Below are 115,343 nucleotides of genomic sequence, written 5' to 3'. Positions count from 1 at the left end.
ATAATTAATGCTAATATATATGCAATAACTAATGCATATCCAACTGAGAAATATGTCCATTTAGCTGAACCTGTCTCTTTACGAATTGTCGCAACTGTTGCTAGACATGGTACATACAATAAGACAAAAACCATAAAGCTAAATGCGGAAAGTGCAGAAAACTGTGTTGACAGTATTCCTTGTAAAGAATGTGCATTTGGCACGTGATAGATAATATTCATAGCAGATACGACAACCTCTTTAGCTAAAAATCCTGTTAGTAAAGAAGCACCTGCTTGCCATGTACCGAATCCTAAAGGAGAAAGTATTGGTGTAAGTATACCCCCAATCATTGCTAAAAAGCTATCATCCATCGAAACACCGAAACCACTTGGGCCCATATAAGATAATAACCATATAGCTACAGAACCACCAAAAATAAACGTACCAGCTTTTCGAATAAAGCCTTTCCCTTTGTCCCATGTGCTTCTAAATAAAGCTTTACCTTGTGGCATACGGTATGGTGGAAGTTCTACGACAAATAATGAAAACTCACCCTTTAATATAGTAGATGAAAAAACCTTAGCTAAAATTAATGCAACTACGATTCCAAGTATATACAGTGAAAAAACAACTATTGCTTGATTTTTCGCAAAAAATGCTCCAACGAATAGTGCGTATACTGGTAATCGCGCCGAACAAGACATTAATGGTGTTAACAAAATCGTGAGTAGTCTCTCTCTAGGCTGTTCTATTGTTCTAGCGGCCATAACCCCAGGTACATTACAACCAAATCCTATAATCATTGGAATAAATGCCTTTCCGGTTAAACCAACCATCTCCATCGAACGATCCATTACTAAAGCTGCGCGAGACATATATCCAAAATCTTCAAGGAATGATATTAGTAAAAACAAAATAAAAATTTGTGGAACAAAGACTAAAACTCCACCAACACCGGCAACAATTCCATCAAGAATAACTGCTTTGATAAAATCAGATGCATGAATTGCATTTAAGCCGTTAGTAAGCCAGTCTGTTACAGGTCCTGATAAAAAACCATCTAATGCGTCGGATAAGGGTAACCCTAACCAATCGAAAGTAAGCTTAAACATTAAAAACATTGTTACTAAGAAAATAGGAATACCCAAAATTGGGTGTGTCACAAATCGATCAATGCGATCAGTTAATGTAACTGCTTCATTCGATTCTTTCTCTACCGAACTACCAATTAAATTTGAAATCATTTCTTTTCTTACAGAATAAATCCATTTTGAAGGTGCTACACCTTGTTCACTGTTTAATTGTTCCGCTGTTATTTTAATTACTTGGTCAATTTTACTAAAATCGTAGGATGAAGCTATAAATTCGATTACCTCTTTATTCCCCTCTAAGATTTGTATTGCAGTCCATCTTTTAGGAATAGATAAAGTTGTAGGTAATAATGTCATAATATTTTTAATACCATCTTCAACAATTTTTCCATAATCAATTTCAAACTCAACTTCAGATTGAGGAATTGTCGCTAATACTTCATTTACTTCGTCTGTTCCCTTACCCGATCTAGCATCAATTGGAATAACTGGTACTTTTAATATCTTTGAGATACTAGAAGGATCAATTGAAATTCCTCTCCTTTTAGCAACATCAACCATATTTAGACCAATAATCATTGATTTATTAAACTCTAGAAGTTGAAGAGTGAGCATTAAATTTCTCTCTAGTTGAGCAGCGTCAACAATATTAATCATCCCATCAAATGTTTCATTTACAAAAAAATGTGAAACAACGGCCTCATCTTTTGAAAGAGGGCTCAGAGAATAGATACCTGGTAAATCAATTAGATTTCCAAGTTTATTTTTTATAGTCCCTACCTTTTTTTCAACGGTAACCCCACTCCAATTTCCTACATATTGGTATGTACCTGTTAAATTATTAAATAGAGAAGTTTTTCCTGTATTTGGATTTCCAATAAGCGCTATATTTAACATATTTTTTCTACCTTTATCCCAGATGCATCATGAAATCGAATGCCAAGTGATTGTCCGCAATTTTCAATCATACAAGGCCCTTTGAACGGCATTGTACATTGTAGGCAGACCATAGCCCCTTCACTTATCCCTAGATCTAAAAGACGTCTCTTCACTGCCTCACCTAGTGATGACAAGTCCGTTATTTTTGCTTTTTCGCCTTTTTTTAATTCTGAAAGTAACATAAGTGATTCCCCCGGATCGAAACTTATTATATATAAACAATTAATAATGATAATCCTTATCAATATCTTTATCTTAAATTAAGTCAAGTTAATTGTCTACCTGATTTTATGAAAAGGTTTACCTAAGAAAAAATTCCCAAAATCGAGCAAAAAAAGCAAGAAAAAACCCACAAAGAAAATTCGATGTAGGCTTTTTTAGAAAACAATGAGTAATTATATCTTTATTATTTTAGATCTTTAACTTCTTTTAATACACTTTCCAACTCGTCACCAGCCTGGTTAAGTGTATCTGCATTCAATGGAGATACCTTTACTCCTGCTTCAATAATATGAAGTGGCGTTTCAACTTTTTCATAAAGTGATTTGTCTTTATCTTTTACTGAGTCTTCGAATTTTTCCCATGATTTTTCAAGCGCTTCTCCGCTATCTTTTGCCTTTGCTTCATCATTATTCGAAATTTGTGTTTTTAATTCTGAAATCGTTTTGATCATATCATCAGAACCAGTTTTAATTGCATCGTCTGTTTTCGTTCCACATGCAGATAAAGTTAAAGATAGTCCTAAAGCCATTGCTGCGACTAGTTTTTTATTAGATAACATTTTTCGTTCCCCCCGAATTTTTACTACTTTTTTTATTGTTTTTATTTGAGAATCTATTATATATAACAGTAATACAAGCTAATAGCAACAAAATCATCTGGGGTACAAAGCTCTCCCAAGTTGAATAAATCGCAAAGAAATCTATTGTAGGAATAGGAGCCTGAGTCGCTGGAAGTAATCCAGAAAGCTGTAAACCATGAATACCCATTCCCGCAAATTTAAAGCATAAATAGAACATTAATATACTTGAGACAAGGAAAAACGGTCTCATTGGAATTTTCAGGCCAACCTTTAAGATTAAGTAGCTTAGTATTGCTAAAATTGCGAATCCTAACCCAATCCCAATTAATAAAGACGACAGTTTAATTGATGATGCCATTCCAATAAAGAATAATACAGTTTCAGTTCCCTCACGGAAAACTGCTAAAAACGCAAGAATTGATAAAGATAATAGACTACCTGTATTTAATGCTTTATCACTCTTAGTTTTAATATATTGTTGCCATTGCTTCGTATTAGATTTGCTATGTAACCAGTAACTCATATATAAGAGCATGACAGCAGCAAATACCCCAGTCCAGCCAGCAATTAAAAAGTTATTACTTCCAAAAGCACCTGCTGAGAATAAAATGTTTACGATAACACCTAGTATGATACTGACACCTAATCCAGAGCCAACACCAAACCAGATCCACTTGCTTTTCTTTTCTTGTCCAGACTTTTTAATAAATCCTAGTAATGCAACAACTACTAGTAATGCTTCTAAGCCTTCTCTAAGTAAAATTGTAATAGCATCTAGCATTGTATAACTAGTTTTAGACGCTAATGGTAATAGATAATCACGCATATCTGTAATTGTTTTTGTAGCCGCTTTCACATCAGGCGTTTTAGCAGTTAGCATTGCATAAGAAGTAACCATATCTCTTTCAGCGTCAGTATAAACTGTTTGAGATTGTGTTAATACAACACCTTCAATATTAATCCAAGATTTTCTAAATTGATCAATCTCCGAAGTTGCTCCTGATACATTGTTATCTTTTAATTCTGCTAATGCTTTGTTTAATATTTCGATTAAATCTTCAACACTACCTGTACTTTTTGAATCTAATTTTGAACTAGCGAATTGATGAGAAATAAACTTTTCATTTACCCCTTCTAATTCTTTAAGTGCAGTAACAAGTGCATTTTGATTCACTGTTTTTTGTGCTAGGTTATACTGAACCATACCCATAGCTTCCTCGATTTTGCCATACGCATCAATCGATTTATTTTTTATTCCATCCTCTTTATCAAGCCACTCGTCGTTGAATTTTTTATACTCCTGCTCAGCAGATTTAAAATCTCCTTTTTGTGCAGATTGGATTGCACTTTCCACAAAAGTATTTGCATGTGTTAAATCCTCTTCAGGGCTTGCAGCAAAGGTTTTAAACGGTAAAACTAGTAATAGTAAAGCTGTTAAAGTTACTTTAATAAGAGCCTGCTTCATCGTTGATTTTCCCCTTAAATATAAATGATAATCATTATCACTTCTTGATAATAAAGCTTTTTCGCTTCACAGTCAATTAAATTTTTATTAACTATTTTTAATGTACAAATCAACATTCAGCAAAATAAAAAAGCAAAAAGTATTAAACTTTTTGCTTTAAATGTGTATAGAAAGTAATCATCGATTCAGTCTGCTTGAAAACTTTGCTTTATAAGAGTCCATTAGTTAGATGAAGAAACCAAAACCTTCTGTTCAATATTTAAAATGTTGTACAGCTCATCAAGTTTTTGAATTTCATAAGTAGGAATTACATCTGAGTCATTTGGAAGCATTTTTGAATTGACCCAGCAAGTATCGATCCCCGATCCAGCCCCACCAATTATATCCGCGCTAAATGAGTCTCCAATAATCAAGGTTTTATCTAATTCAATATTTGGAATTCGATCAAATACATATTGAAAGTATTCTTTCATCGGTTTTTGATAACCAGTATCCTCGGAAACGAAAATATCTTTAAAGAAAGAATAAATATGAGCTGCATTCAATCGTTTATATTGTGTTTTAGAAACCCCATTTGTAACAATATATAAGTCGAACTCATTCTGAAGACTTGTCAGTAATTCAAACGCACCTTCAACTAATTGATTTCCCTCACCTAAATAGTTTTGATAAGACTGTTCAAGCATAATACCATCAACTTCAATACCAAACTCTTTAAATAAAGTTGAAAAACGTGTATTCACTATATCATCTCGACTTATTTTACCTTCTTCAAAAGCCTTCCAAAGTCCATGATTAATTTCTTTGTATCGTGACTTAACTTCATCTGTTAATGGTAAATTTTGATCTTTAAATAGAGATTGTAATGCTACTTTTTCTGCTGCACCAAAATCTAATAATGTATCATCTACATCAAATAATAATGTTTTGTATGTTTTCATAACATTTCCCCATCTCTATTTATTTAATTCATATTTTACTAGATTGATTTTTAACTAGCTTAATACGTTTCAAACTTATCCCGCTTAATTTAAAAATTAATATACCACTTATAATAAGCAAAACACCAATTAGATGCTTAGAAGAAAATGGAACTTTCTCAAGACCTAGCCATCCCATAGAATCAAATAACATTGCAAACAATAATTGAGATGTGAGAACAATTGAGATCGCATAAGTTGGTCCAAGAATTTTAGTACTATTCGTTAAGCAGAAAACAACACCTACACCGACTATTCCGCTAATCCAATACCAATTTTTCATATTATGCAAAACAAATAATTCCTTACCTTCAAATAAAAGCCCCATTCCGAAAGAAGCTAAAAAGCCCATTCCTAATACAAATGTAGTAGTTACCCATATTCCTGCCCGTTCATTAACTTTACTATTGAATATGTTTTGTAAACCAATTAGTGATCCTGCTATTAAAGATAATATTAATCCATAAAGCATAAATTGCACCTCCAAAAAATTTCTGTATGAGTCCTAAAATTATCATTCGTATATATTATTTCTTGCAAGAATACTCAAACCGGCTCGATTTTTAATAAGGATACCCCCATTTTTTCGCTCTACCAGGTCATCCTTACAGAACTGTTGAATAACTCGATTAACATGTCGATAACTCGTTCCGATTAAATTTGCTGCGTCTTTAAGATTGATCGGATTTAAATTATCGTTTTGTATAAAATCCGCTTCGTGGTATGAAACCGATAATAAGTAACTTGCTAGTCGAACTTCTACTGGATACATTAAATTAAAGCTCATTGAATTCGACTTAATAAGAAACTTTTCCGTTATGATTTCTAATAAGAATTGAAGAAACGGTGCATAGTCTTTACCAAATTTTTTTAACCAGCGATAATCTACAGCAATCATCTCAACTGCAGATATAGCTTGAACCGTATTTATATAGTTAGAGCCTCTTACATATTCAATATCTCCAATTATTTCAATAGGCGTTTTAAATGATAGAATTAATGTTTTACCCTCCGCTGAAGAAGTATAAACTTTGATTTTCCCTTTTACTAAAATAAACAAAGTTTTTGGTGAGTCTCCTTGAGAACAAATAAGTTCTCCTTGCATGAATCGTTTAAGCGTTAAATGAGCTTTTAAATCCTCATTAAAGACTGCTTCAATATTATGTTCAGCTAAAAAATGATTAATTTGTTCAATATCACTAGTGATTTTCAAGTTAACTTCACCTCCTGTAAATTTACTTTTAAGATCCTAACACAATCACACCGATTATCATCATACCAATTCCAATAAATTGTGACGGACTAATAGTAAGCTTTTTGACTCCGAACCAGCCTCTACTATCAATGATAAATGTTAAACTTAGCTGTGCGATTAAAAGAACAGAAATTGAAAATGTCACACCAATAATATGAATTGATGTCACATTACAAAAGATAACAAATGCTCCAAGTGCCCCACTTAATAAATAAATTGGATTCACTTTCTTAACTTCAGCTAATTTTTTATCTTTTATTAATAGTAGTACGCATAAAGCCACAATAAAACCTGTAAACTGTGTAATTGTAGCTGCTTGCCAAGTACCTATATCACTACTTATTTGAGAATTAGCAACACCCTGTAGTGTAATGAATGCTCCACCAACAATTGCTAATAAAATTCCTTTCATATTTTTCTCTCCTGTCATATTGATTTCTTCATTATTAAACGATATTTGAAGGTTGTTTGGGAAGGACATATGTCCTAAAGAGAAAATTGAACGATCTCTGCAATTGTGGAAATCTTTTTAGATTTTATAAATTTCTGTGGATAGTTTGTAGATATAGTTTTGGGAGTGTGAGAATTCTGTTGATACTCTGCTATTATGTGGAAAACCTCAAATAAAAATGTGGATAATGTAACTATTAGTGGATAAATTGGTGATGCATTTTTTTGAGGAGCGTCTAGTTTTGTGGATACTTTGTTGTTAAATAGTTGAAGCCCAGATACTATATGAAGAAATACACTCTGATCTAGTGAAAAAGCTACAAATAAAGTATATTGGTTCTCAATTAAATTCCTAGAGTCTGCAATAATTTGAGGAACTGCAAGTAAATTTCGATAACCGCAATTAAAATAATCAAATCTGCAATTAAATTTCTGGAATCGCAAATAAAAATAGCAAATCTGCAATTAAAATTAAGAAAATCGCAAATAAACCACTATTATACCCATACTGCTTACCGTATTTTAGGTAATATTCCACTAAAATCAGATGATAATATCTATCCTAATCAATTTTTTTCATCTAAAAAGGTTAACACAGACCGATTATTACCTAGATTCAGCTATTTTTCAGAGCTAAGCATGGTTAGGTTCGATAGAATACCCAAAAAATAAAAAAATCAGGCCACTGATCTAGCCTGATTCACTTTTTATTAAATTACTTCCTCGCTTACTAAACTTGATTCCATTAAAAGTTTAATTTCATTTATCTTATTTTGATTAAATAAATCAACAATTTTACTTCCTACAATGACTCCATCACAATCTTGGCTTAATTCATTTACTTGTTCTGGGGTAGATACACCGAATCCAGCTATTACAGGTTTATTACTAATTTCTTTAACACTTTTTAAAAAGGATGATAGGCTGGCGTCTAGCTCATTTCGAACACCAGTAATTCCTTTTACTGTTACTGTGTATAAGAAGCCTCTTCCTTTTTCAGCAATTTTAATGATTCGTTCTTTTGGTGTAGCCATTGTGACTAATCGAATTAGTTCTACACCAAATTCTTCAAGTTTATGAATGATAATTTCTTCTTCTTCGATTGGTAGGTCAGGAATAATACAGCCGTCTACTCCTGCTTGTTGAAGGTCAGATACGAACCTTTCAATTCCATAAGCTAAAATAGGATTCATATATGTCATAACGATTAAAGGTACAGAAATTATTTTACGAACTTCTTTTATCTTTTCAAGTACAGCTCTTAAAGTTGTACCAGCTTGTAATGCTCGAATTCCCGCTTGTTGAATTATTGGTCCGTCTGCTACTGGGTCTGAAAACGGAATACCAACTTCAATCGCTGATGCACCAAATTTTTCTAGTAAAGCTAGCCTTCCTCCTAATACTTCAAGACCACCATCTCCTGCCATTACATAAGGAATAAATAGTTTTTCCCCCTTTTTAAGTCGTTCAGAAAATTGGGATTCTATTCGATTCATCATTATTTTTCCTCCTTTAATCGCTCACGAACGGTATGAACATCTTTATCGCCTCTGCCAGATAAACAAATGACTAAATTTTCATCTTTCTTCATCGTTGCTGCTAGCTTGATTGCATATGCTACTGCATGTGCGCTTTCTAATGCTGGAATTATTCCTTCTAATCTTGCTAATAATTGGAATGCTTCAAGTGCTTCTTCATCTGTGATTGATTCATATTTTACTCGTTCAACATCTTTCAAATAACAATGCTCAGGACCTACCCCTGGGTAGTCAAGCCCTGCAGAAATCGAATGGGCTTCTTGTATTTGACCATCTTCATCTTGAAGTAAATACATTAATGCACCGTGTAATACACCTGGTACACCTTTAGTTAAAGATGCTGCTTGCTTATCTGTATGGATTCCATGACCAGCCGCTTCTACTCCAAATAACTTTACACTTTCATCCGTTATAAATGGATGGAACATACCAATTGCATTACTTCCTCCGCCAATACAAGCTACTACTGCATCAGGAAGTTTACCGTTCTTCGCTAAAAATTGTTGTCTTGTTTCTTTTCCAATTACACTTTGGAAATCTCGTACCATCATAGGGAAAGGATGTGGCCCCATTACTGAACCTAATAAATAATGAGTGTCATCTACATTTGCAACCCAGTAACGAAGGGCTTCATTTACTGCATCCTTTAATGTCGCACTTCCTGATTCAACACTAATCACTTTTGCGCCTAGTAATTCCATTCGGAAAACGTTCAGTTCTTGTCTTCGAACATCCTCAGCACCCATGAAAATAACACATTCTAAATTTAAAAGGGCACAAACTGTTGCAGTTGCTACACCATGTTGTCCCGCTCCTGTTTCAGCAACGATTTTTCGTTTCCCCATTCGAATCGCAAGCAATGCCTGACCAATTGCATTATTAATTTTGTGAGCACCAGTGTGATTTAAGTCCTCACGTTTTAAATAAATATTAGCTCCGTTTGCATGCTTAGTTAAATTTTCGGCGAAGTAAAGAGGTGTTTGGCGGCCTACGTAATCCTTTGACAATCTTTCAATTTCCTCGTTAAATGCTGGATCATCTTTAATTTTTGAATAAGCTTCTTCTAATTCTGTTATGGCTTGAACAAGCGTTTCAGGTATATATTTCCCTCCATACATACCGAAATGACCTTTCACATCTGGAAGTGTGTATGTTGACATTTAAATTCCTCCTAATTTTACTTTTTTTATAAAACTTTTTATTTTTTCCTGATCTTTTTTACCGTTCGTTTCAACTCCACTACTTACATCAACCATTTTTGGTTTTACGACGCTACTAGCAGGTATTACATTCTCAATCGTCAATCCACCGGCTAAAATCAAGTTATCTATTTTTTTTGAACCCATAAGGTCCCAGTTAAATGTTGTTCCATTACCACCACGATATTTGCCACTCGGGCTATCTACTAAAATATAATCACAATCATATTCTGCGATTTTTTCAACGTCCTTTTCCGATTGAACTCGTAATGCTTTGATTACTGGAAAGGATAATGAGCGACAAAATTCTGGTGTTTCATCTCCATGTAACTGAATATGTGTTAAACCAACTTCCTGGTAGATGGATTCTAATGTTTCCTTTGTTTCATTTACAAAAACGCCAATCTTCAATATCGAATCTGGCAGTGATTCGATGATCTTTTTTGCTTCAGAAATTTCAATACGACGTTTACTTTCTGCAAATACAAATCCAACTGCATCAGCTCCTGCATTTATTGCACTTTGAGCTGTTTTTAAATCGGTAATGCCACAAATTTTTACTTTCACTGCTTAGCCTCCTTTAGAATAGGAACCATAAGCTCTCTCATGTTGGATGATAATTCATTACTCCTCATTAATGCCTCTCCAACCAAAATTCCATTTGCTCCAGCATTTCTTACTCGTTTTGCATCATACTCATTGAAAATGCCACTTTCACTAATAATGAAACCCCCAGTTGCTTGAATAAGTGGTGCTAAACTTTCTGTTACTCCTAGGTTCACTTCAAAGGTTTTTAAGTTTCGGTTATTGATGCCATATAGTCGGGGGCCAATTTTTAGTGCTTTTTCTAAATCTTCCTCGTCATGTACTTCCATCAATACTTCAAGATTTTGCTGTTTAGCATATTGATATAAATGATTTAGTTTTGTATAAGGTAATGCAGCAGCAATGAGTAAAATAATGTTTGCTCCATGCTCTTTTGCGATATCTATTTGAACTGGATCAATAATAAAATCCTTGCATAATATCGGAATATTAACGGAATCACGTACGATTTTCAGATCTTTAAAGGAACCTTTGAAGAAAGTTGTATCTGTTAAAACAGATATTGCGGCTGCTCCATTTTCTTCGTATTTCTTTGCTTGTTCTGCGGGATTAAGATTTGTATTAATATCCCCTTTTGATGGTGACGCTCGTTTAAACTCCGCAATGATCGATAAATGGTCTGCAGCTTTTAACTTTTCAATTAATGATAAATTCTTTTTTTGATCCGCTATTTTCCGACTAATCGCTCTTAAACTTTTGATTTCGATTTGTTTTTGAGAAATAATACGATCTAAAATGGTTTCCATTTATATAACCTCTCTTTTCAGTTTGCTAGTTTTTTCGACTAGTTTTTGTAATTTCTCATAAGCTGCGCCAGAATCAATGCTCTCTTCAGCCTTCTTAATACCATCTGTTATTTGATTGACAATACCTGAAGTATAGATTGCTAAACCAGCATTTAATAAAACCGTATCTCTAAAAGCTCCTTTTTCTCCTTTTAATACTCGAAGAAGAATATCTGCATTCCTTTTTGCATCTCCACCTTTGATTTCTGTATTTGGGTAATAAGTTAATCCAACTTCTTCCGGATGAAGGGTCATCTTTTTCAGCTCATTATTTTCTAGTAGGACGATATGATTTTCACCAGCTAACGATGCTTCATCTAAATGACCTGCACCGTTTAATACAATCGCTCGTTTACGTCCTAATTTATTTAGCACTTCAGCAAATACTTCTAAATAATCTCTTCTGTAAATTCCTAATAGTTGGGTCTCTAATTCAACTGGATTTGTTAAAGGTCCAATTAAGTTAAAAATGGTCGGAATTTGCAATTCACGTCTAACCTTCATAACTTTTTTCAATCTTGGATGAACATATGGTGCAAATAAAAAGGTAATTCCTATTTCGTCTATAAGCTCCTCGGAAGCTTGTGTTGGAATCGATAGCTCCACACCTAACTGCTCTAATACATCAGCGCTACCTGTTTTGCTGGACATGCTACGATTTCCATGTTTCGCAATTGGAATTCCACTTCCCGCAATAACAAATGCCGAAGTTGTACTCACATTAAAGCTCGATGAGTTATCTCCACCCGTCCCGCAATTATCAATGACATTATGAAACTTCCTAGTAAATCCTACCGTATGATTTCGAATTGCGTTTACTAGTCCTGCGATTTCGTTTACTGTTTCACCTTTTGTTTTTAAAGCAACTAAAAATGCTGCGATTTCACTATCTGATATTTGATCATCCTGTAGAATCCGACCGACAGCTACTTGCATTTCTTCTGCTGTAAACGACTCACGATTAGCTAAGCGTTGAAGGTACTCTTTCATCTTTTAATTCCTCCTTTATTTCATTTAAAAAGTTTAATAAAAGCTGTTTTCCCAATTCTGTTCCAATAGATTCCGGATGAAATTGCATACCGTAAATTGGATATTTTCGGTGTTTAATAGCCATAATTTCTTGATCGTCCATAGCAAATGCTAAAATTTCAAATAATGGCGGTATCGTTTCCTTTTCAATTACCAGCGAATGGTATCGCATAACTTCTAACGGTTGGGACATGTAGGCAAATAAATTACTACCATCGTGCCTAATTTTCGATGTTTTTCCATGTTTGATTTGTCTAGCTTTACTAATTTTTGCGCCGAATGCATAACCGATTGCTTGATGCCCTAAGCAAATGCCTAGTATTGGGACAGTCTTATGAAAAGTTTCAATTAGTTCAATCGTTTCCTGCTTCTCTTCGGGCTTACCTGGTCCCGGAGAAAGAATAATTGCCTTTGGATTTATTTCTTTTATTTCATCAATTGAAATTTTGTCATATCTAGCGATTTTCATTTCTTCGCCAAGCTCTCCTAAAAATTGATAAAGATTGTAAGTAAAAGAATCATAGTGATCAATTATTAAAATCATGATTTTCCTCCAAAAAAGCTTTTAGTTTATTAATGGTTTCTTCATATTCGTGTTCGGGTTTGCTGTCATAAACAATACCTGCTCCTGCTTGAATATAGGCCATTTGATTTTTTATAATCATCGTTCGAATAGCTAATGCAAAATCAAGATTTCCATTAACTGATACATAACCGACTGCACCGGAGTATACCCCTCGCTTTGAACGCTCTAATTCATTAATGATTTCCATTGCTCTAATCTTAGGTGCACCAGAAACGGTTCCAGCTGGTAAGCAAGCAATAAGAGCATCAAGTGAAGTATGTGGTTTTTTTATTTCCCCACTAACTTCGGAAACGATATGCATTACATATTTATATCTCTCAACGTTCATATATTTTTCTAATTTGATTGTTCCAAACTCACAAACTTTGCCCAGATCATTTCTTCCTAAATCAACAAGCATTTTATGTTCGGCAAGCTCCTTCTCATCCTGTAATAAATCCCTTTCAATTTTTAAGTCTTGTTCATCTGTTTCCCCTCTTCGTTTCGTACCAGCAATTGGATTCGTTATGACCTGATTACCTTTAACTTTTATTAAGCTTTCAGGGGAAGTACCAGCAACAACGCTATCACCAAAATCGATATAATACATATATGGTGAAGGGTTTTGGATTCGTAATTTTCGATAATAGTCAAATGGATTTCCTTCAAATTTTGCTCCCATTCGATGAGATAGAACGACTTGAAAAATATCTCCTTTTTGAATAAATGACTTTGCCTTTTCTACTTTGGACATGTAGTCAGCTTTACTAACTTCAGACTCGAAAGTAGAAAATACAACTGGCTTTACTTCCTCCTCTTGATTTGAGTTAGCTACAATTACTTGCTTATACTTCTGAATTTCGCTCTTCAAATCTTCTAATTTTGTTTCATCGGAAAGCTTTGTTCCAACCAAATGAATTTTCTGTTCCAAATGATCAAATACAATAATGACTTCAAAAAACATTAAATGGAGATCTGGCATTCCAATCACGTCTTCCAACTCATCACCAATTTCTTCAAATTGGCGAATCATATCGTACCCAACATATCCAATTCCTCCGCCAATGAAAGGAAGTTCAAGTGCTTCCAAGTAATCCTGCTTTGGTATTAGCTCTTTCAGTTTTAAAAGAGGATTTCCAATAAACTCTTCTTTTTGACCGTTGTTATGGATGATTTGGCCACCTTGATTCGTTCCAATTAATTCAAAAGCAGGTTTTGAACCGACAAATGAATAACGACCAGAATCTTGATGCTTAAACGAACTTTCAAATAAAAACTTTTTGCTATCGGTCAATTTCTTAAATAATGAAATCGGTGTAAACAAATCCCCCATTATCGTTTCAATGATTATTTCTGCTTTGTTTTGTACTGACAATTTGTTCGACCTCCAGGAATTTAATGATGAATATAAAAAAAGTCCCCTATACGCACAAAGATTGTGCATATAGAGGACGATTAGTTGCTACCGCGGTACCACCTCAGATTGGATCAGATTTAACTGAATCCCACTTTTCGGATACGAGAATTAGTTGCATATAATTCCGATACCCTATCCTTTTAACGGTGGAAATCCGTGCATCCCTACTTTACTGTTCAAGATGCCTCTCGTAAGCCCATTCGATAAAGGTTCCTGTATTAGACTCCCACCATTGTCTAACTCTCTGTGACATTCACCAATATTTACTCTTCTTACTCATCGATTTATGTTTATTTAATTTAAAAGAAATACAAAAAGGGCCCCCCGTCTTAAAAAGGACGAGAGACCCGTGGTGCCACCTTCATTAGCTGATTAACAGCTCGCTTTATCGGTATCCAATCAACTTTTCATTGAATACCCGTCTTTTGTAACGAGAAGACTACTCGCCAAAGCCTACTACTTATTTAAGGTTCGGTTTGAATGCTCAGAAGTCCATTCGCGATTACTTTCACACTGATTCGCACCAACCATCAGCTCTCTTTAGTTTCCGTAATCGTTACTACTCTTCGTCAACGCAAAGTAAATATGGATGTTTATTTAAATTAATTGTCCTTATATTATTATGCAAAAAATAAAAAGTCAACAAGTTTATTTCTACAAGATTCGATTTTTTAACTTTTTAGAAAACTAATATCATACGTTTTTATTAATCGCATACACAACCTAATTTTGGAAAGAATAAACCTAATTAGACCTTCCATCAAAGAGGTATCAACATGAGAACTAATACAACAACAATGAAGTCAAATAAAGAAGAAGTTTTATCAAATAATCTTAAAAATAATATTGAAATGATTCAAGAATATTTAAGTCATACAGAAGATTTGGTTGTTAAGATTATCCATAAAAATACTCAGATTTTTGCTATTTTGTTTCTTGAATCGATGATAAAAATTGAGGCACTTCAATCATTTATTATTGAACCTATTTTAAGAGAAACAAAGGATGAAACAGGCAATATTGTCAAATCATATGAGATTAAAAACTCAACAAATATCTCAGAATTAGGAGATAGTTTATTAGACGGATTTTGTCTTATTTTAGAAGAAAATAATTCATTCGGAACTCTAGCAGCAGCCCCAGATGATAAAGGACGAGCAATTCAAGAACCCGCTAATGAACAAAATATTAATGGTGCTCATGATGGTTTTGTCGAAAGTATAAATACAAATATACAATTACTAAGAAAACGAATCCGTACACCCGAGCTAAAAGTTAAATATTTTACGATTGGTAAGATTACGAATACTAGAGTTGCTATGGTTTATATCGATTCAATTGCAAATCAAAAACTTGTTGAGGTCATAGAAGAAAGAATTTCAGGTGTTGAGTTAGACAGTCTTCAATCAACGGGGCATTTAGAAGAGTTAATTGAGGATAATACTTTTTCACCATTTCCACAAGTATTAAATACAGAAAGACCAGACCGGGCTGTATCCTATCTTTTGGATGGAAAAATAAATTTACTTGTAGATGGGAATCCTACCGTATCAATTGTACCAATAACCTTTTTTGCTTTTTATCAAGCTCCTGATGATTATACTCATAGATGGCTGATTGGATCGTTTTTTCGAATTATAAGAGTTTTTAGCTTTATTATTGCAATCTGTCTACCTGCAATCTATATCGCGATTGTATCTTTCCATTCTGAAATACTACCAATCGGAATTCTTTATTCAATTAGAGTCTCTTTAGAGTTTGTACCATTTCTTCCTCTTGCAGAGGCATTTATGATGCAAATCATATTGGAGCTGTTGAAAGAAGCAGCTATTAGACTACCATCTCCTATCGCTCAAACAATTGGAATAGTAGGTGGATTAGTAATTGGTACGGCTATTGTTGAAGCGCATTTAGTATCAAATACGATGATTGTTGTGATTGGTTTTACAGCGATTGCATCATTTGTAGCCCCGGTCAGTGAAATGGGAACTAGTATGAGATTATTAGGATTCCCAACTATGATTATGGCGTCGGTACTAGGTTTTTTTGGGATTACTTTATCATTAATGCTAATCTTTATGCACATGTGTAAATTAAAATCTTTTGGTATGCCGTACTTTTCACCAATGGCACCTTTTAGAAAGGAAGATATTAAGGATACATTTATAAGACTTCCTATATGGAAACAAAATACAAGACCAACTGATGCACTTCCCCAAAAACTTGAACGGCAAAGAATGTTTAGGGTGTGGAAGAAAAAATGATAACGAATAGTAATTCGATTTCTAAATTACAGCTTTATTTTTTTATTGTCCAAAGTCAAATAGGTATTGGATTACTCTCCTTGCCAAATGTGGTTGAAAGTACAGCTAAAGGTGATGGCTGGATTTCCACGCTAGTAGCAGGATTAGCAGTTCAAATTACAATATTCATCTACTGGCTATTACTAAGAAAATATCCAAATGAAATCTATACGGAAATAACAAAAAAAATTTTAGGTAAATATGTGGGGAAGTTATGTAATTTATTTATCTATATTTATTTTATTATGATTGGAAGTTTGGCTTGTATTCTTTTTATAAGAACCATAAATCTCTGGTTACTCCCGCTTACTCCTATGTGGGTATTATCGCTTATTATTGTTTTATCGAGTATTTATTTAACAATTAGCGACTTAAGAATCATTTCAAGATTTTTTGTTATATCTTCCGTCTTAATTATCTTACTGTTTTTTCTTTCCTTTTTTACCTTTTATTTACCAAAAGAAGTTCGCTTTATTCTACCAGTTGGACATTCTGGTGTGAAAAATATACTACTGGGAAGCCATAAATCATTACTCTCAATGTTAGGATTTGAAAGCCTTTTACTAATATTTCCTTTTATTCTTGATTCAGAAAAAGGAATTTTTAAAACTGCGAGTTTTGCCAATATTACGGTGACACTATTCTATACATATTTCACCATCCTTTGTCTATTAAGCTTTAGTCCAACACAGCTTTTGCAAATTCGGGAACCTGTTTTATATCTATTTAAAGTACTTTCATTTGAAATGATCGACCGTTTAGATTTGATTTTTTTATCAGTCTGGATCGTGCCTATGACAACATCGGTAATAATTTACATGTTTTTATCAGCGAAAAGTATTAGCAATGAAAATTCATTCAAAAAAATTGTTATATTAAATGGAATCCTTATTTTTATCATTACAATTTTGCCAATCGATGAAGAACAACTAGCTCTTTTTAACAAATATGTAACTTATTTGAGTTATGTAATAGTATTTGGGCTTCCGCTCATTCTCTTTTGCCTATCCTTCATCATCTCTAAGACTGAAAGGAGTGAGCAATTATAAGAAAATCCTTCTTAATCACCTTATGTTTGTTTACCTTTTTTTTAGCTAGTTGTTGGGATCAGAATCTATTAGTAGATAAAAAAATGGTGAATGGGATCAGTTTGGACTTAGACAAAGACAATACTATATTAGCAACAGTTAGAGCATTAAATATCGAAAATAAAGGTGGCGGCCAATTTGAAGTGAAAGACGAACTTGTCAAAATAAAGAATTCTAATGTAGCTGGAATGGCAATTGATATTAATAATAAACTACCTGGTCAAATTGATGTAAGTAAAGCTCATATTATCTTAATTGGAAGTGAACTTGCAAAAAAAGGAATTTACCCTTTTTTAGAGGTTTTTTATCGACCTAGGCAAGCCTCCCCTTCTACTAGAATTGTTATTGCAGAAGATAAAGCATCTGACATTATTTCACTCGATCCTGGAACTAGTCCAATTGCATTCGAAATCTTAAAAGGATTAGAAGCTGCTGAAGAAACGACAAAAATTCCGAAAGAGACTGTTTTTTCAGCTTGGAATCAGATTACTGATGAGGGTCGTGATATGGTTTTACCTTATGTAAAAAAAGATGAGAATGATAAAATTACAATTGGTGGAATAGACTTATTTGATGGGGATCGGTTCTCAGGAATTAGTTTGCCTGATGAAAAGGGAAGCCTGTTATTATTGATGATGGACCAAATAACTAAGTATAGTGAAATAGCTATAAATTTAGGGAAAAATCGTTCAATCTCATTTAGGGCAAAAGATATTAAGAGGAATTTAGATTTAAAAATAGATAAAAAAACGTCAAAAATTACTTGTAAACTAAATCTAAATCTTGATTTAACAATTACTAGCTACTCGGGTAAGGTGGGAGAAAAACTTAACAAGGACAAGTTAAATAAAGAAATTTCACAATTCCTTACTAAACAGGCAAATGAAATCACTAATTCATTGCTAGAAGCTAATTGTGATGCATTTGGGATTGGAAGAAGAATTTCAAGCTCTCATCAAACTTTATGGAAAAAATTAAATTGGAAGAAAGATTATAAGGATGTTAAGTTCAAAACTTCCGTTAAGGCAAAAATTGATCGAACTGGACCTGTTTTTTAATGGATAATATTTATAATAGATTAATTTCTTGAGCAACATAATGTAAGGATTTGAAATCAATCTGATTTTAGGAGGAATCATACTTTGAGACTAGGTAAAAAAAATGATACATTCTTTGAAATGCTCTTAAATATTGCAAATAATGTAAATGAATGTTCGATTTATTTTGATGACTTTAAAATAAAAAATGCTACTGATTTAAAAACATTCTCTGCAGAAATGAAGGCTTATGAAACAAAAGGTGATACATATGTTCATCAAATTATCGTTGAATTAAACAAAACATTTATTACACCAATTGAACGTGAAGATATACTAGAACTTGCTAATAAAATGGATGATGTACTAGATGGAATGGAGCAATGTTCAGCAACATTCGAAATGTACTCCATCGTTCAAATCGATGAATTCATGGTGAAATTTGTAAAAAATATTCGTAGTGCTGCGAACGAAATATTAAAAGCAATTCAATTACTTTCAAGGAAGAAATTATTAGAAATGCGCGTACATGCAATCCAAGTAAAGGATTATGAGTCACAATGTGATGCGTTATTACGCACTTCCATTAAAGAGCTATTTAAAAATGAAAAAGATCCAATCAAAATAATACAGTTCAAAGAGATTTATGAAATGTTAGAATCTGTTTCTGATAGTGCACAAGATGTAGCAAATACACTTGAACAGATTATTATGGGTAATGCGTAATTAAATTGTTACTAAAAAATACAGCCTGTTGACTGTATTTTTTTATTTTTCTTCCAATAGTTTTATTGCAAGTTTTCTAATAATCGATCTTGGAATGAATCGAACAGATTGCGCTAAAATTTTATTCTTAATACCTGTAATAACAATGGTTTTCTTCTTACTAACTGCCTCATAAGTCAACTTCGCAACTTTTTTGGGGGTCATAATTTTACCTTTAAATAGCTTTGAATTATTTCCACCGGATGAATTTATAATTCCCGTTTTAGTTGGTCCTGGGCAAACAGCTGTTACAGTAACTCCTGTATGTCTTAATTCCTCTGAAAGAGCTTCACTAAATGATAGTACGTAAGCCTTTGAAGCTGCATAGACGGACATTTTTGGCCCTGGTTGAAAAGCTGAAGTAGATGCAATATTAATAATTTGACCTGACTTTTTTTGAAGCATATTTGGTAGGAAGTATTTTACTAACGCTGTTAAAGTAACAATATTTAGCTGAATCATCTTTAATTCTTTATTTAAATCAGTCCGACCAAAGTCTCCGTATAGAGCAACTCCAGCATTATTTACTAGAATATCAATCTCCAGTTGTGACTTTGAAACTTGATCAAAAATGGACTTAGCAGAATTTACTTTAGAAAGGTCTTCAGCAATAACCATTACTTTTATATTGAATTGCTTCATCAATGAATTAGCCATTTCTTCTAATTTAATTTTATTCCTAGCTACTAAAACTAAGTTGAAATGATCTTTTGCAAATAATTTAGTTAACTCGTAGCCTATTCCTTCCGTTGGTCCGGTAATTAATACTGTTTTACCCTTTTGTTTTTTGAAAGTCATTATGATTATCCTTTATCTTTTTATCGTTTGAACACTTTGTTTTACTATATGTTCAACTAAATAAAAAAAGGATTCCTACTTTATTTGTCGTAATATTTCTTCACTAACTCTATAAATAGTTCCATCGATTTCGTTTGAAGTTCGATTTTATCTGTGATAATTGAAAAATTCCGTTGAATCGGTGTCCCCTCTACTTTAAGGTAATCAATGGTATTTAACTGCTTTTCTTTTTTTATTGCTAGTTCAGAAAGATAGGTAATTCCCATACCAGCTTCTACAGCCTCTTTAATTAATTGTGTACTACCAAATTCAATTATGTTTTTAGGACGTATCTTTAATAATTCAAATAATCGTTCAGTCGCTTCCCTTGTTCCAGATCCTTCTTCCCTAACAATCCATGTTTCATTTTCAATTTGATTCAATGTCACAGCTTCAATAGCATAAATTTCGCTTTTAGTTCCAGCAATAATATACATTTCATCATTTGCAAAAGGTTGCATATTTAAATTTGTATGCGTCGCTTCTCCCTCAACTATACCAATATCAATTTGATAACTAAGTGCAGCCTGAACAATTTCTCGAGTATTCCCTATTTGCACCGATGGGATGACATTTGGGAAAAGTCTCTTCATTTCCGCTAAAATTTGCGGTAATACATATTCACCAAATGTATAACTTGCACCTATTTTAAGATGACCACTAGCCTCATTCATCAGATCATTCACAAGTGTCGACATACGTTTGTATAAACTAGTTATTTCCTTTGCATGCAAATAAACGATTTCTCCAGCTTTCGTTAACTGAACATACTTATTCGTTCTAATCAAAAGCTTTGCACCGATATGCTTCTCAAGTAATTGAATTTGCTGACTAACGGATGGTTGAGTCATATGTAACTCCTCAGCCGCTCTTGAAAAGTTTCTTTTTTCAGCGACCGCCATAAAAACTAAAAGAATTTGATCCATTTTCTATCTCCTAGTATCAGATTTACTTATTATCAATATTAACATCATTTATTTTTCTTATAATAAGTAATTTGATAAAACAGGTAAATAAAAAAGACTGATTCAAAATGAATCAGTCTCACGCTGTTGAAAAACAACCTTGTCAATTAACTTACCAAATTTTCGTAAAGAAGTAGAGTGATGTTGATTTCCACTACAGGATGCTCGCTTTCCATGGGGCGAGACCTGAGCCTCCTCGGCAAGCCTGCGGGGTCTCAGCCTTCCCGCATATCCCATAGGAGTCGAGCACCCCTCCGTTCCAATCAACTTATTCATTAAAAAAAGTCTGCAATAAAACCTAAACAAATAGCCTTTACTAAGAGTATCCTAACAGATGTTTATTAATCAGTTTGTAGATCAATAAGAATCGAACATTAATTAATAAACAAATCAAATGAAATTGTTTTTCTAAAAATTAGTTCATAATATTTTTAACTTCTTAAAAAACCCTCATTAGTGTTATTGGAATCATAAAATTCTCAAACATATTAAAATTAAAACCAGTAATAGATAGATCATCCAAAAATGATAATTTCATTATTAATAAATGTTTATTTAATGTCCGTTTTCTCTATTGACCGTTTTATATTTCAACACTCTTAGACTGATTCAAAATGAATCAGTCTTCTTTGATGACTTAACTTTTCGTATGAAATTAATTGCTAAGTATGCTAAAACCATAAAGACAAGATAGATTATTGCATAAAACCAGTACTCTTTATTGGTAAGTTTATTACTTAGAAGACTTAAAATGAAGAATGTTGTCAATGAACCTAATAATAGCCCAATTAATGATTTTAACTTCATTACAATGCACTCCCATTAAAGTAATTATAAGTACTTTATAGAAACCTTTTTACAGTCTATATAGTTCATTATTGGTAAGAATATTCCATTCTAACCTTTTTAAAGTGCAAAAATTAAGCTCTTTCTAAACGATCATTCCTATAAGCAAACACTTGTCAACAATCTGATTCTCTATTACTAGATTGAACTCCGACATCAATTAGTTCACTTATAAACTCTCTAATATTTCCTACTAGGACACCGCCATGTCCAGTACACATTACACTGCAATCAAACTGATTTACTTTTTTTAGTCCACCTAGAAAATGATCTAACTGTTCTGTTGAGACTCCACCATCTCTCAAATATTTTACCCACTCATTTCTAAGGTCATTTCCTTTAGAGACCAGTCCATCTTTTGATAAAGGATCACCGAAGAAACATATGAAATCACCCGTAAAAACTATTTTTGATGGACGATGATAAAAAACGACCGAACCTGGAGTATGGTACCCTACTAAATCATGCTCAAACTCCTTTATTACTTCAAAAGCTTCAAGGTCATTACTAAACTGAGTTAATTCAAGTGAATCAATTAAATCATTATCATTTGAATGGATAAATTTCTTAGCATTTTTAAAAATACTAGAACCTTCAATATGGTCCTTATGTCCATGTGTAGCTAAAAAGAGTTGGACGTCTTCTGGTGTTTTCCCCAATTCAACTAGAGCTTTCCTAAGATACTTAGAGTGGATCCCTTTTCCTGAATCAATGAGAGTAACTCCATTATCTTGAATTATAAAATAGCAATTATTATATGACTTCCATTCGGTATCCCATATCGCTAAAGCATATATGTTATGTACCACACGTTCAAAAGAAACCTCCACGTCTTCACCTCCAGAATAGATAGCATTCCATGATTAACTAAAAATCGGTCTGAAATACCTACATTATAGTGTTCTATATTTAAGACTAATAACCTTTTATCAATATGTTATCTAGTCATAATGTATAAATAGCATGAAAGATTTATTAGAAATAATAGGTCTTATCCGCTATATCAAAAATACATAAGACATAAATTTAACTTTTCAGAAAAAAATAGTTTAGAAAATTAATATGCTATAATCTTTCTAATTTTATAAATATAGTCCTGGAAGGAGCGTATAATGTGGAAAAAGAAGTAAATTTAAAGAAAAATATTGGCTTTTTCGTATCAACGTCTTTAGTAATCGGTACAGTAATTGGTTCTGGAATCTTTATGAAACCTGGGATCGTGCTGTCTTCAACTGCTAATTCCACTATGGCTCTTTTAGCCTGGATTATCGGTGGCGTTATTACACTAGCAAGTGGATTAACGATCGCTGAAGTAAGTGTAAAAATCCCGAGAACTGGTGGATTATATGCATACATAGAAGAGGTTTATGGTGAGAAGTGGGGATTTTTATGCGGTTGGGTACAAACCCTTGTCTACGGACCAGCTGTTATGGGTGCTCTTAGTCTTTATTTTGGTTCTTTATTGGCAGATTTTTTCGGTTTTCAGGGAAGTAGCAAAGTTATTGGTATTATCACGATTATATTACTTGGTGGTCTAAACATACTAGGCACTCAGCTTGGTGGATTGATTCAAACAATCTCAACTGCTGGAAAACTAGTTCCTATTATTTTAATTGCTGTTTTTGGTATTCTTCAAGGGGACGTATCAGTTTTTAATGCAGAGAGTGGTAGTTCTACTCAAGCACTTAGTATGGGCGCAGCAGTATTAGCGACTTTATGGGCATATGACGGTTGGATGAATGTAGGCTTTATGGCAGGAGAAATGAAGAATCCTTCAAAGACTCTTCCTAGAGCAATTATTTCTGGTATTGTGATTGTTATTTTAGCTTATCTATCAGTTAATATCGCAATGCTACATGTTTTATCTGCAAGTAAAATTGTTGAATTAGGTCCTAATGCAGCTACAGCAGCAGCTTCTTCACTATTTGGTAATATTGGCGGAAAAATTCTTGCCATCGGAATTTTAGTTTCTATTTTTGGCTGTTTAAATGGAAAAATTCTTACATTCCCGAGGGTTACATTTGCAATGGCAGAACGAAACTTCCTACCTGGTTCAAAAGTATTATCTAGTATTCATCCTAAATTTAATACACCAGTAGGCTCAACTGTTTTTCAAATTGTTTTAGCATTAGCAATGATGATATTTTGGAATCCTGATCGACTTTCTGATATGGCTATATTTGCAGTCTTCTTATTTTATGGACTAGCATTTAATGCAATCTTCATATTACGTAAAAAAGATAAAGGTGGAAAGAAATTATATAAAGTGCCTTTATATCCGATCACTCCGATTGTGGCAATTATAGGTACACTTTACATCGTTGGTAGTACGATTATAAATGCACCAATAGATGCACTTGTATCAATTGGTATTGCAATTATTGGTTTGCCTGTTTATTGGAAACTAAAGTCGACTAATAGATTCGATGAAAAATATAAAGCAAGTTGATAGATAGGTATGAATCAAGGTTTATAAAAAGCAGGTAAAAGATTTCAATATCTTTTACCTGCTTTTTCTGTTCACTATTACTTATGTGCAAAAAATACTAATTGAACTAGGAATAATACTGCAAATAAATAAACAAATGGGTGCACATCTTTAAATTTACGTTTTACGATTTTCATGATTGGGTAAGAAATGAAGCCTAAAGCAATACCGTTTGCAATGCTTGATGTTAATGGCATAGTAACGATGACTAAAAATGCCGGGAATGCTTCTTCAAAATCATCCCATTTAATCTCCGAAATACTCTTTATCATAAAACAGCCAACAATAATTAAACTTGGCGCCGTAATTGCGGCCACTTCTGATACAGAACCAATCATTGGGCTAAAAAATGCTGCGATTACAAATAAGACCACAACAGTTAATGACGTTAAACCAGTTTTTCCACCAGCACCAACACCAGCAGAGGATTCTACTGTTGCTGCAGTCGGGCTTGTTCCTAACATTGCACCAACAATTGTTCCAATTGAATCAGCAGAGAATGCACTTCCACCCTTTTCTAACTTACCATTTTTGATAAGACCTGCTTGTTTAACGATTGCTAGTAAAGCGCCTGTTGTATCGAATAACATGACGAGTAAGAATGAAAAAATTACACTATAAAGTCCATATTCAATAATGTCTTTGATGGAATCAATTGGGTTGTATACTAAAATTCCTTTTGGTAAATGAGGCATCGCAACAAAACCATTTGCAAAATTTAACTGACCTGTAAAATATGCAATTAAACCTGTCGTAATCATCCCTAGAAATAATGCGCCATTTAAGTTAAGTGCCATAAATACAATTGTTATTAATAAACCGATCAATGTAAGTGCGACCTTAGGAGAACTAAAATCACCAATTTGAACTAGATTAGTAGGATGATCTGCGACAATACCTGATAAACGCAAACCAATAAAGGTAATAAACAAACCAATTCCAGCAGCGATTGCATGCTTTAAGTTAGCAGGAATGGCTTGTATTAATTTTGTTCGGAATGATGTTAAAGAAAGTAGTAAAAATAAAATTCCGGTAATAAAAACAGCAGAAAAACCTACTGAATAAGGAAGATTATGTCCTCCAATTACAGAATAAGTAAAATAGGCATTTAATCCCATTGCAGGTGCAATAACGATTGGATAATTTGCTATTAATGACATTGTTAAAGTACCAATAATCGTCGCTAAAATAGTAGCTAAAAATGCCTGGTTAAACGGTACACCTGCATCCTTTAAAATCATAGGATTGACAATAATGATGTACGCCAAAGTTAAAAATGTAGTTAAACCAGCTAATACTTCAATTTTAACTGAAGTATTTCGTTCTTTAAGTTGAAACATGTGATGACTCCTTTATTATATTAAAATAAAAAAAACTGCCCGTTTTTCATGAGAAAAAGCAGGCAGTTTTACAATGTAAAGAAAACAAAAATCCAAAGCTCTTCCTCATAGTCTAGCAGTTTACGGGCGCTAGGTAGAAACTCTTGAACCTTATTTTCAAGTTTATATGAGAAAATATTAATATATTTTTTCTATCATACGACCTGACCTACAGTCTGTCAATAAAAAACATTTTTGTTATATAATTTAGAAAATAATACAAAGAATGTGGATAAAATAGTAGTAAACAACAATTATTTAAAAGTACTTTTTAGTAATAGTCGAATGGTATTCTCATTAAAAAGCTATCTATGTTATTCTGAAAGTATAATTTAGAATTTAAGGAGTTGTTTAACATTCGTTTAAATAAATTTATTAGTGAGTCTGGAAAGGCTTCGAGACGTGGAGCTGACAAATTAATTAGTGAAGGTAGAGTAAAATTAAATGGTAGAGTAGCCAAAGTCGGTGACCAAGTTGAACCTGGCGATGAGGTAATTGTAAATGGTGAACATATTAGATTAGCTCGAAACCATGTTTATATAGCCTTAAACAAGCCAGTTGGTATAACGAGTACAACTGAAAAAGGTGTTAAAGGCAATATTGTTGATCTCGTAAACCACCCATTACGTATCTTTAATATTGGAAGACTTGATAAAGACTCTGAGGGTTTGATTCTCCTTACAAATGATGGAGATATTGTAAATGAAATTTTACGAGCTGAAAATAGGCATGAAAAAGAATATATTGTATCAGTAGATAAACCAATAACTCCTGACTTTTTAACCAAAATGTCTGAAGGGGTAAAAATATTAGGTACAAAAACATTACCATGTGAGGTAAAACAGCTTTCAAAATTTGATTTCCAAATCATTTTAACACAAGGCTTAAACCGTCAAATTCGTCGCATGTGTGAGGCACTTGGATATGAAGTATACCGATTGCAAAGAACTCGAATTATGAATATTAATCTAGGCAATCTACCAATGGGTCAATGGAGAGACTTATCTAAGAAAGAAAAAACTCAGTTGTTTAGAGAATTAAATTATGAACCAAATGAATGGTGAATTTAAAAAAGACTGATTCAATTTAATTGAATTAGTCTTTTTTTGCCCAATAAAAAGTTTGAGTTTATTCTCAAAAAAAAAAGAAACTACTATTAAGTAATATTAATAGCAGCTTCTTTGGGTTTTAAGATTATAAGCCTAATTGACTCTTAATCGTTTCTAACGTTTGGTTTTTATAGATCGTTTTCGGTGTTGGTGCATTTTGTACTGATGGATTTTTCTGCAAGTAATTTTTCTCAATAAAAGCGAAATCTTTTGCGTCTACAGTACCATCAAAATTGATATCAGCACTTCGTTTGTTTGTTCCCCAGTAAGTTTGAACATAAAGTGCATCTTGTACATCGATTACGTTATCTTGGTTAACATCTCCACCAACTAAATTAATGTTAGTTGTTTCTGATTTCCCATATAATACGCTGTTGTATTCAAAACCGAATTTTTGAGATTTCTTCGTAATAAAGTGACCTGGAACATTTATTTCAAATGTATAGGCATCTTTGCTTAATGCAAGTGGTTCAAGATTAAATTTACCTCTACTAATCAAATTAGTAGCATCTAAACTATAAGCACCATTTGTTACTTTTAATGTTGCTCCTACTTTTGTCCAGTCACGAGATCCTAAATAAGGTACTTGACCCTCTACTTGCACTAGATACCCTTCAGGAATTATATTTCCTTGAACACGGTTAAATTTTGGTTTTAATTGGAATCGTTTACCTGCGTTTAATAACTTCACGGTTTGACCATTAGCATCTACGATAGTAGCTGATGGGTTAATATATCCGATTGGATAAAAAACTTGATCTTGTACTTTTACTTTTACGTTTATTACTTCAGAGCGATCGAATACCATTGCTTCTTTAAACTTCACTTTAACTTTATTACCAGTTACTTGAATTTCTGCTTTATCCTTAAATTTATTAGTTAAAGACGCCTCTACAAGATTTACGAAAGGAATACCTACAGCCCCAGCATCATCAAAATTCCAGGTTGCTTCTTTTACACCTTGTACGTTGTCTAGAACTAAAGATGCAGATAGAATATCTCCTGATCTAGCTAGTTGTACGTTATGCTTAGCATATGCAACTGGTGTACCTTCTTTAACAAAGTAGTATTCTTTCCAATTTGCTTGATTTCCAGCAGCATCATACCCAATTAAGTTGAATGACAGTGATTGTGTACTTTCATCCATTTGTACTTCATCAACCCACTTGCCGTTCTTGTCCATATGGATTGGACCGTTAGGAATAGGAAATCCATACGTATATACTGCAAAGTTTGATGTTTCGTCTACATCAATACCAGCTTGTTGCATATCTGTTAAAGCAGCATCTTTTACCTCCATTTCAAAAGGGTAAGTCTCTTGTCCTGGCTTATACTCAATAAAAGGTGAATCTCCATCTAGGGAACTTTTTAATGTTGGTGTGTCAATATCAATAAAGATATCGTCATAATTAACTTTCTGTTTACCATTTGGTAATGTTGTAATAAATTTCAGTTTATAATGTCCAGGTTTAGCCTGACTCATCTCTGATGATACAGGTTGTTTTTTATCACCTGTAAACTTGTAATATGATCCAGTAAATGCTTGTTGTATAAAGTAGTCGACATCTGACGTTGCACTTTTCATATTAAGCGTGCCAACAAGTCCTAAATCTTCATTTGTATTACCGTCTTGTAATACAACATCTAACGTGTTAACTGGAGAACCTAAATTGAACTTTAACGATGTTGCTGATGTTTTAAATGCGTCATATGTTCCATAAAATAATGGAGAGATCGCATGCGATGATATGCTAAGCGTGTCAAAGCCTTCATCTGATTTTTTGAAACTAAATGGGATACGGTATTGTTCTGATTTATTTGAGCTATTAGTGATTAAAACGTACCCTTCATAAAAACCTTTTTTAGCTGTAGAAGGCACAGTTAGTGTTGCTTTTACTGTTTTAGCAGAATTTGGATTAATTTTAATTGAGTCACCTAAATCTACTACTACGCCATTCTCTTCTAATCCGTTTGCTCCTTGTGCGTTATCTACAACCTTGACATCGAATGTTTGCTTTTTATTACTATTGTTTGTAAATTCAATATCTTTCTTTAATTTCAATTGAGAATTATCTTTAATAAATTGTCTACCGAAACTTAACCCACCTGTTTCATTCTCTGCTTTTAATAATTTATCACCAACTGGAATTAATGTTTCATCTTGTACCTTTATTTCTGTTTGAGTGTGAAGAGCTTGATATGGATCTACGCGACCTGCTCCTACTTCAAAAACGCTATAGTCTCCATTAAGTTGAACAGCAGTGTTCATCAGAATTGATTTAACGTCTGCTGGCTCAAGGTTTGGATTTTGTCCGATTAATAAGGCCGCCACACCAGCTGCAAATGGTGATGCCATAGATGTTCCATCCATTCTTTGATATGCGTATTTATAGTCTTCTGGTGTATCATGATTTGCAATATAAGAAGGAACTGTAGATAGAACACTCACACCAGGTGATGTGATTTCAGGCTTCATTTGGTAGTTTCCATTAACTGGTCCTCTTGAGCTGAAGTCTGCTAGCTTATCACCTTTAGTAGACTTTTCCTTTAAATTTGTAAAAGTGAACGTTGTATTTCCATTTGCAATTTTGGCCTTTAATTCTTCTCCTGCTTTCTTTGTCATTGAGAATGCAGGAATATATTCCATTGATTCACCTAAGTTATATCCAACATGGCCATCAACATTGTTGTACATAATGACAGCTTTTGCTCCATTTTGTTTTGCAAACTTCACTTTATCTACTAGAGCAAAGTTTCCACGCTGAACGAAAGCAATTTTTCCTGCTACATTTTTATTTTTGTAATCATCTAATGTTCCTAATCCAACATCTACTAGTTCAAGAGATTTTCCTTCTAAACTATTAAAGTTATCAGCGAAGCTCCTAGCCATACTTATAAGATCAGTTGACCATCCGCCTTCTACTTTTCCTTCAAATGTTGAAATTGTCGTTGGTACATCACTCGCTCCTACTGTTAAAGCAAATGCTGCCGTACCTGGTGATCCTAAAGTATAAGCATTGGGTCCACTGTTACCTGCTGAAACAACCGCTGTTACGCCATTTAGTACAGCATAATTTATTGCCGTACTAGTTGGATAATACGGATCGTTAATTCCTGCCCCTAATGAAAGGTTAATAACATCCATACCATCTTGAACTGCTTTATCAATACCTGCAATTACATTTTCAGATGATCCGCTTCCGTATGGACCAAGCACACGGTACATATATAGATCCGCATCTGGAGCAACTCCTTCTACCGAAACTTCACTATCATTTTTATTTTGTCCAACAATTGTTCCCGATACATGCGTACCATGCTCTGTATAGTAAGTGCCATTACCATTACTTTCAGGTTGGTTTGAAGCCTGCCAGTCTTTGTAAGTAGCTTCCATTGGATCATTATCATTATCTACAAAATCGTATCCGCCTTTAAAAGCGTCTTTTAAATCAGGGTGATTATAGTCAATACCAGTATCTAGAACCCCTACTTTAACACCTTTACCTGTTATTCCTTCTTTATGTAGCTTGTCCACTTTTAAATATGGAATACTATCTACTGATGTAGTTGTTTTACTAGCAACATCTGTTGGAACATCCTCTTTAATTGGATCTACATTAAAAGCTATATCTTTATATATCGTTTTAACAGCATCTGATTTTAAAAGATCTTTTACTTGGTTTGCAGGAAGTGTAATCGCTGCACCATTAAATGCTGTTTTATACGTTTTTGTAATAACAGGAGCGTTTTTCTTTTCCTTACCCTTAACAAATTTGCCTACATCTTCTTTAAAAACTTTGTGCTCTTTGTCAACTTGTGCTTGTGCTGATGATTTTGTTAATGACTTTCCATCAACTGCTGCCTCTAATACTGCAACATTACTTGGATCTGAATTAAACTGAACGATGACAGAGATGTTTTTATCAGAATTCAGTTCACTTTCTTGAAAGCCTTGAAGCCCCTCTTGATTGTTCAATTCTAGTTGTTTTAATGCTTCTCTTTGCTCTTTAGTAATTGAAGCTAAAATTTCTTCTGCTTTAGAAGTTGCTGCTTTTGCCGTTATGTATGACTTTGCACTAAAAGGTGCAATAAGCAGACTCGTTGAAAGGGCAAGTACTGCCGAGTGCTTTGCTAATGTTGTTACCTTCATAGACTTCATCCCCCATTTTTATCTTTATAGTTAAAAAATTCTTACTATTTCAATAGTAATAGCATTTAGGAAAAAAGCATATTGTGTTAATTTTTATCGAAATTTTGGTCATTTTGTAGGTTTTTTTTCCTAAAAACTATTGAAATTTGAAAGGAAATTTCATTAAATATTAAAAAAGCATGAAATTTTGCTATGAAATTTGTGTTATTTTTAATTTGAATTGAAAGTATTTGACTTTAAAAAATTCTAGTTATAATAAATTAGTAGGTATTTCAAAGTCTTTGTACTTTCTAGTTTCTTAGATTTATGCTCGCAAAAAACTTCATAGTAAGGCAACTGGGATTTGAAAAGGAGAGAACATATGCTTGAAGGAGAAATCATTAAATTTTATCGTAAAAAAGCAGGACTAACCCAAGAGGAATTAGGAAAAGACATTTGTACCGCTACCCATGTAAGTAGAATAGAAAGAGGGGAAACCCGTTATTCTGAAGAAATTATTCAACTGTTCTCTCAACGTCTTCAGATTGACATTAAAAATGAGATAGCCGCTGTTCAAGATATCGAAAAGAAATTACAAAAATGGCATAATGCAATCATATTAGAGCGAATGAGGGATGTCATAATAATTAAAGAAGAATTAGAAAGCATTCACTATATTAACGCATCCAACTATGCTACTTATTATCAGCTATTATTAGCCCGCTACTTTATTTTAAGTAAAAATACAGATAAAGCAGATCGCATTATTAAACAGATTGAAAAAGATTCTCCTCCTATGTCGGCATATGAAAGTAACCTATTCCATCACGTTAGAGGGATCTATTATTTAAGTCAATATACACGACTGGGAAATCTAAATAGACAAATTGCACTACAAGAATTAAAGAAGGTCAATATAGACGAATATGGAAATAAAGAATATTACTATCATCTCGGTTCAGCCTATCATTGGACTCGGTCTAAAGTAATGGCATATTTCTACGGTGAAAAGGCATTTAGATATTTTAATAAAACAAATAATTACGCAAGAGCAATTTTGGCAGAATCATTAATGCTAGTACAATTAAAAGACAGCGCACAACTAGATTTTGAAGAGATTGTAAATAGGTATGAAAGTTTAATTGAGCATAGCGAAGCTTTAGGACTTTTGGATAAAAGAGGAATGATCTTACATAATTTAGGTCTAATGTATTTTTGGAAGCAAGACTTTAAAAATGCACATATCTTTTATAAAAAATCCATTGAAGAAGCTGATAAACAATCATTGCCATATTTAAATCGTTTATACAACTATTTAGATAATGCTGGGGAAGGAAAGCTCCTATCTACAAATGAATTGCTAGAAGAAGCATATGAAGGACTTGCTCTTTCAGAAAAAGCTACAAATGATTTATATAGAATTCTCTTTAAGCTTTTAATTTTACGTTTTAACGAAAATTTTGATGAATATTATAATTTCATGGAACAAACTGCATTTCCTTTCTTTAAGGAACACCATCATGTCACACATTCAAGTAAGTATGCTAAGTTGCTCTACTCGTACTATGTTAAGACTAAGCAATATGAGAGAGCAGTTCAAGCTGGAGAAATGTTTATTAATGGTAATTAGTTAAAACGGGTAAGACAGAATAGATTAAGGGACTGATTCTATTGAATCTGTCCCTTACAATGAATTTTAGTTAGTCTATCATTCTAGTAAAATTAATGTACAAGTAAGTCCTTCTCTAACTGATTGAATTCATCAACAATTAAATTAATTAACCCTATGTAATCTGATAATTCCGAATATTTAACAAGCAACTCTTCCACAGTGTGCTCTTGGAGGAAGCTTTGTAGTTCAACTGCTTCATGATCATCATTATTTTTATAGAATAGAGCAACTGCAATTGCTTTAACTAAATAGTTAGGTGTTATTCCAAAGTTTATTAACTCTCTTGCTGGCTTAATAAAACGGTCATTTGCTCCTAATTTACGTATTGGAGAACGAGCAACACGGGATAATTCATCTGAAATATATTCATTATCGAATCTACCTATTATTTTTTTAATATAGGCGTTATGTTGTTCTAAGTCAAAGTTATATTTTTTAACTAATAACTTTCCTGTTTCACCTAAAATAGAATTAACAATACTTCTAATATTCTCATCAGAAATTGCTTCCTTAATCGTTTTATATCCGTAGAAATTGCCTAAATATGCAGTCGCCGCGTGACCAGTGTTTACAGTAAATAGTTTTCTTTCAATATATGGAAGTAAATCCTCTACATAAGTTACACCAACAATTGTTGGAACTTCACCTATCATTTTTGATTGGTCAATTACCCACTCATAAAATGGTTCTACTGCTACTAATAATTTATCTTCATGACTTTGAATCGGTACGATTCGATCTACTGCAGCATCTGGAAAACTGACCGACTGTTCAGTTTTTTTCTTCTGAGATAATGTCATGTTTAAATAAACTTCATTTCTTAAAAAAGTACTTCCACCTATCATATTTTCACATGCAATGATATTTAACGCTTTAACTGAATTCTTAGCCCTTTCAACTAATCCATCTGCAATTAGCTTTGCTATTTTAGGAAGAATTGATGGACCTACCGCTGTTGTTACAATGTCAGCCTGTGCGATTACTTTTGCTACTTCCAGAGGATCTTTCAGACTGTTAATACCTCTTACATTTGTTATCTTTATTTTTTCTTGGGTACGATCTGCTAACATGACAGCATACGATTTCTTTTCATTCAGCTCATTAATAATCTCTTCGTTTACATCAACGAAGCAAATCTCATATCCTGCCTTGTGTAATAATTGTCCGATAAATCCTCTTCCAATATTTCCTGCGCCAAAGTGTACAGCTAACATCTTACTCCTCCTCGCTAAACATTAAAATTAGTTCCTCTATTGATGTGGCTGCGACTAATTTATGTACATTTTCTTCCTCTGAACAAAGGATCGCAATTTGAGATAAAAGATCAAGATGCTCATTATCTTTTCCGGCAATACCGAATACTACCTTTACAATATTTCCGTTCCCAAAGTCTACTCCGTTAGGAATTTGAAGAATCGAAATACCAGATGAGATTACCTCTTTTTTTGACTCCTCAGTTCCATGTGGAATCGCGATAAAGTTCCCCATATAAGTTGTTAAAGACTCTTCTCTTTCAATCATCTTTTCAATATAATTTTCTTTTACATAACCGTTTCTTACTAAAAGATTTCCTGCTAAACGAATAGCTTCATCCTTTGTTTTTACATCTACATTTAATAAAACATTATCTGTTGGTAATACTGCCTGAATCATTTATTAACCCCTCAATTCTTAAATCTTTTTTGTAAATTTTCATATAATGCATAGCTTAATTTGTTATATATATTTGTATAGTTATTAGATGTAAAGATCCGAGTTGATTCTTCATCTTCAATAATTGTTGAACTAATTGTGCTCAACACCTCTAATTGACCTGTCTGCATTTCAACTGGAGCTAGTAATAATAATAATGTATTAATTTTTATTGACGAGTTGTCCATTGCCTTGACTACCATTGGCTCATGAAGCAAAAAGGATAAAAACACTGGTTGCATAACATATTCTGACCGACAATGATACAATGCTATGTTAGTACCTGGTATCCCTAGGCCACCCTTCTTTTCTCTTTCTGTGAGTTGATTAGTCACCTCAAAATAATCACCTATTAAACCTCTAACATTTGCTTGTTTGCATACTTCCAACAATAAAATAGAAGAAGTTGGAATAAACGGTAATGAAATTGTCTCAAAAGTATTCAAAATATGAAGTACAGTTTCTGAGTACTGATGAACTACTTCAAGATTTTGTTTAATTAATTCTGGCGTCTCTAGCTTGATCTGCTTTTGAAACTTTTTGCTATGGAGCTTTCTTAATAATGTTGCTTCTGTAGTAAGAGAGTTGCGTTTTATTTCATCACGAATCTGCTCAGCCTCTTTCTTTGGCAATAAAGGATTAACGGTAATATATTTTTTGGAAAATCCCGGCATCTCAACTGTAGATAAAATAATGTCATATTGTTCAATTTGAATATTTCTTAAGTTTGCTAAAGACGATACTTCGATATCTGTTATTTCTTTTATCTCTTTTTTGATTCGACTCGCTAACATTTTAGAAGAACCAATCCCACTTGAACATAATACAAGCGCTCTAACTTCTTTACTGTTATCATAGATTACTTGAGATGAACCAAAATGTAGAACAAGATAAGCGATTTCCTCAGTTGGAAAAACAATCGATGGAAAAGCTTCTTTTAATCCTTCTTGAATGATCTTAAACATTGCAGGATAATCCTCTTGAATTTGGCCTGCTAAAGGATTATTTGCATCTAGTTTTTTTTGAATTCGATAGATTGCTGGTTCAATATGAGTAATTAGTCCCTCAAATAATGCTTGGTCTTCTTCAAAATTTATTTCAAGTTCTTTAGATACATAATTGATTAACTTTTTTGAGCCTACAACGATTTCCGTACTGCTCTCTTCTAGCCAATCATTTTTCTCTTTACGTTGCCTTGCACCTAATAAATGCATCGTAATATACCCTTTTTCAACATTTGGAATATTAACTTTGAACACTTCTTCTAATTCATTAACAATCTGACCTGCGATATTAAATTCTTTAGAGGTACTTAATTCCTCGAGAACCTGTTGATCCATTTGTACTACTTCGCCTTCAATAATTCTTTCGATCGCTAAAGATAAGTGAATCGTAAATGTCATAAATGCACTATCAGCTAGAGAATAAGGTAATTGTTGCTCAATATCCCGAATCATTTTTCCAATCATGGTGAGTTTTTCTAGTTTTATTATTTCTAATAATCCATTTGAGAAACTATTCGTTGACTCATGCTCATCTTCTACTACAGATAAAAACTCATATTCATTTAATTGCTGTGCAATTAGATGTCCTAGGGCTTTTCTTTTTTTTCGTTCTGAACCTAGTAAAGCAATGCCGTACCCTTTCTTTCTCATTAGCTCCAAATTGAAGTCTTTTAACCATTCTTCTACTTTATTAAGATCGTTACTAACTGTTGCAACGGTAACATGCAAATCATTTGCTAGTGAGCTTAGTTTAATAGACTCCGGTTCTTTTAATAAGGAACATAGAATTAACTCCTGTCTTTCTTTTTGAGTAAACTCTTGCCCACTTTTTAATATTGCAATTTGAAGCTCATTTTTTTGCTCAGGTTTCCCTTCAATATACATTCCGACACCCAATATCTTTTTTAAGAAAAGACTATGAGCCAAGGCAATGCTTTCGACTCCTTTTAGTTCCCGTTGCACAGTTCGGCTGCTAACATTTAAGTTCTCTGCAATTTCTTGAACATTGATTCCATTTGGATGATCCAACAACAAATTAATGATTTCTCTTTCTCTTGCTGATATATACATATATACCTCTTTAAATTTTTATTATTTTAATAAAGAATTCACTAATTCATCATACTTTGGACTGTTTAAGAAGTTCTCTACGGAGATATGAACTGCATTCGGTACTTTTGCCTTTGCTCGATCAGTTAAATCTTTATGAGTTATTACAACATCTACATCATTTGGCAAATTATTAATTGCTACATTCGTAATCTCTAATTCTATTCCCGCTGTTTTTACTTTTTTGCGTAATATTGATGCTCCCATGGCACTAGATCCCATACCGGCATCACATGCAAAAATAATCTTCTTTACTTCTTTATCAATACCAAGAGAACTAGCTACTTCTTTTTCAGTCTGTAATAGACTAGCTACTTTACTTCCTTTACCTTTTAAATCTTGTGTTTTTTGAGCTGCTCTTTCTAAATCATCATCCGATGCAACTGACTTAGATGATTTTAGAACTACAGCTGAAACAATAAATGAAACGGCTGTTGCAACAAATACTCCTGCAAGAATCGGTAAGTATCCTCCTTTTGGAGCCATTGCTAATATTGCAATAATACTTCCTGGAGAGGCTGCTGCTACTAGACCTGCGCCTAATATATTGAAAGTAAATGTACCGGCCACACCGCCAGCAATAACTGAAAGGATTAATAAAGGTCTCATTAGGATGTATGGGAAATAAATCTCGTGAATCCCACCTAAGAAATGGATAATCACAGCTCCTGGTGCTGTTTGTTTAGCTGTACCTTTTCCGAAGATTGTATATGCTAATAGTACACCTAAACCTGGTCCTGGATTGGCTTCTAGTAAGAATAAAAGTGACTTTCCAGCTGATTTTGCTTGTTCAAGACCAATTGGACTTAAAATTCCGTGGTTGATCGCATTGTTTAAAAATAAGATTTTTGCTGGTTCAATAAATATGTTTGCCAATGGAATGACATTTGCTTTTACCATCATATCTACACCGTTAGCTAACGCTTCTGTTAGTGTCGATACAACTGGATTAACGCCTATTAAACCAATTATTGCTAAAATTGCTCCTAAAATACCCGCTGAGAAATTATTAACTAACATCTCAAATCCTGACTTAACTTTTCCTTGTATAGCTTGGTCAAATTTCTTAATAGCCAAACCACCAAGTGGTCCCATAATCATAGCGCCTAGGAACATCGGCATCTCTGCACCAACAATTACCCCCATTGTTGCAATAGCACCAACAACTCCACCTCGTATATCATGGACCATTCTTCCGCCAGTAAAACCAATTAGCAATGGTAATAAATAAGTAATCATTGGACTTACTAATACCGCCAACTTTGCATTAGGTAACCATCCAGTAGGTATAAACAGTGCTGTTATTAATCCCCATGCAATAAACGCACCAATGTTTGGCATTACCATACCGCTTAGAAAACTACCAAAGCGTTGTATTTTTACTTTTATGTTATTTTTTTCTGTATTCAATATTTTACCTCCCCTGTGAAGCTTATATATAAATGATAAAACGCTTACAGTATCAATACAATGAAATGAATATTCGTATTTGTCGCCTACTAATGTGACAAAATTTAAAAGGGCTAAATAAGATTTAGAAAAGGAAACAACCTTTTTCTTTAATGGCTACTTTTATAGAATGCTAGATTCCATTCACACGAGCAATAGGTCTCTTAACATACCCAAAAACATGACATAATACCTATCAAAACACCACTACATAAGGCTCACAAACCGGAATAAAGAATAGAAATAAAAAAGGAACATATTCAAGATATGAATATGTTCCTTTTGATTTTATATTGTGGAAATGAAAGCTTTTATCCTACTACTCTTATCCGACCTGTCCACTATATTTAGATTCTTCTTCTGGGAATAAAAACCCCAACTCATGGTGTTCACCTTCATAGACTGAAGATTGAGTTATACGAATTTCAGAATTGAAATCAACTACTTCTAATTTACAGTACGCGCGATTAATTTGTAGTGCTTCATAAAACTCATTAACAGTAGAGACATTTTGTCCATTTACTTTTGTAATGCTTTCGCCTACTTTAATGTTCATTTTATCTGCTACAGAATTTGGTAAAATCCCTAAAACAATTAGGCCAGTTGATTTAACTGTAAAGTATGATGGTGTATTAATATCTCTATTTTTATGAATATAGTTTATAGCTTCTCGTCCCACTACTGCGATAGCTACAGCTATGAATGCTACAAATCCAATAAAATAACTTAATATTCCACCTACACAAACTATAATTGCTAAAGCTACTATTTGTTTACCCACAGTTTTAACTGATTCCTTTGGTAGCATTCCTTGAATTAACTGGTAAAATCCAATCCCAAATGGTACAAAAAGAATTGAATAACCACTATCACCTAAAGCAAGTGTCGGCCACCATGAATAGTCACTAACGATCGAACCACTTGGTATTAGTAAAAATAATGGTACCATCCATAATCTATTTGCCTCATGTGCCCCTACTCTTTTACCACGTTTACTCTCAATAAATAAAGGAGTTGTATGATTTGCGGCATTACGTTGAACTAAAATTCCTTCAGCGAATAAAAGTAAAGCCAATAGAATTGTTATAGCAGGAAGCATGGCATTCAAATCATTTGGTATAAAGTTTTTCAAAAAAGGTAATGAATCTTGCCCTCTATTAAGAAACGGAAGAGCAACTAATGCTAGTCCAAAAAGATAAGCAGGAGACATCCATCTGAATTGTAAAATTAGTGCACAAATAATCGTTAACACACTTAGTAAATAAACCATTTCAATCGGAATACTAATTCCAACTGCCAATGTTATAACTGAAAGAATTAATCCGATCAATAATCCATTCCAAAGTGAAGTTTTCCACTCGAACGTTACATTAAAATTTCGAACTGAAAAATGCTTACGTTCTCGTTTTACACGTAAATTACCACAGAAAATTGATGCGATGAAAAATATATAAGTAAATGGATTTAAAAATAGCTTACCTAATCCAACTAAGAGTTCAGATAATAAATTTGACCACATAACATTCACCACCTTTTTTATATAATAGATTGATATTCTTATGTTATCGGTTTATTGATATTTTTTCAAAGAGAATATGCTGCAAAACAATAAAAAAAGCACACTTCTCCATAAAGTGTACTTTCGACATACTAAACTAAAACTCCTGCATGGATTGTAATTTCAAATCTATTTCCCGGGAATTATGTCAAATGAGGGCGAAATAAATTTCCTTCTCTCAGATTGACCACCAAATCTTAGAACTCTGTCTATACAAAGAGGACAATTCAAAATTGTCCTCTCTGTGTATTATTATTGAGCTACCATATCTAAAGCTTTTTCTAACTGTAGATCATTCTTTTCATCTTTAATTTTATCAATTAATGATGATTCAAGTTTTTCTGAAGTTAGAGGATCAATTTTACCGTTAACAGTAATCCCAACAGCTTTTTGGAAGTTCTTAACAACTGTCTCTGTTTGCTTGCTGAAATATCCATCTTTACGGCCTGGGTCGTATCCTAATCCTTTTAACATGATTTGCGCTTGTTTAATATTTTCATCATTGTCATCGAATTTAAATGTTTTCTTTTTATCAATTGGTGTTGCGTAGAAATAATCAGGTTGTTTCACAGCAACATCTGGTTTAATACCTTTTTTGTGAATCCAAGTACCATCTGGAGTTAACCATTTAAATTGCGTTAACTTAATATTACTACCATCTTTGAAATCTAATGTGGATTGTACAGTACCTTTACCATAAGATTTTTCACCAATTAATTCATAATGTCCTGCTTCACTTAATGCCGCTGCTAAAATTTCAGCCGCAGATGCACTTCCTTTATCAATTAATACATCAATTGGATATGGTTTCGCTTTATTTAATTTAGTATAATACTTCTCACGTTGGCCATTTCTATTTTCAACTTGTAAATATGGCTCACTTTTTACAACTAATTCTCCTAAAACGCCTTCTACAGCTTGTAGGTACCCACCAGGATTTCCTCGAACGTCAATTGTTAAACCTTGGATATTTTGATCCTCTAGTTTTTTCAATTCTTTCTTAAACTCGTCAGCCGTTTTTTCATTAAATGAAGTGATATGAATATAACCGATTTTTTCGTTATTTACGTCTTTCACCGAACTAAACACTGTATACATTGGAATATCATCACGTTTAATTGTAAATTTAATTGGGTCCGGAACTCCTGGACGTTGTATTTCAATCGTAACATTTGTTCCTTTTTTACCACGGATTTTTAACACCGCATCATATTGAGATAAACCTTTTACGCTCTTACCATCAACTGATAAAATCTCATCCTTTGGTTTCAGGCCAGCCTTTTCCGCAGGAGAGTTCTTAATTGGAGATACAATTATTAGTTTGTCACCATCTTTAGAAACTTCTGCCCCAATTCCTTGGAAAGATGAACCTAATGATTCATGGAACTGTTTGGCTGTCCTTCCATCCATATAAGTAGAGAACGGATCATCTAAAGTTGTTACCATCCCTTGGATTGCACCTTCAGTTAATTTATCAGGATCAATTTTTTTCACATATTGATTTGCAATAATTTCGTATGCTTTTTGTATTTTAGCAATATTTTCATCTTCAGAAGCTTTTACTTCTTTACTCTCAGAGAATTTAGAAACGATTGTACTTGTACCATCATCAAATGTAAATTTTCCTACCCCCAAACCAACAACAAATGTTGCTGTTGCAAGTAGAGCCGTTGTTTTACGATTCATGCAAAACCTCCTATTTTTCGTTCCTTAAGAACGTACCAATCTATTAAATAGTGTATGTACCTGAAAAAGCATCACACAGACGTGCGATGCTATTTCTGTTCTATTATATGATAAGCCTGTATCACTTATGTTTGCAAGTAGAACACGATTTAATAAATTTTTATTAGAAGAGTTTAATTTATTTTGGTAGATGTTGTAAGTATGGCGTTAGATTAATACCGATCTTGCTCGCAAGTCTCTCACCTAATTTTGCATCTGCACGATAGAAGTTACAAACTGCACGAAGCTTAATTTTTTCATCTACACCTGCTAGATCAGCACTAATATTTTTAATAACAGCATCCTGCTCCGCTCTACTATATCTATTCCATACTTCTCCTGCTTGGCCGAAGTCATTTGTTTTTTCTATTTTTTTGCGCTCAGAAACACCACTTAATGGCTGAGCTACTTCAACATAATCCGTATCCTCTTTTGGCGTATCCGAGTAGCTATTTGGCTCAAAGTTAATTTGATGTGTTTGCTGACCAAAAGGCATATGTCCATCACGTTGACCATTCGCTACTTTCGCAAAAGGACAGTTAATTGGAAGTTGTAAATAATTTGCCCCAATACGATATCTTTGGGTATCTGAATAAGAGAATAATCTTCCTTGTAGTAACTTGTCCTCAGATGGTAATATACCAGGAACTAACACGCCTGGATTAAATCCAACTGATTCAGTTTCCGCAAATATATTTTCAGGGTTTCGATTAAGGACCATCGTTCCAACAAATTGTCGAGGAATCACATCTTCAAACCAATCTTTTGTTGGGTCTAAAGGATCAAAGTCGAAATCATCCATATCTGCTGGATTTAATACTTGAACATATAAGTCCCATTCTGGAAAATCCCCGACTTCAATTGAATCATATAAATCTCGACTTGCATGGTTAAAATCTTTACCTTGAACTTCACTGGCTTCTTCCATTGAAAGATTTTCAATTCCTTGCTTTGGTACCCAACGAAGTTTTACATAAACAGTATTACCATATTCATTTATCCATTTATATGCGTGAACACTTGAACCTCTCATTTGACGATAGTTCGCTGGAATACCTTCATCAGAAAATACATGTAATAACATATTTGTTGACTCGGGTGTTAGAGACATAAAATCCCAGTATCTGTTAGGTGTTTGTAGATTGGACCTAGGATCTGGCTTTAATGAATGAACCATATCAGGGAATTTCATTGCATCGCGAATAAAGAATATAGGAAGATTGTTACCCACAAAATCATAGTTACCATCTTCGGTATAAAATTTTACAGCAAATCCTCGAGGATCACGTAATGTTTCAGGAGAATGTAATCCATGAATAACTGTTGAGAAACGAGCAAATACTGGTGTTTCTGTTCCGGCATCTTGTAAAAACTTTGCTTTCGTATATTTTTTCATACTATTTTTAGTAATAAAAACACCGTGTGCTCCAGCTCCACGTGCATGCACAACACGCTCAGGTACTCTTTCACGATCAAAATGAGCTAGTTTTTCAATTAATTGATAATCCTCTAATAAAGTTGGACCTCTACGTCCCGCTGTAAGTGAATTTTGATTATCTCCAATTGGCACGCCTTGATTTGTTGTTAATCGGTTATTTGTCATATCATTTCTCCTTAATTAGAATAATTATAATCTAGTAATAATTATATAATAAGCTAACTTATAATGAAAATCAATATCAAATTATAATTATTATAAACTAGTAATTGATTTAATTAATTCTTCACTATGTAGGTATGACTTGCCGTTCTTATATTAAAAAAGGTGCTGATTTAATAAATTCAACGTAAAAGAGCCATACAAATACTAAAATTCATCTATAACTCAACATTAAGCATTCCAAATCGAACCATTTTATTAGTTTTTTATGATAATATGTGTTCTTTTTAATAGTTTAGTTGGCTTTATTTGCGTTTTGGAAATTTTAATTGCGATTCTCCATTTTTATTTGCCATTCCACAGTTTTATTTGCGACTATTCATCTGTTTTATTTGTATTCAATAATCACAAAAAACAAAGAAAAAAACCTATCCTAATAATTTAGGATAGGTTTTTAGTAAATTAAAAATTAATATATTTCATAGGATCTACTGCATTTGATTTAGCATAATTCCATTCACCTTTATGTAATTCAAAGTGTAAATGCTGTCCTGTAGAATGACCAGAATTTCCCATATAACCAATTTGCATACCTTTTGAAACAGTTTGTCCAGTTGATACATTAAAACTATCCAAGTGAGCATATACAGTTGTCCATACTTGTCCATCAATATTATGCGTAATAAATACACAATTTCCATAAGAAGATGAGACATAAGCACGAATTACAACTCCATCAGCTGCCGCTACAACTGGTACACTTCCCGCTGAAGCAATATCAACACCTTCATGGAACTCTCCACCCTCAAATGAACGCTGTCCAAATCCAGAAGAGATATAACCGTTTGCTGGTCTTGTAAAGTTACCACTAGACACGGTTGGTGTATTATCAGAACTACCAGTACTATCTGAATTACTAGAATTAGTTGAACTACTAGAGCTTTCAGATCCACTTGAATGGTTTGTACTAGTAGATGATTTTTTACTTTTTGCAGCAGCTTCTGCTTTACGTTTAGCCTCCGCTTTACGTTTAGCTTCTGCAGCAGCTCTTTCTGCAGCTTGTTTCTTAGCGATTTCAAGCGCTTTTTGCATTGCAGCCTGCTGACTTGCTAGTAATTCATCTTGTTCCTTTAAATCTAAAACATCTGCATGAGCTTCGCTTTCTTTAGCTTTTAATGAAGCCATTAATTTGTTCTTTTCGCTAACCTGACTTGCTAGTTGATTATTTAGACTCTTTAAGTTCGTTAAATCTCTTTCGATTTTTTCTTGCTTTATAGTCAAATCATCTTTTTTAGCACTAACTTCTTTTAAGTCCAAGTTTTGCTTGTTAATAATGTCCTCGTCAGCCTTCATAATAATTTGTACGGCAGTCATTCGTTGAATTAAATCTCCGAAACTATTAGCACCTAAAATGACATCAATATAGGATACCATTCCACCGGACTTTTGAAGAGAACGCATACGGTTTTTCAATAATTCTTCACGAGATTTAATACGTTCTTCAATAAACTTAATTTCTTCCTTTAGTTTTGAAATTTGCTTTTTCCCATCACTAACTGCATCTTCAGTTTGGTTAACTTTTTGCTTAGTCAGTTTCATTTGAGCATCAAGTTTTTCAAGCTCCGCAACAACTTCATGCTGGTCATGTTTTATATCAGCAATTTTGTTGTTTGTTGCGTCCGTCTTATCCTTAACCTCACTACGCTTCTTTTTAATACGGTCAATTTCAGTTTGGTATTTACTTTCAGCAAAAGAAACGGATGGGATAGCACCGATGATGAAAGTACTGCATAACATAATCGTTATTACTTTCGTTGATTTTCTCTTATTCATCTAAGATCCCTCCTTATGTATATAGAAAAGCCCTAGTACCTGTATCAACTCAGACAGACGTTAAATTGGGAACTAGAGCTTATCAATCGTATTACTCTATTAAAACTATAAATGAAAAATTTAATCTTATTTACGTAAAAACTTACGAATTGACATAACAGAACCCCACATCCCGATTACTGCACCAATACCTATTAAAATCGCAGATAGCTGGTACACAAACGGTGAAAATGGTAATAATGTAAACATTGTTCCTGCTAATTTTGGCATTAGCATATTATAAATGACTTTATATCCTGTTAATAGTAAAACAATTGGAATAACGGATCCTAACACACCTAACAGTAAACCTTCTAATAAGAACGGCCAACGAATAAAGTTATTAGTTGCCCCTACCAATCTCATAATCTCAATTTCACGTCGTCTTGCCATGATTGTTATTTTGATAGTATTAGAGATTAAGAACATCGCAGTAAATAATAGACCGAAAATCAGTACTAAACCGATATTACGCCCTACCGAAACTGCATTAAATAATTTTTGAACTTGTTTTTTACCATAAATTACTTCATCAATATATTTTAAGCCTTCAATTTTTTTGGCTACTGGTGCGATTTGTTCTGGAGAATCTGTTTTAACAATATACGTATCATTTAATGGATTTTGCTGTTCAAACAGTTGGAATGCTTTCCCATCTTCTCCCATACTTTTAATTAGATTGTTTAGTTCTTGATCTTTCGACGAAAACTTAACAGTCGTTACATGATCTAATTTTTTGATTTCTTCTTTTAAAGTAGCTTGTTGCTCTTTGTTTGCTGTTAAATCCACTAAAACACGTACTTCTACATCTTTTTCTAGAGTTGTACCAATATGGTTTACATTCATAATTACGGTTAAAAATACACCAACAAGCATTAAAGTAACTGCTACAGCACTTATCGATGCAAACGTCATCCAACCATTTCGTTTTAAACTACGTAGTCCCTCACGAACATGTCTTTTTGCAGTTCTAGCTTTCATAACCGTACACTCCTCTCGCTTGGTCGCGTACAATTTTTCCAGCTTCAATTGCAATTACACGTCGCTTAATCGTATTTACAATATCTTTATTATGAGTTGCCATTACAACAGTTGTTCCACTATCATTGATTTCTTTAAATATGTCCATAATCTCCCACGTAGTTTCAGGGTCTAAGTTACCCGTTGGCTCATCGGCGATCACTACTTGTGGTTTATTTACAATAGAACGGGCAATCGAAACACGTTGCTGTTCACCACCAGAAAGCTCTGTTGGTAAGAATCGCGCTTTATGTTTTAATTTAACAAGTTCAAGTACTTCCATAACTCTTTTCTTGATTGTTTTCGGATTTTCTTCAATAACTTCAAGTGCAAATGCAATATTTTCATAAACTGATAAAGTCGGTAACAATTTATAGTCTTGGAAAACTACCCCAATATTTCTACGTAATAAAGGAACTTTTTTATCCTTCATATGGCTTAAATCCATTCCATTAATTAAGATCGCACCCTTTGATGGTTTTTCTTCACGGTACATCATTTTAATGAATGTCGACTTCCCGGCACCACTTGGTCCCACGACATACACAAATTCACCTTGGCGAATTTTTACATTAATACCATCTACCGCAAGAACACCATTAGGATAAGTCTTATAAACATCTTTTAACTCAATCATGACATTCTCCTTAATTTTTTGTTCCGTTTTCTTCTATCAAACTATATAAGATCCACTCTGGATGAAATTATACTTAACTTTACTTGATCTTATTATTTCGCCTGCTATTTACATATTTCGATAAATTCAGCTAAGCTCCTCTATTATACCACTTAAAAAATGTCAAAATTGATAAATTTATGTTACATTTTAATAATAGACAGGATTATTTCCGAACGTTTCACGAGCTTGTTTAACAAATTATGGAAAAATGTAATTAAAATGAAAAGAAACAGACCTTTTCTAATTAACAGAAAATTGTCCGTTTCTTTAATTTTTTTCTATAGAATTTAAAACATTTTATTTTTTAGTTGCAAGCCATTTCGCTACACTTTTCGCGTCATTTCCTTGAACAACTCCACTAGGCATTGAACCTCTACCATCATGAATGATATTTTCTATTTCTTTTTCAGAGTATTTCGCTCCGACCTTTTTTAAGCTTGGTCCAATTACACCTTCAAGTTCTCCACCATGGCAGCTAGCACAGCTTTGTTTAAACAACTTTTCCCCACTTGCAACCGATACCGGCTCACCGGAATCATTCTTTTTACTTGTATTATTATTTGAACCACACGCTGTAATCGTTAACAGCATACCACCAGTTATAAAAGCAAGAAGTAGCTTTTTCACAAAAATCATCGCCCCTTTAAAAATCCCATAACTATAGTCTACTACTAATAAAAATATTTATTTTACCTTTTTATGTCAAATTTGTGAAACCTTCTCCAAGAACTTCTGTTGCATCTACGACTGTAATGAAAGCATTTCGATCAACTGACCGAACGATATCACGAAGAGAAGAAAATTCAGATTGATCAAGTACACACATTAATACTAAACGGTCTTCATTTGTATATCCACCAACACCAGTTAGCTTTGTTACTCCACGATCTAATTCGTGAACTATTGCTGTTGTTACAGGCTCCACTTCTGAAGTAATGATTAGTGCCATTTTTGATCTAGCAAGGCCAATTTGAACTAAATCGATTGTTTTACTCGTAACAAAAAGTGCAATCAGTGCATACATACCGCTTTCAAGATTAAAAACAATTGCAGATGTAAGAACAATTAATCCGTCAATAAATGCTACACAAATCCCAAGTGATAAACCAGTATATTTATGAACAATTTGAGCTGCTAAATCTGTTCCACCAGTAGAAGCTTTCCCTCGGAACACGATTCCTAGACCTAAACCAATAAATAGTCCACCAAAAATTGATGCTAAAAGTGGATTATCAGTTGCTGGTTTAATATTGTATAAATCAACTAAATAAACAACAAGTGGAATAAAAATAGTTCCTACTAATGTTTTAGCCCCAAATTGTCTACCTAAGAAAAATACCCCTGCAATAAATAAAGGTATATTAAATGCCCATTGTACAAATGCAGGATTAAATCCCATCGTACTCTTTAAAATCGTCGAAATACCACTTACTCCACCAGAAGCAATATGATTTGGTAATAAAAACACACAAAAAGCGATAGCAATAATTGCAGAACCAACTAATACAAAAAAGTACTCAAAAAACGTTTTTCCCCACCCTACAGTTAGAGCAGTAGAATATCTGACCTTTTTCAAACTTATCCCCCTCAAATATTTCTCACTAACAGACAACTTTTCTATTTTATATCCTTTTTATCGGATACTCTCTCTATTTTTTATTATGAAAAAAACAATAAGATTTAATTACATATAAACAAAATTTACTTTCTACCATTTGTAAAACACCTTAAAAATAAATATGATTCATGTAACTCCCTCACATTAGTAAGGTAAAACCCTTACTACCCCCTAAGTAAAAAAGCTCAAAAGAATAACATCTCCTAATTTAGAAGATGTCCGTTTAGACAAAGTCCAAAAAAATTGATGTTCAGACTAATTGCAAGCGTTTGGCGGGCAGTCTGATAGAAGATGTTTTAGGTTAAAAGATGGATTTACAGACTAACTAAATGATTAAATATACCTCTTTTGTCCTCAAAGATTAGGGCTGGTAAGAAAGAAGTTTCCCCCAATCTTATCAGCCCATTTTTCAACATTAAATCTTAGAACGTAAGTAAGCATCAATAAATGGATCAAGATCTCCATCCATTACTGCATGTACATTACCAACCTCTGTGTTTGTTCGGTGGTCTTTAACCATTGAGTATGGGTGGAAAACATATGAACGAATTTGACTTCCCCAGCCAATTTCTTTTTGTTCTCCACGAATTTCATCTAATTGAGCTTGTTGCTCTTCTATTTTACGTTGATATAGTTTTGCTTTTAACATTTTCATTGCATGTTCACGGTTCTTAATTTGTGAACGCTCTGTTTGACATGTTACTACTGTGTTAGTTGGTACGTGTGTAATACGTACTGCTGAGTCAGTTGTATTAATATGCTGACCACCCGCTCCACTTGCACGATACGTATCAATTTTTAAATCCTCTGTACGAATATCGATTTCAATTTCTTCATTAAACTCAGGCATTATTTCACAAGAAACGAAAGAAGTATGACGGCGACCTGATGAATCGAATGGTGATATACGCACTAAACGATGAACGCCTTTTTCTGCTTTTAAATAGCCATATGCATTATGACCTTTAATCGCTAAAGTTACACTCTTAATACCAGCCTCATCACCAGGTAGATAATCTAAAGTTTCGACTTTAAATCCACGTTTTTCAGCCCATCTAGTATACATACGTAATAACATTGAACCCCAATCTTGAGACTCGGTTCCACCTGCTCCTGGGTGAAGCTCAAGAATTGCATTATTTTTATCATATGGCTCGCTTAATAATAATTGAAGTTCGAAATCATTTAGTTTTCCAGTTAAAGATTTTACTTCAGTTATTAGTTCTTCAAATAGTTCATCGTCATTTTCTTCTTTAACTAACTCATATGTTACTTCAAGATTCTCATATCCATCATTTAAATCATTGAATTCATTAATAACCTCTTTTAAACCATTTACTTCACTAATTACTACTTGTGCAGCTTTTTGATCATCCCAAAAATCTGGCTCTGACATAAATGCTTCAAGCTCATCTAGTCTTGCCTGTTTTGTTTCGACGTCAAAGAGACCCCCTAAATGCTTGAAGGCGTTTCGCCATCTTTTCTAGTTCTTGCTTTACTTCTACTAATTCCATTACATAACACCTCGTTTAAATTTTACGAACAATAAAAAGCAGGTAAAGACAAGTAGTAAAGTGAGAATAACCTTTGAAAGTTACTCTTCTCTTTTAATAACTACTTGCCCTTGCCCCTTTTCATATAGTTTCTATTTTATTAGATTCCTTTACCGTGGCAGTTTTTATACTTCTTACCTGATCCACAAGGACAATCTTCATTACGACCAGTCTCTTCGCCTTTTACGATTGGTTTTTTCTTTACTTCACCATCACCATCATTACTTACATGAATTGCATCGCCTTGTACAGCTTCACGCTCTACGTCAGCTTCAATTTCAGCTTTCATAATAATGCGAGATACTTCTTCTTCTATAGAAGCAATCATCTCTTCAAACATTGCGAAGCCTTCCATTTGATATTCACGTAGTGGATCAATTTGTGCATATGCACGTAAATGGATTCCTTCACGAAGTTGATCCATTGAATCGATATGAGCCATCCATTTGTTATCAACTGTACGTAATAATACAACTTTTTCAAACTCACGCATTTGTTCAATTGGTAAAGCTACCTGTTTTTCTTCGTAACGTTCGAATACTGTTTTTTGAATTAATTCAACCATTTCATCTGGTTCAATTACACGTAATTGTTCAACTGTAATTTCATCTTCATTTAATAAGTTTGCTTCTAAGAAATCAATGATTCCTTCTACATTCCACTCTTCTTGAAGCTGCTCGTTTGGAGTATGAGCTTGAACTACTCTGTTAATAGTACCTTCAATCATATTTTTAACGATTGGTTGTAAATCATCTGAATCAATAACTTCAGAACGTTGAGCATAAATAACTTCACGTTGTTGACGTAATACATCATCGTATTGAAGTAATTGTTTACGAGCATCAAAGTTATTACCTTCTACTCGTTTTTGTGCAGATTCAACTGCACGAGAAACCATTTTACTTTCAATCGGTTGAGAATCATCTAAACCTAAACGGTCCATCATAACTGATAAATTTTCTGAACCGAAACGACGCATTAATTCATCTTCCATTGATAAATAGAAAGTTGTCACACCAGGGTCTCCTTGACGACCAGAACGACCACGTAACTGATTATCAATACGACGGCTTTCATGTCGCTCAGTACCAATAACAGCTAATCCACCAAGCTCACGAATACCTTCACCTAATTTAATATCTGTACCACGACCAGCCATGTTTGTCGCAATAGTAACTGCGCCACGGTGACCAGCTAATGCGATAATATCAGCCTCACGTTCATGGTTCTTCGCATTTAATACTTCGTGTTTAACACCTTTACGTTTTAACAATTGAGATATTAACTCTGAAGTCTCGATCGCTACTGTACCAACTAGAACTGGTTGTCCAGCTTTGTGACGCTCAACGATTTCATCAACAACAGCATTAAATTTTCCACCCATTGTTTTATATACTAAATCTGGTTTATCCATACGAGCGATTGGGCGGTTCGTAGGAATAACTAGAACATTCATATTATAAATATTACGGAACTCTTCTTCCTCAGTTTTTGCTGTACCAGTCATACCAGAAAGCTTTTTATACATACGGAAGTAGTTTTGGAAAGTAATTGTCGCAAGCGTCATACTTTCGTTTTGGATTTTTAATCCTTCTTTCGCTTCAATCGCTTGGTGAAGACCTTCACTGTATCGGCGACCTTTCATCAAACGACCAGTAAATTGGTCAACGATCACAATTTCACCATCTTGAACTACATAATCTACATCATGAGTCATCGTAACATGAGCACGTAATGCCTGAGTAATATGATGGTTTAAGTTAACATTTTTCAAATCAAATAGGTTATCTACGCCAAAAGCTTTCTCTGCACGTGAAATACCATCTTCAGTTAATAAAACAGATTTTGTTTTTACATCATACGTATAATCTTTGTCTAGTTTAAGCATTCCAACAAATGCATTCGCTGCAATATAAGATTGTGCAGACTGTTTTGCTTGTCCAGAAATAATTAACGGAGTACGTGCTTCGTCAATTAAAATTGAGTCAACCTCATCGATAATAGCATAGTTTAGTGGTCGTTGTACTCGTTGTTCAGCGTATACAACCATGTTATCACGTAAATAGTCAAATCCTAATTCATTATTTGTACTATACGTAATATCACAAGCATATGCCTCACGCTTTTCATCTGGTTCCATACTATTTAAATTTAGACCAACAGTAAGTCCTAAGAACTCATACAATTGACCCATTTCACGCGCATCACGACTAGCTAAGTATTCATTGACCGTAACAACGTGAACACCTTCGCTACTTAAAGCATTTAAGTAAACAGGTAAAGTAGAAGTTAAAGTTTTACCTTCCCCTGTTTTCATTTCTGAGATATTACCTTCATGTAAAGAAATTCCACCTAATAACTGTACAGGATATGGAGTCATACCAAGCACACGAGTAGCACCTTCACGAACAACGGCAAACGCTTCAACTAAAATATCATCAAGAGTTTCACCTTTTTGAATACGCTCTTTAAATTCAAATGTTTTACCTCTAAGTTCATCATCAGATAATTTTGTATACTGATCCTGTAAAGATAAAACTTGATCAACTTGTTTTTGCATTTTATTTAATTGTCGCTGATTAAGATCAAAAACCTTTTTTATCATTCCAAGCATTCGTAACGCTCCTCTATTATAAAGTCATAAACTAAAATGTCATTAAGTTAGTAGATACTATTTCTAATTTTATCATTAAATGAAGATAAGTGACAACCTTATGTCGAGATTGTTCTATTAGAATTAATTAATTTTTTTGAAAATAAGTAAATAAGACCAAAAAAGGACTAAGCTAATTCTTCAGCTCAGTCCTTTTATTATTATATTTATTAATTTTATTTGGCTTCAATTAAACCGTAACGACCATCTTTTCTAGCGTAAACGATGTTCGTTTTATTCGTTTCACCATTTAAGAATACAAAGAAGTTATGACCTAACATATTCATTTGTAGCACTGCTTCTTCAGCATCCATAGGTTTTAAATCAAATTGCTTTGTTCGAACTAACTCAATATCATTTTCGTGCTCTTCTACTGCAACAGCTGATTCAGTAGTAGATGGTGCAAACATGAATTTTAATGAACCCTTTTCTCTTAACTTACGATTTACTTTCGTTTTGTGTTTTCTAATTTGACGATCTAGTTTATCAATAACTAAATCGACAGCTGCATACAAATCTGCATGCTCTTCTTCTGCACGTAATAACATATACGTTCCAGGAATAGTTACTTCAATTCTTTGCTTGTCGTGGAATACTTTAGCATTAACTCTCGCCGTTAACTCTTCGTCAAAATAACGATCAAATCGCGATAATTTTTTATCTACGTAATCACGAATCGCTGGAGTAATTTCAATATTTTCGCCTCGGATGTTTAGCATCATATGGGTTTCCTCCTTCATCAAGCTCCAAATAATGAAAGCTGTCATATTTATATTCTACACTTCTATCTCAATTTCCTCCTTGAAATTTTTGTCAAATATGAGAAATCTCTGTGTCCATTTATTGAACTTTTTTGGTTTAGATCAGATTATTTTTTATAATAATTTAAAACAAACAAAGGCTTACTCAAATGAGTAAGCCTTTGTGTTCCGAATCTATATAAGCAAATATTTACTTATTAACGGATAAATTAGATTTTAGTAACATTAGCAGCTTGAGGTCCACGGTTACCTTCAACGATTTCGAAGCTAACTGCTTGGCCTTCTTCTAAAGATTTGTATCCTTCTGCGTTGATAGCTGAGAAATGTACGAATACATCGTCTCCATCTTCACGCTCGATAAATCCAAAACCTTTTTCTGCATTAAACCATTTTACTTTACCTTGCATTCAAATCCATTCCCTTCAGTCGAAAACTTGTGAATCTTCTCCACAATTCAACTATACATCATAAAACTAGGACAAGTCAAAAGTAGCTTATCGCCTTTTTTTTCACGAATTCGACAAATAACGAAAAATTCTAACTATTCCCTTACCTATCATATTCGCTTACCTTCTGACCTGCCCTATTATTATTTTCCTGTTTTATGAAACGAAAATTTATATCATTTTTCCTACTAAAGTTTTTCCTTCTTCATAACCTCTGACCCTACACCTTAAATCTATAAGGTACAGTAGTTACAATAACGCTTCGTTTATGAAGTAAATACGCTCGTAGTAACAAGCTTGATTGATTATGTAAAACATTATGCCAATTTTTTCTCGTAATAAACTGTGGTATTAAAACTGTAATTTCAAAGCCTTGCTCATGAGCTTTAGCTTCCATTTCATCTATTACTTTTAAAAGTGGTCTAGTAATTTCTCGATACTCTGAGTGAGCAACAATGAGTTTTACGTTAGGATTCCAAGCTTCCCATTTTTCTCTCATTTGCTCTTCACTTTCTTTATCAAAAGAAATGTAAACAGCATAAACTTCATCCGCAATACCTTGAGCATATTGCATTGTACGTTCAACTACTTTTGTGATCCCAGCAACGGGAACAACCATAATATTTCCACTAATTTTTTCAGGAATATCATTATTTAATCTTAATTGGTCACCTACTGCTTCATAGTGCTTACGAATTCTTAAGAAAAGAATAACAATTATAGGTAAAAAAACAAATATTGACCAAACTTGATTTAACTTAGTCGTTAAGAAAATAATCGAAACTGTTGCTGAGATAAATGCCCCAACAAAGTTGGCAGTTAATTTCGGCAACCAGCCAGCCGGTTTTTCTCTAATCCATTTAATTACCATACCTGTTTGAGAAAGTGTAAATGGTACAAATACACCAACAGCATATAATGGAATTAACGCTTCTGTTTTACCTTGGAAAGCAATAATTAATAAAATTGAAGCTACACCAAGGGTAATAATACCATTTGAATATCCTAGACGATCTCCTCGAAGTAAGTACATTCTTGGCATAAATTTATCACTTGCTAAGTTATAAGCTAGTAATGGGAATGCAGAAAATCCTGTATTAGCTGCTAATACAAGGATTAGCGCCGTTGTCCCTTGTATAAAGAAATAGATTATATTTCGTCCGAAAATATCGGAACCTAATTGGGACATAACTGTTTCTTCTGCATTTGGTACAATTCCATACCAGTAAGATAAAAACATAACTCCCGAAAATAGTACTGCTAAAATCGAACCCATCATCAATAGTGTTTTTGCCGCATTTTTATCTGAAGGCACTTTAAAGTTCGGAATTGCATTTGAAATTGCTTCTACACCAGTTAAGGCCGAGCAACCAGATGAAAATGCTTTTAAAAGAATAAAGAGCGAAATCCCTGGAACAACCGTACCAATAGCTGAATGCGCTGTTTGTGGCGCATGGCCTGTAAAGACATTATATAAACCTACGATAATGATAATAACAAGTGCTACAACGAATAAATAAACTGGATATGCTAATATCGAAGCAGATTCAGTTAGTCCACGTAAGTTTAAAATTGTAATACATATAACTAGAATAACAGCAATAAAGACTGTATGAGCGTGCAAAACTGGAAAGGCGGACGTAATCGCGTCCGTTCCTGCTGACACACTAACCGCTACTGTCAAGATATAGTCAACTAGCAAAGATCCACCGGCAACTAAACCTGGAATAACACCAAGGTTTTGTTTAGATACGACATAAGCGCCTCCACCATGTGGATAACTAAAAATAATTTGGCGATAAGATAAAATTAATGCTAATAATAAAATCAGAACGCCTATACCAATCGGAACCGAATACCAATACGCTACCGCTCCAACTGTAGTTAAAACGATCAGAATCTGCTCTGGACCGTATGCTACTGAAGAAAGCGCATCTGACGATAGGATCGCCAAGGCCTTCGTATTCGATAACCTTTGTTCACTTAACTCTGTTGACTTAAGTGGTTTACCAATTAAGTATCGTTTTAAAATCGATAACATATGTGCACCTCTACATAAAAAGTTAAAAACTAAACCATTTGAGTTTATCACATTATTAGAAAAAATTGTGTGATATATTAAGAAAATCTTTCCATAAATATATTAAGGTTTTGACAAAATAATTAATATTAACTTTCCTCCAAATCAATTTAAAATACAATAAATTGAAAGGCCACTTTAAAAACTTCACGACTTTATTAATAGAAGCTTTCGTTTCCTCTGAAAATCCTTTTTAATTTCCTTAACTACATTCAGAAAGAACTTAACCTATCTGCTAAGTTCTTCCCTATTTTCTTCTTATATAAAAAACATTTTAGTACAATTCGATTGTCGGCCTTGATCCAACTAGTTTAATGCTTAACTTCTTAATTTATCTCTTTTTTTAGTCTTTTGTTTTATCTTTATTTCTTATTAAAATAACTAAGCATTTTTTCAGCCACTTTCATTGGTTGAACTTTGTATGTTCCCTCGTCAATTTGTTTTTTTAATTGCTGTATACGTTCATCACGTTTCGCGATTATCTGATTGGCGATTAGATTATCCTTCGCTTGAGGGGAGATTTCTATTTTTCCTTCTTGTTCTCGTTTATTTAGTTCGATTTTTTCTATGTTGTATTGATGTAAATGAACTTTATCCTCATCAGATGTATTACCCTTCACTTTTCTCACCTCATCGCTAATCGTTTTATACCTCGTCACTTTATTATTAATTATATTTTTGTTTTATTCTGCCCAATGACCACTATTTATATCGGTAAAACTAGTGGTAAAATTAAGTCCTTTTATACATGACAAGTTACCTAGTTTTATGCCCGAACCAAGGTGAGTGAATGTACTTCCGTAGCACCATTTTGTAACAATATTGTTGCGGCATCTTGTACCGTTTTACCAGTTGTATACACATCATCAAGTATTACGATCGATTCGTTATCGAATTTTACCTCACCACAAAAAGAAAAAACTTGTTCTCGGCTTAGTCTCTCATAACGGTTTAACTTACTTTGTTTTTCAGTATGAATTCTTTCTAAACAATTTGTTAAGTTTAAACCTGCGTATTGTGCGAGTACTTCAACTTGATTAAAACCTCTTTCCTTTAGTCTCGCATCACTTAGAGGTATTGGAACTATTTTATAATTTTCGAAAGAATTTTCATAGTATTCCCTCAAATCACTTGCAAATATAGATGCTAATTGAACATCACCAAAAAATTTAAAATTATTGAGCCATTCTTTTACTTCATTTGTGTAATGAAATATCGACTTATTAATAATTAACGGCATATCTGGCTTTAACCTCATATACTCTATACAATTTTTACAATGCTTTTGATTCTCCATAATATAACCACAACAAATTTCACAAACAGGACCGATAATTCTTTTAAATTTCGCTAGACATTGTGAACAAACTGATTCATTGCTTTGAAAAAACAATTTATGCAAGGAGAACTTCTCAATAAATCGAACACCACAATATACACAAATCACTTATGATCCAACCAACCTTTCTCGAAACCTAAATGATTCATTAGAAGTATCTGCTTTTTAGCTTTGACCATTTCTTCGCTAATTCCATTGTGAAAAAAGATAACTTCTCCATTTGCATATTTAATATGCCTACCAGCACGCCCAGCAATTTGAACTAGTGCACTTTCAGTAAAGATCTCTTCATCAGCGCCTATTACCGCAATTTGGCTATTCGAAATCGTAACGCCTCTCTCTAAAATTGTCGTTGTGATTAAAACTTGAGTATCACCATTTCGAAAAGCACTTACTTTTTCATGTCTTTGAGGATCTTGACTATGAACTGATGCTGATTTTATTGTTATCTTTTTAACAGCCTCTTCTATAAAAATACATTCATTAATTGTAGGGACAAACAAAAAGATTGGGCAGCTTTTTTGAATAAATAATTTTATCCATTTTTCTAAAGAAGTTGGAAGTTCTTGTGATTTGCGGATCGTTTTACGCCAGTTACCAATCCATTCAAAGCTCGGTACTGGTAGGGGTTGCCTATGGTATCTTGCGGGGACCATTACATTTTTGATTTTATCTTTAAGTGCAAGTAGTTGTTGTTCACTAGAGGGGGTAGCAGTCATTTGTACTGTAGAACCTTTAATTGTTCTTGATTCATTTGCAACCCAGTGCAAATGTGTTTCAATATTATAAGGAAAAGCATCAACTTCATCGATAATTAATAAGTGGAAGGTACGCCTAAATTTCATTAACTGATGTACTGTACAAATTGTTATCCTATTTCCATCCCATATCTCTTCACTACCTCCATAAAGTACTGAAATTGAAATAGTAGGGAAGGCTTGTCTGAATCTAGTCGCTAGCTCTAAAACAACGTCAACTCTAGGAGTTGTAATACAAACGAATTTACCTTGCTGAAGTGCAGCTTCAATCCCTTCAAACAACATTTCTGTTTTTCCTGCACCACAAACTGCCCAAAGTAGCAAATTCTGATTTTCGTTCACAGCTTCAACTACTTTAATAGATGCTTCTTTTTGCTGAGGTGAAAGTTTTCCATCCCATTCGAGTCCAGTAATTGATGAATCTAATTTCATATCAACTTCATTAATGACTAGCTCTATACATGTCGACATTTTTCCCATAATGATACATTTTCGACAATATGTACACAGTGATGAACATTTTGCACAAAAGTGAGTAGCGAAAAAGTGTTGATTTTGATTACCACAACGGAAGCATTGATAACGAGTTTTAACTTTTTGAACCGCTTGAATGACTAGACTGGTTGGAGGGATATCCTGATGATTTGTTGAGGGGAGAAGTTGGAGTTTTCTACCGTAAAATTTGTCCATTTATTAACCTACTTTCTTTTAGTAATTGCCCAATATGGGCATCTTTCAATATTACATTCAATCAGTCACTAATAGCATGAACACTAGTGAAAATTTCTTGTCAGCTATATAAATAATTTGTGTCTTTAACATTTGTTAAGCATACCCAATTCATTACGATAGCAAATTTTCACAGCACAAAACAAAAAAAGCCCCTAATCAAAGGAGCTCCTTCTCAAACAACATACCAACCCAATCCTAAGGCACCTTCACCAAGATGCGTTCCAATTACTGGGCCAAAATATGAAGTTTCTATTTCAACATTCGGATATGTTTCACTAAGTTGTTGGGCTAATTTTTTTGCATCTTCTTCACGATTTGAGTGAATAACGACTGCTTTCATTTTTTCGCCTTTTGATGCAACTTCGCCAAATAAATCTGTAATTCGTTTCATTGCCTTTTTTTCAGTTCGGATTTTTTCAAAGGCTACAATTTGTTTGTCTACAAATGTTAGAATTGGCTTTACTTGAAGCAAACTTCCTACAAATGCTTGTGCACTAGAAAGTCTTCCACCGCGTTGTAAGTGATCTAAATCAAAAACCATGAAGTAAGCATTTGCAGATTTTTTTATTTCATCTAAACGCTCAATGATTTCAGTTGGTCCAGCACCATCCTTTGCCATTTTCGCAGCCTCAATGACATAAAACCCTTGGACCATGCAGCTAATTTCTGAATCATAAGCGACTACTTCTAAGTTATCAATCATTGAACCAGCTGATACAATACTCTGATATGTTCCACTAATTCCACTTGATAAAGTGATTGCAACAACAGCCTCATATTCTTTTGATAGCTGTTCAAATTTTTCAATTATCGTGCCGTATGCAGGCTGTGAAGTTTTTGGAAGCTCCTTTTGTTCACGGACCTTGAGGAAAAATTGTTCGGCTGTAATTTCAACTTCTTCTTGGTAGGACGCATCTCCGAAGATTACATTAAGGGGTAACATATGTATATCTAAAGAATCTCTTACTTCCTTTGGGATATAAGATGTACTATCTGTAACAATTGCAGTTCTCATTGTCATATCCTTTCTTATTATATATAGTAACGTTTATCTATGTATTTAATGGTTTAATTTTACACAACTAATTAAGTAAAATCATTGTATTTCATTCTCTTTACTCTGAGCCAATTCGACAATTCAGTTAGACTTAGAAAGACTTATTATACTTAAAAGCCTCTTTATTGAAAAGAAAAAGTGGGCATTATTTTATTGATTCCATGTTTCAGACTAAAGGTGTAAAATCAAATTAATTGCACTTTGTCTAAAAAATAAAACAGAGTACCGATCTTCCGATACTCTGTTTTTGCACCTAACTATTTCACTTCAACCCAAGCGTTACGAATTGCCGTTACTACAGCGTGAGTACGATCATTTACTTCTAACTTTTGCAGAATATTACTTACATGGTTTTTGACAGTTTTTTCACTAATGAAGAGAGCTTCACCTATAGCACGGTTACTTTTACCATCTGCTAACATTTGAAGTACTTCACATTCTCTTCTAGTAAGTAAATGTAATGGACGGCGTACTTCTACTTCGCGAGATTTAAATAACTGTTCCTTAAGTGATAGTCTTCTAAATTCTTCTACTAGATTGTGAGTAATCTTCGGATGTAAATAACATCCACCTTTTGTAACGACTTTAATCGCTTCAATTAGTGTATCTGAGTCCATTTCTTTTAATAAATAGCCTCTTGCACCCACCTTTAGGACATGAGTTACATATGATTCATCATCATGAATTGACAAAATGATTACTTTTGCATCAGGATATTTTTCTAGTAATGCTTTTGTAGCAGTTACTCCGTTCATTGTCGGCATGTTTATATCAACAATTAATACATCTACTTGATGTTGATCCATGATACCTACGACCTCTGTACCGTCTGAACCTTCAGCAACAACATCAAAACTCTCTTCAAAATCTAGGATTCTCTTAATTCCTTCACGAAACAGTTTATGATCATCTACAATTGCAATTCTAGTTTTCATTTCATTACTCCTCTGTTTATTTGTTCTAGTTTGCTAATCTATCGAAATTTGTATAAATTGGTATTTTTTTCTAAATTATAGTATATTCTAACATGTTTTACGGGTGGTTTGGACGCAAATATCCAAAAACATGAAATAAAATTTTACTTTTAAAAATTTTCAGACGTTTCATTTTGAAATACCATTTCTAACTCATTCTCTATTTCTACATCTAAAGTAATGCTAATTGTCGTACCTACTTCTAGTATTGATTCGATTTTAAAATCACCATTTAGTAACTCAACGCGTTCTTTCATTCCTATTAATCCAAAAGAGTTTTCGCTTTGGCCATCTTCAACAGGAAAACCAACTCCATCATCCTGTACTAAAACATTAATTTTATTTCTTAAAAACTCTAATCTAACAAAAATTGTTGATGGATTAGCATGCTTACATGCGTTTTGAACTGCCTCTTGGACGATTCTAAAGATCGCAACTTCTATTTTTGAATTAAGTCTTTTTTTGCTTTGACCGCAATATTCAAATTTAATTTCAATATACTTATACGACTCAAGCGATTTTAAATATTTATTAAGGGCTGGAACTAATCCTAAATCATCTAATGCCACTGGGCGTAGATCGTATATAATTCTTCTTACTTCCCCTAGCGCACAACGGACTTGTTCCTTTATATCACCTAATTCCTTTCTTGCATCCTCTTCTGGTCTTTGGCGATATGTTTTAATTAAAAAATCTGATTGCATTAATATACTAGCCAACGTTTGGGCAGGCCCATCATGTATTTCACGTGATAACTTTATGCGCTCTTCTTCCTGAGCTTGTATCAATTGAAATCCAAATTCTTGTTTTTGTTTTACATCTTCAAGTAAATGACTAACTTGCTTAAAGTCTGTATTAAGGTAGTTTAAAACAATTGAAATACGGGCAACTAACAATTCGGCTTTTTGTAGTTTCTCTAACAAAATCTGAAGTTTATATTCTAATTCTTTTCTACGATGGTTTAGAACTTTTTCTTCTTTTAATGAAAGAATATGCTGTTCCTGGATATTTTGGGCTGTTTCATATACTGCCTTTACTTGAGATTCAGTATATCTAGTATAATCCCCATCTACTTCAGTTAATTTTTGGCGTGCCGCTCGTGCTAATAAGTCTAATCTAACCGTATTTTCAATCTTCTCTACTACTTGTAATTTTACTTCTTCAAGCTCTACTCTTAATGTCTCGTATTCAGAGCGAGTATCTTCAACAATTCCAAACACATGGGACTTACTATCTATAACAGATGAGAGCATATTATCCATGATTTCGTCTAGTGTCTGATTGTCCATTTTCCTAGCTGTCATTCACCTTTTCCCCCATTAGCCTATTACTAAATGACTAATAAATTTATGTATATTTAATATTATAATGTAATTAGGATTATAATTGTACAAAAATTTGAAATAAGCAAAAATTTTTATATTTTCCGATTCAACCCTTATATTTCCAATATATATTGGTATTTTATTATATTTTTTAAAAAATACATACCCTTCTATAACATCCTTAACACAATGTTAACAAGTATTACAAATATATTACGATTGACCCAATAAAAAAGCTGATTCCCGTAAAAGAATCAGCTTTTTGCCTATTTATTGATTGGTACTATTTTCATTTTCAGAACTACTATCTGAATTAATTGTATTAGTTGTATTTTTTGCAGGTGGTTTTTCTAAACCTAAGTGAACACGGAAATTGCTAGTAATTTCGCTTACACTCTCCTCTTCAGGAACATAATAGTAAATACCGTGAATCGTATCGTCGTGACCTTTTAGTTTTATTGTTTCTAAGTCATTTTCAGAGATATTAGGTAAATGCTTCGCAAGTGAAATACCACCGCTCATTTTCATGTTCGTACTAATATTTTTGCTGAACACTTTCGCATATTGATCCATTTTCATGATTGTTTCAGGTGATTTTATTTCATTTAAGATCGCTTTAATTACTTGCTGTTGTCTTTCTTCACGCCCAAAATCACCACGAGGATCACGTTTACGCATACGTGAATACGCTAATGCCTGTTGTCCATCTAAATGCATCATACCTTTTGTAAAGTAAACCTTTTTCCTTGGTGTAGTATCTGTATTTTCCCAGAAGTCAAAAGGTACATCAACATCTATTCCACCAACAGCGTCAACTATGTTTTTAAAGCCATTAAAGTCGACAGTAACGTAATAATCAATTGGTACATTTAAGAATTGCTCAACAGTATCAACTGTTAATTGTAAACCGCCATATGAATATGCATGGTTTATTTTAGTTTTATCTGCATGTCCAGGGATACTTACATATGTATCACGAGGAATACTCATTGTTTTAATTGTCTCTTCTTTTGGATTAAAGGTAGCAAGAATCATCGAGTCAGTTCGTCCACCCTTTCCACCAGTTGAATAGTTCTCAATCCCTAAGAAGAGAATCGATATTGGATCTTTCGATATTGCAACTTTTTCATTTCTTAAGTTTGAAGAAATGTCTTCTCCTTTTGTTGCTTTATTTAATTCTAGATATGTTCTAACGCCTTTATATCCTACAAACACTAAGGCTACTACAATGACAAGTAATAATAGCCTACCAATTAAGCCTCTCTTTTTCTTTCTTCTTTTCTTGGCCATTTTTCGAGAATGATTCTGATTCATACGTTCGAAGAGACCTCCTTTAAAGTTAGTATGATTGTTCTATTTGAAATTAGTCAAAAATTCACTATTTATAATAGCTAAACTACTACATGTATTTAACAATACTTTCATTTATATGGCAACTACCATTTGTTAACTCAATCATCCAGTTTTTGAAGATATCTACTTCATCAATCTTAATCCAAAGTTCAAAGCTTACATCTTCCATGTGGTTAACATTTTCTAAATGATAATGTGAGTTACGTAAAGCGAACTCTACTTTACCTAACAATTTATAATTAATCTTTATGTTCATTACTTTTACTAATGAGCGCTCAACAATTCCAACAGCGTTTAACCCTTCACTGACTGCCTGTCCATATGCACGAATTAATCCTCCTGCTCCAAGCTTTTTACCGCCAAAATACCTTGTTACAACAACAACAGTATCTTTTAATCCTCTCTTTTTCAAAACTTCTAACATTGGAACCCCAGCCGTACCACTCGGTTCACCATCATCATTGGCTTTTTGAATTTCATCGTTTTCACCGATTAAATAAGCTGAGCAATTATGGGATGCATCAAAATGCTTTTTTTTAATTTCTGAAATGAATCGTTGCGCATCAACTTCAGTTTTCGCTTCATTTATGTAACAAATAAATTTCGATTTTTCAATCTCAATCTCATGACTACCAAAGCCACAAACCGTGAAATAATTCGCTAGCATTTAACACCTAACCTTTCGACTAAATTAAACAAAAATTTCGACTCACTTCAATATATTACTACAATTATTCATTCCATTCCTTAAAAAACACTAACATTCTTCAAAAGTAAGTATTTACTGACAAGATTTTATACAGTAACATTAGTAATAATGCTTAATTATCTAGTAGGAAACTTTAAGCAACTACAATATGATCAGCCGATTTGATCTAATCATTTCATACAGAAGTATAGTTTTCTTATTCATACGAATTTCAAACTGTCTATCCGCTATGCATAAAAAAATTTATATCATCTACTGCTTCCACATCAAGAGATTTCTACTCAATTTAAATTAAATTTAACCATATTGAAAACTAAATGATATCCATTTCATCTTTAATCATATCTAGTCATGACCCCACTAATATTTGTTTTTTCATTTACTATTTAAAGTTTTATACAAAAGTTTATTCGGCTTACGCTTTTTTCGAGGAAGAAGATTATCTAAACGTTCAAAAAATATTAGAATCATATTTCTTCTGCGGTAATAAGTTTAATAATGCGGTGATTAAAACTGCGGTTAATAAGAGCATTTTATTTACCATCATAAAATTAAAAGGGACACTCCACTCTGAAAATTATATATAGTCCTTTATGAGACTTTATAAATTATAAATTGCGTTAACTTAATTCAAAGCCAAATAGAACAGCGATGAAAAGTGCTAAACGAATGTTTGACATAAGTTTAAAAATCTTGGGCAATTACAAAAGAGGGAGTTGATTTTTGGAAGAAAATAAAAATAGGATTACTTATGATTTAAAGTAAGGATAAAAAACCTAAATTTATTCATAATAAATTATAAGGAGAATCATCAAAATATTGTTATTACATACCCAATTACAAAACAAAGGTAATTAAAAGGTAGTAAAATCCTCTTTTGTTCTTATATCAGATGCTTTTATTTAGTTATTTTCTTACAATAACGTATGATAGTGCATTTAAGTATGGAGACATCTATATGGGGTTTTGATTTCTTTGGAAAAGTGCTATTCAAAGCGACGTATTTTTCCACTTACTTTATGCTAAAATAATAATAACTAAAAAGTCGACCTGGACAAAAACTTGATCTATTACTAATTAATGTAATGCCGATTAATAAATCATTCTTGCACACACTACAAGTGTAAGGTACCCTTGTGAACTTTTTATGTGGAGTAATAAGCCTGTAACATAAAATTAATTTGATTTTTTTCTGCGAACATTTATAATTGTTATGATGTTATACAACGTAAACGTTATACATTAGGACATGTTGCAATGCACTTGCAAGGATGGGCCTAAATTATAAACTGGGGTGTTTAAATGGCCTTACAGAATACTCAACAAAAGGTTGAAAGCCGATATTCCATTCAACAACTTGAGTCATTAAAAAAGAAAAGTATTTTTTATTCATTTATAAAAAGAACATTGGATATTGTCTTTGCGTCGCTCGCGTTTGTTATTTCTTTACCATTTGTATTGTTCTTTATTGCTTTAATTAAAATTGATTCTCCTGGCCCTGCTCTTTTCATCCAAGAACGAGTTGGATTAAATGGGAAGATTTTTAATATTTATAAGTTAAGAACAATGCGTATGGATGCAGAGATAAATGGACCACAATGGGCTAGTACGGATGATCCTCGCATTACAAAACTTGGTCACTTCCTTCGAAAAACTCGTATCGACGAATTACCGCAGTTTGTCAATGTCTTACGTGGAGATATGAGTCTTGTTGGTCCTAGACCTGAAAGAGCGTTTTTTTTAGTCAAATTTAATCACGAAGTACCAGGCTTCACTAATCGCTTAACAGTCAAACCAGGGTTAACTGGTTGGGCACAAGTGAATGGCGGGTATGAATTAACACCGAAAGAGAAGTTAGTCTTGGATTTACATTATATAGAACATCGATCAATCATTTTGGACATTCGAATTATGTTTAAAACAATTAAAGTTGTCTTGACTGGTGAAGGTGCTCGTTAAGTAATATAAGACAAGTTCAGAATTCTCTTAATTAAAAATAAGAATAATTTAACAAAAGGCCTTTTCTCATTTGGGAAAAGGCCTTTTAATTTCTTTAATAATAAGTTGTATTAATCATTAAATAATTGTTAAGGTAAAAAAACACTTTAAATTCCGAAAATTACCCACAATTTCTGAAGTTTATTAACAATTTGTGGATAACATATAATACTTATCCACAAACCACTTGTTTATAAATTAATACAAGCAGCTAAGAAATATTAAGATACGACAAAATTCTTTCAAAATGAAAAATGTTAAACATTTCTTCCTGTCGATAAATACTAATTTTATTAACAAGTTATCCACATATTAAAAACAAATTGCATTCATCCTAAATAGATTATGAAAAAGCAGATGCTCGTCTCTAATTTATCGAGCATTAGAGATGAAACAATTAATTCAAAGTTTGTAACAAATATATTTACTCTTTCCATAAGAACTTGAAAAATCAAAAAAAAACAATGCAATAAGAAAAAACCTTATTGCATCGCTTTTTGCTATTTTATAACTTTAATCGTACGAACACTTTTGTTTCCTGATTTATCAATGACATAAACCTTTAAATACGTGTTTGCTTTCTGTACTTTTATTGACACAGAAAATTTACCACTAGAATTAACGGAGCTTTGACCTATTAATGTACTTCCTCGATAAACCTTCACTGAAGCATTTTTCTCAGCACTTCCTGTTACAGTTTTTGATTTTGAAGTAACATTATTAACAACTGGAAGAGCTGGTGGTGTTTTATCTAATACTTTTAAAGACTTTGTTGCACTTACATTTCCAGCTTTATCCGTAGCAGTTACACTAACTGTCGAACCACTTTTTTGCTTTGAAATTGTAAACTTATAGCTTTTATTTGATGCGGCTGTTGTGCTTTTTTGAAACTTACCATTAATGTATAGTTTAACTGTAGAACCTGCTTCTGCCGTTCCCGTAACAGTAGTTGATTGATCTGAAACTGTACTCATTGTTGGTGTTGTGGGTTTTGTTTTATCAATCGTAAAGGTGATTGTAGTTGTGTTACTTTCCTCATCTTTCACAACTAAAGTGTATTTGCCTTGTTTACTAACTATTTGACCATTTTTAAATCCTGCACCATTTAATAAAGCAGTACCTTCATCAAAGGTAATTTTTACGTCTTTATTATATGAAATATTATTTTTTACCCCAGTTACGATTGGAGCTACAAAATCTTTCTTTTTGGCAATATATGAAGAAGCGATATAACCTGATTTTTTCCCATCAGTTGATTTTACTGGGAACCATACAAAATGATTTAAGCTACTATTTGGTTCAGTGTATTTAAATTCTCCATTAATAACAAATACCTGATTTAAAGGTTGAGCTGTATATGAAGATGAAGTATTCGGTTGAGTTCTTAGCTTTGTGCCAGCCATTGTTACTTTAACGATATCGCCTTTTTTCAATAAATAAGCAGACTCATGTAATCCACTTGTCATCGTATAAACCGGCTTATTAAATTTTATACTTTCGTTTAGTTTTGGATCATAAGTAAAATCATCATATGCAAATGGATATTGAGCAAGTTTTGTACTTCCTAATAAACTTTGGTCTTCAATGATGTTAAATACTTTATCTTGATAAGTTTCCAAGTTCCTTATGATTAAATGGTCATCATTTCTTTTTAACGGACTATTCACAGGCATTGTACCGTTATACGCCATTACAGGAAAATACCAGTTTTCAATAATTTCTCTTCCTGCATCTTTTATTTTTGGTAATGACGATAATTTGTACTTCTGGTCTAAAATATTAACACCAGTTTCAATATTATATACGATGTCACTTTTCAATTTCTCTGTATCAATGTTTGAATCCGTCACTTGCATAATTCCAAATCCATTATCTGTAGAAACAACTGGTTGTCCTTTTTCATCAAATTGTCTCCATGATGATTCTTTCATTGCAATTGATTTTACAACCTCAGGTGGAATATTCTTACTTAATGCTGCATTCGTTAATAAACAGTTAATTTGTTGATTAGATGGATTTACATTTTGTTTAATTGCGCCCATTGGTAAACATTTCGTGGACCAATCCGTTGCTGCTGATGCTTTTCCAGCAACTAAGCCAATGGAAAGCGTCGTTAATAAACCTACTTTTAACATTGTTGATTTCAAAATTTTACTCCTCCCCAATCTAGTTAAATAATTTTCTATTTTTCATTGTAACATATAAACATATTTATCTTAAAAATTGTTACTCAATTAAACTAGTAAAAAAGTGACTCACGAGGAGTCACTTTTTTATTTTAATTCTTGTCTAACATAACTTGAAGATACCCATCCAAAGCTTCCGTCCGCTAATTGGATTTTATACCATTTTTTTGTACTATCCATTGTTAAAGTACCATCTGTATTTGTAACAATACTTACATAAGTATTAAGGTTCAACGTACTAATTATATTGCTTACAGCTGTAGTTGCAGATGAGCGCACGTTTAAAGCATCTGTTGTTCTACCTAAGTTTTTAACAGATAAAGTTTGACTATAGGCATTTAACTTGATACTGTTTGTCCAAAAAACATTTCCATCAATTGATAATTTAATCCAATAATCATTTGTTTTTTCAAGAAGAAGGAAGGCGGTACCAGCTGAGATCGATTTCACTTTAGCCGCATCTCCCTTTGCAGTGTATAGATCAATGTTTCCTTTTGCAACTGCTTGGATATTAGCAGGGAATACATCACTACCAACAGGGGTAGATGGACTGCCTGGAATCGTAGTATTCGGTTGAGCTTTATCATAATACGCTTTATCAAACGGTAGAATTTTTTGCATATGTTGCGCAATCAAATTACCCCAGTTTGGATCAGTCGCGTAATAAAAATTCATCCCTTCACTCGCTGCATCTATTCTTACATTACTCATATCTTTAGTACTAAATCCAAGATATGCACCATGATATTTCCAGTTACTTGGATTTAAATAGGTAGACTTAATTGAGCGTGCAATATACTCTATATTTTCTTGTACACTCATAAATTTGTATGATGCTATGTATGGTGTTGCATCATATGAACCAAAGCCAAATAAGTTATTTTTTCCTAATGAAATTTGAGAAGTACCAAATCCACTTTCATGAATGGCATGTGCTGCTAAATAAAGTGCATTTACACCATATTTATTTCCAGCATTAATAAATAATTGTCCTTGATTAGTCAGTATACTCTTAGCTCCGCTTTTCACATTACTAGCAATATAGGTATTAATTTGCGCAGCAGTTACAGGCGACGGTGTACGCAGATCGATAAACTGGTAGCTATCTCTTGATGTCATTGGGTCACCAGTCTTTACTTGCTTGATATATGATCCAGATACATATCCCGTTTTACCATTGTAACTAACTTTATACCAATTGTTAGAAGCTTTATCAGTCGCAATTAAAACCATATTAACCGGAATTACTGTAAGTAATGATGAAGAAGCATCATACGTTTGACGCATATTTAATTCTGAAGTCGTAATATACGTCGTATCTGTTATATTAGTTATTGTCACGACATCACTTTTTCCGAAATCCACTGCTTTTACATATCCACTTACACCGTTATAAGTCACACTATACCAATTACCAATTTTTTTGCTAATCGGAATAACTGTATCTTTTGGAATTTGAATAAGCTGTTTTGATGTATTGCCGAACAATTCATATAAATATGTTGCATTAAGTGCTTTATAATTCGTAGTAGTAAGCGTTGTAAAACTATTTGCAGCTACATCTTCACTCTTAACATAAAGATTTTGTCCATTGTAATTAATTCGATACCAGAGCTTCCCTACTACATCTGTTGCTTTTTGAGTTGAGGCAAAGCCATTATCTCCACTAACTGTAGTTACTACAGGTTTAGTTGCATCTGGAGTTGAGTATAAGTTCGTGACTGCTTTTGTAAAATAGTATGCAGTACTTGTTGTTTCATATTTTATTTCATTTACTTTTGTAAAGTTGCTAATATGAACATATCCACTTACACCGTTATAAGTCACACTATACCAATTACCAATTTTTTTGCTAATCTGGATAACTGTATCTTTTGGAATTTGAATAAGCTGTTTTGATGCATTACCGAACGAATCATATAAATATGTTGCATTAAGTGCTTTATATTTCGTAGTGGTAAACGTTGTAAAGCTATTTGCAGTTACATCTTCACTCTTAACATAAAGATTTTGTCCTTTGTAATTAATTCGATACCAGAGCTTCCCTACTACATCTGTTGCTTTTTGAGTTGAAGCAAAGCCATTATCTCCACTAACTGTAGTTACTACAGGTTTAGTTGCATCTGGAGTTGCGTATAAGTTCGTGACTGCTTTCGTAAAATAATATGCAGTACTTGTTGTTTCATATTTTATTTCATTTACTTTTGTAAAGTTATTAATATAAACATATCCCGTTTTACCATTAAGCGTGACGATATACCAGTTACCAACACGTTTTGATGATGAAATAACCGTACCAGCCGGAATACTTGATAGCGCTTTAGATGATATACCATATGTTTGATATAAACTTGTATTTTTAATTGCTTTATATTTTGTTTGGGCAAATGTAGCTACAGCACTTTTCGTAACATCTGCGCTATTTACATACAATGTTTTGCCATTGTAACTAACGCGGAACCATGTTTGGCCAATGCTATTTACAATATTTTGAGTACTATAAAACCCATTATTAACAACTACAGAATATACTGCAGCTTTTTTGGTATCAGGCGTTGGATATAGTTTAGTAGTTTTATTTGTAAAATAATATGCAGTCGCTTGAGTAGTATATTTATAATATTCCTTTAAATAAGTACCACTTACCCAACCAGTTTTTGAACTATAAGTCACTTTGTACCATTTACCATTTCTTTGAGTAGCAGTAATTACTTTTCCTTTTGGAATAGTCAAAATGGACTTATAAGTTGTACCTGCCCCCTGTCTTAAATTTAGATTTGCTGTCGTTTGATACTTCGTTTTAATATTTACGATCGCTGCACTCGCTTTTGATGTTTCCAAACCAATATTAGGACAGGAAATGCTGGAGGTGCCTACTAAGATGCCTGTTGATACCAAAAGTACTCTTCCCATTTTTTTCATGTATCTAACTTTCCTTTCCTACCATTTTTACATTTAAACCGTAGAATAAAACAATCCAATTCTATTAAGCTAGTAAAATTAATAAATTATAAATGTTTTTAAAATGAAATTAACAAAAAATAACACTAAAGTTAAGTATAAGTCATAAAATGTCGGAATTTGAATTGTTTTGTTCAATAATTATATCGGTAAAAAAAGGAAATTGTTTTGTTTTATCGAAACGACAACCATTTTGTAATTAAATTGACACAATTCTAAAAAAAAAGTTAAAAAGTCCATAAAGAAGACATTTACTCTTCTCCATGGACTATGGTTTTCCTACAATATTATGTTTAAGCGGGACTAAAATCTCAAAGTACTTTGTTTTTTTCATTACTTTTTGACTATATGTGAAGTCTCCATAACAATATGGATATCTGAAATTTTTCTTATTATTATTACACGTATAAAGCTCAGGATTCGTCTCCACCATCGATAGTGAATACGTTTTAGCAAGTTGATCTGAATGTTTACCACCATGTTTTTTTACAAAATCAATATAGGCAATTCCCATATTGTAACTTTGTATTATGGTTTGTAAATCAACGCCTTGTTTTTTACCATAGGAATACACGTCTTTAAAGTGTGAGACCCCTTGTTGTATGCTTTTTGAAGTATCTTGAATACTATCCTTTGCAAGTCCTAGTGATTCTGAAGCCTGCATTGGATCTTTTCCTTTCCCCTTCGTTTCTTGCATCATTAGACCTAGTAATAAAGGAGTGTATTCTTCTAAATCAGACGCCTTTAATTCAGTATAAACTTGTGTTTCATACTTCAACACGCCTTGGAAATAGTAACGATAGATCGCAAATAACCCAATAATTGACATCAGAAGTGTAAATAAAAGAAGTTTTTTAATAAATTTCCACATTCTATTCTTTTTCATTACCTCCAAACATTTCTCTTTAATACATTATAACGAATATTCCTATTTAAAAAAGCAATGTGCTAAAACTACATATATTTGACATTAAAATGTGAAAAAAGAAATATTTCTTTTAATAAAAACTTAATAAGAATGTCGCCCTTTTAACCCCAGCTTAATAATTATGGACTTAACCAACTTTGAAACAACAAAAAAGAGTCCACCTAAGTTAAGTTGGACTCTTTTCACGCTGTTGAAAAACAAACTTGTCATTTAATTATCAAATTTTCGTAAAAGGAGCTTAGTGAGGTTGATTTCCACTACAGGATGCTCGCTTTCCATGGGGCGAGACCTGAGCCTCCTCGTCACGTTCGTTCCTGTGGGGTCTCAGCCTTCCCGCATTTCCCATAGGAGTCGAGCAACCCTCCGTTCCAATCAACTCTTTCATCAAAAAAATGATTATACTAAAAAACTACTCTAACAACTTTTACTAAAGTAATACAACAGCTTGTTAATCAGTTTGTATGTCAATTAAGACCAAGCATAACTTATTATAATAATCATCTATACTTGTTTTTATAAAAATTTGTTCTTAAAAATTTTTAACTTCTCAAGAGTAAACAATTACTAGAGTTTGTTGTTATTATAAAACCGCTCAAACATATTAACATTTAAAACCATTAATGGATCATCAAAGAATGAATTGTATTATCAATAATGTTCACTTAACTTACGTTTGACCATTTTTATTTCATTACCCTAAAAAGAGTCCAACCTAAGGTGGACTCTTTTACTACACTTTACTTTATCTCTTTTACTTCTACTATTCGATCCATTTTCAATTCATCATTTTCTCTTGAGAAGTGGTAAGTAATTTCAAATGATTTCACTTTAGTTTTTCCATTTTTTTCAGTTATCTCATACGTCTCATTTGTTGTAATGATCATACCTGAATCATCTTGCTTTGAATTTTTCATAGAAAAGCTTGTGAGTTTTTGTGTTGTATCTTTTTTCTTAATTTTGTCTTGATATTCCTTAGACTGTAAGAATGCTTGGCCATTTTGATTAAACAATCCGTTAATTAATTGCTTTTCTTCCAAATCAGAAGAAGGCTTAGGACTTGGTAAATACTTATCAAAAAATCGTTTAAGGCCTGCAAAGAATCCATCTTTTTGACCTGTGTCGTCCTGCTTTTCAACTGGCGTATCAAACATTAAATCCACATACTTCCCTGTAACTGGAATATCATCTGTTTTAAGTAACTCACCATCTTTTTCAATTTCAGCGTGAACTACTGTTTTACCATTTAATAAAAACGGACCAAATCGATCTAGGTCACTTACTTTTTCCCCAGTGTCTTTTCCATTTACAAAAAGTTCCGCATCAGGTTCGTTGGAGTAAATTTGAACATAACTAACATTAAAGGTTAATTCCTGTGATAATTTATTTTTTGTAGCAGAAGAAAAATCTATATCAACTGCATCCTTAACATCACTATAAACACCTTTATATGAAACAGCCAAAGTGTACTTTCCGGGTAAAATTTTGTGATATGTTGTTTCGTATTCGTCTGTTTTCAAGTGTGTAATATGATTATTTAATTTTAAGTCAATGTCGTCAATTGGCGAAGAAATCGTTAACTCGAATGGTTGGGCACTTATTAAATAAGTTTGATAAATCCCTAAAAATTTACTACCCTTTTTAATTGAAAGCACATAATTTCCACGACTATCTATTAATTTACTATTAACCACTTTATTATTTTGAATCATATCGTCTAAATTATCTAATACATCATAGCTATTCAAGTAATCCATAAATGCGATTACTGACTCTTCATCTAGGGATGCCCCCGTACCGCCTTTTTGTAGCATATGTGTGACTTCTTTAAAATTATTATCTGACACAGCTTTATCAAAAATCTTCACTAATCTTTTAGGCGAATTTAAGTAATTTAATGTTAAATGTGTAATTAATATGACGATTATCGGTATTAAAATAAACATCCATTTTCTATTAAAACTAGGTATTCGTTTATTTCTCATTGTTCGTATACCCGCTCTTGACAAGGAATTTTGTTCTCTAAACTGAGTTTCCATTTATTTTTAACTTCCCCTTAAATTTTCATTCTAAATCAGGCTTGTTTTTAATATATAAATTGAATCTAAATAAAAACTTAAAAAAGTAAACTATAGTCTATCATACTATTTTTTATTTAAAGGGTAAAAAGAAATTTTTTATAATATTTAGTGGAAGTAATTGGTTTCATTTCTCTTAAATATATGTATGACATCCTCTCTATTTACTTGTTAAACTATAAGGACTGAGAGATAGGAGGAGAAAAAGTGAAGCCGTTAGTTAATCGGAAAGAATCGATTTATTTTATATTACTTTTAATTATTAGTATTCCAATTTATTTATTACTAATTTTAAGTGTTGTTGGTCTTATTATTTTAGGAATATTAATCGTTTTACCACTCTTTGCCCATTTAATTTACACCGCCCACATACGTATAAATGGTGTTAAGATTACTGAAAAACAATTCCCAGAAGTATATTTGAGAACAAGAGAAATTTCAAAGGAAATGGGCTTTTATTTTCTACCAGATTTTTATGTAATCCAATCTGGAGGATTATTAAATGCTTTTGCTACGCGTTTCTTTGGACGGAATATGATTGTTTTATATTCAGATCTATTCGAAGAGATTGAATCAAACCCAAAAGTAGTTGATTTTGTGATTGCACACGAACTTGCACATATTAAACGAAATCATATTCTGAAACAAGCTTTAGTATTACCTGCAAATTGGGTTCCTTTTTTAGGTTCGGCTTATTCACGTGCATGTGAGTATACAAGTGATCGAATGGCTAGTTATTATATAAATGATTTTGAAGCATCGACTCAAGCACTTACGATGTTAGCAGTTGGACGCAAATATTATCAACGAATTGATCAACGTGAATATTTATTAAATAGTAGCAATGAAAAAGGTTTTTTAATTTGGTTAAGTGAACGATTAATGTCTCATCCAACTTTACCAAAACGTATTAACGCTTTGCATCATTTTAATAATGTAGAAAGCGATATTCTATTTAAAACTCCAAAACGCGTATACGGGATTGCTATAACTGTTTTTGCATTGTCGTTCGGAGTTTTAGTCGGTGCAGGCTTATTAGTAGAAAAAGCGATTCCACTAGCACAATCATTCGTTGATGGTTATTTATCTAAGGAAACACCATTAACGCAAGCAGTACTTGATAACGATGTTGAACAAGTTAAAGAGTTAATTGACGAAGGTGCAGACGTAAATGAATTGAATGATGACTACGAGTCTCCACTTCTCGTAACTTCATATACTGATGAAGACCATCTTAACTTAGAGATGTTAAAATTATTACTTGATAACGGAGCTGATCCTTCTATAGGAGATGCAGATGATTGGACACTCTTACATGCCGCTTCTTCTTTGGGAGACAAGCAAGCAATTGACTTACTACTAAAATACGGAGCAAATATTAACCAGCAAGACAGTTCTGGGGAAACACCTATTTTTGATACAACATATGATGTAGACGATGTAAAAACATTCCAATACCTAATTAAAAAAGGTGCAGACTTATCAATAAAGAACGTGGATGGAATGACAGTAAAAGAAGTAGCAAAGGAAAATGGAGCAACGAAAATCATAAAATGGTTAGCTAATCAAGGAAGCGAGATTAACCTTTAAGACATACTCGTGTAGCTATTTTCTTTTCAAACGCATTGTATTATAGCAAATTAAAAAAGCAAAGTTCATTAATCACTGAACTTTGCTTTTTTTAATAACTTATTACAAGGAACTGTAGTTATTTTTCTTAAGATTTTTTGTATATCCAACTATTCCCTTGATTTAATTAAATTTAAATTATATTGTTCTACATCATTAAGCTGTCCGCCATATGCTGGATTAGGTTTATACCAAGACTTCGAGCTAAAATAAATCGTCAAATCACTAGATTTAAATACTAAACCGTGCCTAGCATAGATTTCATTTCTGGCTAAACGTAAATCATTTGGAGCTAATTTAATTAGATCTGCATTCGTTAGTTTTCTACTATTACTACCTGGTAAAATATAATCTTTTGATTGCTTTTCTACATCGGTAACTTTTGTTTCCTTAGTAGTTGTTTCTTTAGCTACTTCCTTAGTTTTTGTTTCAGCCGTCTTTTCACTTTTTGTTTCTTTTTTTACATCCTTATCCGCCACTGACTCTGTAGAAGCATTTTTTGGATGAATATTACCTTCGTTCATTATTTTTGGGTAAACATAAAAAATTGCTGTAGCGCCTATTATTAGTACTCCAGCTATTGCGAGTATTAACGAAAAGTATCGTTTACTACTAAAACCATCATCCTTATTCTTAAGTTTTCTATGTTCTGAACGACTTTCAACTTCATTTTCTCCCTTATTAGCCAAATCCTTTCACTCCCCTAATACAGTAATAAATAGATACACTTATCATATTATCTAATCTATTTGCTTAAAATCCAATTATTTTAATAGAAGTTTAATACGTTATTAACACAATTGAAAAGAGCGTTTTAAAAAAAATTATACAAATAAACAAAAAATCCCTAGCTCCTCAAACGGAGTTAGGGATCATTCACCACTATATTTATTGGATATTGACGCTTATATATTTACCACCTCTAGTTCCAACAATTACTTGTTGGCCAACTACAACTGGAGACGCCTCAATATTAGCACCTAGATTAATCTTATTGATAATTTTTCCACTACCACTAATTAAGTACATGTTACCAACAGAATCACCTTGAATTAAGTAAGCTTTATTGCCTTTTGTATAAACCGCTACTGTAGAAGACCACGCATAGTTTGGTAAATCTAAATGCCATTTTTCTTTCCCAGTAACTGTATCATAACTAATTAATAAGCCACCATTCATCGTTTTATACCTTGAAATATTAAAAATAACCTGTCCTTTTAATGGTCCAGTTCCAACAATTGGTGTCGCCAATAATCCACCATTAACTGGATGATTACCTTTTATCGAATAACCTGGTATTTTCTTCTCCCAAATTACTTTACCAGTAAGTCCATTTAACTTTTGAATGCGTGCATAGCCTTTAGTTCCTTGTTTATCGATTTCAGAACCTGTGTATAAAAACGGTGTACCATTAGAATTCTCAATGACAATTGACGCATCCGTATCGTCATATGCATTATTTGCCCAAATTGGCCTTTTCTTAATAATATCTAGCGCTTGAATACCGCCACCATTATCGGCGAAATATGCAATGTTTTTGAATACTGCTACTGAATTTTCAATACCTTGGTAAGAATTATTTTTAAGTTTATATCGATATTTTGAAATGACTGGAGAAATTTTTATCTTTTTAGCCTTTGGATCATATTTAGTATTTAGTTTTATAAAATAAACTAGTCCATTTTCCCCGCCAACTAACATAGCATCATCATCTCGGTTAAATAACGCAGATCCATCAAAAGCACCCCAACCACGGAAAGAATAAGAATCTATTCCAGGAATAAATGCTAATTGAGAGCCATCAATTAGACTAAAAATCCTCATGCCTATTTTCCCGGTTTGCGGTATACCTTGTCCAATGTATAAAAGAGGATATCCACGTGGATCAAGAGCCACGCTACCCTTAATTGGATTTTGAATATTAATTGGATTTCTCGTTTTCTTACCTGTTGCCAAGTCTAAAAAGTAAACTCTCCCATCTAAAGACCCATAAACTACTTCTTTAAAGTTTGACTTTGTTTTAAATTGAGAATATAAATTCATAATTTTTTGTTCTTGTGGTTTCCATTCAATTACGCTAGGTTGACCAGTCCATCCTGAGCCCCCGCCCCATCCAGCTGAAGAAGAAGTTTGAAAAGACCAGCTCTTAACTAACTTTTGCTTTGAAATAACTGTCGTTCCCATCGAACCATTATTTCGGAAAGGTCCGCCTCGAAAGCTCAGTATTCCATTAACGGTTTGATACTGCTCTGGGAAAGGCTTTGTAAAAACTTTTGTGCTATTACTGAAACTATAAGTTAGGTTTTTACTACTTGGGAGTGGATTCAGTTGAAGTGCTTCCCACTTTTTTTGTTGATTCGTCTCAAACTTTTGAATTGTTGATTGTTCACTGCTCTCTTGATTTATTGCAGCTTTTACTTCATTACTACTTATTAAATTTGTCTCATGTTTAGTGCCTCTGTGTGTCAACGATGGTGAACTAAATATACTTGTTAAAAGTATTGCAGCAGAAAAGATTATACCGATCTTTGTCTTCAATTAAGCTCTCTCCCTCATATCTTAGTAGACAAATAATATGAAACTACTAAGATTATATATAATAGGAAGTAAGCAATTTGTCACATTTTGAAATTATCTAGTTATTTTTACTTAAAGATCGCTCACTACATATTGAATGCTAATAATTCTTACTCTAGTATTAACAGTATAATTTTCATTCTTTTCAATAAATTCCCACTATTTACACCTTGAGTCCCCTAAAACTTATGTTACATTTAAAGAAGAGAATTGATAGATTACCAGCTCAGGAGGGAACATCCTTGATCCAGACTTTGCAAAAAATTATTGGCAATCGGAAATTAAAAGAGTATGAAAAAGTTGTTCAAGAGATAAATTCAAAGGAGCCGTTCTTTGAAAGTCTAACCGATGAAGCATTACGTAAATTTACTTATCAATTAAAGCAAAAAATTTCTAATAACGAAGCTGTTATTTATGAAATTACAATAGATGCTTTTGCTCTAGTGCGCGAAGCATCCAAACGCGTTTTAGGGATGCGCCCCTATGATGTCCAATTGGTCGGCGGACTTGCATTACTTGATGGAAATATTGCTGAAATGCCAACTGGGGAAGGAAAAACATTGGTTTCCTCATTACCTGCCTATACTCGTGCGCTTGAAGGAAAAGGTGTTCATATTATTACTACAAACGAATATTTAGCCGGACGAGATGCGGACCAAATTGGGCAAATTCACGAATTTTTAGGTCTTACAGTAGGTTTGAACATTCCCAACTTAACTTTTGAGGCTAAAAAATCTGCATACAATGCAGATATTACTTATGGAATCGGAACAGAGTTTGGTTTTGATTATTTACGCGATAATATGGTCACTTCTTTAGTTGAACAAGTTCAACGCCCATATCATTATGCAATTATTGATGAAGTTGACTCAATATTAATAGATGAAGCAAAAACACCACTAATTATTGCTGGAAAAAAACCAACAAATAAACACTTATACTCGCTATGTGCGCGCTTTATTCGTACGTTTCTAAAAGATCGCGATTATTCTTTAGATGAAGAAACTAAAGCAATTACTTTAACTGAAGAAGGTATTTCAAGGATTGAAAAGGCATTTATGATTGATAATTTATATGACCTAGAACATACAACGCTTTTCCACTATGTTCATAATGCATTGCAAGCTGATTTAACATTTCAACGCGATGTTGATTATATTGTTCAAGAAGGCGAGATTCAACTAATTGACTTATTTACTGGCCGAATTATGGAGGGACGATCGTTAAGTAACGGTCTCCATCAAGCAATCGAGGCAAAAGAAGGATTAATAACAACTGAAGAAAACCATACCGTTGCGTCTGTAACAATACAAAATTATTTCCGTATGTACCCAATTCTTTCTGGCATGACTGGAACTGCAAAGACGGAAGAAAAAGAACTCCTACATGTTTATAACATGGAAGTTATTCGAATTCCTACAAATAAACCGGTAATCCGTATTGACCACGAGGATATTGTGTTTGAAAAAAAAGAAGAAAAACTCAGAGCAGTTCTGGCTGATGTAAAATTACGACATAGCAAGGGACAACCAATTCTAATTGGGACAACCTCCATTCGTCAATCTGAAATTTTAGCGGAATTATTAGAAAAAGAATCGATAAAGTTTCAGCTCCTTAATGCAAAAAATGTTGAAGAAGAAGCAAAGATGATTGCTCTAGCTGGTCGGAAGGGCATGATTACCATTTCAACCAACATGGCAGGTAGGGGGACTGATATCTTATTAGGTGAAGGGGTATCAGATTTAGGTGGTCTTCATGTAATTGGAACCGAACGTCATGAAAGTGAACGTATTGATTTACAATTAAAAGGGCGTGCAGGGCGACAAGGAGATACTGGTTCATCTCAATTCTATCTTTCATTAGAAGATGAATTATTTGTAAAATATAATCCAGAAAAGTTAGAGAAATTATATAAGAATCTACAAGCCGATCAATTTGGTAAGGTACTAAATTCCACCATACATGACTTTGTTTCATCTACACAAAAGTTTTGCGAAGAAAAACAGTCCTCAATTCGTGATTGGCAGCTTAAATTAGATGGTGTTGCGAATGAACATCGCCGTATTATGTATCAATTAAGAAATAATTTTTTGCAAAATGAAATTGGGATAGACTGGCTTATTGGTCAAGTTGAAGAAACTGTTGACCACTTATTATTGCAATTCTATCCTAAAGATAGTTCACCTGAAGATTGGGATCTATTTGAAGGAAAAACAGCACTTGAACAACTTATACCACCACTTCGAATAGATATTGAACATTTTAATACTGAACAAGAGATTTGGCATAACGTAAAAGAAGCTTTTTCAGTATATAAAGATGTATTAAGTGGGATAGAGGAAGAGAAAAAAGTAAAACTTATTAGTATTTTAAAAAGCACGGCATTAAGTACAATAGATTTACATTGGACTGAACATTTAGAGCATTTACAACAATTGATTGAAGGGATACACTTAAGACAGTATCAACAAGAAGATCCAATTCGACTATATGAATTTGAAGGATTTACTCTGTTTGAACATACTTATAACTCAATACAACAAGAAATATCAACAAATCTTGCTTCAACATTCCAAGAATTATCTTGTCCACAGGGGGTAGTAAAACAAAATGTTATCATCGATTAAGCGTTTATTACAAAAGGGTAAAGATTCAACAGTTTCATCGAGTGATTTATTGCAACAAACATCTACTGATCAAGCAGTTCAAGTTGAAGAAAACGAAGTGGTTGAAATTTTTCCTAAAGTTTCATTCCATCCATTAATGCATATTGAAGATGAAAAGCGTTATGTATATCAATTTTTAAATAATGAGCTTTCTCCTTTAAAACCAAATCAATTGTCATTATCTGCAATCGAACTTGAAACTAATGATGACGGAAGTGCAACTGTTACAGCATTCGTTCGTAATAGTTTAGAAAAATTAGTTCGTTTAGAAGATGCTATTCTTTTATTGATTAGTGAAGAAGGAGAACTATTAGCTAAAAAAGGATTTAGATTGGAAGAGCTTGGCGAAATGCCTCCTTGCAGTAGCCGCCCATGGCGCTTTGTATTTGAACGAGAGTATTTACTAAAAGAGGATTTACCTGAAACAGGATTTGAGTTAGCATTTGATTTATCGAAAACTATCCACAGATTAGATATAGATCCATCATGGGAAGGACGACTTTCTGAAGAACAAATTACAGAATTAAGCAATCTTGTAAATTCCTTACCTAAATTACGCATAAATGAAGTGAGTTTACATGCTTTACGAGCAAGCTATAATGAAGAAGGAAACTTAGGCGTTAATATTTTAGTTCGAAATGGATCAACACAAGCTGTTAATCTAGAATTACTACCACTAGAAATGTTAAATGAGAATGGCGAAATAATTGCGAAAGGATTATTCACACTACCTCCATTAACAATCCTGGCAAATACGAGTAAACCATGGACATTTATCTTCCCTAAAGAACTAGTAGAAATAAATGCGTTCTCACAATGGACAATCAGAATACCTGATCAAGAAGTTATTTAAGGCATAATTAAAATATAGATTCAAAAAGTTTAAAAGCAGGATTTTTGATCAAATAAGATCTTAAGGCCTGCTTTTTTGTATTTCCTGCCCCTACTCTCTCCAAAGAAACTTGCCTCTATCTACCCATCAGAAGAATATCCTTCTATTAACTCCTTAATCATCATTAACTTTTCTTCATCTGATTTTAGCTTATATTCTACTTTCTGACTTAAATACATACTAATAATCTTTGTAGCTTTACTAATTTGTTTATCAAAGATGTAATAAGAAATTGGTAATGTCCTCTCTTCTCCATTCCTAAACTGTATTTTTGTTTTTCTTTTCTCTTTTATATATTTATTTATTTGGATAAAATTTAGCCATTTACAAGATATGTTATTTTGCGAAGATGTAGGAATCATAATAATTGATAATGTGGGATTAATCATAAGAGGAATCTTTTTCATAGTTGGATATTTACTTTTTACGACTTCGAGATGACCTTTAATAGATTGATTATGGTAGAGGGCGGATTCTTTTAAGATTGCTTTCATTGGCCGTTTTGAATAGATTACCCCTTTGTTTTTATCTGTTATTTTGGTTAGATACTCTGGATGATCTGCAGCTTCAATCAGCATTGTTTCATACGTTACAACATAATCTAATTTCGACATATATGCCTCCTTTGAGGATTTTATACATATCGATTATATCAAAATTATCTTTCCGTATTTTTGAAACTTCTATGACCGTCTAGCCAGTGTTTTAGTAAACTTTACTTCTTTTAAAAATAGTAATATATAAAATTTCATTTGATTATTTCTGGCAAATTTAAAGTTTTAAATTCAATACTCAACTTTCACTCTATTTTCTTATTCTTAATTGATGTTTCCAAATATGATATATTTCTAATTTTTTTATATAGTTACTTCACCGCGGAATAAACATAAGGGCATGCCTTTTAGGAAGGCAGTAAGCATGAAAAGTAGTAAAGAACATATAAATTATGAAGTTTTTTCAGGAAAATTGAGGCCAAATACATTCGAGGAATGCTTAAACCAGTATTCCCGAATGATAAAAGCAACTATGAAGAAGCTACATATATACAAAAACTTCGATGAATATTATCAAATTGGTCAAATAGCATTATGGAAGGCTTACCAACACTATCAAAGTGATAAAGGGAGCTTTTCAAATTATGCATTTGTTACAGTAAGGGGCTATTTACTAAATGAGCTATCAAAAGCAATTAAATATGATGAGCGAAATGTAGTCGCAGAACAAAACCACGGGGATATAATATATTTCGACGAGACATTTTCACTAGATCATTTTATAAGTTTTCTAGATGGTATTTCTCCCCTACAGAAGCAAATTCTAATTAGACGTTTCTATTATGATCATGAGTTTCCACAAATCGCATATAACCTAAATATGAATGAATCAAGAGTTCGATCTAGTTATCGTTATGCATTAAAAAGACTAAGAGAATCAAAATAAAACTAAAAGAATAAAGTAATCTAATTAATGATTACTTTATTTTTTTACTTAACTAATGTAGTTTCATTATCTTCCAATTATCCCATTACTTTCTTCCTACTTATGTTTCCAGATAGACTATGTCACTGTGACTAGAAATTCAATTCTTATTATCATTTTTTTCTGATTTGACCTAAGGTAAGAAAATTATCCTAAAATTACTAAATTTCCCCAACTGATTATTAGTGTTTCGACATTTTTTAATCTAATGTCGAAATCTATTTTCTCAAAATTTTTCCAATTGTTGCAAATATAAAAAAACACCTTGATTTATCTAATGCGTTTAATATAATTGAAATATTAGTAATATTATTGTTTTTTTTGAAACTACAAATTCCTACAAACTACGTATTGGATTCATTATATAATTGTTTTATAAACTTTTTAAAAATTGTAATTAATAAACTAGAACTCCCACTAGAAAAAGGCAAACCAATTGAGAGATTGGGACGCAAAGCCACTGATCTTAGTTGTGAACATAGGAAAAAAGCACTAATTCACTGTATTTTTTAACTATTAAACGAACTAAGATAGCAGGGTTACCTAGGTATTTTATACCTTAATTTTAGGAGGCCATTATCCATGTACAGTGAATTGGAAAAACATTCTGCCGAATTAAACTGGATCGACTTACTACTAGAATGCATTGAAGTAGGCATAAGTCCTGATGAAGTGCGATCATTTCTTTACAATTGCGTTAAAGATTCGTGTCAAAACTAGGAGAACTACTCACTACTATGATATACTTTTTGTAATAGTCAAAAAGATATGGAGTAGCTTATATGATTGGAGAACGAATTAAAAAACTACGTTTACAACATGGAATGTCACTTACAGAGCTTGCAGAACGTGCTGGTATCGCAAAATCCTACATAAGTTCGATTGAACGAAATCTACAAAGCAATCCTTCAATTCAAGTACTTGAAAAAATTGCTGGCGTCTTCAATACAACGGCAGAAAGCCTCCTGAAAGATGATATTGATCCAACAAAAATTATTGATTCTGAATGGATGGATATCCTTCAAGAAGCAATTAATTCAGGTATACCAAAAGATGAATTATTAAAATTTATTGAGTTTAACAAGTATAAGCAAGGCAAATAAACCTTCAAATTAAAATGTTTCCATTTTAATTTGAAGATTTTTTTCTAACAAAAATAAGAAGGGCACTCTTCAAACGAAAGAGTGCCCTTCTTATCATTTATTTACGTAAATCATACTTTAAAGAAATGTTATCGATATATCCAGCATCCTTGCCTGCGCTTCCAGATTTATCTTTAGCATATGTAAGCTTTAACACATGATTACCTGGTTTGATTCCAAGATTTACATTAGACCAGTGGTTATCTGTTCCTGACGCATTGACAAGAACATTGCCATCTAATGAAATCGTTAAGATATCCTTATCTAGTTGTGATAGAACTAAATAATCAAAAGATAAGAATGCGTTGTATCCGTTATTTGGTACATTGATTGTCACTTCAGCAGTAGAAGAACTATTATTAGAAATGTTATTGCTAATTAAATAATAGTCAGTTTTCCCATCTACTTTTGAATTAATTCTTTGCCAATCACCAGCAATTGAAAATGGTGAACTAGCACTTTCAAAGTCTGCTAGATAACTCTTTTGCGGCTCATATAATCCACTAGCTAAAGAATCTAAATCATTAAGTGTATCATTTTTAATAGTTGTAGCTTTAGTAGCTAACGCTTTTGATTTCTTAAATTCTAAGTCATTTGTTGCAGTATTGATAACATCTGTTATTCTAGCAATTTCACCTGATAAATAATCTTTTAGTTTTGCATCACTAGTGTTTTTTTGTACTTTAATTAACTCTGCTAAACTTGCTTTGGCTTTATCTAATTCATCCTCTAAAGCATCAAGCGCTTTTGCTTGCTCAGCAGAAATTGATAGTTCGCCATTTGCAACTTGTGAACTGAAATCTGGTTTTAATCCCTTTACTTCAGCTTCAACACCACTAGTCGTTTGCCCATTTAGTTGGTTTACTAATTGGGTAAATTCGTTTGGCGTATTTTGTTTAATGCCAGTTAAAGCATTGTTAATCGCTTCAACGTGTTCGCTTGACTGACCATTAATTGTATTAGCTCCAGCTTGAGATAATTCACCTTGTTTATTATTTACCCCATCTTCTGAGTTAGATAACAAAGAATTTAATTGATCCTTCATCGCACCAATTGCATCTGAAGTTTTTGTACCCAGTGTACTACTTACAGTTGATTGCGCATCATTTAAAAGTCGAGAGGCAAAATTTATAAATAATGCTCCAGCATTTGTAGATGCGAATGCAGTACCTGTTGTTAAAATTCCTGCAGCCAATATGCCGACTGCAACTTTCTTTTTAATTGATTTCTTCTCCATTTTCCTTCGTGCCTCCATTAGACAGATTACACTTTTAGTGGTTTTGCAATTTTATGAATTGGTAAAATTGAAATAAGTACGTAACCCTTAATATCTTTAATTGGTATAAACCCAAAATCTTTACTTCTACTATCGTAGCTAATTCCCGGCTCTCGATTATCGCCCATAACAAATAAGTCGTTTTTAGGTACCGTTATTTTTTCCATATCTTCCGAAGTCCCATTTGTAGAGATTTCAGGGACTGGTTCGTTATTTACATAAATAATTCCCTTTTTAATAAAAACTGTGTCCCCAGGAACGCCAATTATTCGTTTTACAACATCAAATCCTTCAGATTCTAATCTCATAATCGCGACATCACCCAACTCCGGATCATGTGTAAAACGAGCTAATTTATTCACAAAGACTAAATCCCCATCATTTAAAGTAGGGTACATTGAAAATCCGCTTACCTTTGTTAGCCCAACTGTATTTAGCAAGATTACTAAAAGAACACTTAAAATCAGGAAGAATTTTAGCCATTCAGTTAATGATTGACTAAAAGTTTTTGTACTCTTTTCTTCTAATGTATTTTGTTCTTCAATTTTAGTAGCACCCATTACTGTTGACCTACCTCGCTTGACTGTTCTTGGCTGTTTCTATTTTGTGAATCATCTTTTTTTGAGTTAGATGTTTCATTTTCATTATTTGAGTTCACCATAGGAACCTGCTGATCCATTTCTTCTTCAGCTCGTTTCTGAGCGTTTTGTATAATTTTATCAATTTTTGCTTTTGCTTCTTGTACATCTTTTTCGTTCTTACTATCTATTTGCTTGATTAATTGATCTCCATACTTTTGTAGCTCTTCTTTCGATTCTAAGCTTTTTTGCGTTGCATATTTTTGAATTTCTTCGGCAGATTCATTAGACTTTTCTTGCACCTCTTTAACTAAGCGTGCTTTTTGCTTAATTGTTTCTGCTTCTGTCATACCAATAATATAATCACTTGCTTCCTGAGTTTGTTTTTTTGTCCACGCAGTCATTGCTGCTGGTAAATTCGTATCGGCAAATGAAAATGTTGTTGCGATAAGTAATCCACCACTTAACGTAACAGATCCAATTAAAAGCTTATTTATTTTTTTGGAGATCCATGTTTGTTTTTCTGTTTTTTCTGTATTATTCTGCATAATTTACCTCCCAATGACTACAATGAAAAAACAAACCTTTAGAGAATTTACTTCTTACTTATTAATTGCATCTACTAAATCTTGTAGCTGTTTAGTTGCATCGCTAACAGTTTGTTTTTGCGTATCTTCTAAAGTTTTGATAGAATCAGCTTTTTGTGTATCAATCTCATTTTTTAGTGAAGCCTCAATGCGAGCAATCTCAGATGATAAGTGATCTAAAACAGCTTTTTCTGAATCAGACGCTTGTCCATTTATTAAAGTAGAGATTTCAGTTTTAGCATCATTAATTTTTTGCGTTAAAGTGTTCACAGCTATTGTACGAGAAGAATTTAAATTAGTTTGAAGTTTTGTATCTGCACTTTTAGCAACTGCTGAAAGCTGAGTGTTAAAGCTACTATTTAGCGTATCTGATAATGCATTTAAATCAGAAGTTGTTTTGCCGTTTGTTGTTGAAACATAGTTAGCAAAATCGGTAGGAATACTCATATTTAAAGCTGCCATAGCTTCAGAAATTGCCGCAATATGCTCATTTAAAGCCGCACTAATTTGTTGATTTGCCAACTTTGTTTGAGCGTCTCCAACTGATTCGATTGTGTTTGCAGCATCAACTTTGTAGTTATTTACGTTAGTTTTCATATCTGCAACTGAAGAATCATATTTTGGTTGGTATGATGAAGAAAGCTCAGTTTTTGCATCAGAAGTTTTCGAATTAGCCCAGTTTGTTAATAACTCCCCTGCATTAGTACTTGCGAATGCAATCCCTCCAGAAATAACTAAACCAGCAGATACAATACCTATTACAACTTTACTCTTAACCTTTTTCATTTCTTTCTCTCTCCCTAAATTGTATATATTTTGTATTCTGTTCTCCAGTGAGAACGTATACAATTTAACTATACAAAAGACTAAATAATCTAACAATTGAGTTGAACCTTTATGAAAAGTGCTATTTTGACAAAAAACGACGAGAATATTGTTTTTTTAGATCACTTTTTGACGATAATTATATTTATTTGTTATTTTCTGTTGTCAAAACAGAACTTACTAACTATCACTCTATTAATTAGTCCTTTTTACACATAAAATACAAAAATAATTAAACGTAAATGCTGTTCATTCTCTATTTTTTTTCATATTTCAAAGGAAAAAACAGGATTAAGTACTAGGTCTTTAGTAGTCTGCAGGTTTACGATCGAACATCAATATGTAGAAATTTGTAGAAACTACAGAGGATAGATATCAGAGGAATAGTCTTTCCGTTCAGATTAAAGATCAAAGCAAAAAACCCCGATCCGTAATATAGTTAAACTATATTACGGATCGGGGTTTTTTCTCTCCATAAAAATTCAGACTATTGTGTTAATCCCAACTGATCGCGTAGTTCATTGGAAAGTGCTAAACGATTTTCTTCCGGTATTAAATAATAGTAGATTCCCTTAATCATTTTCCCACTTCCTTCTAGTTGCTGTTGTTCAATACTGTCAGTGGCACCGCGATAACTTTTCTGAATATCGAACATTTCATCTAAGGTTAAATTAGTTTCTAGGTTTTTACTAATTGAATTTAATATATCCTTATAACCCACTAAACTTTTAATTTTTGTTCCTTTATTAATTACTTCCTGAATAATTTGACGTTGTCTAGCTTCTCGTCCAAAATCACCTTGTGGATCCTCGTAACGCATTCGCGAGAAACTTAACGCCTTTTCTCCATTTAAAGACAATAATCCCTTTTTAAAGTGAAAACCGTCATTTGTGAAATCTAGAGTATTCATAACCTCTACTCCACCAATTGCATCTACAACGCCCTTAAATCCCTCCATATTGACCTCTAAATAGTAATCAATAGGTATGTTTAAAAATTTCTCCACAGTGTTTACACTCATCTGTATACCACCAAATGCAAATGCATGATTAATCTTATCAGTACGATTTTTCCCTACTATTTCGGTACGAGTATCGCGTGGAATACTAATAATTTTCGTCGTATGTTTTGTAGGATTAACTGTTATGACCATTAGAGAATCAGAGCGCCCCTGGTCACCTGGTCGTTTGTCTACGCCAAGGAGTAAAACTGAGAATGGATTTTTTTCCTTAACGCTGACGGATTCGACCCTTTTTTCCGTCTTTTCAATTGGGTGATAGATAACGCTTGTCGTTTTTGTTACTTCATGATAAATATAAAATCCAGTAGCCCCAGCTATTACTACCAGTACGGTCAAAACAATTCCAATGCGCAACATTATTTTTTTCCAGCTCACGGGTATTGCTCCTTTTAGTAAAAATTAAAGAGTAGTTAGACTAAATTAAAGAAAATATGTTTCAACGTCTTGTTAATTTTATTTTTTTTGTTTTAATGTTAAAACATTAATTTCAGGTGGGTTAAATAAACGAAACTTTAGGAACCGAATAAAATTGCTGCTTCCAAGACCTGTACTCACATATTGTTTAGTATGTTTGTGCTCCCAAAGTCCTTTAACACGGTTTTGTGGAGGAAACAGACCACCCCACTTATACCATCCCTCTGGAACAAATGGTGCTCCTATAAAAGGTAAACGAATTTGTCCTCCATGATAATGTCCAGCAATAATCAAATCGTATTTACGGTCTCTAAACTTCAGACTAGAATCATTTAAAAGACTATCAATTCTCGTGTCAACTATAGGATAGTGATTAAGCGCAATTAGAACATCATTCTTTTTTAAATGATTAACACCGGACATCTCTCTAATTAATGATTTACGGTGCTCAATATACTGCTTGGTTTGTACATATTCAGGTAAGAAGATTCCATTTGTTTGTTTTTCACTTTGAGAAGCGTTCAGGATCGACGTTTCAAAGTCAACGAAGTTAATTGAGGAATTGCTCTTTTTGACTGAATAAACAGATTCCAAGAATTTGACACCACGTTTTTCAATTCCTTTTATGAACTTACTTTTTACTAATACGCCTTTTGAATTTACATAATATGCATCTGGATCTTCATTTCCAGGTATATAAATGGCATTCTCTTTGTTTTGTATTCCTTCTAATAATTGATAAAAAGGCTTAATATTAGTACTTTGGCTTTTAAGAATCATATCCCCAGTAAAAACAATGGCATCATAATCGGTGGAATTAATGGATTTTAACAAGGGACTTTGACTTTTACCAAACTCTTTACTATGTAAGTCTGTTATTTGAAGAATTTTATATCCTTCAAATTCTTTTGGTAAGTGGTCTACTATGACATCTTGTTTTGCTATTATAATTCTGTTATTATCCCAAATTATATAAATTACTAGAGCACAGATAAATAATATGATTAAACCTGCAACTACTTTTGCTAATTTATTTTTCAAAGTAACCGCTCCATTGTCCACTTTTTATACTAAGTATTGATAGCCCGTTCAAATAAAATTAATACTTGATCGTCTGCTTTAATTCAAAAAAATCAAAGAGCTCCTCAACGCTTTCAGATACATAAACATTTTTACATTTACTTGCGTCAACTTTACTTTCAAATCCGTAACCATAAGTCACGGCAATAAAATCAATTCCCACTTTCTCTGCACCAATTGCATCATGCATGCTATCGCCAATCAATACTACCTTTGACAAATCATTTTGCTCTACCTCTTCTAAACACTTTAGAATTAAATCAGATTTACTAAGCGTATCGGCATCATCAACTCCAAAAATAGCATCAAAGTATTTATCCAATTCAAAGTTTTCCAAAATTTCTTTCGCTAAATCATCCCTCTTTAGTGTTGCAACTGCTGTAGTACAGTTTTTCTCTTTCAATGAAACTAGTAATTCTTTAATATTGCTATAATGTTTTGCTTCGAATTTACCTTTTTCTTTATATCTACTTCTATATATTTTTACAGCTTCTCTTGCCACTCCTTCATTAAAACCACACTCTCGCATAAATGATTCGACAGGTGGTGGACCAATAAATCGTCTCAGTTGTTGAACTGTTAATTCAGGTGCCCCCATTAAAATTGCAGTATGATTCGCACCAATCATGATTCCTTCAGCTGTATCTAATAATGTTCCATCTAAGTCAAAAATGATTGTAGAATATTTCATATGACCTCCGCTTTAATATGTCTTACTATACAAATGAACATCTTTATAAATTGTCGAAGTTACATAGTGAATTCCCATATGCTTTTCTACAGTGGTCAAATAATTTTTTATTTCTTCATTCTTCTTAACAAGCTCAACCATTTCAATATGATTAATTAATTCTGTTGAATAGTAGTTTTTAGCCTTGTTTAAACTGAAACCATCAAATCCTGCAAGATACACATGATCAATAAATAAACGATTTAATAAGTTAATAGCCATTAATCCAGCATTGTCTGAAATTATGGAGTTTTCTAGCAGTAAATCAGAATAGTTAACGACTATAGATGAATCGACTTTTAAGCTTGTAATGTTAGATGTTGTTATTAAATTTGTTGCAATCGATAAATCTTTTATTACATCTTCCATACTTTTAAATCTCTTACTATTGCTAATAAAAATGGCATTACAGTTAAAAGTACTTGGTAAAAAATTTACACTAATAATAAATGGGTTCTCTTCGTTTATAAACGTTTTAATATACTCTAATTCTTTTTCAATTGATTTACCTGGTGCTATAATAAGTACTTTTTTATTACCAATTAGTTTCCTTAATTTTTTTAAACTTTCTGTATCGTCTACCAATTGCATTTGATGATTTATATATAAATCATCAATATAATTTCCATCATAAAGATCACGTTTTTTCTTCGGGATTTTACTTAATATTGTATTGATTGATTTAACAGAAATCGTCTGTTTGTTCATTAAATATGATGCATAATTAGGGTGACAATTATTGATTGCAGCTATGAAATAGGGGACGGAATAACCCCATTTAGGCTCATTAAAAAATCTACTCAAATGTTCATCTACAATTTCCAATAACGGTACTATTTTATATTTTTCCTCAATATTTTCATTGATGTACTCGGAAATTAGCTCAGTGCATAAATTTCCCGCTCCTCTTCCCATACCAAATACCGAAGAATCTATTATTATATTTCTTTTAGTGTGCAGCGTTAACAATTCTTGGGCATTTGAAAAAGATAGTTGTAAATTATTATGAGAATGGAATCCGATGCTAATTGTTTTATCAAGATTATGATCTAGTAGATGGTACATTCTTAGTAAATTATTTTTGTACATGATCCCAAGTGTATCAACTAAGTAGAATGCATATGGTTTTAACGCATTAACTTTTTCGATCAAAGCTAACAGATTCGCATCAGTGTAGCTAGTAGTACCCACAGGTTGAATAAAAACTTTATACCCTTTTTCAATTAACATTTTTCCATATTCTAATGCTTCAGCGATTTCTTTTTCATTATCATGAAACGTTAATCGAATCCCATCAATTGAAGTACCATCATATACTTTTATTTTGTCGATTGAGATAAATGGTTGATCAATCATAGCTACGTAAATAGTATCATTATTTTTTGGCTGAATCAGTTCCTTGATCTTTTCTATATCATTGAAAATTGTAGTATCACTATCATAATCCACATCTCTAAGAAATCCACATTCTATAATGTCAATATTAGACTGTGTCAACTTTTCAATTACTTTTTTAACCGTTCTCTTGCCAAAGTTCCAATCGTTGATGTATCCACCATCGCGTAAAGTACAGTCGAGTAGCTTTATATTGTTCACTCAAAAACCACACTTTCTATACGATTTTTTATGATTTCCCGTACTTTATCTAAATCCTTTGGAGTATCTACAGATAAAGTAGTAACATTTGCTTCTACAAATTTTATCCTTTGACCATTTTCTATAAATCTAAATTCATCAATATCCTCAGCAGCTTCTAAAGGTCCCCTTGGAGCTGAATAACAGAACTCCAATGCACTTTTTGTAAAACATTGTACTCCAACGAACTTCTTATAATAGAAATCGTATGTCCCTTTTGGGTAAGGAATTGGACTTCTGGCCAAATATAAACCATATCCAAAAACATCTGTTGCAATTTTTATTTTAGAGAAGTCTACGGCCTCTAAAGGATTTTTTAATTCTGTCATTAAATTTGATACATATAAGGAATTTGAATCAACTTCCTTAGGTAGAATCCTTCTAATTGCCTCAGTTTCTATTAAAGGTTCATCCCCGTTTACATTAATATAAAAATCAGAATCTATTAATGTAGAAACCTCGTATAGTCGGTCTAGGTGTGTTTTATGATTTTCAGAAGTCATAATCGTTTTTATTCCATAACTTTCACAAACTTCTTTAATACGTAAATCATCTGTTGCTACATATACTTCACTTAGTTCCTCTAATCCTTTTAATCGTTCGTGAACCCACCAAATCATTGGTTTTCCACAAATATCTGCTAATGGTTTTCCTGGAAATCTTGACGAATTATATCTAGCTGGAATTACTCCGATAATTTTCATATAAATCCTCCCGTCTTTTTTTAATCCAGATACCGTTCTTTTTTAAGAACCACAGGATATATTAAAAAATCTTTTTTTATGTTAATTCAACTCCATATTCAAAAGCATTAGGAATATCACTGAATAATAGATTTTCATTTCTATAAAGTTCATATAATTTAAAGAAATTAATCTGTTCTTCTAAATAACCTAAATACCTTACATCTCTTTTTAGATTTTCTTGTAATTTAAGAAGAATATATTCCAAATAATAAATATATTGGTATGTTTCAGATTGGTCGACAAAATTTTTAAAGTTTATATTCTTCATATTGTTGCTAATAAAAAATTTATAGGCGTCTTCTATTTTTCTGCTTTGATTATATTTTACCGAGTCATCCATTTTTGAAATTATGTCAAACATGATAAAATAAAAGTCAAAGAAATAACTTCTCTTATTAAGAGTATTCCAATCTATTACTCTACACCCCAACTTATTTTTAAGAATATTTCCTTCCCAAAAGTCACCATGAGAAAACACTAATAACAATTTCATTTCAGAAGGTTTCTCTTCCAGTTTCTCATTAATTTCTACAATAAAATCTTGAATATTTTTTGCAAAACTTTTTAACTTTTTATTTTCTTTTAAATACAATTCTACTAATTTATTGATCCTAATGTTTAAGTTTTGAATATGGTTTTTCAATAATATTAATTGGTGGTTATTACTTAATATTATATCCTTTAATATTGGAAGAACTTCTGAATAGAAATGTTGATTATTCTTAAAATTAAATGATGAAGTTTTAATATTATAATATGACTCCTTCATAAATCGTTTTTTTATATCCCAACTTATTAACTCCGGTGCTAATTTACACTTTTGAGATTCTTTAAATTTCGTTATAATTTCTTTAATCTCCTTAATTGAAAAATGATTAGGAAAAAAAGTTATGAGAATCTTCTCTTTAAAATTTACAATTTTGTATTCCCCTTGAACAGTTACTAATAAACAGTGTCCATTATGTATTGTAGAAATATTGGGATGGGAACTTTGAGACCCAGGAAGTAAATATTTTTTTTTATAAATTAAATAGATAAATTCTATTACTCTAATTAAGCAAACTAAGGGTTTTATAAAATTTAACGCTCGACTTCTTGTTTTTCTTGTAAAAAAATTAAAAGGTTTTCCTCGTAAAAGCATGTAGTATATAAGACTTACTATATTTTGATCTAATTTTATATATAGTAGCCTATATTGTAAATTATCAATAAAAATATATGTATTTTCTTTACTCTGCATTTGCTTTTTACTTGAACTTTTATTATTTAGCATACATTTTTACCCCAAACTTATTTAATAAAAATACTACTCCACTTTGGTTTGTAACAAAGAACCCCTAAATAAAACCTCATCTAAATTTACTCTTTCAAATAGTTCTAGCATTCCTCCTCTTGTAGCGTTATATATTTTTATATTATTTTTATCTGCAAACATCTTAGCTTCTTTATAAGCAACAACCATTCTTTCGCCCGCTGTTAAAAACGTAGAGTCAACACCTTGATACTCCCTAAAGTGATGGTTTAAATTGCTTGGATAGTTACAATCTACACCAATTAAATAGATTTCTTTAAATCCCATATAAACTGCTATTTGAATCATTGAATACGTAATTGAATACCCATCGTATACCACGGCAAAGGCATTACCGCTAAACTTTGAATAATATTTTTTATGTGGAAAATCATGACTAAGTATATTATGTGGATATATAAAAGAATCATCCGAAACTTTTTTTTGTTTAACAATAAAGTCACTTATGAATTTACATTCGACCTCAAGTGACTCTATTTCCTTTTCAAATTGATTATATATCCCTATATCTTGAATTCCATAATATGTTGGTCTCCAATTTGTTTCATTAAAAGCTAAGCATATGGAATTCATACTATACGTATTTTCATTATGTAGCTTTTCTAAATCTTCAATAGTTAAACTAGGTCCAGTGCCTACTATAAAGCATCTCTCTCCAACATGTTTATTTTTTAGTAGTTTTAACTTTTTATATTGATTAACATGAGAGATTCCCATTAACCTTAAATACTTCATTAGATTAAACTTAAAAATATTAAATAATTTAGGTAACATAATAAGTTGAATGAATCTTAATTTCTTAATAAAAAAATAAGTAATTTTATTTTGCTTTAACTTATTCTTAATGCTCATGCATTCCAACACCTCGAATTTAATCTATCTAAGAAACTAAGTTTATACTAATATCTAATTCTTTTAAATTAGTTAACTTATTTAACAATCTAAAATCAGAAATATTATTACCAGCTAAATATAGTTTTTCTAGATTTACAAAATACTGTATACCATCTAAATTAGAAATATTCTGGTTTCTCAAATCTAGTTCTTTTATTAAGCTCAATTTCGATATAGAGATCCATTGATCATTTGGTCTCGATACTAATTCTCTTACAAAATTTTCAAAATTTCTATCTATGAAAGTAGCTGCACCAGCTAATTCAGCAGTTGTATAGAATTCCATTCCTAACTTTTTTGCCTCACTAATAATATACTGAATTGTATTAGGTGAAATTCTATACTTACCTGAACCAGTAGGGTCCTCTCCCCATCCAAATTCATCCCAGCAAATTTCATCTGGAATTATTGAATGACACATAAAGATTAAATTCATGCCTGTTTTTTTACAAATTTTCATCATTTTTTTTATATACTTAGGATTTTGCAAACAATTTCTATCTATACAAATTGAAGGAGCTAATCCAGTATGTTTAAATGGTGTAAGATTATCACCTACCAATTGTCCTCTTACAATTTTAAAGTATTTAGGTATTAACGCCTTAATATTATCTTCATTGTATTCTGCATATGGAAATGCAAAGGTAACAGGCTTTTTAAACTTCTCTTTTGTTTTAGAGTGTGATTGTTTTTCCAGCCAATCGAACAAGGGTTCAATCTCAGCATCTAACCACTTATATACACCTTTTTCACGGGAATATGTGTCAGCATTTTGATGTTTATAACCATGGTGTGCTATTTCGTGACCTTTGGCTTGTAACTCTAATAATAAATCTATTTCTTCTTGGGAATGCTCTCTTTCATTTTCAAAATGATGAAATGCATTTACATTAAAAGTTACTTTTACATCGTAATGTCCAAACAATTCTTTTCCGTATTTAGCCCATTGGCTAACTCTATAACTGTCGTCAAATGTAAATGCAATTCCAGGTTTATTTATATAAGGGGACATATTACTAAGCTTTTCGAATTGAATATTCTTTTCCATCTTTTTTATTAAATACTGCCAAAATCTATATGAGTGATACTTCCTCTTTACTTTTCTTAAAATATCTATTATTCTCTTCAACCTTAGTTTCCTCCTCCTACCCGTCTGAAATTATATTACTGACATTTTTAATTCATTAACAGAGACAAGTTTTCCATTACTTATCTTATATACAACATCACAATTTTCAATAGTAGTTAGTCTATGAGCAATGATTATTAAAGTCTTTTCACCTTTCAACTTATTAATTTCTGACATAATTTCTTTTTCCGTTTCATTGTCTAATGCTGATGTTGCCTCATCCATAAAAATTATTTCAGGATTATGATACAGTGCTCGAGCAATCCCAATCCGTTGACGTTGACCGCCAGAAAGTCTTACTCCTCTTTCTCCAACAGGTGTATCTAACTTCTCAGGCAGAGACTCAACAAACGCCTTTAACTGTGCCTGTTCTAGAGCTTTCCATACTGCTCTATCATCTATGTGAGAATTTGGCATTCCAAAAGCAATATTACCTCTAATTGTGTCATCTGTTAGGAAAATCGATTGAGGAATATATCCTATTTTCTTTTTCCAAGTTGACTCTATTTCGTGAAAATCTTTATCATCGACAGAAATGGTTCCTTTTTCCGGACGAAAAAGACCAAGAATAATATCTACTAGAGTTGTTTTTCCAGCGCCTGATTCCCCTATAAATGCTACTGATTGACCTATTGGAATCGTTAATGATACGTCTTTAATTGAATAGTCCTGTTGGTTAGGATACTTAAAAAACACACCATTCAATCTAATTGAATCCTTAAATGTCCCCTCTTCATTAATAGATAAATCTAAAGAGTGATCCTCCGTAAAATTTTGCGAAAGCTCTTCTGAATTTACAAATAAGTCTTCATAGATAACAGTTAAAGCTGGCCTATTATATCGAATAGTTGAAATCATCGAGATTACTCGATTAATAGAAGGCATAAGTCTAAAAGCTGCCATTGCAAATAGAGCCATAGTAGATACTATTTTTGTCATCGTAATCCCTTGGAAAATAATGATCAACATAGTAATAAGAACAATTGATACAATTAACGTTTCAATAAACAACCTTGGAACTTGGTCAAGCATCATGATATACCGTTTAATAATTGCATTTTTTTGGCTCTGCTCTGCATAAGCATTAACAAAAAAGTTTTCTTTTCCAGATACCTTCACTTCTTTACTTGCGCCTAACCCCTGGTTCATCCATTTAATCATCTGCCCGTTAACTTGCTGTTGTTCTTTTCCTATTTCACTCATCTTTTTCCTAAACATTTTTAAAAACAATATGACGCTTCCGCCTAATAAAAAGGAGGCTGTTAATGTTGCTACTGGAGTTGTATATAATAACAAACTTAAAATGCAAAATATTACAAGTAACTCCGTAAACAATTGAAATCCGGATAAAATAATCCCCTGAAACACTTTAGGTACTTCCTCATTTACATTTCGAAGTAATACTGCTGTGTTTCTTTGTAAATGAAATGTATATGGTTTTGTTAAGTACCCATTAAATAGTCTTTTTGACAATTTAACTTGTTGGTTAAGAATCACACGGTTCTGGGAATATTGAAACAATAAAATATATAAATTTTTTAAAACAAAAATCAAAAGTAGTACAAAGACCGAAAAGATCAAAAAAGATGTTGTCGATTTAAATTGAAATAACTCATAAATTGTATTTAAAATCTTTTGTTCCTTTATAATCGAAGGATTCGTAACAATACCTACGAATGGAACGATTAATCCAATCCCTACTGTTTCAAACATCGCAGAGACTATCATCATAAGAAATAAGACTAACAACTTTTTCTTTTCTCTTTTGTTAAAGAGCAGAAGTAATTTATTTAATGTATCTCCCAATTTTCTTTCACACCTTTACAATGAAATATCTAAAGATAACATCAATTTTTAAATGCTATCTGTTGTTTTCAATTTTACTTTTCCATTTTATAAACTCAAAAATAGATTTATACTCATGGATTTTTTCAATATCAATTCCTAATTCCTTAAGTTCAATTGCAAAATTGAACCATTCCTTTTCAAGGGGATGCTGTATTTCTGCATTTATACCTAACAAAGTGCTCATATCGACACTTAGTACTTTCGTAATCTTTTCCATAACTTGAATAGATGGATTCTGGTTTATTTCACGTTCAATGTTACTTAAATAGGACTTAGAAATATTCGCTTTTTCAGCAAGCTCAGATAATGTTAACCCCTTCTTTTTACGAATTTCTTGTATTTTTTTTCCTATCATATTTTCACCTCTTTTACCTTACAGAGTTCTTTATAAATTGTATTTTTAAGACAACTTATAACCCTGTTTTGCTCTTCTTCTGTTAAGTTTGATCCAGAAGGAAGACATATGCCTGTTTTAAATAAGATTTGAGCTACATCTTCATTTTTATCATGTGAATAATAAGGGGTATTTTCAAAAAGGGGCTGCATATGGAGCGGTTTCCATACATGACGAGCTTCAATATTTTCTTCTGCCAATGCTTCAATTAGACGCTTAGTAGAAATTCCTAATTCTTGGTCAATTGTAACGACTGTAAGCCAGCGATTACTCCTTGTATTTTTTAATTCAGGCATGAACGATAAACCAGTTATATTTGATAGTTCTTTAGAGTAACGTTCAAAGATAAGTCTTCTTTTTTCTACTCTTTCATCCAATACTTCTAATTGAGCTCTACCAATTCCAGCTAGTATATTACTCATTCGATAGTTATATCCCATTTCACTATGTTGATAGAATAGTGTTGAGTCCCTTGCTTGAGTAGCTAAAAAACGAGCTCTTTGTAGGGCTTCAACGTCATTAGAAATAAGCGCTCCTCCTCCTGACGTTGTAATGATTTTATTTCCATTGAATGAAAAAATACCAAATCTTCCAAATGTACCACTTACTTTACCTCTATATGTTGATCCCAGTGATTCAGCCGCATCTTCAATGATTGGAACATCAAATTGATTACATAATGCAAGTATTTCGTCCATTTTTGCACTTTGACCATATAAGTTCACAACAATTACAGCTTTTGGTAACTTATGTTCCAAATGTGCATCCTGAAAAGCTTTTTCAAGAGCCCTCGGAGACATATTCCACGTATCTGACTCTGAATCAATAAAAACTGGCTGAGCTCCTAGATAAAGAATCGGGTTCGCGCTTGCCACAAAAGTAAGGCTTGAACAAAAAACCTTATCACCTTTTGTTACGCCTAATAAAGAAAGAGCCAAGTGAATTGCCGCCGTTCCTGAATTGACGGCAACTGCTCCACTGGCTCCTACGTATGAGGCAATCTCTTTTTCAAATGCGTCAACATTTGGTCCTAGAGGTGCAACCCAATTCGAATCAAATGCTTGATTAATATATTTTTGCTCATTTCCACTCATATGTGGAGGAGAAAGATAAATTTTTGATAAAGACATTTGTAAACCCCTTCTCGTTTAATTTTTAATTCCAACAGCTAACTTTTTAATTACTTTAGCAGGACTTCCCACTGCACAACTGTAAGGTAAAATATTTTGTAAAACAGTTGATCCCGCTCCAATGACTGACCATTTTCCTATTTTCAAGCCTGGTATAATAGTTGCAGAAGCTCCTATATGGACTCCTTCGTCTATTTCAACATTTCCAGTTAATGTTGCATTTGGTGAAACATGTGAGTAATCCCCAATCAAATTATCATGTTCAACAATCGAGCTTGTGTTAATAATGCAATGGTTTCCAATTTTTGCACCTGTATTTATAACTGACTTAGGCATTACAATTGTCCCATTCCCAATGATAGCTGATGGGCTTATTATTGCTGATGGATGAATAATTGATAAATATTGATCGCTATTTATATTTAGTAAATTTACTATTTTTTTTCTTGTATCATTATTACCAATCGCAATGATTACTTTAACTTGAAAAGTAAGGTATTTTTTTATAGAATCTACAGGACCATATATGATTTCATTCTCCCGTTTTTCAATAGTAAATATATCATCTAAAATAGCTATGATTTCGTGATTTGTTAAAGAGTGTACCATTTCTTGAATGACTTTACCGTGTCCACCATTTCCTAATATAATTATTTTCATACTACATCACTTCATATGAACCCTTAAATTTTTCAATCGTCGCTTGCCCTTGCTGACTAATGTCTTCTTTCTTGATCACCTTAATAAACGTTAAGAATAAAATTTTTAAATCTACTATAAGACTGAAGTTTTTTACATACCAAATATCAAATTTAAATTTCTCTTCCCAAGTGATTGCATTTCTACCGTTCACTTGAGCCCAACCAGTTATTCCAGGCTTAACATCATGGCGTTGCATTTGCTCTTTCGTATAAAGAGATAAATATTCCACTAAAAGTGGTCTTGGACCTACTAGACTCATCTCACCTTTAACGACATTAATCAACTGTGGAAATTCATCTAAACTCATTTTTCGAAGGAATATTCCAAATTTGGTTAATCGTAACTCGTCAGATAATAGCTCACCATTTGAATCCTTTAAGTCAACCATTGTACGGAATTTGTATAAGTTAAACGGTTTCCCGTTTAATCCTGGCCTTACCTGAGTAAATAAAATTGGTGATCCCATTTTGAATCTTACCATTACTCCAACAACTAAGAGGATTGGAGAAAAAGCGATTAATATCATTAGAGAAATAATTAAATCTATACTTCTTTTCATATAATTGGACCCCCTATTTAAGCTTACTTACATTTACTAGGTTCGTGTTACGCAGGGTCTGTATTTTATAAATGATTTCATTTACAAAATCCTGTGTTTTTATATCAACTTGTTCATTACCTTTTTTATAAAAGCTTTCAAGAATCTCCTTTAACTGCTCCTGATTCAAGTTAATCGATTTCAAAGTTTCCTCCTACTTAATTTGAAACAATTAGATACCAGTGTTCGTTATAGGCAGATTGATTTCTGAAAATTTATCATAGCCATTAGGATTATTTTTTTGCCAATTCCAAGCATCCTCACACATGTCGTTAATATCTTTGATTGCTTCCCAACCTAGCTCCGCTTTTGCCTTGGAAGGATCTGCAAAACATATAGCTGCATCTCCTGGCCGACGTTCCTTAATTGTGTAAGTAATTTTTCTTCCAGAAGCTTTTTCAAATGCTTTAACCATTTCTAGAACGCTATAGCCTCTACCTGTCCCGAGATTATACGCGTTTACTCCATTTTCATCTCCAAGCTTTTCTAGTGCTTTTAAATGGCCCTTCGCTAAATCCACGACATGAATGTAATCCCTAATACCTGTTCCATCCAACGTTGGATAATCATTTCCAAAGATATTTAAACTAAGTAACTTTCCTACTGCTACTTGCGATATGTATGGAACTAAATTGTTTGGAGTTCCTTTTGGATCTTCGCCAATCAATCCACTTTTATGGGCACCTACAGGATTAAAGTATCTCAATAATGTAATTCTCCAATTATTGTCGGAATTATATAAATCTCTCAGTATATCCTCTATTATTTGTTTCGTGCGACCATATGGATTTACCGCCCCTAACATCATGTGTTCAGAAATTGGCACTTGATCTGGGGAGCCATACACGGTTGCAGATGAGCTAAATACAAGCTTTTTTACATTATATTTTTTCATAAGTTCACAAAGATAGATGGTGCCGGTTACATTATTTTGATAGTATTCAAGTGGTTTGCTATTTGATTCACCAACTGCTTTTAATCCAGCGAAATGCATTACAGCATCAATATGATGGTTCATAAACACTTCTTCAAGCTTCCCTTTATTTAATATATCTATATGATAGATTGGGAAATATTTTCCTGTAATTTCAGATATGCACTTTAAACTCTCGGGACTACTATTTGAAAAATTATCTACAACAATAATTTCATAGTCATTATTTAAAAGTTCTACACAAGCGTGACTTCCGATATAGCCCGCTCCACCTGTAATTAAAATTCTCAATTGTGCCATCCTCCTATATAAAATAAAAGTAATGAAAAAAAAGCATTTCAACTAATAAGTTAATTGAAATGCTCTATTCTTGAACTTTATTTAATTTTAAACTTCTTATTCCTCCCTTTAATTTACTAGTTAATAAATGCTTAATTTGTATTAAGCTTAGTAATGGCCTGTAAATTAATGGATGAATTTTAATGACTAGCAATAATATTTTTACAGTAAAAGGTAACTCTTTTAGTTTTACTGTTTTATTTGAGTATTTGTTTAAAATGCTAGTAACTTTATAATATTCATTTTTATAAATCGAAAAATTAGTATTTGTAATAAATAAATTTAATAAATGTAATGAAGTAAATACCAATTTTGTTAACACTTTATTACATAGCTCTGGGTAATATTTAATCATGAAATTATACATATCTATATATATTAATACACTATCAATTTTTATATTCTTAGTTGAATCTTCCATTATACTTCCACTTCGCTGTAAATAATTATATTTAGAACTACCAACACAACAAACTTTATTACTTTCATGAATCATTCGATAAGTAAAGTCAGTATCCTCGTGAATAATCCCTATTTTAAATCTTTGTTTTTCAAATAAACTTCTTTTAAATAACTTTGTACACACAACTTCATTATACATTTTTCCATCTAGTAAGGTTCTCATTGCTTCCTTTCTGCTTTGAACCATTAAAGGATATGGATTATTCTCAATCTTTTCATTATCTTTTAAAATAAAGTAATTACAGCTGGCAATTTCGCATTCTTTTTCTACACACATATCATAAAGTAATTTATACATATCTGGTTCGATCCAATCATCGCCATCCACAAACCCTATGTATTCCCCTTTAGCAATTTCAATACCTGAATTTCTAGCATCAGATAGTCCACCATTTTTTTTATGAATTACTATAATTCTACTATCTTTTTTGGAATACTCTTCAGCTATATTCCCACAACGATCGGGGGATCCATCATTTACTAGAATCAGTTCAAAATCCGAAAATGTTTGGGATAAAATTGAATCAATACATTTATGAATATAATTTTCAACATTATAAATAGGAACTATTATACTTATTTTAGGATGCATATTTTAATATCTCCTATAAAAAAATTTATCCTTTTAACACATAATTTTTATTAATTTTTTTATTATCGACTACATTAAAAAGTTTTTTATTCCAAAATATCCGCACACTAACCAATTTAATCGATATTTTAATAACATTGCCATAACTTTATTTTTATAGGGTAGTTTCTTCAGATTAGTGTTTTTTACAGCTTCATTTAACTTTGGATTATTTAACATTGACATGATCCTACTTAATTTATCTCTAAATCCGATATCATGCCTTCTACATTCACATATAATGCAATGAATTGTAACATTGAGGAAATTTGCCCCACCAATATAAATATTACTTTTAAAATAATTTGCATAATCTTGTGAAGTTCTATAAATAATTACTCCATTTGTTTCAAAAGTTTTATCATTATATTTACTTGATGAGCTGTCAATCCCTCTTCTGTAATTATAAAAGGACTTATCCATATATAACGCACATTTAGAATGTTTTAGATATTCCAAATTAAATATCCAATCTTCTCCGTAAAAAATGTCAACATTTAATCTAATGTTGTTACTATCTACTAGTTCTCTACAATATAAATTCGATGCTAAAGAATTTATATTTCCAAATTCAAGTGCAAACGGAACTAGTTCATTTAATATTTCACTTTTATTAAATATACTTTTATTTATTTCTTTTATTGGAGCATGAACAATTTGATTATCTTTATTTATAAGTTTCATATTTGATAGAACTAAATCTACATCCTTATTCATAGCACAAGCCAACATTTCTTTATACATGTTTTGTTCAATCCAATCATCAGCATCAATAAAGGATAAGTAATTACCGCAGGAATGATCAATTCCATTATTTCTAGCTTCACTTGGACCAGCATTTTCTTGGTTTAAAACTTTTATTCTAGGATCTTTATTAGCATACTCATATGCAATATTGAGGCTATTATCCGTAGATCCATCATTCACTAAAATTATTTCAATATTTTTTTCAGATTGAGAAATTAAAGAATTAATACACTCTTTTAAATATTTCTCGGCATTATATATAGGAACTATTACACTTACTAAAGGTTGCAAGATCTACCCCCCTTTTAATTAAATAATTTTTACTAACTGATTAATTTCAATTGAATTATCAAATTGTTGATTTTCTAAGTTCCTCATAAATTTTAAGGATAGATCTTTTTCCTTTATTATTTTCACTATATTTGATACTAGTTCATCGATATTGCCATAAGTTAATCCATTTTCATGATGTTGTATCTGCTCTCTAAATTCTGGGATGTCACTCGTTACAATTGCTTTACCTAAAATCTTAGCTTCTAATACCGTAATTCCAAATCCTTCTACATGTGAAGGCTGCACATAAATGTCACACATTTTCATATAAGGATACGGATTACCTTTACTCCCAAAAAGAAAAAATTGTTTTACTAATCCTTTATTTTTTATTAAACTAGTTAATTTTTCTTTTTCAGGTCCATCTCCAATAACTATCCATTTTATTTTAAACCCTTGATTACCTAACTTTTCACATGCATTTATTGCATCCTCTATCCCTTTTTGAGGAATTAATCTACAAACAGTAACAATCAGTATCTCGTCCGTACTTTTTTCTATATTGTGTTTGACCATCTCATTTGCCATACTTTTTATTAAATTTGGCGAGACGATATTATTTATTATTTTTATTTTATGATTACATGCTGGAAATTTCTGCATTAGCACTTCTTTACAATGCTTTGAAACTGTCATTATGAAATCTAATTCTTTAAAATAGTGATTATCTAACTTATAGTTATAAGGGATTTTGCTATAGTCTGTATGAATCCATCCAACTTTTTTCTTAGCTTTAACATGATCTACTGAAAAATAGATTGATTTTTTTTCTAGAAATCCCACAGATAAATCATATTCTTTATTAAATTTGGGAAGAAAGTGACTAACATACTTCCATCCAATATACTCTTTTTTCAAAATGTATTTATGAATTGTTAATATAAATAGAAAAATGAATTTAGTAAAAAATAGGTTGTATTTTTTACTTATTAATAAATTAGTTAGTGATTTAATTGGTGGTGCTGAAAAAAATTTATAATCATTATCTTTATTAATAATATTTACTTCCTTTGGTACTAGTGAAATAAATTCACCTGAATAATTAAATAAAAATAAATCCACATCAAATTTCTTATAGTCAATCTTTGATAATAGAGTTACTAAACTTTTTTCAGCACCTCCTATCCTTAAGGACTCAATTGAGAACAGCAATTTTTTCTTCATTCGATATTTTCTCCTGATTGTTCTCTATTAATCTATATAACTTATTTATCTCGTGCTCATTACCTAATTTTTCGTTTTTCAGATTTGCAGTTAATAGGGTTAGTTTTTCTTTATAATCTATTGCCTCTTTTATAGCTTTGAACACACTTTCTTCGTCCATATTTGTAATTATACCATTTACTTTATTCTCAATTTGATCTAGTACAGTAGAAAAATTAGTAACAATAATAGGCTTATTTAGTATTTTTGCCTCATCAATTGCTACAGACTTACCTTCATATCGTGAGGGCTGGGCATAGAGATCGGCCTGTTTTATATATGGATAAGGATTTTCTTTTTCTCCTAAAAAAATAAAATCATTATTTAGGTTTAAATCCGTTACCATTTTTTTAAACTTTGATTCTTCATTTGAGGTTCCTATCGAATACCATCTAAAATTATATCCATTTGCTTTTAATTTAGCAGATGCTTTAATTGCAATATCGTACCCTTTACTCATTAAAGGTCTACCCACAGTTACAATCTTGGTCCCTTCAAAACCATCAAACAAGTCTAAGTTACTACACGCCATATTGTTAATTAGTGTCGGTGAACTGATATTTTCAATAACTCTCGTTTTATGGGAGCATTCTGGAAAAAATTTATCTAAAGATTGTTTACAAATTTCTGAGACAGTTACAATGTAATCCACTTTAGGGTAATATAATTTATCGGCCGAATAGTAGTAACTCCATTTTTCATAATCATTATGGAAATAGGTTATTTTTTTATTGGCTTTTATCTTATCTACTAAATAATAAAGAATTTGTTGACCATTATAATCAATAGCGACATCATAATGCTCATCAATAATAGGGAAGTTAGATGACATATACATTGCAGCATAACCTTTATTAAGTCTGGATAGTAAGAAATGAAATGTTCTTTTCAATGCGAATTTTATCTTTTTTTCCTTTATTAGATCTAAAATACATCCCGGGAATTTTTTGAAAAACGAAGGTGGGAATCCCAGATTTATTAAATTTACTTCTTTTGGAATTTGATTTAAAAAGATCCCAGTCGGTGAGAATACAGCTATATCGATTTTATATTTACTGTAATCAAAACATTGTAATAATGTCACTAAGCTTTTTTGAAACCCACCACTTTCCATATCCGAAACTAGAAATAATACCTTTTTCATATTTCCATCCTCTTTCTCTATCCTTTTATATTGAGAAAATACTAGTATAACCAGCACTATTGCTTATTTGATAATAGAAAAACGTCATATAACAAACCATAATGCCAAAATAAATTAATTGATTAAAGCTGCTTTTCTTAAATAATGCAGTTAGTTTCGGAATCAATAATACGCTAAATATCGTAAAATAATCTGCAATCCTAGCAATAAAAACATAATTGGATGAAAGTAACATAAATATCACGCCTATTACGTAGAGATTTACCAAATGATCGCTATTTGAATATATTTTTTTTAGTGGTACTCTCCAAATAAATAAAGGAAATAACGGAATTATAAATATCAAAATCCTCAAAATATTAACACCATAATAACCTTCTGTTAATGTTTTCAAATAATCACTATACTTAGTATTTGCTAGAGCTGCCTCTAATATATTCACGAGTATAGCAAATGAAACGGTAAACGTGACTCCAGATACCATCGTTAGAATTGTCCACTTTGTCCAAGCTCTTCCTTTATAAATTAGATATGTTGGAATCATTATTAAAGCAGAAAAGTGAAAAGTCGACGCGACTAATATGGAGATCAAATATTTTATGAATTTTCCTTTACCCAGATATCTTATTGCCCAAAATACAATACTGATTGCTAAGTACTGTCTCATAATATTAAAACTAGTAAAATAAAAGCCAATACATATGTAAAGGAGTATACTTAACTCAAACTTCTCACTAAATTTAGCAATTGTTAAAACTATAAGCGTATTGGTTATTGCTGCGCAAATAAATATAAGAAATTGCGGTTGAATCGATATTTTATACAATGCCCAATTAAGTAATGCAAAACCCGGCTCAATCTTTAATGAAAATATATCTTTAAAATCCATATTTCCAATTTTGGCGTAATCACTTCGATAGATCCATTCATCACTATAAAGAGCATTCATAAATCTAAGTCCAGATATCAGTATTAAAGTAATTAATACAGGAAAGATAAAATATTTATTATTAATGAATTGCTTATTTTTAATAATTCCAAATCGTTTTGCTAACCACCCATAGCTATAAGCAAATAGTAAAGTCAAAACATAAGGTACCAAAATAGACTCACCCTTACTAAAATCAGTTATTATACTTTACATTCCAATAATGATATAACATTATACCTGCAGGTAAAGTAGACCAGAATAATAAATACTGTTTCGAATTTTTTGACATCCAATTTAATTTTTTCTTGGCAAAAAAACCATAGCAAATATATAGCATCATACTTTTAATTCGAACTCTCCAGTTGAAATTTTTATCTATAGTTTCTTTACTGCTTTCAATACCACCTAAAGGACAGTTAATCCGTAATCTTCTTCCTGATTTCGTTAATCCTCCTTCTAAATATTCAGTGATATAAATAGGTTTATTAATATATAACGTTTTGTATTTACGTGCAATTCGTACCCAAGCAACATGCTCTCCAATAAATCTCTCATTTTTATATACCGGAAATGGGTATTTCCTTAAAATATCCGTAACAAATACTTCGCTCTTATCTCCTTTTGTCCCTTTATTCATAATTAAATCAATATAAGTAGAAATGATTTCACTTTCATTAAAAGTATCACCAATTATCTTTCCATCACTGTAGCATCTTAGGAACGATATACTTCCAATTTCCTTTTGCTCCTTATACTTTTTATAGTAATTATTAATCGATCCTACAGCGTCAGGGGTTAGACGATCATCACTATCTAAAATTAATGATAACTTTCCCTGGGCATGTTTTACGCCTTCATTTAAAGCTGTGTGCTTTCCACCATTTTCTTTATAAAAATATTTTATATCTATTTCATTTTTACTCATTAGTTCAGCAACGATCGCTTTCGTATCATCAATACTTCCGTCATCTATGATAATCCATTCAAAATCTTTTAATGTCTGATTCTTTAGACTTACATAACAGTCGATTAACAATTTACTTCTATTAAATGTAGGGGTTAAAATTGTAAGAAACTTTGACACTTTATCCCTCCAGTTTTAACATACTGATATATATTTTTTTTATTGAAGCTCCATAGTTTGTAATATCGTAATCTTTTTTAATTGAGTGATAAGCGTTTTCTCCAAATTGTTTACGTTTTAACTCTTGATTCTTTAAATATAGTAAACTCTTTATGAATTGTTGATAATCTAAATTAGAAATAATGAATCCATTATGCTCATTTTTTATAATCTCACTTATACTTCCCACATCCATTGCAACTACAGGTTTTTCAAAGCACATTGCTTCTAAAATTACCATTGGAAGTCCCTCATTTATCGATGGCAAAAAGAATATATCAATAAGTGGATAAAATTTGTAAACATTATCTTGATGTCCAGTGAGTTTAAACAATTCCTCTAATTCTAGATTTTTTATTAAACTTTTTATCTCTTCTTCCTGATCTCCGCTGCCTATTAATAAAAACTGGCATTCTTCAAACTTCTCTTTCTGTTTTGCTAATTGGTAAATAAAAGGAATGATTCCTTTTTGTTCGGAAAGTCTACCAACAAAACCTATTATTACCTTTCTTTTTGGTATACTAAATTCTCGATAGGCTCTTTCTCTATCCATATCTACATAATTTCTAATCTCTTCAACATCAATCGCATTCGAGAGCGTAGTAGTGTTCACATGATTAATAAAGTCAGAATTTTTTTTATAGTATTCAAATACTTCTTTGCCACACGCAATATTATGGTCATATCGTTTTCGAAAAAAAGTATCAATTAGTTTATTTAGGTTATTACTTTCTAACCATGGATAACAAATATGAATATGAGAAAGAACTTTTGCGTCTAAGTGAAATATTTTTATCGTTAAATAAGAAAAAATCGATGCTATATTGTCATGTGCATGAACAATCTTAATGTTGTTATTTTTTATTATTTTTCTTAGATTCAAAAATATTTTTATTGGGTTTTTATCTTTAAAGTCTATTGAGTAGCTCTTTATATTATTTTTTTTAAAGATTGATTTTAAATCTTCTCCACCACAAACAACTATTGGTTCATCATTTTTCATATTTTTACATAAAATAAGAGCCAATTTCTCGGCTCCACTCAGCTTATTCATTGGTAAAACGTGTAAACTCTTCATAGTAATAGACTCCTTACTTACAGAGCATAAGATTTAGCTATACTACTTACCACTTGATTTACGTCATACTTCTTAATAAAGTGATTCGCGTTCGAAGCCATCTGTTCTAATAATACTCTGTCCTTAATTAGCTGTTCAATTCTGTCCGCAGTTACGGTTGGTTCATTAGTTGGTACTAAAAATCCATTTACATTATTTTCAATTAAATCTCTAATACCTCTGATATTTGTACCGATCACTGTTTTCTTACATGCCATTAACTCCATTATGTTTCTTGGGAGACCTTCCCTATGTGATAAAAGAATCCCAATATCACAGGCAGCTATAAGTTCACTAATGTCATTACGAAAACCTAAAAACTGTATATTTTCTTCTAATCCTCTAATTCTTACTACTTCCTTTAGTTCCTCTTTTAGCGGTCCATCGCCTGCACATACTACATTGACTTGAATCCCTCTATTTTTTAAAATATCGACGGCATCAATCATCTGCCTATGATTTTTATTTTGATTCACCTCTGCAATCATAAGAATAACAAAGTCATCTTTACTTAAATTCAATTTTCTTCTAATTTCGTCCTTATGAAATAAATCCATGTTATAGGAAGCAAAATCAACCCCTACACCATGGACTTTTAGAATCCTATTTATATTAAATTTCTGAGCTCTCTGAAAATCCTCAGTATTCATCGTTATGATTGTGTCTGTAAAGTAACCCATTATTTTTTCAATAGGATAATAGATACACCAATTTGTAACGGGAGCCCCCTTATAAAAGTGAAATCCATGTACTGTATATACTGTTTTTAGTTGGGGAAACTTGGCCTTTAAAAGTCTTCCGTACAATGCGGCAATTGGTGTATGGACATGTACAATATCATACTTATGCTCTGCTTGTATTTTGATAAGCTGTCTAAATGCCTTTAGATTTGATGGATGAAATGGATTCCTAGAAAAAGGAATGTCGTAAATATTTACGCCTTGCTCAGTTAGAGATCTATCGATTTCTAAATCAACTGAACAAGCACAATCAACTATGTTTTTATCACTGATAAGTTTTTTAATATGAGGAACTAAAAAGGCATTGATTGTTCTACTTAGTGTCGTTATATATAATATTTTTTTCATAGAATTCACCAATTATTCCTTTTAACCATTCCAGTTTTATTTTTCTCTACATTTGGCATTGCTTTTGTAGCTGAGATGAATCTAGTCCCTAATCCCACCGTTGGAATAATACCTTTTTTTACTTTCATATAAATGGGCACTCCTTTAAGATATTGAAAGCACTTGTTCTATTTCAATTTTACTGTTCGAAATATTCAGTAATTTATCTTTGAGATTTTCCTGATCCAATGTAGAATATGTTAAAATTATTTCATTTATTTCGTCAATATATAGTTTTGATGTCTTTCCTACATAAATTTTCGGATAAACTTGCTGTTCATACACTTCTTCTTTATTCAATAATTCTTCGAACAGCTTTTCACCTGGACGTATGCCAGTAAACTCAATTCCCACTTCATCAATTGAGTTACCAGAAAATTTAATCAAATTCTTAGCAAGGTCAACAATTTTTACAGGGTCGCCCATATCCAATACAAAAATTTCTCCTCCATTAGCTAAAGCTCCGGCCTGGATCACCAGCTTCGAAGCCTCAGGAATTGTCATGAAGTATCTAACCATATCTGGATGAGTTACTGTAATTGGTCCACCCTTTTCAAGTTGTTTCTTAAATAAAGGAATCACGCTACCCCGACTACCTAAGACATTTCCAAATCGCACAGCGACAAACTTAGTTTTACCATTTCGATCCAAATTTTGTATTATCATTTCTGCCAATCTTTTAGTTGCCCCCATTACACTAGTTGGATTTACGGCTTTGTCAGTTGAAATCATAACGAAATTTTCAACGTCATATAAACTAGCAGCAGTTGCAACATTTAGTGTACCAATGATGTTATTTTTCACTGCTTCTTCAGGATTTTGTTCCATTAAAGGAACATGCTTATGTGCAGCTGCATGGTATACTACATGCGGTCTATGTTTTCTCATAATCGATATCATTTTCTTCTCGTCTTGTATATCTGCAATTTCTGTTACAAATTTAATCGAAGTATTTACGAATTGCTCTTTTAAATCCATTTCTATTGTATAAATGCTATTTTCACCATGTCCTAATAAAATTAAAGTACTTGGACTAAACTTTGAAATTTGCCTACAAATCTCAGACCCAATAGACCCGCCTGCACCAGTTACTAATACAATCTTATTTGTAATTGAATCTGAAATCATTTCAATATCCAGTTCAACTGCCTCACGCCCCAATAAGTCTTCAACTTGTACATCACGAAATTGATTTACGGATACTTTTCCAGTCATAATATCCTCTAGCATTGGTAGAATTTTTGTTTTTGCTTTTGTTTTAGTACATTCTTGTAAAATTTTATTAAGATCTTTTCTTCTTAAGGATGGAATTGCAATTATTATATTGCTTATATCTAGTTTATTTACATAATTTTCAATCTGGTTTACTCCACCTATTACCGGAATACCCAAAATATGTAAATTTTGTTTTTTAACACTGTCATCGATAAATGCAATTGGCTTTAATTCTGAATCATAATTTTTTAACAATTGTCTTACTACCATTGTACCTGCAGCACCAGCACCAATAATAAGTGTTCTATTTTTATTCTCTGTATTCTTCTTAAACGAATCTGTATATATTCTCCATACTAAACGGGTTCCTCCGATTAACAAAATATGTAGAACCCACGTTACCGTTAATAGTCGGAAATACATTTCATGTATAATCAACTTCTGTACGATTGCAGTGCAAAGAATTGAGTAAGTAATTGCTTCAAAGATTATGATTAGTTCTCCGATACTTGCATACTCCCAGGCCTTCTTATATAGCTTAAAAATAAATGAAAATAAATGATGGCTAAGTACCAATGTAATTGAGCTAATAACAATCGGAGCTTTGAAAACATCAATCGTTGCGTTTACTAAAAATCGACTAAAGAAAATAGAAGTTAATACAATAAATGAATCTAAGAAAATAATAAAAGAAACTCTTTGTCTATAAGTCACATTTCTTACTCCTTTTCTACACGAGTTCACTTAAAATTTTTAAAGTCTTTAACTATTGAATCCCTTTAAAAATCCAATAGTTAAAGACTTTAAATTAAATATTGGGCATCCAACCCACCCTCACATCACACTTTCGACGACTTGCGTCTAAGGTATCTTTCAACCCACAGTATAACCGAGTGCCTTCATTGATAGAGGTAAGAAGACATCACCTTTACTTCAAGTTGGTATTATTCTTAATAAAGAACAAGGTTATAAAAATAAAATCTATTTTTTTAGCAACTAAAATCCTTATCTTTTGTTATTTAGAATGACTCCTACTAACTTTGAACTATCACTTAATAGTTTTTTAGCTTGAATAAGATCATTACTTTCTGTTTTCCCATAGCGAATAACCAATATTACACCGTCACAATAATCTGAGAAAATTTTTACATCTGCAAATTCAAGAACAGGAGGTGTGTCAACCAAGACCATATCATATTGATTTGTTGCTGTCTCGATTAATGTCTTCATTAATATTGAACCTAATAGATCAGCTGCATTGGCAAGAGTCGGTCCACTAGGTAATAAATCTAAACCTTTAATTTCCGTATTTTTTATTGCATCTTCTAATCTATTTTCTCCTGTTAATACGCTACTTAATCCAAGAGAGTTACCAATATTAAAAGCAGAAAATAGCTTCGGTCTTCTTAAATCAGCATCTATTAAGAGAACCTTTTTTCCCAACTGTGTTAGTGATATTGCTAGATTTGCCGCAGTTGTAGATTTCCCCTCATTATGGTTTGGAGATGTCACAATTAAAGATTGGGTCTTCCGTCCATCCACTGACCCTAGAAAATTTGTTCTAATTGTCCTGTATTCCTCAGAAATTCTACTATTTGGACTATTAGAAGTTACTAGATTGATTAGATTGATTTTGTTCTTTAATTGTGATGATTTTCTGTTCATTAATCGCATGATACTCCTCCTTCATAGCATTAAGTTTCCTTTCACTTTTGCTTAATGACGTATTTTTCTTTCTCATTTTAGAAACAGTCCCTAAAACAGGAATTCCAAGTAATTCCTCAACATTTTGCTCTGACCTCACCGTGTCATCCAATGAATCAAGTAAAAAGACGAGTCCTATACCAACAGCTAATCCTACTAACAATCCATAAATACTATATTTGCTATAATTTTCATTAATTGGAATATTATTGACCTCTGCACGTGATAAAAGTTTAATATCCTTAAATCCTAATATATTTGGCATTTGATTCATAAAAACATCTGCTGTAGTATTGGCTATCTCTGCCGCTAAATCAGGATTTGAATCTACTACAGTAATTTTAACCACCGATGAACCGTTTACACTTTCAACTGTAATTTCTTTGCTCAAATCATCTGAGGTTATATTCAAATTCATCTGCTCAATAACATATTCCAATAATGATGGCTCTTTTACCATTACCAATAGTGTGTTCATTAAATCTGGTGTTTTTGCATTTACTATTAATTTAGAAGAAGTGGAGTACAGTGGAGTTGTAAGATAGACTGTATAGATTCCACCTAAAGCAAAAAATAGACTGATTGATACAATAAGTATCCAAATACGTTTCTTTATGATTGCGTATAACTTTTTAATGTTAAATTCATTTTCCAAATTCATCACCACTTTTTTCAATATTTTGTTTATACTGCTTCCATCGGATAAGTTCATTATAAAGAACAAAATTTGAGAGGACTTGTATTTATTCTATAATTCAAAAATAACTAAAGGTAAATTTCTTTAAGGTTCTTTATATTGAACAAAACTATGGATAATAATATTCATTTTTAATAGAAACAGGTATTAAAATTCTACAAAGTCACTACTAAATTAATTTAAAATTAACGTTCAGTTTCTATATAACGAACAGCTGAATGTAAAAAATGATATATATTATAGATACTAATCCATTCTAAATGGCGTATTGTTTCAACAAAATACTGAAAATTACGTTAATTATAAACTAAATTTTAATTCCTTAAAAAGAACAAGTCAATAATATTTTCTATAAATTTACATCCTTTTTACCAAATTAAAATACATTTGTTTTTAATTTTTTTAATTAAAAATTC

General features: G+C 32.3%; 97 protein-coding genes, 2 riboswitches and 2 other annotated features (1 of these 101 running past the window's edge). Of the genes, 13 read left to right on the top strand and 84 right to left on the bottom strand.

Features of this window, described 5'->3' with window-relative positions; all coding sequences use genetic code 11:
• From feoB to trpE, 15 genes are all read right to left on the bottom strand, one after another.
• Positions 1-1,970 carry the 5' portion of a ferrous iron transport protein B gene (gene feoB / locus ACFWM3_RS02785; protein WP_390310101.1) on the bottom strand. Its footprint begins 31 nt before the window's first position, so 1,970 of the gene's 2,001 nt are visible here — the first part of the coding sequence; it begins with the start codon at positions 1,968-1,970; its stop codon lies off the left edge, out of view.
• Positions 1,964-2,194, bottom strand: a complete 231-nt coding sequence (locus ACFWM3_RS02780) for a FeoA family protein (protein WP_056469652.1) — start codon at positions 2,192-2,194, stop codon at positions 1,964-1,966. The genes feoB and ACFWM3_RS02780 overlap by 7 nt, the downstream gene beginning before the upstream one ends.
• Positions 2,195-2,418: 224 nt before the next feature.
• Entirely contained in the window at positions 2,419-2,793 is a 375-nt protein-coding gene (locus ACFWM3_RS02775) for a hypothetical protein (RefSeq protein WP_025568318.1), read from the bottom strand.
• A complete protein-coding gene (locus ACFWM3_RS02770) occupies positions 2,783-4,279 on the bottom strand; it encodes an FTR1 family iron permease (protein ID WP_390310099.1) in 1,497 nt (498 codons plus the stop codon). Before ACFWM3_RS02770 ends, ACFWM3_RS02775 begins: the two co-directional genes overlap by 11 nt.
• 221 nt (positions 4,280-4,500) lie before the next feature.
• Positions 4,501-5,220: a YjjG family noncanonical pyrimidine nucleotidase gene (locus ACFWM3_RS02765; RefSeq protein ID WP_390310097.1), complete on the bottom strand. Its 720-nt coding sequence runs from the start codon at positions 5,218-5,220 to the stop codon at positions 4,501-4,503.
• 28 nt (positions 5,221-5,248) lie between these two features.
• Complete coding sequence (locus ACFWM3_RS02760; protein ID WP_387362229.1) at positions 5,249-5,731, bottom strand: DMT family transporter; 483 nt, start codon at positions 5,729-5,731, stop codon at positions 5,249-5,251.
• Between the two features lie 42 nt (positions 5,732-5,773).
• A complete protein-coding gene (locus tag ACFWM3_RS02755; RefSeq protein WP_390310095.1) occupies positions 5,774-6,472 on the bottom strand; it encodes a Crp/Fnr family transcriptional regulator in 699 nt (232 codons plus the stop codon).
• Between the two features lie 28 nt (positions 6,473-6,500).
• Positions 6,501-6,926 (bottom strand): DMT family transporter, encoded by a 426-nt coding sequence (locus tag ACFWM3_RS02750; protein ID WP_056469624.1) that lies wholly within the window; start codon positions 6,924-6,926, stop codon positions 6,501-6,503.
• A gap of 748 nt (positions 6,927-7,674) precedes the next feature.
• Positions 7,675-8,460 (bottom strand): tryptophan synthase subunit alpha, encoded by a 786-nt coding sequence (trpA, locus tag ACFWM3_RS02745; RefSeq protein ID WP_390310370.1) that lies wholly within the window; start codon positions 8,458-8,460, stop codon positions 7,675-7,677.
• A gap of 2 nt (positions 8,461-8,462) precedes the next feature.
• Positions 8,463-9,662 (bottom strand): tryptophan synthase subunit beta, encoded by a 1,200-nt coding sequence (gene trpB / locus ACFWM3_RS02740; RefSeq protein WP_390310093.1) that lies wholly within the window; start codon positions 9,660-9,662, stop codon positions 8,463-8,465.
• Positions 9,663-10,268, bottom strand: a complete 606-nt coding sequence (locus tag ACFWM3_RS02735; RefSeq protein ID WP_390310091.1) for a phosphoribosylanthranilate isomerase — start codon at positions 10,266-10,268, stop codon at positions 9,663-9,665.
• Positions 10,265-11,053: an indole-3-glycerol phosphate synthase TrpC gene (trpC, locus tag ACFWM3_RS02730; protein WP_056469612.1), complete on the bottom strand. Its 789-nt coding sequence runs from the start codon at positions 11,051-11,053 to the stop codon at positions 10,265-10,267. The genes ACFWM3_RS02735 and trpC overlap by 4 nt, the downstream gene beginning before the upstream one ends.
• Positions 11,054-12,082: an anthranilate phosphoribosyltransferase gene (trpD, locus tag ACFWM3_RS02725; RefSeq protein WP_056469610.1), complete on the bottom strand. Its 1,029-nt coding sequence runs from the start codon at positions 12,080-12,082 to the stop codon at positions 11,054-11,056.
• Positions 12,054-12,665: an anthranilate synthase component II gene (locus ACFWM3_RS02720; RefSeq protein ID WP_056469607.1), complete on the bottom strand. Its 612-nt coding sequence runs from the start codon at positions 12,663-12,665 to the stop codon at positions 12,054-12,056. The genes trpD and ACFWM3_RS02720 overlap by 29 nt, the downstream gene beginning before the upstream one ends.
• A complete protein-coding gene (gene trpE / locus ACFWM3_RS02715) occupies positions 12,649-14,019 on the bottom strand; it encodes an anthranilate synthase component I (protein WP_390310369.1) in 1,371 nt (456 codons plus the stop codon). Before trpE ends, ACFWM3_RS02720 begins: the two co-directional genes overlap by 17 nt.
• A 111-nt stretch (positions 14,020-14,130) precedes the next feature.
• Positions 14,131-14,392 (bottom strand) — a binding site (T-box leader).
• A gap of 42 nt (positions 14,393-14,434) precedes the next feature.
• Positions 14,435-14,685 (bottom strand) — a binding site (T-box leader).
• 194 nt (positions 14,686-14,879) lie between these two features.
• Between trpE and ACFWM3_RS02710 the strand changes: the two genes are divergently transcribed.
• The 4 genes from ACFWM3_RS02710 to ACFWM3_RS02695 all read left to right on the top strand — a co-directional run bounded on the left by ACFWM3_RS02710 (position 14,880) and on the right by ACFWM3_RS02695 (position 19,257).
• The gene (locus ACFWM3_RS02710) at positions 14,880-16,367 is read left to right on the top strand and encodes a spore germination protein (RefSeq protein WP_390310088.1); all 1,488 of its coding nucleotides are present in this window, start codon (positions 14,880-14,882) and stop codon (positions 16,365-16,367) included.
• The gene (locus ACFWM3_RS02705) at positions 16,364-17,455 is read left to right on the top strand and encodes a GerAB/ArcD/ProY family transporter (RefSeq protein WP_390310086.1); all 1,092 of its coding nucleotides are present in this window, start codon (positions 16,364-16,366) and stop codon (positions 17,453-17,455) included. Before ACFWM3_RS02710 ends, ACFWM3_RS02705 begins: the two co-directional genes overlap by 4 nt.
• Positions 17,449-18,552: a Ger(x)C family spore germination protein gene (locus ACFWM3_RS02700; RefSeq protein ID WP_390310367.1), complete on the top strand. Its 1,104-nt coding sequence runs from the start codon at positions 17,449-17,451 to the stop codon at positions 18,550-18,552. Before ACFWM3_RS02705 ends, ACFWM3_RS02700 begins: the two co-directional genes overlap by 7 nt.
• Positions 18,553-18,636: 84 nt before the next feature.
• A complete protein-coding gene (locus tag ACFWM3_RS02695; RefSeq protein WP_390310084.1) occupies positions 18,637-19,257 on the top strand; it encodes a DUF47 domain-containing protein in 621 nt (206 codons plus the stop codon).
• A 42-nt stretch (positions 19,258-19,299) separates the two neighbouring features.
• Here the strand turns inward: ACFWM3_RS02695 and ACFWM3_RS02690 are convergent, their stop codons facing one another.
• The 4 genes from ACFWM3_RS02690 to ACFWM3_RS02675 all read right to left on the bottom strand — a co-directional run bounded on the left by ACFWM3_RS02690 (position 19,300) and on the right by ACFWM3_RS02675 (position 22,774).
• Entirely contained in the window at positions 19,300-20,094 is a 795-nt protein-coding gene (locus ACFWM3_RS02690) for an SDR family NAD(P)-dependent oxidoreductase (protein ID WP_056469595.1), read from the bottom strand.
• A gap of 80 nt (positions 20,095-20,174) precedes the next feature.
• Positions 20,175-21,059, bottom strand: a complete 885-nt coding sequence (locus ACFWM3_RS02685; RefSeq protein WP_390310082.1) for a LysR family transcriptional regulator — start codon at positions 21,057-21,059, stop codon at positions 20,175-20,177.
• 648 nt (positions 21,060-21,707) lie between these two features.
• Positions 21,708-21,905, bottom strand: a complete 198-nt coding sequence (locus tag ACFWM3_RS02680; protein ID WP_056469593.1) for a hypothetical protein — start codon at positions 21,903-21,905, stop codon at positions 21,708-21,710.
• Positions 21,906-22,060: 155 nt separating this feature from the next.
• Complete coding sequence (locus tag ACFWM3_RS02675; protein ID WP_390310081.1) at positions 22,061-22,774, bottom strand: MBL fold metallo-hydrolase; 714 nt, start codon at positions 22,772-22,774, stop codon at positions 22,061-22,063.
• Between the two features lie 284 nt (positions 22,775-23,058).
• Between ACFWM3_RS02675 and ACFWM3_RS02670 the strand changes: the two genes are divergently transcribed.
• A complete protein-coding gene (locus ACFWM3_RS02670) occupies positions 23,059-24,393 on the top strand; it encodes an APC family permease (protein WP_390310079.1) in 1,335 nt (444 codons plus the stop codon).
• Between the two features lie 77 nt (positions 24,394-24,470).
• On the opposite strand, the gene ACFWM3_RS02665 is transcribed toward ACFWM3_RS02670, so the two are convergent.
• Positions 24,471-25,772 (bottom strand): NCS2 family permease, encoded by a 1,302-nt coding sequence (locus tag ACFWM3_RS02665; RefSeq protein ID WP_056469582.1) that lies wholly within the window; start codon positions 25,770-25,772, stop codon positions 24,471-24,473.
• Positions 25,773-25,860: 88 nt separating this feature from the next.
• A riboswitch (purine riboswitch) is annotated at positions 25,861-25,962 on the bottom strand.
• Positions 25,963-26,158: 196 nt separating this feature from the next.
• Here ACFWM3_RS02665 and rluF point away from each other — a divergent pair.
• Entirely contained in the window at positions 26,159-26,875 is a 717-nt protein-coding gene (gene rluF / locus ACFWM3_RS02660) for a 23S rRNA pseudouridine(2604) synthase RluF (RefSeq protein WP_172795404.1), read from the top strand.
• A gap of 130 nt (positions 26,876-27,005) precedes the next feature.
• On the opposite strand, the gene ACFWM3_RS02655 is transcribed toward rluF, so the two are convergent.
• Positions 27,006-31,070 (bottom strand): S8 family serine peptidase, encoded by a 4,065-nt coding sequence (locus tag ACFWM3_RS02655; RefSeq protein ID WP_390310078.1) that lies wholly within the window; start codon positions 31,068-31,070, stop codon positions 27,006-27,008.
• Positions 31,071-31,431: 361 nt separating this feature from the next.
• Between ACFWM3_RS02655 and ACFWM3_RS02650 the strand changes: the two genes are divergently transcribed.
• Complete coding sequence (locus ACFWM3_RS02650; protein WP_390310076.1) at positions 31,432-32,679, top strand: helix-turn-helix domain-containing protein; 1,248 nt, start codon at positions 31,432-31,434, stop codon at positions 32,677-32,679.
• 92 nt (positions 32,680-32,771) lie between these two features.
• On the opposite strand, the gene ACFWM3_RS02645 is transcribed toward ACFWM3_RS02650, so the two are convergent.
• From ACFWM3_RS02645 to ACFWM3_RS02525, 25 genes are all read right to left on the bottom strand, one after another.
• Positions 32,772-33,935, bottom strand: coding sequence for a mannitol-1-phosphate 5-dehydrogenase (locus ACFWM3_RS02645; protein ID WP_390310074.1), 1,164 nt, complete (start codon positions 33,933-33,935; stop codon positions 32,772-32,774).
• 1 nt (position 33,936) lies between these two features.
• On the bottom strand, positions 33,937-34,374 hold the full coding sequence (locus ACFWM3_RS02640; RefSeq protein ID WP_390310072.1) for a PTS mannitol transporter subunit IIA: 438 nt from the start codon (positions 34,372-34,374) through the stop codon (positions 33,937-33,939).
• Between the two features lie 11 nt (positions 34,375-34,385).
• Positions 34,386-36,488 carry a BglG family transcription antiterminator gene (locus tag ACFWM3_RS02635; RefSeq protein ID WP_390310070.1) on the bottom strand — a complete coding sequence of 701 codons (2,103 nt, stop codon included), beginning with the start codon at positions 36,486-36,488 and terminating at the stop codon, positions 34,386-34,388.
• Positions 36,489-36,509: 21 nt separating this feature from the next.
• A complete protein-coding gene (locus ACFWM3_RS02630) occupies positions 36,510-37,940 on the bottom strand; it encodes a PTS mannitol transporter subunit IIBC (RefSeq protein ID WP_390310365.1) in 1,431 nt (476 codons plus the stop codon).
• A 361-nt stretch (positions 37,941-38,301) separates the two neighbouring features.
• Positions 38,302-39,495, bottom strand: coding sequence for a PDZ domain-containing protein (locus tag ACFWM3_RS02625; RefSeq protein WP_390310068.1), 1,194 nt, complete (start codon positions 39,493-39,495; stop codon positions 38,302-38,304).
• Positions 39,496-39,786: 291 nt separating this feature from the next.
• Positions 39,787-41,220 carry a S41 family peptidase gene (locus ACFWM3_RS02620; RefSeq protein ID WP_390310067.1) on the bottom strand — a complete coding sequence of 478 codons (1,434 nt, stop codon included), beginning with the start codon at positions 41,218-41,220 and terminating at the stop codon, positions 39,787-39,789.
• Positions 41,221-41,398: 178 nt separating this feature from the next.
• The gene (locus ACFWM3_RS02615) at positions 41,399-42,862 is read right to left on the bottom strand and encodes a catalase (RefSeq protein ID WP_390310065.1); all 1,464 of its coding nucleotides are present in this window, start codon (positions 42,860-42,862) and stop codon (positions 41,399-41,401) included.
• A 459-nt stretch (positions 42,863-43,321) separates the two neighbouring features.
• Positions 43,322-44,692, bottom strand: a complete 1,371-nt coding sequence (locus tag ACFWM3_RS02610) for a murein hydrolase activator EnvC family protein (RefSeq protein WP_390310063.1) — start codon at positions 44,690-44,692, stop codon at positions 43,322-43,324.
• Between the two features lie 126 nt (positions 44,693-44,818).
• Positions 44,819-45,712, bottom strand: a complete 894-nt coding sequence (ftsX, locus tag ACFWM3_RS02605) for a permease-like cell division protein FtsX (RefSeq protein WP_056469549.1) — start codon at positions 45,710-45,712, stop codon at positions 44,819-44,821.
• A complete protein-coding gene (gene ftsE, locus ACFWM3_RS02600) occupies positions 45,702-46,388 on the bottom strand; it encodes a cell division ATP-binding protein FtsE (protein WP_056469546.1) in 687 nt (228 codons plus the stop codon). Before ftsE ends, ftsX begins: the two co-directional genes overlap by 11 nt.
• 339 nt (positions 46,389-46,727) lie before the next feature.
• Positions 46,728-47,066, bottom strand: a complete 339-nt coding sequence (gene cccB, locus ACFWM3_RS02595) for a cytochrome c551 (RefSeq protein ID WP_056469543.1) — start codon at positions 47,064-47,066, stop codon at positions 46,728-46,730.
• Between the two features lie 61 nt (positions 47,067-47,127).
• Entirely contained in the window at positions 47,128-48,006 is an 879-nt protein-coding gene (locus tag ACFWM3_RS02590; protein WP_335407933.1) for a YitT family protein, read from the bottom strand.
• 457 nt (positions 48,007-48,463) lie between these two features.
• Positions 48,464-49,562 (bottom strand): peptide chain release factor 2 gene (prfB, locus tag ACFWM3_RS02585; protein WP_286131654.1). Its coding sequence is split into 2 segments (ribosomal slippage): positions 48,464-49,498 and positions 49,500-49,562, totalling 1,098 coding nucleotides; the frame shifts between segments, so codons are not numbered across the junction.
• 139 nt (positions 49,563-49,701) lie between these two features.
• Positions 49,702-52,215: a preprotein translocase subunit SecA gene (gene secA / locus ACFWM3_RS02580; RefSeq protein ID WP_056469537.1), complete on the bottom strand. Its 2,514-nt coding sequence runs from the start codon at positions 52,213-52,215 to the stop codon at positions 49,702-49,704.
• Between the two features lie 215 nt (positions 52,216-52,430).
• Positions 52,431-52,976, bottom strand: a complete 546-nt coding sequence (hpf, locus tag ACFWM3_RS02575) for a ribosome hibernation-promoting factor, HPF/YfiA family (protein WP_056469534.1) — start codon at positions 52,974-52,976, stop codon at positions 52,431-52,433.
• A gap of 248 nt (positions 52,977-53,224) precedes the next feature.
• Entirely contained in the window at positions 53,225-53,422 is a 198-nt protein-coding gene (gene cspD / locus ACFWM3_RS02570) for a cold-shock protein CspD (RefSeq protein WP_056469532.1), read from the bottom strand.
• A gap of 259 nt (positions 53,423-53,681) precedes the next feature.
• Positions 53,682-55,502, bottom strand: a complete 1,821-nt coding sequence (locus ACFWM3_RS02565) for an APC family permease (RefSeq protein ID WP_390310059.1) — start codon at positions 55,500-55,502, stop codon at positions 53,682-53,684.
• A gap of 401 nt (positions 55,503-55,903) precedes the next feature.
• A complete protein-coding gene (locus ACFWM3_RS02560; protein WP_390310058.1) occupies positions 55,904-56,161 on the bottom strand; it encodes a flagellar biosynthesis anti-sigma factor FlgM in 258 nt (85 codons plus the stop codon).
• Positions 56,162-56,307: 146 nt separating this feature from the next.
• Positions 56,308-56,838: a ComF family protein gene (locus ACFWM3_RS02555; RefSeq protein WP_390310056.1), complete on the bottom strand. Its 531-nt coding sequence runs from the start codon at positions 56,836-56,838 to the stop codon at positions 56,308-56,310.
• Between the two features lie 146 nt (positions 56,839-56,984).
• Positions 56,985-58,328: an ATP-dependent helicase ComFA gene (locus ACFWM3_RS02550; RefSeq protein ID WP_390310055.1), complete on the bottom strand. Its 1,344-nt coding sequence runs from the start codon at positions 58,326-58,328 to the stop codon at positions 56,985-56,987.
• Positions 58,329-58,542: 214 nt separating this feature from the next.
• A complete protein-coding gene (locus ACFWM3_RS02545) occupies positions 58,543-59,385 on the bottom strand; it encodes a DegV family protein (protein ID WP_390310053.1) in 843 nt (280 codons plus the stop codon).
• A 299-nt stretch (positions 59,386-59,684) separates the two neighbouring features.
• The gene (locus ACFWM3_RS02540) at positions 59,685-60,362 is read right to left on the bottom strand and encodes a response regulator (protein ID WP_056469515.1); all 678 of its coding nucleotides are present in this window, start codon (positions 60,360-60,362) and stop codon (positions 59,685-59,687) included.
• A 149-nt stretch (positions 60,363-60,511) separates the two neighbouring features.
• Complete coding sequence (locus ACFWM3_RS02535; protein ID WP_390310051.1) at positions 60,512-61,705, bottom strand: sensor histidine kinase; 1,194 nt, start codon at positions 61,703-61,705, stop codon at positions 60,512-60,514.
• Positions 61,706-61,996: 291 nt separating this feature from the next.
• On the bottom strand, positions 61,997-63,040 hold the full coding sequence (locus tag ACFWM3_RS02530; RefSeq protein ID WP_390310050.1) for an LCP family protein: 1,044 nt from the start codon (positions 63,038-63,040) through the stop codon (positions 61,997-61,999).
• An 85-nt stretch (positions 63,041-63,125) separates the two neighbouring features.
• Entirely contained in the window at positions 63,126-63,746 is a 621-nt protein-coding gene (locus tag ACFWM3_RS02525) for a YigZ family protein (RefSeq protein WP_056469508.1), read from the bottom strand.
• A gap of 1,344 nt (positions 63,747-65,090) precedes the next feature.
• Here ACFWM3_RS02525 and ACFWM3_RS02520 point away from each other — a divergent pair.
• Positions 65,091-65,747 (top strand): sugar transferase, encoded by a 657-nt coding sequence (locus ACFWM3_RS02520; RefSeq protein ID WP_056469505.1) that lies wholly within the window; start codon positions 65,091-65,093, stop codon positions 65,745-65,747.
• A 539-nt stretch (positions 65,748-66,286) separates the two neighbouring features.
• Here ACFWM3_RS02520 and ACFWM3_RS02515 read toward each other — a convergent pair.
• The 4 genes from ACFWM3_RS02515 to ACFWM3_RS02500 all read right to left on the bottom strand — a co-directional run bounded on the left by ACFWM3_RS02515 (position 66,287) and on the right by ACFWM3_RS02500 (position 73,897).
• On the bottom strand, positions 66,287-67,933 hold the full coding sequence (locus tag ACFWM3_RS02515) for an Ig-like domain-containing protein (RefSeq protein WP_390310048.1): 1,647 nt from the start codon (positions 67,931-67,933) through the stop codon (positions 66,287-66,289).
• A gap of 126 nt (positions 67,934-68,059) precedes the next feature.
• Positions 68,060-70,894: an SH3 domain-containing protein gene (locus ACFWM3_RS02510; RefSeq protein ID WP_390310046.1), complete on the bottom strand. Its 2,835-nt coding sequence runs from the start codon at positions 70,892-70,894 to the stop codon at positions 68,060-68,062.
• Between the two features lie 307 nt (positions 70,895-71,201).
• Positions 71,202-71,819 carry a lysozyme family protein gene (locus ACFWM3_RS02505; protein ID WP_056469499.1) on the bottom strand — a complete coding sequence of 206 codons (618 nt, stop codon included), beginning with the start codon at positions 71,817-71,819 and terminating at the stop codon, positions 71,202-71,204.
• 779 nt (positions 71,820-72,598) lie between these two features.
• Positions 72,599-73,897: a TcaA 3rd/4th domain-containing protein gene (locus ACFWM3_RS02500; protein ID WP_390310044.1), complete on the bottom strand. Its 1,299-nt coding sequence runs from the start codon at positions 73,895-73,897 to the stop codon at positions 72,599-72,601.
• A 246-nt stretch (positions 73,898-74,143) separates the two neighbouring features.
• On the opposite strand from ACFWM3_RS02500, the gene ACFWM3_RS02495 reads away from it, so the two are divergent.
• The gene (locus tag ACFWM3_RS02495) at positions 74,144-75,526 is read left to right on the top strand and encodes a M48 family metallopeptidase (RefSeq protein ID WP_390310042.1); all 1,383 of its coding nucleotides are present in this window, start codon (positions 74,144-74,146) and stop codon (positions 75,524-75,526) included.
• 149 nt (positions 75,527-75,675) lie between these two features.
• Here the strand turns inward: ACFWM3_RS02495 and ACFWM3_RS02490 are convergent, their stop codons facing one another.
• Entirely contained in the window at positions 75,676-76,254 is a 579-nt protein-coding gene (locus ACFWM3_RS02490; protein ID WP_056469488.1) for a YARHG domain-containing protein, read from the bottom strand.
• A 199-nt stretch (positions 76,255-76,453) separates the two neighbouring features.
• Complete coding sequence (locus ACFWM3_RS02485; RefSeq protein WP_390310040.1) at positions 76,454-78,103, bottom strand: PQQ-binding-like beta-propeller repeat protein; 1,650 nt, start codon at positions 78,101-78,103, stop codon at positions 76,454-76,456.
• A gap of 281 nt (positions 78,104-78,384) precedes the next feature.
• Between ACFWM3_RS02485 and secA2 the strand changes: the two genes are divergently transcribed.
• Positions 78,385-80,769: an accessory Sec system translocase SecA2 gene (secA2, locus tag ACFWM3_RS02480; protein WP_390310038.1), complete on the top strand. Its 2,385-nt coding sequence runs from the start codon at positions 78,385-78,387 to the stop codon at positions 80,767-80,769.
• Positions 80,753-81,661, top strand: coding sequence for an accessory Sec system S-layer assembly protein (locus ACFWM3_RS02475; protein ID WP_056469476.1), 909 nt, complete (start codon positions 80,753-80,755; stop codon positions 81,659-81,661). Before secA2 ends, ACFWM3_RS02475 begins: the two co-directional genes overlap by 17 nt.
• 119 nt (positions 81,662-81,780) lie before the next feature.
• Here ACFWM3_RS02475 and ACFWM3_RS02470 read toward each other — a convergent pair whose 3' ends face one another.
• Entirely contained in the window at positions 81,781-82,314 is a 534-nt protein-coding gene (locus ACFWM3_RS02470) for a competence protein ComK (protein ID WP_390310036.1), read from the bottom strand.
• A 304-nt stretch (positions 82,315-82,618) separates the two neighbouring features.
• Here ACFWM3_RS02470 and ACFWM3_RS02465 point away from each other — a divergent pair, with 304 nt between their 5' ends.
• Together ACFWM3_RS02465 and ACFWM3_RS02460 are read left to right on the top strand one after the other, a co-directional pair.
• Positions 82,619-83,140 (top strand): sigma-70 family RNA polymerase sigma factor, encoded by a 522-nt coding sequence (locus ACFWM3_RS02465; RefSeq protein ID WP_390310034.1) that lies wholly within the window; start codon positions 82,619-82,621, stop codon positions 83,138-83,140.
• Between the two features lie 455 nt (positions 83,141-83,595).
• Positions 83,596-83,726, top strand: a riboswitch (cyclic di-GMP riboswitch).
• A gap of 235 nt (positions 83,727-83,961) precedes the next feature.
• Positions 83,962-84,282 carry a helix-turn-helix domain-containing protein gene (locus ACFWM3_RS02460; RefSeq protein WP_025671315.1) on the top strand — a complete coding sequence of 107 codons (321 nt, stop codon included), beginning with the start codon at positions 83,962-83,964 and terminating at the stop codon, positions 84,280-84,282.
• A 97-nt stretch (positions 84,283-84,379) separates the two neighbouring features.
• On the opposite strand, the gene ACFWM3_RS02455 is transcribed toward ACFWM3_RS02460, so the two are convergent.
• The 31 genes from ACFWM3_RS02455 to ACFWM3_RS02305 all read right to left on the bottom strand — a co-directional run bounded on the left by ACFWM3_RS02455 (position 84,380) and on the right by ACFWM3_RS02305 (position 114,885).
• Positions 84,380-85,558 (bottom strand): hypothetical protein, encoded by a 1,179-nt coding sequence (locus ACFWM3_RS02455; RefSeq protein ID WP_390310032.1) that lies wholly within the window; start codon positions 85,556-85,558, stop codon positions 84,380-84,382.
• Positions 85,559-85,584: 26 nt separating this feature from the next.
• Positions 85,585-86,157, bottom strand: a complete 573-nt coding sequence (gene lepB, locus ACFWM3_RS02450) for a signal peptidase I (protein ID WP_390310030.1) — start codon at positions 86,155-86,157, stop codon at positions 85,585-85,587.
• Entirely contained in the window at positions 86,157-86,723 is a 567-nt protein-coding gene (locus ACFWM3_RS02445) for a hypothetical protein (protein ID WP_390310028.1), read from the bottom strand. Before ACFWM3_RS02445 ends, lepB begins: the two co-directional genes overlap by 1 nt.
• A gap of 54 nt (positions 86,724-86,777) precedes the next feature.
• Entirely contained in the window at positions 86,778-87,548 is a 771-nt protein-coding gene (locus ACFWM3_RS02440; protein WP_390310026.1) for a hypothetical protein, read from the bottom strand.
• Between the two features lie 526 nt (positions 87,549-88,074).
• Entirely contained in the window at positions 88,075-88,965 is an 891-nt protein-coding gene (locus tag ACFWM3_RS02435) for an LCP family glycopolymer transferase (protein ID WP_390310363.1), read from the bottom strand.
• A gap of 96 nt (positions 88,966-89,061) precedes the next feature.
• Complete coding sequence (locus tag ACFWM3_RS02430; RefSeq protein ID WP_390310024.1) at positions 89,062-90,063, bottom strand: metallophosphoesterase; 1,002 nt, start codon at positions 90,061-90,063, stop codon at positions 89,062-89,064.
• A 58-nt stretch (positions 90,064-90,121) separates the two neighbouring features.
• Positions 90,122-90,793 carry an HAD hydrolase-like protein gene (locus ACFWM3_RS02425; protein WP_390310022.1) on the bottom strand — a complete coding sequence of 224 codons (672 nt, stop codon included), beginning with the start codon at positions 90,791-90,793 and terminating at the stop codon, positions 90,122-90,124.
• Between the two features lie 12 nt (positions 90,794-90,805).
• Positions 90,806-92,428, bottom strand: coding sequence for an aldolase catalytic domain-containing protein (locus ACFWM3_RS02420; protein ID WP_390310020.1), 1,623 nt, complete (start codon positions 92,426-92,428; stop codon positions 90,806-90,808).
• Positions 92,425-93,171, bottom strand: a complete 747-nt coding sequence (locus ACFWM3_RS02415; RefSeq protein WP_390310018.1) for a 3-deoxy-manno-octulosonate cytidylyltransferase — start codon at positions 93,169-93,171, stop codon at positions 92,425-92,427. The genes ACFWM3_RS02420 and ACFWM3_RS02415 overlap by 4 nt, the downstream gene beginning before the upstream one ends.
• A gap of 76 nt (positions 93,172-93,247) precedes the next feature.
• On the bottom strand, positions 93,248-94,486 hold the full coding sequence (locus ACFWM3_RS02410; RefSeq protein ID WP_390310017.1) for a hypothetical protein: 1,239 nt from the start codon (positions 94,484-94,486) through the stop codon (positions 93,248-93,250).
• Positions 94,487-94,519: 33 nt separating this feature from the next.
• Positions 94,520-95,377 (bottom strand): 6-hydroxymethylpterin diphosphokinase MptE-like protein, encoded by an 858-nt coding sequence (locus tag ACFWM3_RS02405; protein ID WP_390310015.1) that lies wholly within the window; start codon positions 95,375-95,377, stop codon positions 94,520-94,522.
• 28 nt (positions 95,378-95,405) lie between these two features.
• On the bottom strand, positions 95,406-96,548 hold the full coding sequence (locus ACFWM3_RS02400) for a polysaccharide deacetylase family protein (protein ID WP_390310013.1): 1,143 nt from the start codon (positions 96,546-96,548) through the stop codon (positions 95,406-95,408).
• Between the two features lie 30 nt (positions 96,549-96,578).
• Positions 96,579-98,354 carry an ABC transporter ATP-binding protein gene (locus ACFWM3_RS02395; protein WP_390310012.1) on the bottom strand — a complete coding sequence of 592 codons (1,776 nt, stop codon included), beginning with the start codon at positions 98,352-98,354 and terminating at the stop codon, positions 96,579-96,581.
• A gap of 55 nt (positions 98,355-98,409) precedes the next feature.
• The gene (locus tag ACFWM3_RS02390; RefSeq protein ID WP_390310010.1) at positions 98,410-98,751 is read right to left on the bottom strand and encodes a helix-turn-helix domain-containing protein; all 342 of its coding nucleotides are present in this window, start codon (positions 98,749-98,751) and stop codon (positions 98,410-98,412) included.
• Positions 98,748-99,920 (bottom strand): DegT/DnrJ/EryC1/StrS family aminotransferase, encoded by a 1,173-nt coding sequence (locus tag ACFWM3_RS02385; RefSeq protein WP_390310008.1) that lies wholly within the window; start codon positions 99,918-99,920, stop codon positions 98,748-98,750. The genes ACFWM3_RS02390 and ACFWM3_RS02385 overlap by 4 nt, the downstream gene beginning before the upstream one ends.
• 18 nt (positions 99,921-99,938) lie before the next feature.
• Positions 99,939-100,580 carry an acetyltransferase gene (locus ACFWM3_RS02380; RefSeq protein ID WP_390310006.1) on the bottom strand — a complete coding sequence of 214 codons (642 nt, stop codon included), beginning with the start codon at positions 100,578-100,580 and terminating at the stop codon, positions 99,939-99,941.
• A gap of 1 nt (position 100,581) precedes the next feature.
• Positions 100,582-101,181 carry a sugar transferase gene (locus ACFWM3_RS02375; RefSeq protein WP_390310004.1) on the bottom strand — a complete coding sequence of 200 codons (600 nt, stop codon included), beginning with the start codon at positions 101,179-101,181 and terminating at the stop codon, positions 100,582-100,584.
• 13 nt (positions 101,182-101,194) lie between these two features.
• Positions 101,195-101,365, bottom strand: coding sequence for a YwzD family small protein (locus ACFWM3_RS02370; protein WP_390310002.1), 171 nt, complete (start codon positions 101,363-101,365; stop codon positions 101,195-101,197).
• A gap of 27 nt (positions 101,366-101,392) precedes the next feature.
• On the bottom strand, positions 101,393-102,445 hold the full coding sequence (gene galE, locus ACFWM3_RS02365) for a UDP-glucose 4-epimerase GalE (protein WP_390310000.1): 1,053 nt from the start codon (positions 102,443-102,445) through the stop codon (positions 101,393-101,395).
• 73 nt (positions 102,446-102,518) lie between these two features.
• Positions 102,519-103,547, bottom strand: a complete 1,029-nt coding sequence (locus ACFWM3_RS02360; RefSeq protein ID WP_390309999.1) for a glycosyltransferase family 2 protein — start codon at positions 103,545-103,547, stop codon at positions 102,519-102,521.
• 69 nt (positions 103,548-103,616) lie between these two features.
• A complete protein-coding gene (locus tag ACFWM3_RS02355) occupies positions 103,617-104,624 on the bottom strand; it encodes a glycosyltransferase family 2 protein (protein ID WP_390309997.1) in 1,008 nt (335 codons plus the stop codon).
• A gap of 18 nt (positions 104,625-104,642) precedes the next feature.
• A complete protein-coding gene (locus tag ACFWM3_RS02350) occupies positions 104,643-105,830 on the bottom strand; it encodes a glycosyltransferase (RefSeq protein ID WP_390309995.1) in 1,188 nt (395 codons plus the stop codon).
• Positions 105,802-107,013 carry a glycosyltransferase gene (locus ACFWM3_RS02345; protein WP_390309993.1) on the bottom strand — a complete coding sequence of 404 codons (1,212 nt, stop codon included), beginning with the start codon at positions 107,011-107,013 and terminating at the stop codon, positions 105,802-105,804. The genes ACFWM3_RS02350 and ACFWM3_RS02345 overlap by 29 nt, the downstream gene beginning before the upstream one ends.
• 25 nt (positions 107,014-107,038) lie before the next feature.
• Positions 107,039-108,115: an EpsG family protein gene (locus tag ACFWM3_RS02340; protein ID WP_390309992.1), complete on the bottom strand. Its 1,077-nt coding sequence runs from the start codon at positions 108,113-108,115 to the stop codon at positions 107,039-107,041.
• A gap of 22 nt (positions 108,116-108,137) precedes the next feature.
• Positions 108,138-109,028 (bottom strand): glycosyltransferase family A protein, encoded by an 891-nt coding sequence (locus ACFWM3_RS02335; protein WP_390309990.1) that lies wholly within the window; start codon positions 109,026-109,028, stop codon positions 108,138-108,140.
• Position 109,029: 1 nt separating this feature from the next.
• A complete protein-coding gene (locus tag ACFWM3_RS02330) occupies positions 109,030-110,145 on the bottom strand; it encodes a glycosyltransferase family 4 protein (protein WP_390309988.1) in 1,116 nt (371 codons plus the stop codon).
• 17 nt (positions 110,146-110,162) lie between these two features.
• Positions 110,163-111,272, bottom strand: coding sequence for a glycosyltransferase family 4 protein (locus ACFWM3_RS02325; protein ID WP_390309986.1), 1,110 nt, complete (start codon positions 111,270-111,272; stop codon positions 110,163-110,165).
• Positions 111,273-111,277: 5 nt separating this feature from the next.
• Positions 111,278-111,400 carry a hypothetical protein gene (locus ACFWM3_RS02320; protein ID WP_390310389.1) on the bottom strand — a complete coding sequence of 41 codons (123 nt, stop codon included), beginning with the start codon at positions 111,398-111,400 and terminating at the stop codon, positions 111,278-111,280.
• 16 nt (positions 111,401-111,416) lie between these two features.
• Entirely contained in the window at positions 111,417-113,240 is a 1,824-nt protein-coding gene (locus tag ACFWM3_RS02315; protein ID WP_390309984.1) for a polysaccharide biosynthesis protein, read from the bottom strand.
• A 291-nt stretch (positions 113,241-113,531) separates the two neighbouring features.
• On the bottom strand, positions 113,532-114,200 hold the full coding sequence (locus ACFWM3_RS02310; RefSeq protein WP_390309982.1) for a CpsD/CapB family tyrosine-protein kinase: 669 nt from the start codon (positions 114,198-114,200) through the stop codon (positions 113,532-113,534).
• Positions 114,130-114,885 carry a YveK family protein gene (locus tag ACFWM3_RS02305; protein WP_390309980.1) on the bottom strand — a complete coding sequence of 252 codons (756 nt, stop codon included), beginning with the start codon at positions 114,883-114,885 and terminating at the stop codon, positions 114,130-114,132. Before ACFWM3_RS02305 ends, ACFWM3_RS02310 begins: the two co-directional genes overlap by 71 nt.
• Between the last annotated feature and the right edge of the window lie 458 nt (positions 114,886-115,343).

The sequence above is a fragment of the Gottfriedia sp. NPDC058432 genome (assembly GCF_042721555.1).
Classification (GTDB): Bacteria; Bacillota; Bacilli; order Bacillales; family Bacillaceae_G; genus Gottfriedia.
The sequence above is the reverse complement of the archived record's forward strand: the minus strand, read 5'-3'. Positions and strand labels throughout refer to the sequence as shown.

Bases quoted from the DNA above. Each gene is read 5' to 3' on its own strand.
- ACFWM3_RS02780 (WP_056469652.1), bottom strand. From the start codon at position 2,194: ATGTTACTTTCAGAATTAAAAAAAGGCGAAAAAGCAAAAATAACGGAC.
- ACFWM3_RS02775 (WP_025568318.1), bottom strand. From the start codon at position 2,793: ATGTTATCTAATAAAAAACTAGTCGCAGCAATGGCTTTAGGACTATCT.
- ACFWM3_RS02770 (WP_390310099.1), bottom strand. From the start codon at position 4,279: ATGAAGCAGGCTCTTATTAAAGTAACTTTAACAGCTTTACTATTACTA.
- ACFWM3_RS02765 (WP_390310097.1), bottom strand. From the start codon at position 5,220: ATGAAAACATACAAAACATTATTATTTGATGTAGATGATACATTATTA.
- ACFWM3_RS02760 (WP_387362229.1), bottom strand. From the start codon at position 5,731: ATGCTTTATGGATTAATATTATCTTTAATAGCAGGATCACTAATTGGT.
- ACFWM3_RS02750 (WP_056469624.1), bottom strand. From the start codon at position 6,926: ATGAAAGGAATTTTATTAGCAATTGTTGGTGGAGCATTCATTACACTA.
- trpA (WP_390310370.1), bottom strand. From the start codon at position 8,460: ATGAATCGAATAGAATCCCAATTTTCTGAACGACTTAAAAAGGGGGAA.
- trpB (WP_390310093.1), bottom strand. From the start codon at position 9,662: ATGTCAACATACACACTTCCAGATGTGAAAGGTCATTTCGGTATGTAT.
- trpC (WP_056469612.1), bottom strand. From the start codon at position 11,053: ATGGAAACCATTTTAGATCGTATTATTTCTCAAAAACAAATCGAAATC.
- trpD (WP_056469610.1), bottom strand. From the start codon at position 12,082: ATGAAAGAGTACCTTCAACGCTTAGCTAATCGTGAGTCGTTTACAGCA.
- ACFWM3_RS02720 (WP_056469607.1), bottom strand. From the start codon at position 12,665: ATGATTTTAATAATTGATCACTATGATTCTTTTACTTACAATCTTTAT.
- trpE (WP_390310369.1), bottom strand. From the start codon at position 14,019: ATGGGGGATTTGTTTACACCGATTTCATTATTTAAGAAATTGACCGAT.
- ACFWM3_RS02710 (WP_390310088.1), top strand. From the start codon at position 14,880: ATGAGAACTAATACAACAACAATGAAGTCAAATAAAGAAGAAGTTTTA.
- ACFWM3_RS02705 (WP_390310086.1), top strand. From the start codon at position 16,364: ATGATAACGAATAGTAATTCGATTTCTAAATTACAGCTTTATTTTTTT.
- ACFWM3_RS02690 (WP_056469595.1), bottom strand. From the start codon at position 20,094: ATGACTTTCAAAAAACAAAAGGGTAAAACAGTATTAATTACCGGACCA.
- ACFWM3_RS02685 (WP_390310082.1), bottom strand. From the start codon at position 21,059: ATGGATCAAATTCTTTTAGTTTTTATGGCGGTCGCTGAAAAAAGAAAC.
- ACFWM3_RS02680 (WP_056469593.1), bottom strand. From the start codon at position 21,905: ATGAAGTTAAAATCATTAATTGGGCTATTATTAGGTTCATTGACAACA.
- ACFWM3_RS02665 (WP_056469582.1), bottom strand. From the start codon at position 25,772: ATGTTTCAACTTAAAGAACGAAATACTTCAGTTAAAATTGAAGTATTA.
- ACFWM3_RS02655 (WP_390310078.1), bottom strand. From the start codon at position 31,070: ATGAAGGTAACAACATTAGCAAAGCACTCGGCAGTACTTGCCCTTTCA.
- ACFWM3_RS02650 (WP_390310076.1), top strand. From the start codon at position 31,432: ATGCTTGAAGGAGAAATCATTAAATTTTATCGTAAAAAAGCAGGACTA.
- ACFWM3_RS02645 (WP_390310074.1), bottom strand. From the start codon at position 33,935: ATGTTAGCTGTACACTTTGGCGCAGGAAATATTGGAAGAGGATTTATC.
- ACFWM3_RS02640 (WP_390310072.1), bottom strand. From the start codon at position 34,374: ATGATTCAGGCAGTATTACCAACAGATAATGTTTTATTAAATGTAGAT.
- ACFWM3_RS02635 (WP_390310070.1), bottom strand. From the start codon at position 36,488: ATGTATATATCAGCAAGAGAAAGAGAAATCATTAATTTGTTGTTGGAT.
- ACFWM3_RS02625 (WP_390310068.1), bottom strand. From the start codon at position 39,495: ATGTGGTCAAATTTATTATCTGAACTCTTAGTTGGATTAGGTAAGCTA.
- ACFWM3_RS02620 (WP_390310067.1), bottom strand. From the start codon at position 41,220: ATGAATCGTAAAACAACGGCTCTACTTGCAACAGCAACATTTGTTGTT.
- ACFWM3_RS02615 (WP_390310065.1), bottom strand. From the start codon at position 42,862: ATGACAAATAACCGATTAACAACAAATCAAGGCGTGCCAATTGGAGAT.
- ACFWM3_RS02610 (WP_390310063.1), bottom strand. From the start codon at position 44,692: ATGAATAAGAGAAAATCAACGAAAGTAATAACGATTATGTTATGCAGT.
- ftsX (WP_056469549.1), bottom strand. From the start codon at position 45,712: ATGAAAGCTAGAACTGCAAAAAGACATGTTCGTGAGGGACTACGTAGT.
- ftsE (WP_056469546.1), bottom strand. From the start codon at position 46,388: ATGATTGAGTTAAAAGATGTTTATAAGACTTATCCTAATGGTGTTCTT.
- cccB (WP_056469543.1), bottom strand. From the start codon at position 47,066: ATGATTTTTGTGAAAAAGCTACTTCTTGCTTTTATAACTGGTGGTATG.
- secA (WP_056469537.1), bottom strand. From the start codon at position 52,215: ATGCTTGGAATGATAAAAAAGGTTTTTGATCTTAATCAGCGACAATTA.
- hpf (WP_056469534.1), bottom strand. From the start codon at position 52,976: ATGATGCTAAACATCCGAGGCGAAAATATTGAAATTACTCCAGCGATT.
- cspD (WP_056469532.1), bottom strand. From the start codon at position 53,422: ATGCAAGGTAAAGTAAAATGGTTTAATGCAGAAAAAGGTTTTGGATTT.
- ACFWM3_RS02565 (WP_390310059.1), bottom strand. From the start codon at position 55,502: ATGTTATCGATTTTAAAACGATACTTAATTGGTAAACCACTTAAGTCA.
- ACFWM3_RS02555 (WP_390310056.1), bottom strand. From the start codon at position 56,838: ATGGAGAATCAAAAGCATTGTAAAAATTGTATAGAGTATATGAGGTTA.
- ACFWM3_RS02550 (WP_390310055.1), bottom strand. From the start codon at position 58,328: ATGGACAAATTTTACGGTAGAAAACTCCAACTTCTCCCCTCAACAAAT.
- ACFWM3_RS02545 (WP_390310053.1), bottom strand. From the start codon at position 59,385: ATGAGAACTGCAATTGTTACAGATAGTACATCTTATATCCCAAAGGAA.
- ACFWM3_RS02540 (WP_056469515.1), bottom strand. From the start codon at position 60,362: ATGAAAACTAGAATTGCAATTGTAGATGATCATAAACTGTTTCGTGAA.
- ACFWM3_RS02535 (WP_390310051.1), bottom strand. From the start codon at position 61,705: ATGACAGCTAGGAAAATGGACAATCAGACACTAGACGAAATCATGGAT.
- ACFWM3_RS02530 (WP_390310050.1), bottom strand. From the start codon at position 63,040: ATGAATCAGAATCATTCTCGAAAAATGGCCAAGAAAAGAAGAAAGAAA.
- ACFWM3_RS02525 (WP_056469508.1), bottom strand. From the start codon at position 63,746: ATGCTAGCGAATTATTTCACGGTTTGTGGCTTTGGTAGTCATGAGATT.
- ACFWM3_RS02520 (WP_056469505.1), top strand. From the start codon at position 65,091: ATGGCCTTACAGAATACTCAACAAAAGGTTGAAAGCCGATATTCCATT.
- ACFWM3_RS02510 (WP_390310046.1), bottom strand. From the start codon at position 70,894: ATGAAAAAAATGGGAAGAGTACTTTTGGTATCAACAGGCATCTTAGTA.
- ACFWM3_RS02505 (WP_056469499.1), bottom strand. From the start codon at position 71,819: ATGAAAAAGAATAGAATGTGGAAATTTATTAAAAAACTTCTTTTATTT.
- ACFWM3_RS02500 (WP_390310044.1), bottom strand. From the start codon at position 73,897: ATGGAAACTCAGTTTAGAGAACAAAATTCCTTGTCAAGAGCGGGTATA.
- ACFWM3_RS02475 (WP_056469476.1), top strand. From the start codon at position 80,753: ATGTTATCATCGATTAAGCGTTTATTACAAAAGGGTAAAGATTCAACA.
- ACFWM3_RS02470 (WP_390310036.1), bottom strand. From the start codon at position 82,314: ATGTCGAAATTAGATTATGTTGTAACGTATGAAACAATGCTGATTGAA.
- ACFWM3_RS02465 (WP_390310034.1), top strand. From the start codon at position 82,619: ATGAAAAGTAGTAAAGAACATATAAATTATGAAGTTTTTTCAGGAAAA.
- ACFWM3_RS02460 (WP_025671315.1), top strand. From the start codon at position 83,962: ATGATTGGAGAACGAATTAAAAAACTACGTTTACAACATGGAATGTCA.
- ACFWM3_RS02455 (WP_390310032.1), bottom strand. From the start codon at position 85,558: ATGGAGAAGAAATCAATTAAAAAGAAAGTTGCAGTCGGCATATTGGCT.
- lepB (WP_390310030.1), bottom strand. From the start codon at position 86,157: ATGGGTGCTACTAAAATTGAAGAACAAAATACATTAGAAGAAAAGAGT.
- ACFWM3_RS02445 (WP_390310028.1), bottom strand. From the start codon at position 86,723: ATGCAGAATAATACAGAAAAAACAGAAAAACAAACATGGATCTCCAAA.
- ACFWM3_RS02440 (WP_390310026.1), bottom strand. From the start codon at position 87,548: ATGAAAAAGGTTAAGAGTAAAGTTGTAATAGGTATTGTATCTGCTGGT.
- ACFWM3_RS02435 (WP_390310363.1), bottom strand. From the start codon at position 88,965: ATGTTGCGCATTGGAATTGTTTTGACCGTACTGGTAGTAATAGCTGGG.
- ACFWM3_RS02425 (WP_390310022.1), bottom strand. From the start codon at position 90,793: ATGAAATATTCTACAATCATTTTTGACTTAGATGGAACATTATTAGAT.
- ACFWM3_RS02415 (WP_390310018.1), bottom strand. From the start codon at position 93,171: ATGAAAATTATCGGAGTAATTCCAGCTAGATATAATTCGTCAAGATTT.
- ACFWM3_RS02410 (WP_390310017.1), bottom strand. From the start codon at position 94,486: ATGCTAAATAATAAAAGTTCAAGTAAAAAGCAAATGCAGAGTAAAGAA.
- ACFWM3_RS02405 (WP_390310015.1), bottom strand. From the start codon at position 95,377: ATGAGCATTAAGAATAAGTTAAAGCAAAATAAAATTACTTATTTTTTT.
- ACFWM3_RS02390 (WP_390310010.1), bottom strand. From the start codon at position 98,751: ATGATAGGAAAAAAAATACAAGAAATTCGTAAAAAGAAGGGGTTAACA.
- ACFWM3_RS02385 (WP_390310008.1), bottom strand. From the start codon at position 99,920: ATGTCTTTATCAAAAATTTATCTTTCTCCTCCACATATGAGTGGAAAT.
- ACFWM3_RS02380 (WP_390310006.1), bottom strand. From the start codon at position 100,580: ATGAAAATAATTATATTAGGAAATGGTGGACACGGTAAAGTCATTCAA.
- ACFWM3_RS02375 (WP_390310004.1), bottom strand. From the start codon at position 101,181: ATGAAAAGAAGTATAGATTTAATTATTTCTCTAATGATATTAATCGCT.
- ACFWM3_RS02360 (WP_390309999.1), bottom strand. From the start codon at position 103,547: ATGCATCCTAAAATAAGTATAATAGTTCCTATTTATAATGTTGAAAAT.
- ACFWM3_RS02350 (WP_390309995.1), bottom strand. From the start codon at position 105,830: ATGAAGAAAAAATTGCTGTTCTCAATTGAGTCCTTAAGGATAGGAGGT.
- ACFWM3_RS02345 (WP_390309993.1), bottom strand. From the start codon at position 107,013: ATGAAAAAGGTATTATTTCTAGTTTCGGATATGGAAAGTGGTGGGTTT.
- ACFWM3_RS02330 (WP_390309988.1), bottom strand. From the start codon at position 110,145: ATGAAGAGTTTACACGTTTTACCAATGAATAAGCTGAGTGGAGCCGAG.
- ACFWM3_RS02325 (WP_390309986.1), bottom strand. From the start codon at position 111,272: ATGAAAAAAATATTATATATAACGACACTAAGTAGAACAATCAATGCC.
- ACFWM3_RS02320 (WP_390310389.1), bottom strand. From the start codon at position 111,400: ATGAAAGTAAAAAAAGGTATTATTCCAACGGTGGGATTAGGGACTAGA.
- ACFWM3_RS02310 (WP_390309982.1), bottom strand. From the start codon at position 114,200: ATGCGATTAATGAACAGAAAATCATCACAATTAAAGAACAAAATCAAT.